Annotated in this window: 88 protein-coding genes and 4 pseudogenes; 46 read left to right on the forward strand and 46 right to left on the reverse strand. The window is 66.6% G+C overall.

Annotated features, from left to right (window positions below):
- The 3 genes from ABZ195_RS24980 to ABZ195_RS24990 all read right to left on the reverse strand — a co-directional run.
- On the reverse strand, positions 1 to 749 hold a 749-nt coding region (locus tag ABZ195_RS24980), incomplete at its 3' end, for a DUF222 domain-containing protein (RefSeq protein WP_355222548.1).
- A 151-nt stretch (positions 750 to 900) separates the two neighbouring features.
- A complete protein-coding gene (locus tag ABZ195_RS24985) occupies positions 901 to 1,158 on the reverse strand; it encodes a YdeI/OmpD-associated family protein (protein ID WP_355222550.1) in 258 nt (85 codons plus the stop codon).
- A 76-nt stretch (positions 1,159 to 1,234) separates the two neighbouring features.
- Positions 1,235 to 1,687, reverse strand: a complete 453-nt coding sequence (locus ABZ195_RS24990) for a pyridoxamine 5'-phosphate oxidase family protein (RefSeq protein WP_355222552.1) — start codon at positions 1,685 to 1,687, stop codon at positions 1,235 to 1,237.
- Positions 1,688 to 1,769: 82 nt separating this feature from the next.
- Here ABZ195_RS24990 and ABZ195_RS24995 point away from each other — a divergent pair, with 82 nt between their 5' ends.
- On the forward strand, positions 1,770 to 2,699 hold the full coding sequence (locus ABZ195_RS24995; protein WP_355222554.1) for an AraC family transcriptional regulator: 930 nt from the start codon (positions 1,770 to 1,772) through the stop codon (positions 2,697 to 2,699).
- Here the strand turns inward: ABZ195_RS24995 and ABZ195_RS25000 are convergent.
- The 3 genes from ABZ195_RS25000 to ABZ195_RS25010 are packed head-to-tail and all read right to left on the reverse strand — an operon-like array spanning position 2,689 to position 4,077.
- Positions 2,689 to 3,321: an FKBP-type peptidyl-prolyl cis-trans isomerase gene (locus ABZ195_RS25000; protein ID WP_355222556.1), complete on the reverse strand. Its 633-nt coding sequence runs from the start codon at positions 3,319 to 3,321 to the stop codon at positions 2,689 to 2,691. The genes ABZ195_RS24995 and ABZ195_RS25000 overlap by 11 nt on opposite strands.
- Before the next feature lie 37 nt (positions 3,322 to 3,358).
- Complete coding sequence (locus tag ABZ195_RS25005; protein ID WP_355222558.1) at positions 3,359 to 3,655, reverse strand: barstar family protein; 297 nt, start codon at positions 3,653 to 3,655, stop codon at positions 3,359 to 3,361.
- Positions 3,652 to 4,077 (reverse strand): ribonuclease domain-containing protein, encoded by a 426-nt coding sequence (locus tag ABZ195_RS25010; protein WP_355222560.1) that lies wholly within the window; start codon positions 4,075 to 4,077, stop codon positions 3,652 to 3,654. The genes ABZ195_RS25005 and ABZ195_RS25010 overlap by 4 nt, the downstream gene beginning before the upstream one ends.
- A 96-nt stretch (positions 4,078 to 4,173) precedes the next feature.
- On the opposite strand from ABZ195_RS25010, the gene ABZ195_RS25015 reads away from it, so the two are divergent.
- From ABZ195_RS25015 to ABZ195_RS25025, 3 genes are read left to right on the forward strand one after another with little or no spacing between them, the layout of a single operon-like run.
- Positions 4,174 to 4,722, forward strand: a complete 549-nt coding sequence (locus ABZ195_RS25015) for a GNAT family N-acetyltransferase (protein ID WP_355222562.1) — start codon at positions 4,174 to 4,176, stop codon at positions 4,720 to 4,722.
- A 56-nt stretch (positions 4,723 to 4,778) separates the two neighbouring features.
- A complete protein-coding gene (locus ABZ195_RS25020) occupies positions 4,779 to 5,438 on the forward strand; it encodes an isochorismatase family protein (protein WP_355222564.1) in 660 nt (219 codons plus the stop codon).
- 13 nt (positions 5,439 to 5,451) lie between these two features.
- Entirely contained in the window at positions 5,452 to 6,051 is a 600-nt protein-coding gene (locus ABZ195_RS25025) for a DUF6461 domain-containing protein (RefSeq protein ID WP_355222566.1), read from the forward strand.
- Between the two features lie 63 nt (positions 6,052 to 6,114).
- On the opposite strand, the gene ABZ195_RS25030 is transcribed toward ABZ195_RS25025, so the two are convergent.
- From ABZ195_RS25030 to ABZ195_RS25070, 9 genes are all read right to left on the reverse strand, one after another.
- Positions 6,115 to 6,684, reverse strand: coding sequence for a metal-dependent phosphohydrolase (locus ABZ195_RS25030; protein ID WP_355222567.1), 570 nt, complete (start codon positions 6,682 to 6,684; stop codon positions 6,115 to 6,117).
- Positions 6,685 to 6,754: 70 nt separating this feature from the next.
- Positions 6,755 to 8,140, reverse strand: a complete 1,386-nt coding sequence (locus tag ABZ195_RS25035) for an FAD-binding oxidoreductase (RefSeq protein ID WP_355222569.1) — start codon at positions 8,138 to 8,140, stop codon at positions 6,755 to 6,757.
- A complete protein-coding gene (locus ABZ195_RS25040; RefSeq protein WP_355222571.1) occupies positions 8,137 to 9,027 on the reverse strand; it encodes an ABC transporter permease in 891 nt (296 codons plus the stop codon). Before ABZ195_RS25040 ends, ABZ195_RS25035 begins: the two co-directional genes overlap by 4 nt.
- Positions 9,024 to 9,983 (reverse strand): ABC transporter permease, encoded by a 960-nt coding sequence (locus ABZ195_RS25045; RefSeq protein ID WP_355222573.1) that lies wholly within the window; start codon positions 9,981 to 9,983, stop codon positions 9,024 to 9,026. Before ABZ195_RS25045 ends, ABZ195_RS25040 begins: the two co-directional genes overlap by 4 nt.
- On the reverse strand, positions 9,980 to 11,122 hold the full coding sequence (locus ABZ195_RS25050) for an extracellular solute-binding protein (protein ID WP_355222575.1): 1,143 nt from the start codon (positions 11,120 to 11,122) through the stop codon (positions 9,980 to 9,982). Before ABZ195_RS25050 ends, ABZ195_RS25045 begins: the two co-directional genes overlap by 4 nt.
- A 49-nt stretch (positions 11,123 to 11,171) precedes the next feature.
- Positions 11,172 to 12,323 carry an ABC transporter ATP-binding protein gene (locus ABZ195_RS25055; RefSeq protein WP_355222576.1) on the reverse strand — a complete coding sequence of 384 codons (1,152 nt, stop codon included), beginning with the start codon at positions 12,321 to 12,323 and terminating at the stop codon, positions 11,172 to 11,174.
- Entirely contained in the window at positions 12,320 to 13,972 is a 1,653-nt protein-coding gene (locus tag ABZ195_RS25060; RefSeq protein ID WP_355222578.1) for an amidohydrolase, read from the reverse strand. The genes ABZ195_RS25055 and ABZ195_RS25060 overlap by 4 nt, the downstream gene beginning before the upstream one ends.
- Positions 13,969 to 14,646, reverse strand: a complete 678-nt coding sequence (locus ABZ195_RS25065) for an XRE family transcriptional regulator (protein ID WP_355222580.1) — start codon at positions 14,644 to 14,646, stop codon at positions 13,969 to 13,971. The genes ABZ195_RS25060 and ABZ195_RS25065 overlap by 4 nt, the downstream gene beginning before the upstream one ends.
- Positions 14,647 to 14,846: 200 nt before the next feature.
- Positions 14,847 to 15,296 carry a hypothetical protein gene (locus tag ABZ195_RS25070; protein WP_355222582.1) on the reverse strand — a complete coding sequence of 150 codons (450 nt, stop codon included), beginning with the start codon at positions 15,294 to 15,296 and terminating at the stop codon, positions 14,847 to 14,849.
- Positions 15,297 to 15,406: 110 nt separating this feature from the next.
- On the opposite strand from ABZ195_RS25070, the gene ABZ195_RS25075 reads away from it, so the two are divergent.
- On the forward strand, positions 15,407 to 16,528 hold the full coding sequence (locus ABZ195_RS25075) for an epoxide hydrolase family protein (RefSeq protein ID WP_355222584.1): 1,122 nt from the start codon (positions 15,407 to 15,409) through the stop codon (positions 16,526 to 16,528).
- Between the two features lie 22 nt (positions 16,529 to 16,550).
- Here the strand turns inward: ABZ195_RS25075 and ABZ195_RS25080 are convergent, their stop codons facing one another.
- Complete coding sequence (locus ABZ195_RS25080; protein ID WP_355222585.1) at positions 16,551 to 17,081, reverse strand: hypothetical protein; 531 nt, start codon at positions 17,079 to 17,081, stop codon at positions 16,551 to 16,553.
- Between the two features lie 100 nt (positions 17,082 to 17,181).
- Here ABZ195_RS25080 and ABZ195_RS25085 point away from each other — a divergent pair, with 100 nt between their 5' ends.
- Positions 17,182 to 18,165, forward strand: a complete 984-nt coding sequence (locus ABZ195_RS25085) for an NAD-dependent epimerase/dehydratase family protein (protein ID WP_355222586.1) — start codon at positions 17,182 to 17,184, stop codon at positions 18,163 to 18,165.
- A gap of 8 nt (positions 18,166 to 18,173) precedes the next feature.
- Here the strand turns inward: ABZ195_RS25085 and ABZ195_RS25090 are convergent, their stop codons facing one another.
- Positions 18,174 to 18,671 carry a nitroreductase/quinone reductase family protein gene (locus tag ABZ195_RS25090; RefSeq protein ID WP_355222588.1) on the reverse strand — a complete coding sequence of 166 codons (498 nt, stop codon included), beginning with the start codon at positions 18,669 to 18,671 and terminating at the stop codon, positions 18,174 to 18,176.
- Between the two features lie 55 nt (positions 18,672 to 18,726).
- Positions 18,727 to 20,073 carry a DUF2254 domain-containing protein gene (locus ABZ195_RS25095; protein ID WP_355222590.1) on the reverse strand — a complete coding sequence of 449 codons (1,347 nt, stop codon included), beginning with the start codon at positions 20,071 to 20,073 and terminating at the stop codon, positions 18,727 to 18,729.
- A 245-nt stretch (positions 20,074 to 20,318) separates the two neighbouring features.
- On the opposite strand from ABZ195_RS25095, the gene ABZ195_RS25100 reads away from it, so the two are divergent.
- Complete coding sequence (locus ABZ195_RS25100) at positions 20,319 to 21,686, forward strand: NAD-dependent epimerase/dehydratase family protein (RefSeq protein WP_355222592.1); 1,368 nt, start codon at positions 20,319 to 20,321, stop codon at positions 21,684 to 21,686.
- Positions 21,683 to 22,546 carry an SDR family NAD(P)-dependent oxidoreductase gene (locus ABZ195_RS25105; RefSeq protein WP_355222594.1) on the forward strand — a complete coding sequence of 288 codons (864 nt, stop codon included), beginning with the start codon at positions 21,683 to 21,685 and terminating at the stop codon, positions 22,544 to 22,546. The genes ABZ195_RS25100 and ABZ195_RS25105 overlap by 4 nt, the downstream gene beginning before the upstream one ends.
- A 30-nt stretch (positions 22,547 to 22,576) precedes the next feature.
- On the opposite strand, the gene ABZ195_RS25110 is transcribed toward ABZ195_RS25105, so the two are convergent.
- The 4 genes from ABZ195_RS25110 to ABZ195_RS25125 are packed head-to-tail and all read right to left on the reverse strand — an operon-like array spanning position 22,577 to position 27,544.
- The gene (locus ABZ195_RS25110) at positions 22,577 to 23,344 is read right to left on the reverse strand and encodes an SDR family oxidoreductase (protein ID WP_355222596.1); all 768 of its coding nucleotides are present in this window, start codon (positions 23,342 to 23,344) and stop codon (positions 22,577 to 22,579) included.
- A gap of 29 nt (positions 23,345 to 23,373) precedes the next feature.
- A complete protein-coding gene (locus tag ABZ195_RS25115) occupies positions 23,374 to 25,095 on the reverse strand; it encodes a glycerol-3-phosphate dehydrogenase/oxidase (RefSeq protein ID WP_355222598.1) in 1,722 nt (573 codons plus the stop codon).
- A 48-nt stretch (positions 25,096 to 25,143) separates the two neighbouring features.
- The gene (gene glpK, locus ABZ195_RS25120) at positions 25,144 to 26,661 is read right to left on the reverse strand and encodes a glycerol kinase GlpK (RefSeq protein WP_355222600.1); all 1,518 of its coding nucleotides are present in this window, start codon (positions 26,659 to 26,661) and stop codon (positions 25,144 to 25,146) included.
- A gap of 49 nt (positions 26,662 to 26,710) precedes the next feature.
- Positions 26,711 to 27,544 carry an MIP/aquaporin family protein gene (locus tag ABZ195_RS25125; protein ID WP_355222602.1) on the reverse strand — a complete coding sequence of 278 codons (834 nt, stop codon included), beginning with the start codon at positions 27,542 to 27,544 and terminating at the stop codon, positions 26,711 to 26,713.
- A 191-nt stretch (positions 27,545 to 27,735) separates the two neighbouring features.
- Here ABZ195_RS25125 and ABZ195_RS25130 point away from each other — a divergent pair, with 191 nt between their 5' ends.
- The gene (locus ABZ195_RS25130) at positions 27,736 to 28,497 is read left to right on the forward strand and encodes an IclR family transcriptional regulator (protein WP_355222604.1); all 762 of its coding nucleotides are present in this window, start codon (positions 27,736 to 27,738) and stop codon (positions 28,495 to 28,497) included.
- Complete coding sequence (gene glpK, locus ABZ195_RS25135) at positions 28,494 to 30,005, forward strand: glycerol kinase GlpK (protein WP_355222605.1); 1,512 nt, start codon at positions 28,494 to 28,496, stop codon at positions 30,003 to 30,005. The genes ABZ195_RS25130 and glpK (ABZ195_RS25135) overlap by 4 nt, the downstream gene beginning before the upstream one ends.
- A gap of 50 nt (positions 30,006 to 30,055) precedes the next feature.
- Here the strand turns inward: glpK (ABZ195_RS25135) and ABZ195_RS25140 are convergent, their stop codons facing one another.
- A complete protein-coding gene (locus ABZ195_RS25140; RefSeq protein WP_355222607.1) occupies positions 30,056 to 32,365 on the reverse strand; it encodes a bifunctional diguanylate cyclase/phosphodiesterase in 2,310 nt (769 codons plus the stop codon).
- 305 nt (positions 32,366 to 32,670) lie between these two features.
- Here ABZ195_RS25140 and ABZ195_RS25145 point away from each other — a divergent pair, with 305 nt between their 5' ends.
- The 5 genes from ABZ195_RS25145 to ABZ195_RS25165 all read left to right on the forward strand — a co-directional run bounded on the left by ABZ195_RS25145 (position 32,671) and on the right by ABZ195_RS25165 (position 37,690).
- On the forward strand, positions 32,671 to 33,375 hold the full coding sequence (locus tag ABZ195_RS25145; RefSeq protein ID WP_355222609.1) for an Abi-alpha family protein: 705 nt from the start codon (positions 32,671 to 32,673) through the stop codon (positions 33,373 to 33,375).
- Complete coding sequence (locus tag ABZ195_RS25150; protein WP_355222611.1) at positions 33,372 to 34,637, forward strand: DUF445 domain-containing protein; 1,266 nt, start codon at positions 33,372 to 33,374, stop codon at positions 34,635 to 34,637. Before ABZ195_RS25145 ends, ABZ195_RS25150 begins: the two co-directional genes overlap by 4 nt.
- Positions 34,638 to 34,972: 335 nt before the next feature.
- Positions 34,973 to 35,782 (forward strand): GAF and ANTAR domain-containing protein, encoded by an 810-nt coding sequence (locus ABZ195_RS25155; RefSeq protein ID WP_355222613.1) that lies wholly within the window; start codon positions 34,973 to 34,975, stop codon positions 35,780 to 35,782.
- A 159-nt stretch (positions 35,783 to 35,941) separates the two neighbouring features.
- Positions 35,942 to 36,736, forward strand: a complete 795-nt coding sequence (locus ABZ195_RS25160) for an SDR family oxidoreductase (RefSeq protein ID WP_355222615.1) — start codon at positions 35,942 to 35,944, stop codon at positions 36,734 to 36,736.
- 72 nt (positions 36,737 to 36,808) lie between these two features.
- Positions 36,809 to 37,690 (forward strand): helix-turn-helix transcriptional regulator, encoded by an 882-nt coding sequence (locus ABZ195_RS25165; RefSeq protein ID WP_355222617.1) that lies wholly within the window; start codon positions 36,809 to 36,811, stop codon positions 37,688 to 37,690.
- 10 nt (positions 37,691 to 37,700) lie between these two features.
- On the opposite strand, the gene ABZ195_RS25170 is transcribed toward ABZ195_RS25165, so the two are convergent.
- Positions 37,701 to 38,501 (reverse strand): GAF and ANTAR domain-containing protein, encoded by an 801-nt coding sequence (locus ABZ195_RS25170; protein ID WP_355222618.1) that lies wholly within the window; start codon positions 38,499 to 38,501, stop codon positions 37,701 to 37,703.
- Positions 38,502 to 38,732: 231 nt separating this feature from the next.
- Between ABZ195_RS25170 and ABZ195_RS25175 the strand changes: the two genes are divergently transcribed.
- The 4 genes from ABZ195_RS25175 to ABZ195_RS25190 all read left to right on the forward strand — a co-directional run bounded on the left by ABZ195_RS25175 (position 38,733) and on the right by ABZ195_RS25190 (position 40,772).
- Positions 38,733 to 39,056, forward strand: a complete 324-nt coding sequence (locus ABZ195_RS25175) for a metalloregulator ArsR/SmtB family transcription factor (RefSeq protein ID WP_355222620.1) — start codon at positions 38,733 to 38,735, stop codon at positions 39,054 to 39,056.
- Positions 39,056 to 39,766 carry a cation transporter gene (locus ABZ195_RS25180; protein ID WP_355222622.1) on the forward strand — a complete coding sequence of 237 codons (711 nt, stop codon included), beginning with the start codon at positions 39,056 to 39,058 and terminating at the stop codon, positions 39,764 to 39,766. Before ABZ195_RS25175 ends, ABZ195_RS25180 begins: the two co-directional genes overlap by 1 nt.
- Positions 39,767 to 39,796: 30 nt before the next feature.
- Complete coding sequence (locus ABZ195_RS25185) at positions 39,797 to 40,099, forward strand: MGMT family protein (protein ID WP_355222624.1); 303 nt, start codon at positions 39,797 to 39,799, stop codon at positions 40,097 to 40,099.
- A 70-nt stretch (positions 40,100 to 40,169) separates the two neighbouring features.
- Positions 40,170 to 40,772, forward strand: a complete 603-nt coding sequence (locus ABZ195_RS25190) for a hypothetical protein (RefSeq protein WP_355222625.1) — start codon at positions 40,170 to 40,172, stop codon at positions 40,770 to 40,772.
- 90 nt (positions 40,773 to 40,862) lie between these two features.
- On the opposite strand, the gene ABZ195_RS25195 is transcribed toward ABZ195_RS25190, so the two are convergent.
- Complete coding sequence (locus tag ABZ195_RS25195; RefSeq protein WP_355222626.1) at positions 40,863 to 44,303, reverse strand: AAA family ATPase; 3,441 nt, start codon at positions 44,301 to 44,303, stop codon at positions 40,863 to 40,865.
- 217 nt (positions 44,304 to 44,520) lie between these two features.
- Between ABZ195_RS25195 and ABZ195_RS25200 the strand changes: the two genes are divergently transcribed.
- From ABZ195_RS25200 to ABZ195_RS25230, 7 genes are all read left to right on the forward strand, one after another.
- A complete protein-coding gene (locus ABZ195_RS25200; protein WP_355222627.1) occupies positions 44,521 to 44,937 on the forward strand; it encodes a hypothetical protein in 417 nt (138 codons plus the stop codon).
- 392 nt (positions 44,938 to 45,329) lie between these two features.
- Positions 45,330 to 46,313, forward strand: coding sequence for an antibiotic biosynthesis monooxygenase (locus ABZ195_RS25205; protein WP_355222628.1), 984 nt, complete (start codon positions 45,330 to 45,332; stop codon positions 46,311 to 46,313).
- On the forward strand, positions 46,310 to 47,551 hold the full coding sequence (locus ABZ195_RS25210; protein ID WP_355222629.1) for a multidrug effflux MFS transporter: 1,242 nt from the start codon (positions 46,310 to 46,312) through the stop codon (positions 47,549 to 47,551). The genes ABZ195_RS25205 and ABZ195_RS25210 overlap by 4 nt, the downstream gene beginning before the upstream one ends.
- Positions 47,548 to 48,957, forward strand: coding sequence for an amidohydrolase family protein (locus ABZ195_RS25215; protein ID WP_355222630.1), 1,410 nt, complete (start codon positions 47,548 to 47,550; stop codon positions 48,955 to 48,957). Before ABZ195_RS25210 ends, ABZ195_RS25215 begins: the two co-directional genes overlap by 4 nt.
- 13 nt (positions 48,958 to 48,970) lie before the next feature.
- Complete coding sequence (locus ABZ195_RS25220) at positions 48,971 to 49,387, forward strand: hypothetical protein (RefSeq protein WP_355222631.1); 417 nt, start codon at positions 48,971 to 48,973, stop codon at positions 49,385 to 49,387.
- A 144-nt stretch (positions 49,388 to 49,531) separates the two neighbouring features.
- Positions 49,532 to 50,032 carry an SdpA family antimicrobial peptide system protein gene (locus ABZ195_RS25225; protein ID WP_355222663.1) on the forward strand — a complete coding sequence of 167 codons (501 nt, stop codon included), beginning with the start codon at positions 49,532 to 49,534 and terminating at the stop codon, positions 50,030 to 50,032.
- Positions 49,951 to 50,844: a hypothetical protein gene (locus ABZ195_RS25230; RefSeq protein WP_355222670.1), complete on the forward strand. Its 894-nt coding sequence runs from the start codon at positions 49,951 to 49,953 to the stop codon at positions 50,842 to 50,844. The genes ABZ195_RS25225 and ABZ195_RS25230 overlap by 82 nt, the downstream gene beginning before the upstream one ends.
- Here ABZ195_RS25230 and istB read toward each other — a convergent pair.
- Together istB and istA are read right to left on the reverse strand one after the other, a co-directional pair.
- Positions 50,807 to 51,586, reverse strand: a complete 780-nt coding sequence (istB, locus tag ABZ195_RS25235) for an IS21-like element helper ATPase IstB (RefSeq protein ID WP_355222632.1) — start codon at positions 51,584 to 51,586, stop codon at positions 50,807 to 50,809. The two genes, ABZ195_RS25230 and istB, sit on opposite strands and share 38 nt — an antisense overlap.
- A 63-nt stretch (positions 51,587 to 51,649) precedes the next feature.
- Positions 51,650 to 53,188 (reverse strand): IS21 family transposase, encoded by a 1,539-nt coding sequence (istA, locus tag ABZ195_RS25240; RefSeq protein WP_355222664.1) that lies wholly within the window; start codon positions 53,186 to 53,188, stop codon positions 51,650 to 51,652.
- Between the two features lie 173 nt (positions 53,189 to 53,361).
- Between istA and ABZ195_RS25245 the strand changes: the two genes are divergently transcribed.
- Positions 53,362 to 53,658, forward strand: a complete 297-nt coding sequence (locus tag ABZ195_RS25245; RefSeq protein WP_355222633.1) for a hypothetical protein — start codon at positions 53,362 to 53,364, stop codon at positions 53,656 to 53,658.
- A gap of 324 nt (positions 53,659 to 53,982) precedes the next feature.
- A complete protein-coding gene (locus ABZ195_RS25250; RefSeq protein ID WP_355222634.1) occupies positions 53,983 to 54,792 on the forward strand; it encodes a hypothetical protein in 810 nt (269 codons plus the stop codon).
- 531 nt (positions 54,793 to 55,323) lie between these two features.
- Here the strand turns inward: ABZ195_RS25250 and ABZ195_RS25255 are convergent.
- A complete protein-coding gene (locus ABZ195_RS25255) occupies positions 55,324 to 57,018 on the reverse strand; it encodes a GMC family oxidoreductase N-terminal domain-containing protein (RefSeq protein WP_355222635.1) in 1,695 nt (564 codons plus the stop codon).
- Positions 57,019 to 57,348: 330 nt separating this feature from the next.
- Between ABZ195_RS25255 and ABZ195_RS25260 the strand changes: the two genes are divergently transcribed.
- Both ABZ195_RS25260 and ABZ195_RS25265 read left to right on the forward strand, forming a co-directional pair.
- Positions 57,349 to 57,909, forward strand: a complete 561-nt coding sequence (locus tag ABZ195_RS25260) for a hypothetical protein (RefSeq protein ID WP_355222636.1) — start codon at positions 57,349 to 57,351, stop codon at positions 57,907 to 57,909.
- Positions 57,906 to 58,532: a hypothetical protein gene (locus ABZ195_RS25265; protein ID WP_355222637.1), complete on the forward strand. Its 627-nt coding sequence runs from the start codon at positions 57,906 to 57,908 to the stop codon at positions 58,530 to 58,532. Before ABZ195_RS25260 ends, ABZ195_RS25265 begins: the two co-directional genes overlap by 4 nt.
- Positions 58,533 to 58,624: 92 nt before the next feature.
- On the opposite strand, the gene ABZ195_RS25270 is transcribed toward ABZ195_RS25265, so the two are convergent.
- A complete protein-coding gene (locus ABZ195_RS25270; RefSeq protein WP_355222638.1) occupies positions 58,625 to 59,647 on the reverse strand; it encodes an NADPH:quinone reductase in 1,023 nt (340 codons plus the stop codon).
- A 166-nt stretch (positions 59,648 to 59,813) separates the two neighbouring features.
- On the opposite strand from ABZ195_RS25270, the gene ABZ195_RS25275 reads away from it, so the two are divergent.
- Positions 59,814 to 60,200 (forward strand): hypothetical protein, encoded by a 387-nt coding sequence (locus ABZ195_RS25275; protein WP_355222665.1) that lies wholly within the window; start codon positions 59,814 to 59,816, stop codon positions 60,198 to 60,200.
- A 143-nt stretch (positions 60,201 to 60,343) separates the two neighbouring features.
- On the forward strand, positions 60,344 to 61,318 hold the full coding sequence (locus ABZ195_RS25280) for a glycerophosphodiester phosphodiesterase family protein (RefSeq protein ID WP_355222666.1): 975 nt from the start codon (positions 60,344 to 60,346) through the stop codon (positions 61,316 to 61,318).
- Positions 61,319 to 61,401: 83 nt separating this feature from the next.
- Here the strand turns inward: ABZ195_RS25280 and ABZ195_RS25285 are convergent, their stop codons facing one another.
- On the reverse strand, positions 61,402 to 61,839 hold the full coding sequence (locus ABZ195_RS25285) for a MarR family transcriptional regulator (protein ID WP_355222639.1): 438 nt from the start codon (positions 61,837 to 61,839) through the stop codon (positions 61,402 to 61,404).
- A 327-nt stretch (positions 61,840 to 62,166) separates the two neighbouring features.
- Here ABZ195_RS25285 and ABZ195_RS25290 point away from each other — a divergent pair, with 327 nt between their 5' ends.
- The 3 genes from ABZ195_RS25290 to ABZ195_RS25300 are packed head-to-tail and all read left to right on the forward strand — an operon-like array spanning position 62,167 to position 65,929.
- Complete coding sequence (locus ABZ195_RS25290; RefSeq protein ID WP_355222640.1) at positions 62,167 to 62,610, forward strand: MmpS family transport accessory protein; 444 nt, start codon at positions 62,167 to 62,169, stop codon at positions 62,608 to 62,610.
- 35 nt (positions 62,611 to 62,645) lie between these two features.
- Positions 62,646 to 65,465, forward strand: coding sequence for an RND family transporter (locus tag ABZ195_RS25295; protein ID WP_355222667.1), 2,820 nt, complete (start codon positions 62,646 to 62,648; stop codon positions 65,463 to 65,465).
- Positions 65,462 to 65,929, forward strand: a complete 468-nt coding sequence (locus ABZ195_RS25300) for a hypothetical protein (RefSeq protein WP_355222641.1) — start codon at positions 65,462 to 65,464, stop codon at positions 65,927 to 65,929. The genes ABZ195_RS25295 and ABZ195_RS25300 overlap by 4 nt, the downstream gene beginning before the upstream one ends.
- A gap of 137 nt (positions 65,930 to 66,066) precedes the next feature.
- Here the strand turns inward: ABZ195_RS25300 and ABZ195_RS25305 are convergent, their stop codons facing one another.
- The 3 genes from ABZ195_RS25305 to ABZ195_RS25315 form a co-directional block, all read right to left on the reverse strand.
- Positions 66,067 to 66,492, reverse strand: a complete 426-nt coding sequence (locus ABZ195_RS25305) for a hypothetical protein (RefSeq protein WP_355222642.1) — start codon at positions 66,490 to 66,492, stop codon at positions 66,067 to 66,069.
- 565 nt (positions 66,493 to 67,057) lie between these two features.
- On the reverse strand, positions 67,058 to 67,774 hold the full coding sequence (locus tag ABZ195_RS25310; protein ID WP_355222668.1) for a type 1 glutamine amidotransferase domain-containing protein: 717 nt from the start codon (positions 67,772 to 67,774) through the stop codon (positions 67,058 to 67,060).
- Between the two features lie 133 nt (positions 67,775 to 67,907).
- Complete coding sequence (locus ABZ195_RS25315) at positions 67,908 to 68,672, reverse strand: NAD(P)H-dependent oxidoreductase (protein WP_355222643.1); 765 nt, start codon at positions 68,670 to 68,672, stop codon at positions 67,908 to 67,910.
- A 160-nt stretch (positions 68,673 to 68,832) separates the two neighbouring features.
- Here ABZ195_RS25315 and ABZ195_RS25320 point away from each other — a divergent pair, with 160 nt between their 5' ends.
- On the forward strand, positions 68,833 to 69,771 hold the full coding sequence (locus tag ABZ195_RS25320) for an AraC family transcriptional regulator (RefSeq protein WP_355222644.1): 939 nt from the start codon (positions 68,833 to 68,835) through the stop codon (positions 69,769 to 69,771).
- Between the two features lie 386 nt (positions 69,772 to 70,157).
- Here ABZ195_RS25320 and ABZ195_RS25325 read toward each other — a convergent pair whose 3' ends face one another.
- Positions 70,158 to 71,009, reverse strand: coding sequence for a helix-turn-helix transcriptional regulator (locus ABZ195_RS25325; RefSeq protein ID WP_355222645.1), 852 nt, complete (start codon positions 71,007 to 71,009; stop codon positions 70,158 to 70,160).
- Positions 71,010 to 71,127: 118 nt separating this feature from the next.
- Between ABZ195_RS25325 and ABZ195_RS25330 the strand changes: the two genes are divergently transcribed.
- The 5 genes and pseudogenes from ABZ195_RS25330 (at position 71,128) to ABZ195_RS25350 (ending at position 74,992) form a co-directional block, all read left to right on the forward strand.
- On the forward strand, positions 71,128 to 71,565 hold the full coding sequence (locus ABZ195_RS25330) for a limonene-1,2-epoxide hydrolase family protein (protein ID WP_355222646.1): 438 nt from the start codon (positions 71,128 to 71,130) through the stop codon (positions 71,563 to 71,565).
- A gap of 940 nt (positions 71,566 to 72,505) precedes the next feature.
- The gene (locus ABZ195_RS25335; protein ID WP_355222647.1) at positions 72,506 to 72,946 is read left to right on the forward strand and encodes a hypothetical protein; all 441 of its coding nucleotides are present in this window, start codon (positions 72,506 to 72,508) and stop codon (positions 72,944 to 72,946) included.
- Positions 72,940 to 73,338: a hypothetical protein gene (locus tag ABZ195_RS25340; protein WP_355222648.1), complete on the forward strand. Its 399-nt coding sequence runs from the start codon at positions 72,940 to 72,942 to the stop codon at positions 73,336 to 73,338. The genes ABZ195_RS25335 and ABZ195_RS25340 overlap by 7 nt, the downstream gene beginning before the upstream one ends.
- A 588-nt stretch (positions 73,339 to 73,926) precedes the next feature.
- Positions 73,927 to 74,265: pseudogene (locus ABZ195_RS25345) on the forward strand (ATPase); the annotation flags it as partial.
- A 106-nt stretch (positions 74,266 to 74,371) separates the two neighbouring features.
- The gene (locus ABZ195_RS25350; RefSeq protein ID WP_355222649.1) at positions 74,372 to 74,992 is read left to right on the forward strand and encodes a hypothetical protein; all 621 of its coding nucleotides are present in this window, start codon (positions 74,372 to 74,374) and stop codon (positions 74,990 to 74,992) included.
- A 2-nt stretch (positions 74,993 to 74,994) separates the two neighbouring features.
- Here ABZ195_RS25350 and ABZ195_RS25355 read toward each other — a convergent pair.
- The 11 genes and pseudogenes from ABZ195_RS25355 to ABZ195_RS25405 form a co-directional block, all read right to left on the reverse strand.
- A pseudogene (locus ABZ195_RS25355) lies at positions 74,995 to 77,249 on the reverse strand (molybdopterin-dependent oxidoreductase).
- Between the two features lie 127 nt (positions 77,250 to 77,376).
- Positions 77,377 to 78,171 carry an alpha/beta hydrolase gene (locus tag ABZ195_RS25360; protein ID WP_355222650.1) on the reverse strand — a complete coding sequence of 265 codons (795 nt, stop codon included), beginning with the start codon at positions 78,169 to 78,171 and terminating at the stop codon, positions 77,377 to 77,379.
- A 28-nt stretch (positions 78,172 to 78,199) separates the two neighbouring features.
- A complete protein-coding gene (locus tag ABZ195_RS25365) occupies positions 78,200 to 78,664 on the reverse strand; it encodes a hypothetical protein (RefSeq protein ID WP_355222669.1) in 465 nt (154 codons plus the stop codon).
- Positions 78,641 to 79,459: pseudogene (locus ABZ195_RS25370) on the reverse strand (thiolase family protein); the annotation flags it as partial. The pseudogene ABZ195_RS25370 and the gene ABZ195_RS25365, both read right to left, overlap by 24 nt.
- Before the next feature lie 199 nt (positions 79,460 to 79,658).
- Entirely contained in the window at positions 79,659 to 80,210 is a 552-nt protein-coding gene (locus ABZ195_RS25375; protein WP_355222651.1) for a YaeQ family protein, read from the reverse strand.
- Between the two features lie 104 nt (positions 80,211 to 80,314).
- Positions 80,315 to 80,926 carry a hypothetical protein gene (locus ABZ195_RS25380; RefSeq protein ID WP_355222652.1) on the reverse strand — a complete coding sequence of 204 codons (612 nt, stop codon included), beginning with the start codon at positions 80,924 to 80,926 and terminating at the stop codon, positions 80,315 to 80,317.
- A gap of 148 nt (positions 80,927 to 81,074) precedes the next feature.
- Positions 81,075 to 81,719 (reverse strand): hypothetical protein, encoded by a 645-nt coding sequence (locus ABZ195_RS25385; RefSeq protein WP_355222653.1) that lies wholly within the window; start codon positions 81,717 to 81,719, stop codon positions 81,075 to 81,077.
- A gap of 24 nt (positions 81,720 to 81,743) precedes the next feature.
- Complete coding sequence (locus ABZ195_RS25390; protein WP_355222654.1) at positions 81,744 to 83,240, reverse strand: NAD-dependent succinate-semialdehyde dehydrogenase; 1,497 nt, start codon at positions 83,238 to 83,240, stop codon at positions 81,744 to 81,746.
- Positions 83,237 to 86,137 carry an FAD-binding and (Fe-S)-binding domain-containing protein gene (locus ABZ195_RS25395; RefSeq protein ID WP_355222655.1) on the reverse strand — a complete coding sequence of 967 codons (2,901 nt, stop codon included), beginning with the start codon at positions 86,135 to 86,137 and terminating at the stop codon, positions 83,237 to 83,239. The genes ABZ195_RS25390 and ABZ195_RS25395 overlap by 4 nt, the downstream gene beginning before the upstream one ends.
- Before the next feature lie 46 nt (positions 86,138 to 86,183).
- Positions 86,184 to 87,539 (reverse strand): aspartate aminotransferase family protein, encoded by a 1,356-nt coding sequence (locus tag ABZ195_RS25400; protein WP_355222656.1) that lies wholly within the window; start codon positions 87,537 to 87,539, stop codon positions 86,184 to 86,186.
- On the reverse strand, positions 87,536 to 88,630 hold the full coding sequence (locus ABZ195_RS25405; RefSeq protein ID WP_355222657.1) for a phosphotransferase: 1,095 nt from the start codon (positions 88,628 to 88,630) through the stop codon (positions 87,536 to 87,538). The genes ABZ195_RS25400 and ABZ195_RS25405 overlap by 4 nt, the downstream gene beginning before the upstream one ends.
- Before the next feature lie 250 nt (positions 88,631 to 88,880).
- On the opposite strand from ABZ195_RS25405, the gene ABZ195_RS25410 reads away from it, so the two are divergent.
- The 5 genes and pseudogenes from ABZ195_RS25410 (at position 88,881) to ABZ195_RS25430 (ending at position 94,865) form a co-directional block, all read left to right on the forward strand.
- The gene (locus ABZ195_RS25410; RefSeq protein ID WP_355222658.1) at positions 88,881 to 89,558 is read left to right on the forward strand and encodes a GntR family transcriptional regulator; all 678 of its coding nucleotides are present in this window, start codon (positions 88,881 to 88,883) and stop codon (positions 89,556 to 89,558) included.
- 260 nt (positions 89,559 to 89,818) lie between these two features.
- Positions 89,819 to 91,234 (forward strand): annotated as a pseudogene (locus tag ABZ195_RS25415) (gamma-aminobutyraldehyde dehydrogenase).
- Between the two features lie 39 nt (positions 91,235 to 91,273).
- Positions 91,274 to 91,618 carry a hypothetical protein gene (locus ABZ195_RS25420; protein ID WP_355222659.1) on the forward strand — a complete coding sequence of 115 codons (345 nt, stop codon included), beginning with the start codon at positions 91,274 to 91,276 and terminating at the stop codon, positions 91,616 to 91,618.
- Complete coding sequence (locus ABZ195_RS25425) at positions 91,615 to 93,351, forward strand: NAD(P)/FAD-dependent oxidoreductase (protein ID WP_355222660.1); 1,737 nt, start codon at positions 91,615 to 91,617, stop codon at positions 93,349 to 93,351. Before ABZ195_RS25420 ends, ABZ195_RS25425 begins: the two co-directional genes overlap by 4 nt.
- A 29-nt stretch (positions 93,352 to 93,380) precedes the next feature.
- Entirely contained in the window at positions 93,381 to 94,865 is a 1,485-nt protein-coding gene (locus tag ABZ195_RS25430) for an APC family permease (RefSeq protein WP_355222661.1), read from the forward strand.
- Between the two features lie 66 nt (positions 94,866 to 94,931).
- Here the strand turns inward: ABZ195_RS25430 and ABZ195_RS25435 are convergent, their stop codons facing one another.
- The gene (locus ABZ195_RS25435) at positions 94,932 to 95,909 is read right to left on the reverse strand and encodes a GGDEF domain-containing protein (RefSeq protein WP_355222662.1); all 978 of its coding nucleotides are present in this window, start codon (positions 95,907 to 95,909) and stop codon (positions 94,932 to 94,934) included.
- Between the last annotated feature and the right edge of the window lie 363 nt (positions 95,910 to 96,272).

The following is a 96,272-nucleotide window of genomic DNA, read 5'->3' on the forward strand; positions in this document are numbered from 1 at the left end:
TTCTGGGCGGCGGGGCAGTCGTCGGTGCCGCAGAGGCAGGCCATGCGGTCGTTCCCACCAGCGCCGAAGGCGTCGGCGCGGAGTTGGTCGGCGGTTCGCGGGTCGGCGGGGCAGACGGTGTTGGCCAGGGCGCGTAGCCGGGCCTGCAACGTCTTGGCGTCGTGGGCGAAGAGGGTGGCGTACAGGGTGGCCAGGCCGCTGCCGTCTTCGTCGATGGTGATTTCGACGGATCTGCTGCGGGCCTTGGTCTCGGTGCGCCGCACCGCCTGCGGGTCGACGCGCGCGACTTGGGCGTCGATCGTCTTCTCGGTCTTGTCCACCGACATCGGCTCCCAGTCCTCGAACGCTTCTGCCAGTCGAGCGTCCAATGTCCGTAGGGCGTCGGGGTCGACGACCAGGGCGCCCCGCGTCACCACGGTCTTCACCAACGCATACGTGATCAGTCCGTCGGCGAAGACCGCCGCCACCCTGGGAAAGCGTTCGTGCAGCGCGACCGCGACCAATAGCTGGTGACTGGCCGCACCAGGCGTGATTCTCTGTGCGGCGCCGATGTGGGCGGCGACGGCGTCGACGTTGTCCAGGCACCATTGGTCGCGATCCGCCGACCCGCACAGCGCGTGCGCCTCGTCGAGCATGGCGGCCATCGTCGCGACGCGGCGGGCGCAGGCGGCGTTCTCCACCCGCGACCACGACGACAGCGCCCCGGCCCCGCGGGTACCGGTCGTGGCGTCCACCAACTGATCGAACATGACTCCAGTCTATGGCGCACATCCGACGAAAGTCGTTCTGCTACAAGCGTTCTGTGGATGAACGAGAGATCTGTGCATAACCCCGCTCGACCCCTCGAGTATGTCGGAGCCCCGTGCTACGGCGACGCCTGCGATCAACCGCCGCGGCCGCTCACCCGGTGGTGCGGTGCTTGCACCCCGGCCAACAACACGGCCGGCGCTTGCCCTCCTCGAGTTCTTCCCGCGTCCGACGAATGCGGCGCGCCCGGGTCGCGTCCTGCTTGGCGTCCTCGACCCAGCAGATGAACTCGTTGCGCGCCAACGGCGTGATGTCACGCCAGGCGTGAAGTGCCGTCTGATTGGCAACCAGTTCGGTGCGCAGATCCGTGGGTAAATCGTGGACCACGCCACCGGGCAATTTGGTGCTCATGTCGGAATCCTCGCGAGGTTGGACGGCCGCGTCGGTCGACAACCTACTCCGGACCCGACAGGCACGAGGGCGCGATTCACTCCATGGCGTAGCGGGTGACCTTGTCGGGTCGCAGGAGCAGCCGTACTTGATCCTGCGCCAGGATGTCGGCGAGGTCACGAGCCCTGCCCGGATCGTCGAGATCCCAATAGCGCGCGGCCAATCGTCCGGCCAGCTCGTGGGCGCCCGTGGCCACGACGTCGACGCGGCCCGAAACCGACACCCATCGCTCGCGTTCGCCGACGGGTGCGGAGACGACGAGCGAGGCGCGCGGGTCTTCGCGCAGGCGCCGAACCTTCACCGTGTCCGGCCCGGTGAACAGTTGGACGAGGCCCTGATCGGTCACCTCGAACCACACGGGTCGGGGCTGCGGCGGACGCGGGCCCGAGGCGGTCGCGAAGAATCCGTAGAGAGGACGGCGCAGAAATGCGAAGTCGGCCTCGGTGAGCGAGGTTTCGCCGGCGCTCGACGGGATGATGTTTGTGCTCATGTCGTCGATTCAAACCCGACGTCTCGGACGCAACCATGGGTAATCGGCCGAGATGCATGTCCGATCGTCTACCGTGGCGGCGATGAGCGTCTTCGACGATTTGATCCGCGGCGTGCGGGCCAACGGCTCGCTGTTCGGCAGTTCAACGCTGTCGCCACCGTGGGCGCTGCGCTTCGTCGACGGTGCGCCGCTCACCCTGTGCACCGTATTGGGCGGATCGGGATGGATCGTGGCCGAGGATCGTCCGCCAGAACCGTTGCGGCCCTACGACACCGTCGTGGTCCGCGGGCCGGCAGCCTTCACCTTCGTCGACGAGGTGGGGACGAGGGCGGAGCCGATCGTCTGCGGCGAGGACTGCGCTGGCCCCGATCAGGGCGGCATGAAGCATCGCCTCGGCTGGACCGACGCGGGTGACGGCTCGGCCGGCACCACTCTGATCGTCGGTGCCTACCCGGTGCGCGGTGAGATCAGTCAGCCCCTACTCGATGCGCTGCCGGTGATCCTGCGGGTGGACGCCGGGGGCACGGGCGACCCGGTGCTCGACCACCTTGCGGCCGAGGTGGCTCTCGACGTCCCCGGCCAGCAGGTGGTGCTCGACCGGTTGCTGGACTGGATGCTGGTGTGCACGCTGCGCGCATGGTTCGACCGTCCCGGCGGGGAACCACCGGGGTGGTGGGCCGCCCAGCGCGACACGGTGGTGGGCGACGCGTTGCGTCTACTGCACGCCGACCCGGCCGCGCCGTGGACGATCGCCAGCCTGGCGGAGGGTGCACGGGTGTCGCGCTCGACGTTGGCCAAACGGTTCGCCGAGCTGGTCGGGGAACCTCCGCTGACCTATCTCACGCGTTGGCGCATGACGCTGGCGGCGGATCTGCTGGCGCAACGGGACGACGCTACGGTCGCGGAGGTGGCACGCGCGGTCGGCTACGCCGACCCGTTCGGGTTCAGCGCCGCGTTCAAGCGTGTCCGCGGCGTCAACCCCAGCGCCTACCGCCGCGCGGTCACTCGGTGATGCCGAGGATCTTGATGGCGAAGACGAGAGAGTCGCCCTTTTGGATGCCGGCGCTGGGCTGACCCTCGGGGTAACCGTCGGCCGGATCCATCGCCACGGCGACGGTCGAGCCGACCTTCTGGCCCGCGATGGCCTTTTGGAAGCCCGGGACGACGCCGTCGAGCGGGAATTCCGCGGGCTCGCCGCGCTCATAGCTGCTGTCGAACACGCTTCCGTCGCGGCCGTTGACGCCCATGTAGCAGACCGAGACCGTCGCGGTGTCCGGGACGACGGGTCCGTCTCCGGCGGCGAGGGTGTGCACCTGGGTGGCGGTGACGCTGAACGGGCCGGCCACCTTGATCTCCGGGGCAGCCGAGTCCGTCGACCCCGTGACGGCGACGTTGCCGGTCGTCCCGGGCAGCGTCCACTCGGGGGTACCGCCGGCGGCGGGAGCCGCCGACGGGCACGAGGCTGCGACGGGGGTCTGGCTGGGTGCGGCGACGGCCGAGGAGCTGCTGCTCGCAGCGCTCGGGGTCGAGTCGGGTTGAGCGCCAGCGTCGGAACCGCAGGCGGCGAGCAACGCGACGAACGGTGCGGCACCTGCCACGAGAGCGACGGAACGGAATGCGCGAGGTGACTTCATCGACGCCACGCTACAGAACGCCGTGCGCGGCGCCCGTTCACCTCAGCCGGAGCGTCACCCCGGCGTCGTCGAACACCTCGCGCACCGCGTCGACGAACCCGATCCCACCGCGTCGGACGCCGCGCAGCCTCCGACGCGACGCGTCGCTGTGCCGCCACTCGAATTCGACGTGTTCGCCGGGCGTGGTGCCGAAGCCGCCTCGCAGACAGTCAGCGAGCGCGTCGAGGTTGGCGCCGAAGTATCCCGTCGGACCGTTGACCGCCTCGCCGATCTCCCGATAGAAGTCCTCAGGGGTGCCGATCCGTCGTCCGTCGAGATGAAACGTTCGCGTCACGATCGCCCCCCGGCGCCGGTCACCAGGCAGAAGGAGTCGTAGTGGTCGGCGGTATAGAAGTACTCGCGAGGGTCGGTGACCGGCGAGCCGCCGGTGACGATGCGCCGGGTCGACCGGTTGGTCGCACCGGGCGTGAGCACCGTGTACTCCCGGTAGTAGCCCCTCGCCTGCGCGGGCAGGTGACCCTCGCGATTGCCGAACACCACGCCGTCGTTGCGGGGGGAGGGGAAGGGGCCCGCGGAATGCACGGCGCGGACGGTCTCGGCGGCCTCACGCGGCAGGGTGCTCAGCGGGCAGACGGGCATGCCCGCCGGGGTCGACTCGGTGGTTGCCGTGGACGGCAGGAACACCCAGGCCACGGCCGCGGCGACGGCGATCAGCGCACAAGCGACGACGAGGACGAGCCTGCTGCGTGCACTCACCCGTACTCCCTTCGCCCTCGAACCGTCCGCTGGCTCCATCATCGCCCTCCGGCGCGTCGGCTGCGGCGGGCCCGGCCCCGCTGGCAGGCTGGTCTCGTGATCGACGTGCGGGTCGCCGAACCCGGTGTGCTCGACGGAGGCGAGCTCGCCGACGCCGAGGAATTGGTGCGGTCGGCCTTCGGCGCCGACTTCCGCACCCACGACTGGCTGCACGGCGTCGACGGCGTGCACGTCGTGGTCAGTGAGAACGGGGTCCTGCTGGCGCACGCGTCGGTGGTCGGCCGCACTTTGCGCCACGACGGACGCGGCTTCGCCACCGGATACGTCGAGGCCGTCGCGGTGAGCGAGGACCAGCGTGGCCGGGGGCTGGGGCGTCTGGTGATGGACCACGCCGAGTCGGTCATCCGCGAGCGCTACGGCCTGGGCGGACTCAACGCCGTGCACACAGCGGTGCCGTTCTACGCCGGCCGCGGCTGGACGTCCTGGGACGGGCCCACCGCGGCCGACACCCCAGGTGGTGGGCTGGTCGACACCTACGACGTCGACGATCGCATCCTGTTGTTCTCGGCACCGCCGGGCGAGGGGATCGCGTTGGCGAAAGGCGTTCCCTTGATTTGCGATTGGCGCGTCGGCGACCTCTGGTAGCGGGCATCATCGACGGGAACGCGCCGGGAGCCGACCACCGAGAGAGAGTCACCGCGATGAACTGGAATCACGCCGACACTGCCGTCGTCTTCATCGATCCGCAGAATGACGTGCTGAGCCCCACTGGCCTCAATTGGGCGTCGACGGGCGCCAGCGTCACCGAGAACGACACCGTCGCGCACATGCTGGCCATCTTCGAGGCCGCCAAGGCCGCGTCTTTCACCACGTTCATCTCGCCGCACTACTTCTATCCGACCGACCATGGCTGGTTGTTCAATGGCGCCTTGGAATCCGACGAGTTGCGCACGGGCACCTTCGATCGGACCGGGCCGCTGACCTTGGACGGGTTCGCCGGATCGGGGGCCGATTGGCTGGAGGTGTTCAAGCCGTACATCCTGGACCCGGACACCGTCGTGGTGAGCCCCCACAAGGTGTTCGGTTCACAGACCAACGACTTGGTCCTGCAGTTGCGCAAGCGCCGCATCGAGAAGGTCTTGCTGGGCGGGATGCTGGCGAACATGTGCGTCGAGTCGCACCTGCGCGACCTCCTGGAGCAGGGCTTCGAGGTGTACGTGGTGCGCGACGCCGTCGCCGGCCCGCGCCATCCCGAATGGGGGGACGGATATCAGGCTGCTCTGGTCAACTACCGCTTCCTCGCCCACGGGGTCGTCACGACCGACGAGGTCGTCGGAGCGATGCGGTCGAGCATCACGTAGCACGGTGGTGACGGTGGACGACTATTCGTGGTGGCCGACGTGGCGTCCGGGATGGGCCGAAGCTCACTGCGTGACCCTCGTCGGCGACCTCGGGGTCGACGACCTGATCGAGGCGCTGCAGGCCCGCCGGGTCACCATGGCTGCGGGGTTCGACGCCCTCTACGCCCACGTCGTCGCGAACTGGCCCGCCGGCTACGACCCGTCGGTCGCCACGGTCGGCGTTGCCGCCATCGACGAACGGTGGACGTTGGTCGCCGAGGTCAACGGCTTCCTCGGGGTGACCGAAGACCTCGTCGGTCCACTGTCGTGCGAACGGACGGTCGTCTCGCACTTCGCCAACGTCAACGCGGTACACACCTTTCACTGGTGGCGCGACGGGCGGCTTCTCGTCGACGTCGACCTGATGTTCCCGTCGGAGCGCAGTGGCAGCGACCCGGACGCGCTCGTCGACCATGCTCGAGCCGTGGGCATCCCGCTCGACGCCGAGGAGATCCTCACCACGGTCGACCTCTCCGCGGCCGGATTCGCGCTGGCCGAAAGCGTCACAGGTGTCGCGCTTACGCCGGAGTGGCTGACTGGCACCAGCTTTCACGTCGTAACCGTGACGACGTAGCGGGCCCGCAGCCGGTCACGGGAGTTGACACGGCGGCAGTCGTGCACGTAGAGGTTGGCCGCGTCAGTCGGTGCTCGTCCACGGTTCGCGGGCGAAGACCCGTTCCACCACCGGACGAAAGAAGTCGAGCGGACGATGCTCGAAGTCCGCGTCGAAGCAGTTCTGGTCGTACTTCTCGCAGAACTCGACGCAATCGTCGAACCACTGGTGTCCGCGGTACTTCTCGCGGGCGTCGCGCACGCCACCCATGTGTGGCGCGTAGTAATACTGCTGAAACTCGGGATGTACCTTGACGATCCACGCCACTCGTTCGGACACGTAGGGCGCGACGACGGCTGAGGCGAAGGCGCCGTGGGCATGGGGAGCGTAGGTGTCGCCCACGTCGTGCAGCAGCGCGGCGACGACGTACCCGTCGGAACGTCCGTCATCGACGGCCCGGGTGGCCGACTGCAGGGAATGGTCGAGTCGGCTGATCGGGTAGGCCTGCTGACCGTCGGCCAAAGCCTCCACCAGGCCAAGGACGCGGGGCACCAACCCCGCGTTGTTCGCCTCCTCCGCTCGGTCGATGAGGGCGTAGTCCTCTGCGGTGCCCTCGGCCATCGTGCGGTAGGTGGCACGCGCCTCGGTGCTCATGGCCCACTCCTCTCGATGAACGTCCACGTCCACCATAGTGACGGGGTCACCTCGACGCGTGGCGAGGCGCTCAGTGCCCTCGGCCGGAGACCAGGTCGGCCATCGTTGCGATCGGTGACGTGGTGGGTCGGCCGCCCAACTCGGCGCGGTCGGCCGCGTAGTAGGCCTTGTACATGGCCTGAACGGCGATGTACCGCAACGGTTCCGGTTCCCACTTGCGCACCCGGTGGTTCACCCAGGGCAACTCGGTGAGTGTCGACGGCTGGTCGAGGATGAGGTCGCGCAGCGTGCGTCCGGCGAGATTAGTGGAGGTGACGCCGGTACCCACGTAACCGCCCGCCCAGCCCAGGCCGCTGGCTCTGTCGAGTCCCACCGTCGCCGACCAGTCCCGCGGCACGCCCAGCACTCCCGACCACACGTGTTCGATCCCGGCCCGGGCCGTCGACGGAAAGAATCGCACCAGGATGTCGCGAAGCAGCCCAACGGTTCTGGGGTCGGTCACGCCGTCGACGTCGGTACCCGAACCGTAGCGGTACGGCGCCCCACGGCCGCCGATCGCGATGCGGTCGTCGGCGGTCCGCTGGGCGTACATGTAGGCGTGGGCTTGGTCGCCCAGCGTCTCGTAACCGTCCCAGCCGATATCGGCCCAGATCTCGGCCGACAGTGGCTCGGTGACGATCAGCGAGGAGTTCATCGGCAGCCACGTCCGGCGCAGGCCCTCGATCTGAGCGGTGAAACCCTCGGTGGCCCGGACGACGGTCGCCGCCGTGACGGTGCCCGAGTCGGTCACCGCCTGGTGGGGACGGATCTGGGTGACCCTGGTCTGCTCGTAGATCTCGACGCCCAGCGACTCCACGACCTTGGCCAACCCGGCGGCGAGTTTCGCGGGGTGCAGTCGCGCACAGTGCGGATGCCACATCGCGCCGGTGGTACCGCGCACGTTGATTCGCGCGGTGGCCTCGGCGGCGCTCAGGAGTTCGACGTCGGTCATCGGCCAGGAGCGGGCTTCCTCGACCGCGTGCAGCAGGCGGGCCTGTTGCGCGGCGTTGGTGGCGACGGTGAACTCGCCGCCCTTGATCACGTCACAGTCGATGTCCTCGTCGCGGGTGACGCGGATGACCTCGTCGACCGTCTCGTTCATGGCGGTCTGCTGGCGTGCGACGGCGTCGCGTCCGTGTGACTTCAGATAGGAACCGCGGCCACCGGTGATCTCGTTGGTGAGCCAGCCGCCGTTGCGTCCCGACGCTCCGAAACCCGCGAAGCGTTGTTCGAGCACGACGACGCGCAGTGCCGGCGCCGCCCTCTTCAAGTAGTAGGCGGTCCACAGCCCGGTGTATCCGGCGCCGACGATGCAGACGTCGGCCTGCGTGGAGCCGGGCAACGGTGGGCGTGGGGGGGTGGCCCCAATGCTGTTCCACCAGAAGGACACCTTGCCGTTGGTCAATGTGGTGCTCACTTGCCCACCATCGCACTCGTCAGGCCGGCGGCGCCACCGCCCTCACCCGTCGGGTCGCGCCGGAGGATCAGGGCGGCCACGGCGAGGACGATCAGGGTGAGCCCCAGCATGAGCGTCGACATGGCGGCGATGTCGGGCCGCAGCGACGCCTTCAGCGACGCGAAGATGTACACCGGCCAGGGCGTCGACCCGGCGACCGAGACGAACGACGAGACCACGGTGTTGTCGAGGCTGAGGGTGAAGGCCAGTAGCGCCCCGGAGATGACGGCCGGGCGGATCAGCGGCAGCGTGATGTCGGTGAAGCGCCGAAGCGGTGGCGCGTACAGGTCGGCGGCGGCCTCTTCGAGGAACTCGTTCATCCCCGTCATGCGGGCCCGCACGATGAAGGTGACGACGGCGCTGGCGAACAGGGAGTTGGCGATGATGAGGCGCACCTGGCCGACGTTGAAACTGGTGAAACCCCAGTCGACGCCGAGTGTGACGAACCAGGGGAGCAGCGAGATCGCGCTGACGATCTCGGGCGTGACCATCACCAGGCCCAGAAGCACCAGGAGTCCCGGTGCCCACCAGCCGGGGCGCCGGGTCAGCGCGATCCCCGCGAAGGTGCCCAGCAGGGTGGCGACCACCGCGGTGCCCGCGGCGGTGATCAGCGAGACGGTGATCGCGTTGACGATCGCCGGGTTGTTCATCGCCGCGACGTAGGCGTCGAAGCCGAACCCCTCGAACATCTGCAGGGTGCGGCCGGTGTTGAAGGAGAACACCACGATGACGACGATCGGGAAGAAGAGGAACAGCACCCCGAGCACACCCCACACGTTCAGGACGGCGTCCGCGGGCCGGATCCTTCGTCGGCGAACGACTCTCGTGGTGGTGTCGGCGGCGGTCACGCGTTCTCCTCGTGCGGAAGTCTCAACGATGTCGCGGCGGTGGCGATGGCACCGACCACCTTCAGGGCGGCGCCGACCACGGCACTGGTGCCGAAGATCGCCAGCATCAACAGGACGGCCATGGCCGACCCGAGCGCCCAGTTCTGGGCACTCTGGAATTGGGCGGCCACCATCTGGCCGACCATGCTGCCGCTGGCCCCGCCGAGCACGGTCGGGGTGATGTAGTCACCCATCAGCGGAACGAAGACCAGGAGCATTCCTGCGGTCACCCCCGGCACCGAGAGCGGAACGGTGACGTGCCAGAACGTGCTCCACACCGTGCCGCCGAGGTCACGACTGGCCTCGAGGAGTTTGGGGTCGAGGCGTTCCAGCGCCACGTACAACGGAAGGATCATCAGCGGCAGGTAGTTGTAGACCACGCCGAGTTGAACCGCGGACGAGGTGTAGAGCACGTGCAGCGGGCCGTCGGTCAGGTGCGCCCACTGCAGCGTCTTCGACACGAAACCCTCTGGGCTGAGCGATATTTGCCACCCAATGGTGCGCACCAGGAAGTTGGTCCAGTAGGGGATGAGGATCAGGGCCAGCACGATGCCGCGCCATTTGGGGGCCAGTTTGACCGCCATCCAATAGGCCATCGGGAAGGCGATCGCCAGGCACAGCACCGTTCCCGTGACGGCGATCTTCAGCGTCCGGACGAAGATCGCGAAGAAGGCTGGCGAGGCTGCCTGGCCGTAGCGGTCGAAGGAGAGGACGTCGTTGGCGTGGGTGACGTACACGCCCGGTTTGTAGCCGAAGCTGTACCAGACCACGAGACCGAACGGCAGGATGAAGAACAGTAGGATCCACACGCTGATCGGCAGCGCCCCAAGGCCTTTCGGAGCGCGTAGTCGCCGACCAGCGGGCGGCACGTTGCCCGCGACGGGCGTCGGCGCCGCCCGATCCTCGACGGTGGTCACTTGCCCGCCGCGGCCTTGAGCTCGTCGTAGATGCCGATGATGGTGCCGTCAGCCGACGTCATGCGGCTGTACACCAGCTTCGACATGATGGCCTCGGGGATGAACACCATGTCGGGTCGCTTGATGCCGGCCTTCATGGCCGCTTCCTCGATGCCCTCGACGCCGGTGTTGTAGCCGATGTAGGTGAGTTCCTTGAGGGACACCGTCGGGTCGAGGACGTAGTTGATGAAGTCATAGGCGGCGCTCTCGTGGGGTGCGCCCTTGACGATCGCCCAGTTGTCCTGCCACAGGTTCGCGCCCTCGGTGGGCCACACCCACTTGTAGCGGTCGGGCTCGGCGTTGGCGAGGATCCCCAGCCGGCCGTCACCGTTCCAGCAGTGGATCAGGGCGCGGGCGGATGACGAGATCGAGGCGTTGGTCGACGATTCGAAGGCCTGCACGTGCGGAGCGATCTTGTCGATGACGAAGGAGCGGTACGCCGCGATGTGGCCGGGATCGGTGGTGTTCTCGTCGATTCCGTTGGCCCAGAAGTAGGTGTAGGCCACTTCGCTCTGATCCTCGAGCAGCGACATGCTGCCCGAGGCCTCCTTCTGGGCGGCGTCGAGGAAGTCCGCCCAGGACTTCAGCTCTCGCTTGATCACCGTGGTGTCGTAGACGTAACCCGTCGATCCCCAGTCCTTGCACACGCTGTACTTGTTGCCGGGGTCGAATTCGGTGTTGACGACCTTGGCGTTGAGGTTCTTCATGTTGGGCAACTTGGAGTGGTCGAGCTCGGTGAGCAGCCCCGCGGTCACCATCTGCTGAATGTTCGAGTGGGTGGGGACGCAGATGTCGTATCCCGTCGTTCCCTTGGCCGCGCTGAGTTTGGCGATCATCTCCGGGTTCGAGCCGTAGGAGTCGACGGTGATCTTCGGGCCCTTGGCCGCGGTGAAGTCGGTCAGCACGGCGGGGTCGTCGTACTCGCCCCAGGTGTAGATGTTGAGGCCGTCCGACGATCCGCCACCACCGCCCGGGGAACTCGAACAGGCGGCGAGGAATGCGCCGAACCCCAGTGCCGCCGTGCCGCCGAGGAAGCCACGGCGGGAGATCGAACTCTTCAGCGCATCGGGGACCAGAGCGCGGATGGGTGGTTGGTTCATGGCGGGACCTCCAGGTCGGTTGGGCGAGAAAGTGATTGGGGTGGGACGACTACGAGGTGAAGATGCGGACGGCGTCCGCCGACCAGGAACACAGCACGGGCGATCCGAGCTCGGTGGGCGGATTGGCGGAGCGGGGGAGTCGAGCCAGGATCTGGTCGTCGCTGGGCGTGTGGATGACCAATTGCAGACTGTGACCGAGTTCCGAGACGCCGAGCAGCGTTCCGGTGACGGAGTTGACGGGAGCGTCCGCCGCGGCAGGTGTCCCAGCGGGTGCCGACGCCACCACCACCGACTCCGGTCTGATCGCGGCGCTGACCTCCCCGCCGCTGGCGGCGGGCGCACTGCCCTTGGTCGGCCTCGTGGAGTAGAGCGACAGACCGCCGGTGCGCACGCTCACCCCGTCGCGGTCGAAGGCCGAGATCGTGCCGGCGAACGAATTCTGCCGACCGATGAAGCCTGCCACGAAGGCTGATTCGGGCGAATCGTAGACGTCTGAGGCGGTTCCGATCTGCTCGATTCGGCCGTCCTTCATCACCGCGACCCGGTCGCTCATCGACAGCGCCTCCTCCTGGTCGTGGGTGACGAAGATGAACGTCGTGCCGAGTTCGTGCTGCAGCAGTTTGAGTTCGACCTGCATCTCCTCGCGGAGCTTGCGGTCCAGCGCGCTCATGGGCTCGTCCAGCAGCAGGACGGCGGGCCGGTTCACCAGCGCCCTGGCCAACGCGACGCGCTGCTGCTGGCCGCCCGAGAGCTGAGCGGGCTTCCTGTTGGCGAAGGCCGTCATGCGCACCATGTCCAGCGCGCGACTCACCCGGTCGGCCATGTCGGACTTCGGTACGCCCGAGCGGCGCAGGCCGTAGGCGACGTTGTCGGCGACCTTCATGTGCGGAAACAGTGCGTAGGCCTGGAAGACGGTGTTCACCGGGCGCTTGTGCGGGGGCAAATTCTCGACGTTCTGCCCCGAGATCTGGATCGACCCGTCGTCGGGGAACTCGAATCCGCCGATCATCCGCAGCGTGGTGGTCTTGCCGCAGCCGCTGGGGCCAAGCAGGCTCAGGAACTCCCCGGGCTGTACGTCGAGGCTGAGGTCGTCCACCGCGACGGCCGAGGCGTACGACTTGGTGAGAGAACGCAGTTCGACCGATCCGGCCACCGAACTCGGCGTGGTGGTCGTGCGGGCCGTCATGTCCACGGTGCTCATGCCGACACCAGCGTCGCGCTCGCGTCGTAGACGACTTCGCCGCCGATGATCGTGTAGGCCACGGTGGCCGAGCCGATCTCGGCGACGGGGGCGGCGAAGATGTCGCGGTCGAGAATGACGATGTCGCCGGCCTTTCCGACTTCGATGCTTCCCGACCGCTGTTCGTCGTGGTTGAGGTAGGCGGTGCCCAGGCTGTGTGCGATCAGCGCGTCCGCCAACGAGAGCGCCTGCTCGCCGAGGAACGGCATCACCGCAGAGCCCGTCGCACCGACGGGGGCTCGGTTGACGGCGGTGTGGATGATGTGTAGCGGATTGGCCGTGCTCACCGGCCAGTCGCTGCCCGACGCGAGGGGTGCCCCGGCCCGGTGCAGCGATCCGAAGGGATACTGCCAGGCCGCGCGACGCGGCCCGAGGAATGGGATCGTCAGGACGTCCATCTGAGGTTCGTGCCTGGCCCACAGCGGTTGCATGTTCGCCACCACCCCCAGTTCGGCGAAGCGGGGCACGTCGTCGGGGTGCACCACCTGAATGTGGGCCAGCGTGTGTCGAAGGTCCTTGTCGCCGTTGGCCTTGCGGGCGGCCTCGATCGCGTCGAGCGACTCGCGGACGGCTCGGTCGCCGAGGGCGTGGAAGTGAAGCTGGAAGCCGAGCGCGTCGAGCTGGGTGGCGATCTCGACCAGCGTGGTCGGGTCGACGAAGCTCTTGCCGGTGTTCTCCCCGGGGCAGCCGCACGAGTCGAGGTACGGCTCGAGCATTCCGGCCGTGAAGTTCTCGGCGACGCCGTCCTGCATGATCTTGACCGTGGTGGCGGCGAATCCGGCCGCCAGGGCCCGTTCGCGCTTCTCGACGAGCTCGGGTATCTGCTCCAGCCCGCGGTTGCGGTCCCACCAGAGCGCGCCGACCACGCGGGCCTTCAACACTCCGGACGCGGTGACGCGCAGGTAGGAATCCAGCGTGTCGGGGGTGTCGTTGGTGGCGCCGACGATGGCGTCTTGCCATGCGGTGACGCCCCATTGGAACAGCTGGCGCTGGGCGATCGTCAACGCCTCGTCGAGGTCGTCCTGGGTCGCCAGCGGGATGTGCTGGGCGACCAAGCCCATCGCACCCTCCTGCAGCGTGCCGATGGCATGGCCGTCGGCGTCGCGTTCGATGCGTCCGTCGAAGGGATCGGGCGTCGAGTCGTCGATGCCGCCGATCTCGAGGGCCTTGGTGTTTACCCAGGCGCCGTGACCGTCGCGGTTGGGGAAGAACGCCGGGCGGTCACCGACGATCGCGTCGAGCGCCGCGGCGGTGGGCAGTCCGCCGGGGAACGAGTCCATCGACCAGCCGCCCCCGCTGACCCACGGGAGGTCTGGGTTGTCCGCGACGTATTCGGCGATGCGAGTCAGGTAGCCCTCTGCGGTGTCGTATGGGGTCAGGTCGCAGGCGATCATGTCCAGCCCCGCGTGGTACGGGTGGATGTGGCAGTCCTGAAAGCCGGGGGAGACCAGTCCGCCCGCCGCGTCGATCTCGACGGCGTCGGACGCCCCGAGCGCGTCCTGGCCGATCGCGGTGATGACGCCGTCCCCGACGAGGAGCGGTTCGTCGACGATGCCCGCGGGGGTGAAGACGTGGCCACCGGTGATGAGTAGTCGGTGGGGTGTGGTCATGGTGTCATTCCTCGAGGTGTGTGGGCGGAGACCTGCTGAGCGGACGGCGCGGCGAGCGGGTTGGCGTCGATGGGTGGGGTGAAGTGCGACGTGATCCACATCGCTTGCGCGGGCGTCGCGCCCACGTTCACGGCGCGGTGAGGCACCGACGAGAGATACTCGACGCTGTCGCGGGGGCCCAAGACGTGCGTCTCGGTTCCGATCGAGATCTCCATGTGGCCGGTCAGCACGTAGAAGAGCTCTTGGGCGTCGTCGTGGGCGTAGGGCTCCGGTCCCGTGGACCCGCCGACCTCGAACGTGCCTTCGTAGACCTCGAGTTGGCGAAGCGGTGGACGCGACAGCAGCAACTTTCGCAATCCGCCCTCGCTGGAGAACACGGGTCGCTCGTGCGCGCGCAGAACGGGCCGGGAGACGGGGGCCTCGTCGGAGAGCAAGTCGGCGACCGAGACCCCCACCGCGGCGGCGATGCGCTTGAGCACGCTGACGGACACCCCGCACTTGCCGTTCTCCAGCTGGCTGATGAATCCCGCGCTCACCCCGGCCCGGGCCGCCAGTTCCCTGGTGGACAACCGGGCACGTTCGCGAGCGTCTCGCAACCGGTTGCCCAGCGTCGCGCGGACGGCACCGTCGGTCGTGGGTGTGGCTGTAGCGGGCTCGACGATCACATGCCTCATTTCGTTAAGAATCACTTAACGTTCTGCTTACTGACGAACCGTAAGACCCTCTCGGGGTTCTCGCAACAGAACGGGCGAATCAGGCCAACTTCGTAACGTCGACGAAATCGCGGATGGGCACGGCCCGGCCCATGTCACCATGGGAAACATTGATCGACAATGCAATTCGTACGGCGACGGCAAACGTCGTCACGTCGGACTCATCCGACGTTCGCGATGCCGCCCGTCGAGATGACGAATCCGCGGCCTCGTGCCGCCGTGCATGTCACGCCGGTGCGCGCGGACGAGCACCGGAACGGTCCCAGCGACACGGACTGGCCGTAGGCCAGCGTCGGCGTGCCCTCGGCGGCGTCACCCACGCACGACTGACCAGAGCAGGTCGTGACGGTCCCGTGGTCGTCCATCGACGCCGACCGTGCTGGTTCGAGGGTCTTGCAGTACACCGAATCCGGACCCGTCCGACCGCCGGTGTCGATCTCGCAGTCGATGCGGTGCGACGGTGAGTAGAACCCGCAGTAGGCGCCCACCTGGGTGCAGAGCGGGTCCGCGGTCGCGACCGGGGCGCTGACGGCGGTGCCGACCGCGGCCATCGCCGTCGCGGTGACGACCCATCTGGAGAAGCGGCGTCGGCGTCGGGCGTTCTCGGTCACGGTGATCACCATCTCAGACCGAGGGCCGTCTCGCGGGTACCTCGGCTGCACGGCGGGTCCGTTGATCGCTAGCTTGGACCCAAGCTCGTATCCGAGGAAGGGAGCCGCGCGTGGCAGCCGAACCGTTCGAGGTCAGCATCACCGAGGCCGAGATCGCCGATCTGCGCGAGCGGTTGCGACGAACGAGATGGCCCGAGCCGGAGCCGGTCGACGACTGGTCTCAGGGCGTGCCGTTGTCCTATGTCCAGGAGCTGTGCCGCAGCTGGGCCGAGGACTACGACTTCGGATTCGGCAAGCGGCTCAACGTCTTTCCGCAGTACCGCGATACCGTCGACGGGCTGGGCCTCCACTTCATCCATGCGCGTTCGCCGGAACCCGACGCATTCCCGCTGGTGATCACGCACGGGTGGCCGGGTTCGGTGCTGGAGTTCCTCGACGTCATCGGTCCCCTGACCGATCCGCGCTCCCACGGCGCAGATCCGGCAGACGCGTTCCACGTCGTGGCGCCGTCTCTGCCTGGGTACGGGTGGAGCGACAAGCCGTCGACCACCGGGTGGGGTGTCGAGCGCATCGCGCGGGCCTGGGACGCGCTGATGGTCTCGCTGGGATACCGGCGATACGGCGCGCAGGGGGGCGACTGGGGTTCGGCGGTCTCCGGGGCGCTCGGCGAGGTGGCGCCGGAACGGGTCGCCGGCGTGCACGTGAACATGGGGTCGGTGCCGATGGGCATCTTCGAGGACCCGACACCCTCGGAGAAGGCGAATCTGGAGGCCGCCAAGGAATTTCAGCGCACCGGCCGCGGATACTCCGGGCAGCAGTCGACCCGGCCGCAGACCCTCGGCTACGGGCTGACGGACTCGCCGGCAGGTCAGGCCGCCTGGATCGCCGAGAAGTTCTGGGCCTGGACCGACAACGACGGTCGTCCCGAGGACGCCGTGTCGCGGCAGGCCATCCTCGACGAGGTCTCGACGTACTGGTTCACCGCGTCCGCGACGTCGTCGGCGCGACTGTACTGGGAGAGCTTCTCGAGCTTCCGCGGCAAGGTCACCGCGCCCTCCGGCCTGTCGGTGTACCCGCGCGACATCACCCGCCCGTCGCGCCGGGAGGCCGAAACGAGGTTCACCGACCTTCGATGGTTCGAGGAACTGCCGCGCGGTGGTCACTTCGCCGCGATGGAGCAGCCCGAGTCCCTGGTCGAGCAGATTCGCGGGTTCTTCCGACTGGTGCGTTAGGCGGTGGACGCCCCCGCGTGCATCAGCACCGCGGAGCGGCCAGCGACGTCGGCGAGTCCGGCGTGCCCTCGGTGCTGTAGAGCGTCGCGGGCATGCCACGAAAGCGCATGTTGGGGGCGCCGCCGTCGGCGCTCGGCACGCCGTCCGGGTAGGCGATGACCAGATTGCCGAAGAACATGACCCCCGCCGGGCACGACGCATCGGGTGCCGGCGGTTGCGGCTCATCGGCGTGGATGACCGCAGGAAACGAATCACGATGTCCGGCAACGCAACTCGGTTCACAGACCTGGTAGCTGTAGGTACCGGTACCCTCGGCGCCGTCCGGGCCGAAGCGGGTCCACGTGATGTCGGTCAGCTCCTTGGACCCGTCGGCGCAGGTCTGGAATTGAGCCTGAGCCGGCCGTTCGACGGGCAGGGTGGCACCGCCGTAGCAGGCCGGCAACGCGTAGACGGCGGGCTGGGCGACGGCGACCGAGACGCCGAAAGACGTGGCTGCATAGAGCATTCCACCGGTCAGCAGCAGGGTCGTCATCCGTCGAGGCGCAGTCGTCATGGCCGGAGTGTAGCCAGGGTGCTGCCGACCTGGAGGAGATGTCGCGGATATGGTCGGTCGGCACGTTTTGCGGTCGGTCGGGCCGGGAACAGGTGACGCCATGGCACTCCGCGTAGCAGTCACCGGGCCGACCGGCGAGATCGGCATCTCGACGATCGAAGCACTCGAGGCCCATCCCGACGTCACCCAGATCGTCGGGATGGCCCGGCGGCCGTTCGATCCCTCCGAACGGGGTTGGACCAAGACGGAGTACCGCCAGGGCGACATCCTGGACCGAGACGCCGTCGACGCGCTGGTCACCGACATCGACGTGGTCGTGCACCTCGCCTTCATCATCATGGGCACGCGCGAGGAGAGCGCCAGGATCAACCTGGCCGGCACCCGCAACGTCTTCGAGGCCACCGTGGCCGGGGGGACGCGCCGCCTCGTCTACACCTCGTCGGTGGCGGCATACGGCTACCACTCCGACAACCCGGTGCCCATCACCGAGGACGTGCCTACCCGTGGCACCCCGGAGCACTACTACTCCGAGCAGAAGGCCGCGTGCGAGGAGGCACTCGCCGAGGCCACCGCTGGCTCGGCGCTGGAGGTGTACGTGTTGCGGCCCTGCATCGTCGCCGGGCCCAAGGCCCCCGCCCTGGCCGACGCCATGCCGTGGAACCGGCTGCCGGGGGTGGTGCGCCGTCTGACTCAGGCGGTGCCGGTGTTCAAGCCGCCGATGCCCGACCCCGGCACACCGGTGCAGCTGGTGCACCACGACGACGTCGCATCGGCGATCGCCCTGGCGGCGACCACCGCCACCGCGGCGCCCGGGGCCTACAACATCGCCGGGAACGGACTGCTCACCTTCTCCGACGTCGGCCGGGCACTGGGCGCGCGCCCGGTCAAGGTGCCGCACGTCGACGCGGTCGTCACCTCGGAGGTGTTGGCCCGTGTGCCGTTCGTGCCGTCGGCGCTGGAATGGCTGCACGCCGGTCGCGCCTCGACGGTGATGGACACCAGCAAGGCCAGGGAGCAACTCGGGTGGCAGCCCAAGTACAGCGCCGCCGAGACGCTGGCCGCACTCGCGGGCACCGTCGACTGACGTCTCGGCTATGTCTCGCTGAACGTCACGACCGGGATGCGCCGCCCTGCTGCCCGGCGTTCGTAGTCGGCGTAGTTGGGCACGAATTGCTTGGCGAGCGCGAAGAGTCGCTCACGCTCGGCACCCGCCGCCTCCTCGGCGAGGAAGGTGCCGGTGTAGCCACGCGCCGACAACGTGACGTGGGGATGCGCAACGACGTTGTGATACCAGGCCGGATGGCGCTCGCCGCCGTAGTTGGACGCGATCGTCACGACCCGGCCGCCGTCGGTGAAGTACGTCAACGGCGTGCTTCGCCGCTTACCCGTCTTCGCCCCGGTGTGGGTCAGCAACACCTCGGGAAGCACCAGGGACAGCGAGACGTGTCCGTTGGTCAGCTTGATCACCGCACGGTCGACGCGCCAGCCGTAGCTCTTGAGGAATCGTCGGGCCGGTTCGATTGCCATCACCTTTGCGCCTGCCTTGAACAACGGTGACGGCGCCGTCGGTTCGACCGCGGGGATCCCCATGCTTGGCGACGGTAGCGCACCACCTTCAGCGGAACCAGGTGCCGATGCGCTGAGTTCACGGTCGTCCGTCGTCGCGGACGTAACGACCTTCCAGGGTGTGTTCGACACGCGAAGCGGCTTGGGCAAGTTGGGCGAGTTCGACGTCGTCGAAGTCCGTCTCCATGATCGTGTTCCGGACGCGCTCGAGTTGGTCTCGAACGGCCGTCGGCTCCGAGGCGTGCCAGGCGACTTCCTCCAGGAGGCGGATCAGGCGTGTCATGACCTGAGGGTCGGCGGATCCGTAACGCCGCGGTTGGGTGATCGCGAGGTCCAACATCTCGGCGAACGCAGGTCGGCGCAGCACGACGCGAATGCGATCTTCCTCGTCGCGAAGCACCTTGGGTCCCAGATCCCGCTCGGCCAGTTGACACAGGATTGCGGAGATGTGGCCCAGCGCGTGAACCGCCGTCGTCGGGTCGTTAATGCCTGGCGAGAGGGCTTTGTTCGCGACATCGGTGAGCTGTCGCAGTCCATAGCCGATGTCTTGAGCTGCCGTTCGCTCATAGCCCACCCCGACCGCGTCGGAGATGGCAGTCTGCAGACGCTGGTCTAGTCCCTCCGAGGCGACGCCGGGGCGCGCCGGCCAGGCCACTCCGATGGGCACACCCTTCACGACGGAGCTGCCGGGGTGGCAGTCGATGACGAGACACGCGTCCAGTTCGATTGCCGCGGCACACAAGCCGGCTTCGTCGATGCTCGTCAGGAACCCCGATGAGGACGCCGCCACGGGGATGGCGTCTACCGGCGGCGCGGGCATCTCGGGTTCGTGGCGTGCGTCGCTTAGTGGTTGCGTGAATCCGAGCACGGTGGCGTTGGCGTCGTCATGGACGACGCGCAGCATGGTCTCCACGCGGATCTGACGAGCGAGGTGCGCCAAGAACAGCACCAGACCCAGGACGCTGAGGACCCCGAGTACGAACGCGACGGTGACCGAGATCCGCGGAACGAACGCGGTTCCCGGTTCGTCGGCGCTGCGCACGGCGCGTAGAACGGTGAGCGAGTAGGTGAACGTGCTCAGGAACAATGCCAACGTCGACTGGACGAACGCGTCGCTGGTGAAGGTGCGCAGCAGCCGAGGTGAGAATTGGCTGCTGGCCAATTGCAGCGTGACGACGGTGAGCGAGAACGTCAACGAGGTCACCGTGATGAGCGAGCTGGAGATGGCGTCGAGAAGAGTGCGCGCGGCGCCGGCGTCGCCCCCGAAGATGAGAGCGGTGAACCGGGGTGGCAGCGAGGCGTCGATACGGGCGTCCACGTGTGGCATCCACACTCCGGCAATCGCGGCAAGGAAGACGCCCACGACGGGTAGCGGCCACAACTGCGTCCGAACCGCGTCCCGCGCTGTGGCGAAGACCGGTTTCACCTGGGCGACGCAAGCACGTGGTCAACCTTCGACGACTTCGACCTCACCGGACGCGACTACCCAGAAGCAACCAAGGTCATGCCTACCGGGCACCGCCGTCGGCGACCAAAAGTGTCGGAGACGTCAGAGTTCTGACGGGTCGACGTGGTTTCACGTGGCCGCAGCGGTGCATCCGCATAGTAGGAACCGCCACCTCGTCGTCCGGAGAATGCAATGCCCGCAGCCACAACTCTCGGTCAATCCCGATGAGCGCTCCTCGACGGATCGTGGTGGTGGGTGCGTCGGGCAACGTCGGTGCCGGTGTCTTGCGGGCGCTGGCCCGGTGTGAACCCGACGCCGAGGTCGTCGGCGTCTGTCGTCGGCCTCCGGCAACTGGCGATCTCTACCGCAGCGTGCGCTGGCACTCCGTGGACTTGTCGTCGGCGAGCGCCGCCTCGGACTTGGCGCCGGCGATGCGGAATGCCGACGTGGTGATCCATCTCGCGCTGGCCATCCTGCCTGCCGACGACGAGGCATATCTGCACCGCGCCAACGTGTCTGGGACGAAGGCAATTCTGGATGCCATGGTGACCGCCGGGGTGCGGCAGATCGTGTATGCGTCCAGTCTTGGCATCTACGCCCCCGGGGCGGGTGTGCCGGTACCGGAGACGTGGCCGACGACCGGCCAGCCCACGTCGACCTACAGTCGGCACAAGGTCATGGTCGAGACGATGCTCGACGACTTCGAGCGCCGTGAACCCGACGTCGTCGTCGCGCGCTTCCGGCCGACCGTGGTGGTGCAGCGCGAGGCGGCATCGGAACTGCGCTCGATCTACGTGGGTCCACTCCTGCCGCGGGTGGCGTTCGAGCTTCTTCACCGTCGGCTCCTGCCGGTCCTGCCGTTGCCGGACGGCCTCGCGTTGCAGTTCGTCCACGCCGACGACGTCGGCGACGCCGCAGTCCGTCTGATGCAGCGTCGCGCCCGTGGCTCCTTCAACGTGGCGGCCGACGTCCTCGAAGCGCCCGGCATCGCAGCGTTGGTGGGCGCGCGTCCCGTTCGCGTGCCACCCGGGCCGACGCGCCGCGCCGTCAGCGCGCTGCACCGTCTGCGCGTGGTGGCGGTGACGCCGGGTTGGTACGACGTGGCCACGAACTCGCCGCTCATGGACACCTCCAAGGCCCGCGACGAATTGGATTGGCGCCCAAAGTGGTCTTCGACCGACGCGGCGCGGGAGTTGATCGACGGGCTTGCTCACGGTGCGGTGGGGTCCAGCGCGGCGATGGGGCGGACGGAAGGAAGAACGATGAGCCGGACGACGACGCTCGACCGCGTCCACGACACCTCCCTGCTGCTGTGGTTGCTCGCGGCGTTGACGCGCGTCGAGAAGCCCGGACGCCCGGGTCTGGCACACGGGGCGGTCATCGCAGCCAATCTGCTCTCGGGCACACCCGCCGCGCTCACCCGAGTGCGGCAACGCCGCCGGGACCCCGTCGCGCTGGTGGCGCCGCCCGCCGTGGGCGCGGCGGTCCTGGCCAGCCTGCGCGGTGGGCCAATTGCGTTGGCGGCCACGGCCGTCCTCGGCGTCCTCGGAATCGTCGAGCGTCGGCGTACCAGCCGGATGGCGGACCGATGAACGCCCCCGTGTCGACCGCCCGACCGCGAGTCGTCGTGATCACCGGTGCGTCGAGTGGCATCGGCCGGGAGACGGCCCTGCGCTACGCCGCGAGACGAGACCGACTGGTGTTGGCGTCCCGCACCGAGAGCATGCTGCAGACGGTGGCCGAGGAGTGCTTGACCGCCGGTGCCCGTGACGTGGTGGTGCAACCCACCGACATCGGCGAGTTCGGCGAGGTGCAGCAGTTGTTCGACGTCGCCGTGGCGGCGTTCGGGCGAGTCGACGTGGCGGTGCAATGCGCCGCGATCACGGCGTTCGGCAGGTTCGAGGATCTGCCGGAGGACGTCTTCGAGAGAATCATCCGCACCAATCTCATCGGAGCGGCAAACGTGGCCCGGTGCGCGCTGGCCCACTTCCGCATTCGCGGCGACGGGCACCTGGTCCTGGTGGGGTCTCTGCTCGGGCGGGTCGCCGTGCCCTATCAATCAGCCTACGTGGCAAGCAAGTTCGCGCTAAACGGGCTCGTTCGGTCGTTGCGTCAGGAGAATCGGGGTACGCCCGGGGTGCGCGTGCACGGAGTCTATCCGGGTCCGGTGGACACGCCCGTATACGCCACCTCGGTCAACTATCTCGAGCACACGCCGCGGGTTCCGCCCAGCGCCGACGCGCCGGCCACCGTCGCCAAGGCGATCGTGGGGGAGACCGACCGCGGCCGCTCCACCGAACGCAACGTCGGATGGGTCAATATTCCCGCGATCCTCGTCTATTACCTGTTGCCGGGGGTCTTCGACGCCTTGGTCGGTCCGCTGGTGCGGGCGACGCTCTTCACCACCGCGAAGGACGCGCCGCGTGCGCCGCGACGTCTGCGGCCCGGGTAGAGCGGTCGACGGCAGGCGCCGCACCCGATGTCACAGGGCGGTGTAACCCCCGTCGATGACGATCGACTGGCCCACCACGTAGGCCGACGCGTCGCCGAGGAGGTAGACCGCCAGGGGGCCGAGTTCGTGCGGCTCGCCCATTCGGCCCAGGGGAGTGTGGGCCATCCACTCGGCGAATTGCGCCGGCGAATCCCGCGGTACGTCCAGCGTCTGCTCCGAGGCGAAGTATCCCGGTGAGATCGAGTTCAGCCGGATTCCCTTCGGCAGCCACTCGACGGCCAAGCTCTTGGTCAACATGGCGACACCGGCCTTGGAGGCGTTGTACGCGGCTTGATCCTGGGGCCGGTTGACCCGCAGACCGGACATGGAGGCGATGGTGACGGCCGATCCGGTCTGGCCCGCGTCGACCAACCGGCGGGCGAACGCCCGGCACACCAGGAACGTCCCCGTCAGGTTCACGTCGACGATCTGGCGGAAGCGCTCGGCCGTGAGGTCCAGGGCGCTGGTGGTGTCCGCCACTCCGGCAGCGTTGACCAAGGCGTCGACGACGCCCATGTGGTCGGTGACCTCCTCGAGCGCAGCCTCGTCAGAGGCCTCGTCGGTCACGTCGGCGGTGACGCCGGTGACGGCTGCTCCGGTGGCCGTCGCCAGTCTCTCGGCGGCCCCGTGGACCTCCTCGCGCACGTCGAGGAGAGCGACGGAGGCGCCCGCGCGCGCCACCGCCTCGGCCATCGCCAGGCCAAGCCCGCGGCCACCTCCGGTGACCAGTGCTACGCGCCCTGCCAAACTCGAGTCCATGCGACCATCCTGGTCGATCGCCCGCCTTCTCAGCTGACCGGCACGATGTCGGCCGCGCCCAGCCGCGCCGCGTCGGCCGTCTCGTCGTCGGGCATCTCCTGGCTTTCGCGCTCGGCCGCCACGCGAGCCACGTAGTGCTTGATCTCGCGCTCGCGCTGTTCGTCGGACCATCCGAGGGCCGCAGCCATCAAATCGGCTACCTCCGTGCATGATTCAGTGCCGCGGTCGAAGGTCTCGATCGATATGCGGGTGCGACGGCACAGGACGTCGTCGAGATGCAGTGCCCCTTCGTGGGTGACGCCGTACACCACCTCTGCGCGCAGATAGTCGTCGGCGGCGGTCAGGGGAGACCCCAGCGACGGATCGTCGCGGATCAGTGCCAGCAGCTCACCGACCATCGAGCCGTATCGGTTCAACAACGCGGCGACGCGGGCCTCGTTGAGACCGGAGTCCGCGGCCAGTTGGCTACGCGCGTTCCACGACGCGCGATATCCCTCGGCGCCCAGCAACGGGACGTCCTCGGTGATGGAGCGCGGGATCTTGCGGTCGAAGGTCTCACCCAGACCATGCACGGCCTCGTCGACCGCGTCCTTGGCCATCACCCGGTAGGTGGTGTACTTCCCGCCGGCGATGACGACCAAGCCCGGAACGCTATGTGCCACCGCGTGTTCGCGCGACAGCGCCGAGGTGTCGGCGTCCTCGCCGGCCAACAGCGGACGCAGGCCGGCGAACACCCCCTCGACGTCGGCCTCGGTGAGGGGTACCCGCAGCACGGAGTTGACCTGCTCGAGCAGGTAGCGGATGTCCTTCTGGCTCGCCGCGGGGTGGGCCTTGTCCAGAGACCAGTCGGTGTCGGTGGTGCCGATGATCCAGTGCCGGCCCCACGGGATGACGAACAACACCGACGAGGCGGTGCGCAAGATGATCCCCGTCGACGACCGGATGCGGTCACGCGGCACCACGAGGTGAATGCCCTTGCTGGAGCGCACGTGGAACTGGCCGCGCTCGTTGGCCAGCGTCTGGGTGTCGTCGGTCCACACGCCGGTGGCGTTGACGACCTGTCGGGCCCGAATCGTGTACTCGCGGTTGGTCTCCAGGTCCACCACGCGGGCGCCCGTGACCCGCTCGCCCTCGCGGATCAGGTCGACGACCCGGGTACGCGTCGCGACCCGGGCGCCGTAGGCTGCCGCGGTGCGGGCGATGGTCATGGTGTGCCGGGCGTCGTCGACCTGAGCGTCGTAGTACTGCAGTGCCCCGACGAGGGCGTCCTTCTTCAGCGACGGCGCAGCCCGCAGCGCACCGCGACGCGTGAGGTGCCGGTGCAGTGGAACGCCGGCGCCGTGGCCGGACATCTTCGCCATCGCGTCGTAGAGGGTGAGCCCCGCCCCGAGATAGATTCGCTCCCAGCCGCGATGCTTGAGCGGGTAGAGGAACTTGACCGGCCGCACCAGGTGCGGTGCGAGCTTCTCCAGCATCAGACCACGCTCGGAGAGCGCCTCGGCGACCAGGCCGAAGTCGAGCATCTCCAGATAGCGCAACCCGCCGTGGATCAGCTTGCTGGATCGGCTCGACGTGCCCGAGGCGAGGTCGCGGGCCTCGACCAATCCGGTCCGCAGGCCGCGGGTGGCGGCGTCGAGTGCGGCCCCGGCACCGACGACGCCGCCGCCGATGATCAGGATGTCGAGTGGGGAATCCGCCATGTCGCCGAGAGCGGCCTCGCGGTGGGACGGGGAGAGCGGGAATGATTGCATGTCACTTGTCCTTTCGAGGACGTGGGGGGTTGGTGTGCCGGTGGCGGCTCAACTGACGTCCACCCAGTCGAGCGTGCGCTGCACGGCCTTGCTCCACTGGGCATGACCGGCTTGACGCTCCTCGTCGGTCCACCCCGGGCTCCATCGCTTGTCCTCGAGCCAGTTCTTGCGCAGTTCGTCGGTGTCCTTCCAGAATCCGACCGCCAGGCCCGCCGCGTAGGCCGCGCCCAGCGCGGTGGTCTCGGCGACCACGGGTTTGACGACGTCGACGCCGAGCACGTCGGCCTGGATCTGCATGCACAGGTCGTTGGCGGTGATGCCACCGTCGACCTTGAGCACCTCCAGGTGCACGCCCGAGTCGGCTTCCATTGCGTCGACCACGTCGCGGCTCTGATAGCAGATGGCCTCCAGCGTCGCCCGGGCGACGTGGGCGTTGGTGTTGAACCGGGACAGGCCGACGATCGCTCCGCGCGCGTCCGACCGCCAATGGGGCGCGAACAGCCCGGAGAACGCCGGGACGAAGTACACCCCGCCGTTATCGGGGACCTGGCGCGCGAGCACCTCGGATTGCGCTGCACCGCTGATGATTCCAAGCTGATCGCGCAGCCACTGCACCGCCGAGCCCGTCACGGCGATGGAGCCCTCCAGCGCATACACCGCGTCGGCGTCCCCAAACTTGTAGGCAACGGTGGTCAGCAGGCCCGATTCCGATCGGACGAGTTCGGTCCCGGTGTTGATCAGCATGAAGTTGCCGGTGCCGTAGGTGTTCTTGGCCTCGCCGGGCGCGAAGCACACCTGGCCGACGGTGGCGGCCTGTTGGTCACCGAGGGCGCCGGTCAGTGGCACCTCGCCGCCGAGCGGTCCGTCGGCCAGGGTGAGGCCGTAGGGCTCCGGCGACGAGGACGGCACGATCTGAGGAAGCATCTGGCGAGGTACGTCGAACAGCGCCAGGAGTTCGTCGTCCCAGTCCAGCGTCTCCAGGTTCATCAACATGGTGCGGCTGGCGTTGGTCACGTCGGTGACGTGCACACCGCCGCGGCTGCCGCCGGTCAGGTGCCACAGCAGCCAGCTGTCGGTGTTGCCGAAGAGTGCCTCTCCGCGTTCGGCGGCCTCCCGGACGCCGTCGACGTTGTCGAGGATCCACTTGATCTTTCCGCCGGAGAAGTAGGTCGCCGGCGGGAGACCCGCCTTGTGCCGGATGGTGTCACCATGGCCCTGGGCCTCCAGCGCGCTGGCGATGCGGTCGGTACGGGTGTCCTGCCAGACGATGGCGTTGTAGAAGGGTCGGCCGGTGCGCTTGTTCCACACCACGGTCGTCTCGCGCTGGTTGGTGATGCCCATGGCGGCGAGGTCCCCGCTGACCAGCCCGGCCTTGCCGAGCGCGGTCTGGATGACCGAGGAGGTACGCTCCCAGATCTCCACCGGGTTGTGCTCGACCCAGCCCGCCCTGGGGAGGATCTGGTCGTGTTCGAGTTGGTGCTGGGCGATGACGTTGCCTCCGTGGTCGAAGACCATGAAGCGCGTGCTGGTGGTTCCCTGGTCGACGGATCCGACGAAATCGGGCATGGCAGAACCTCTCTGAAGTGGATGGTTGCGGTCTAGGGCGCAGTACTACTCAACGTTCGGGGAGCGCGACGGCCTCGGACACACCGATCTCGTCGGGCTGTCCGTCGGCCGGTGGCAGGAACCGTTCGATGCCGTAGACGAACAGCGCGCCACCAATCAGGCCGCCGACGATCGGGGCGACGATGGGAAGCCAGAAGTACAACTCGGGTCCGTTGGCCGAGAACATCGCGTCCTGGTAGCCGCTGATCCACGACGCCAGCCGAGGGCCGAAGTCGCGTGCCGGGTTGATGGCGTATCCGGCGTTGGTACCCCACGCCATGCCGATGGCGACCACGAGCAGACCGATGACGAGTGGACCCATGTTGGACATCGGCGGATTGTTGACCGCGCTGGTCACGGCGAAGATGACGATGACCAAGAGCGCGGTGCCGACGACCTGGTCGGCGAACGCGGTCGCAATCGAGACGCCCTCGCCGGGTGAGGTGGAGAAGATGCCCTGGGTCGCCTTGGTGTGGCCGGGGTCCACCGCGGCGATCTGGTCGGCGTAGACGAACCGCACGATGAACGCTCCCACCAGGGCGCCGACCATCTGTGCAGCGATGAACGGCAACACCTTTCGCCGGTCGAAGCCACGGAAGACGGTCAGGGCGACGGTCACCGCGGGATTCAGGTGAGCTCCACTGATGCGTCCGGCGACGAAGACGGCCATCGTCACGCCCAGTCCCCAGCCGAAGGCAATCGAGTTGTGGTCGCCAGAGCTGACCGACTTGGGGAACCCTCCGGTGACGACCTGCGCGACCACCCCGCAGCCGAACAGGACCAGGATGGCGGTGCCGAGCATCTCGCCCGATAGCTCGCCGAGCAACGGATGCTTCGTCTTCATCTTGTGACTCCTCTGTACGCGTCGTTACGTCCCGGGAATGGGCACTGGTTGGTGACCTGTTGCAACCTACGAGCGGAATGTGACGCACATCAACGCCGCGTGTTCGACAATGTCGAACGGGATGCCGAACGGGATGTCGAACGGGATGCCGTGGCCCTGGTCTCAGTGCCCGCCCAACGAAGGGAGCACCCATGCCGGGACCAATCCAGGCGATCGCCCGTGCGACGGCGATCATCGACCTGGTCGAGCGCAGCGACCGGTCGATGCAGTTGCGCGACATCGCCCAGGACGTCGGCCTGTCCAAGACCACGACGCACGGGATACTGCGCACGCTGGTCGACCTGGAGTACCTCGACCACGACCCTGACACCGGTGACTACTCGGCCGGCGCACGGTCGTCCTCCAACCAGGTCACCGAACTCGACGGCAACGACCTGCGGTCGGCGGCGATGCCCTGGGCGGATGCGCTGGCGCTGGGAACCGGGTTCGAGGTGCTGATGACGACGCTCGACGGGCAGGAGGCCGAGATCGTCCACCACGTCTTCCGACCCGACGATCAGCGTCAGACGTTGCGCGTCGGCGAACGCCTGCCGTTGCACGCCACCGGGTGTGGAAAACTCGTTCTCGCGTATTCTCCAGTGCGGCAACGTCTTCTACGCAACCTGACGCTCGACCGACTGACCCGCAGGACGTCGACCAACCGGGCCCGGCTGGCTGCTGCCCTCACGCAGATTCGCGCCAGTGGAGTGGCCACGGCCGACGGCGAATACGACCCCGACTCCGCCGACATCGCCGTGCCCGTGCACGGGCGCCGCTCGCGGGTCGCGGCGATGGCCGTGCACGGGGCACCCGAGGAACTCTTCACCGGCAACGGCACCCCCAGGCCCGACATCGTGGACCAGTTGCACCATGCCGCCGCCGCGGTGATGCATGGGTTGGAGACGGTGCGTTGAGCAGCCAGCGCGTCATCGCCACGATCGACCTGGGCACGACGTCTGCACGATGCATGCTCTTCGACCAGCGTGGCCGCATGCTGGCCATCGCTCATCGCGAGCAACGCCAGTCGTTTCCGCATCCCGGCTGGGCCGAGCAGGACGCCTTGGAACTGTGGCGGAACGTCGGCCGGGTGGTACCCGAGGCACTCGCGGTGGCGGGGCTCGACACCTCGCACGTGGTGGCTCTCGGCATCGCCAATCAGCGCGAGACCACGGTGGTCTGGGACCGCCGTACCGGCCGGCCCGTGGCGCCGGCCATCACCTGGCAGGACACCAGGACGGGTCCCGTCGTCGACCAACTCGTCGACCATGCCGAGGACTTTCGCCGGATCGCCGAACTCGATCCAGGAACGTACTTCGCCGCACCGCGACTGCGCTGGCTACTCGACAACGTTCGCGGGCTCGAGTCACGGGCACGCAAGGGCGACGTCCTGTTCGGCACGCTGGAGTCGTGGTTGATCTGGAATCTCACCGGCGGACCCAAAGGTGGTGTCCACGTCACCGACGTCACCAATGCCAGCCGGACTCTGCTGATGGACATGCATACGCTGCAATGGAGTTCGAAACTGCTGGGCGTGTTCGACGTCCCGGAGGCAATGATGCCGCGGATCGTGTCGAACTCCGAGGTGTACGCCACGTGTGCGACCGTACTGCCGGGGGTGCCCATCGCCGGGGCGCTCGGTGACCAGCAGGCAGCACTGTTCGGGCAGATGTGCTTCGAGCCGAGTGACGCGAAGTGCACCTACGGCACGGGGGCCTTCCTGCTGATGAACGTCGGGACGTCGATCGTGCGGTCCACCCACGGTCTCTTGGCCACGGTGGCCTACGCCGCGCCGGGCTCGGAGACCATGTACGCGCTGGAGGGTCCGATCGCCGTCGCAGGTTCCCTGGTGCAGTGGTTCCGCGACTCTCTCGGCGTGATCGACACCGCCCCGCAGATCGAGACCCTGGCCCGCACCGTCGACGACAACGGCGGGTGCTACATCGTGCCGGCGTTCTCCGGAATCTTCTCTCCCCATTGGGATCCCGACGCCCGGGGGATCGTGGTCGGGCTGACGTCCTACATCACCCGCGGGCACCTGGCCCGAGCGGTGGTGGAGGCTGTCGCCTGGCAGACCTGGGAGGTGGTCAACGCCATGACCGTCGACTCGGGGGTGCCCTTGGCCCGGTTGGCGGTCGACGGCGGGATGACGTCGAATCACTTGCTGATGCAATTCCTCGCCGACGTCCTCGACGTTCCGGTGATGCGGCCGTTCAACTCCGAGACGGTGTCTCTCGGCGCGGCCTACGCGGCCGGGCTGGCCGTGGGCTACTGGCCGGATCGCGCCGCCCTGCGCGCGAACCGCCACGTCGCCGCGGCCTGGTACCCGGGCATGGATCCGCGCGTGCGCAGACGCGAGTCGGCTGGCTGGCGGTCGGCGGTCTCGCGGGCGCTGACCGTCCCCGATGCGCCCGTCGTCGTGTGACGGCGCAGAAGGGAGCTGCCGCAGTCGATTCCGGTTCTACTGCGAGGCGGTTAGTCGACCCGTCGACCTGCCGCGTGACGTTCGCGAGACAAGCCGTCGACGACGGCGCTCAGCGCGTCGGGCCTGCCGAAGAAGAAACCTTGTCCGTAACGACAGCCGAGTCGTCGCACCGTGTCGGCCGATTCCTCGGTCTCGATGCCCTCGGCGATCACGTCGAGGCCCAGGCCGTCGCAGATGCCGATCAGGGAGCGATACAGGGTGGCGTCGGTGGCGACCCAGGCGGTCAGGCTCCGGTCCAGCTTGATGACGTTCACCGGAAGCTCGTGGAGATACCGCAGGGAGTTGTAACCGGTGCCGAAGTCGTCGAGAGCCACCCGAATGCCCATGTCCTGCAGGCGTCGTATCGCGGCGGCCGCGTCACCGACGTTCTTCACCGCCTCGGTCTCGGTGATCTCGAAGACCAACCGTCCCGGTGGGGTGCGATGGGTCGCCAGCGCTTCGCTCACCGCGGCTTCGAATTCCTCGTCACCGAGCCGTGCCGCCCCGACGTTGACGTGAACGGTGAGTCTCGCTGGTAAATCGGCGATTTCAGCACACACCGCGTTGACCACCATGACGTCGAGCACCCGGCCAAGCCCGGCGTGCTCGGCCGAGGGAACGAACAAGCCGGGTTCGACGTCGCTGCCGTCGGACGCCTTCCAGCGGGCCAGTGCCTCGAGCGCGACCACGGTGTCGTCGTCAAGTCTGACGACAGGCTGGTACACCATGCAGAAGCCGATGGGTCTGTCGCCGAGCGCCGAGCGCAGCGCGCTGGTGAAGTCGGGTGCGTCCCCCATGGCCGGGCGGTAGACGACCACGGCGTCCTTGCCGGTGCGCTTGCCGGCGTACATCGAGACGTCGGCCCGGCCGAGAAGGACGTCACCGTCGAGGAAGGGCTCGTCCAGGTCGGGCAGCACCACGCCCATGCTCACGCGCAACGAGACGGGGACCTCGTCGACGAGAACCGGCGTTCGCAGGGCCGCACGGATCCGGCCGACCAGGTCCGTCGCCGTCACCGCCGTGCCCTCGACGAGGATGGCGAACTCGTCGCCACCGATGCGCGCGACGGTGTTGCTTGCCTCGGCGACCTCCTGCAGACGCCTTCCGACCTCGTGGAGCACGCGATCCCCGGCCGGGTGCCCGAAGCGGTCGTTGACCTCCTTGAAGTCGTCGACGTCGACCAGGATCAAGGCCAGTGCCCGTCGTCGCGCGATGGCGTCGTCGAGTCGCCGGGCGAAGCTCAGACGGTTGGCCAAGCCGGTGAGGGAGTCGTGATAGGCGAGGTGCAGCAGAAGCCGCTGGTCTGCGTACACCCGGTCGAGCAGACGGCGATTCTGCAAGACGGTCAAAAGCTGGCGCGCCACCACCAGCGACACCACCAGCAGGCCGGTCGTCGTGGCGACCACGCCGAGCGGGGGACCCGTCAGGAGCCGATTGGCCACGATCAGTCCGACGGCGAACAAGGCTGCGTAGGGCAGGCCAAGCGCCCAGCCGTCGGAGTGGCCGACGGGCCGCACGGCCTTGGTGCTGCCGGAGGCGCGCTCCAGCGCCGCGAATGCGATGAGAAGGGGTCCGAAGACGTATCCGGCGTTCTCCAACGGCTTCATCGTGGTTGCGTTCACGGCGACCAGATAGGCGTACACGCTGTCGGATAGTGCGAGCGCGACGATTCCGGCGGTGAGGAACAAGAACCCGACGCGATCGGACTCCAGGACCCGGCCGAAGACGACCGCGAGCACCGCCACCGAGACCATGATCAGATCGGTCACGGGATAGGCGACCGCGACGATCAGGGTGACCCGGTTCGGGGCGCCTGCGGAGACGACCGGGCCCAGGGCGCCGAGCCAACTCAAGAAGAACAGTGACGTCGTGACGATCAGGCCGTCGAGCATCAAACCCGCAGTGGGGTTGCGTGCCCGGGTGTCAGCCGTGTCGTCGCCGGACCGCGCCGCCCCCGCGATCGTGAAGAGGGCGGCCAGCCCGAAGGGCACGTAGAGCAAGAACCCGGCGTCCGCCAGGGACGGACTCGGCAATCCCTCCCCGTCCACGATCTGGTACCAGGCCCACAGCGAGAGGCCCATCGTCCACGCCGCCATGCCGGTGGCGACGAGCAGTCGCCATCGACGGCGGGCACCGGTCTCCCGCAGCCCGCAGATCAGCGCGCACAGCGTGGCCGCCGTGCCGGCGCTCAACTGCATCGCGTTGTCGACCAGGACGGTCGTCGCGTCGCTCCATCGCGCAGTGGCGTTCACCAATACCAGCGCGCCGGCCGTCCCGAGTACGACGACCTGCCAGCGACGGGTCCGCGGCGTGGTCGTCACTTCCGCGGTCCCCCGTTTGCTGAACAAGTCGTCCCCGGGTGCACGTGACCACCCTCCCACGATCGTGGTCCTTCCATCAATCGATGCATCTCGCTGCGTCGAGACCGACGAGGCCATCCCGTCGTCGACCGCGAGAACCGTCGCGGTCAGACCCTGTCACGAGATTGCGGCTCTCGGCAGCCATCGCCGTCACCCCGTCCTCACGCCACCGCAGGCGATCGGCGGAGCGGCAGGGGTCTCCTGTCCCGTGCGGAATTCGCGGCAAACGTCGAGGGGGCTCGACCCGCTGCGACTACTTTGTCACCATGCCCAAGCCCTTCGCCCCGCGCGAGCTGTTCAGCCAGGCAGTCGGCGCAGCCCGAGTCAGCCTCGACGTCTACAGCTGGACCGGTAAGCGGATCGTCGACACGCTGAGGCAGGGGCTCGATTCCTTGGACGGTCGGACCTCGGAGATGCCGGACGATTCCGACGCGGAGTCCGCGGGGGAGCAGCCGACGCCGCCCACGCAGACGCAAGCCACCGCCAACCCTCTGGGGGGCAAGTTGCACGACCTGCTGGACCGCTCGCTGGATCAGAGCACTCGGGAGAGCCGCGCCGAACTCTTCCATCGCCTGCTCGACCAACTCGTCGCGGACGAAGCCCGAATACTGGGTGCGCTGTCGGACGGTTCGTCCTCCCCGATGGTGAACGTCTACAGCTGGGGTCAGTCGCGCCGGGCAGTCTTGGAGAACGCGTCGCTGGTGGGGCGTAGCGCCAATGTCGCGCTGCCGGAGATGGTCCCGCATTACGTCAGTCATCTTCTGGCGCTGGGTTTGGTCGAAGCCAAGCCCGAGGATCCACGCCTGGAGACCGAGTACGAGTTGTTGATGGCCGAGACGGCGGTCTTGGCGGCGGTGAAGAACGGGGGCCGCGGCCCGATCCCGGCGAAGGTGGAGAAGATGGCGGTGGCCATTTCACCGCTCGGGTCCGAGTTCTGGGCTGCGGCCACCGGGGAATCGCCCGACGCATGACGACCACCACGCTGGCCTTGGCCAGCTGGAGCGAGATCGCTCGCGACGTCCAGGACTACTGGTGGATCTACCTCTCGATGCCGCTGATCGCCGCCTTCGTGGGGTGGAGCACCAAGATCGTCGTCGTGGAGATGCTTTATCGCCCCAAGGACTTCAAGGGCATCGGTGTCATCGGTTGGCAGGGAATCGTGCCTCGACGCGCCGGCAAGGTGGGCTCCACGACCATCGAGTTGCTCACGGCCAACCTGCTCAAACCCGAAGAGCTGCTGGACCGCTTCGACATCGACGAGGCATTGGATCGCCTGCACGGCCCGCTCACCTCGGCCGTCGAGGAGATCTCCCGCGATCTCGCCGAACAGGTCCGGCCCGGGTTGTGGGACGGATTGCCTGCGGTGGGGCGCAGAGCCGTGCAGGACCGCGTCGCCGCGCAGCTGCCCGAGCTCATCACCCACCTGATCGAGGAGATCAAGGCCGACCTGCCGCGCTATCTCGACGTCCAGTTCCTGGCGGTCACGACCTTGGTGCGCAACAAGGAGAAGCTCGTCAAGTTGATGCGGGGTGTCGGCGACGACGCGATGACCTTCGTGCGCCGCAGCGGCATCTACTTCGGCTTCGCCATCGGGATCGTGCAGATGGTGGCGTGGGCGCTGTTTCAGAATCCGTGGATCATGCCGGCGTTCGGGTTCGCCGTCGGATTCCTCAGCGACTACATCGCGCTCAACATGCTCTTTCGGCCGATCCATCCGCAGAAGATCCTGGGCCTGTTCACGTTCCAGGGACTGCTGCATGCTCAGCGCGAGACGATCACGCACAAGTACGCCAAGATCCTGGCCGAGGACTTGTTCGCACCCGAGATGCTGTTGGACGCCCTCATCACCGGACCGGGGGCAGACAAGCTGTTCGCCCTGGTGGGCCGGGAGATCGAAACCGCCATCGACAAGCAGGCCGGAGGCGTGGCGGCCCCCATCGTCGCGCTGACCATCGGCACCAAGCGGTATCGAGCGATGAAGGATCGTGTGGTGGCGTTGGTGTTCGAGAGATTGCCGTCGACGTTGTCCGAGGCTCAGGACTATGCCGCGGAGGTGATCGACCTCGAGAACACGATCATCGACAAGATGAGCCAGCTGAGCAACGAGGAGTACGAGTCCATTCTGCGGCCCATCTTCAAGGACGACGAGCCGCTGATGATCGCCGTCGGTGCGATTCTCGGCGGGGTGGTGGGGGAATTGCAGGTCCAGATCATCGAATTGGTGACCCACTGATGACCGAGGCGGACCGGCGAGTTTGACGGAGACGTCAGCGATTGCGGGCGTGAGGTCGGCGCGCGCCACGCGACCCCGTGGCACGCCGGCGACCCCGGGGTGAGGGTTCAAGCACGACGGTGCGGGGCATCAGACACTCGAGAGTCATCGCCCCTCGGGTGCGCGTGACCCTCGCGGCAGGGCCCCGGTGCGGGTGTTGAGAAAACAGCGTCCACGCTTCGAAGGCGCACCGGGGCCCTGACCTTCCGCACTGTAACTTCACCCACCGACAAGCACCGGTGACGACCGTTTGAGCGGTGCTTTGCCAGACCCGGCGAGCTGGTTGAATGGTCGGCGTGCCGAGACTCGTGCCCGATCCGGGACCGCCTCCGAACGATCCGTCGGATCGAGTGGACGAACCGTCGGTCGCGGCGGCAGAAGCAGGACTGCGATGGGCGCAGTTCGACGGATTGGACGCCACGACGTGGAGTAGTTTGCATCAGCTGAGTCGGGCCCTGCGCGTTCCCGAGGCCAGCCTGCACGACACCTTGGCGGCAATTCTGCATGGCGTTCTCGACCTTCTCGACGGGGCCGCTCACGGTGCGGGAATCAACCTGCTGCTCAAGGGTCGCTTCAGCCCTCAGGCCGTTCTCGGTGAGGCGCCGCACCTCCTCGATCAACTGCAAGAACGCACCGGCGCCGGTCCGTGCATCGAAGCCTCCGCGCGGCAATGTCGCGTGGAGATCGCCGACACCGCGGTCGAGCGCCGGTGGCCGGACTTCACCACCCGGGCGGTGGCGTTGGGGGTGGGGTCGATGCTGTGCGTGCCGCTGTGGGTCGACGACCACCGACTGGGCTCCCTGAGTCTCTACGGCGCGCAACCGCACGCGTTCGGCGCCACGGCCATCAACCTCGCCGACCTGTACGCTACTCACGCTGCGCTGGCCCTCGGCGACGCGCAACGCACCGAGAGCCTGCGTCGGGCATTGTTCAACCGAGACACGATCGGCCAAGCGAAGGGCGTCTTGATGCACGCTCGCAGACTGTCCGCCGAGGATGCCTTCGCCCTGCTGGTCACGGCCTCTCAACGGCTCAATCGAAAACTCGTCGACGTGGCCCAGGAGGTCGCCGAGACCGGTGCCCTGCCAACCGGGCTCGTTCTGTAGCCCACCACCGGGCACGTCTCACCCGGCCGGTCGACCGGGGGCCCTCGCAGTACCCGTCCCGACGGGGTCTCCTCGTCGCGTCGACGACGGCCTAGCTTCTTTGGTGGGAGACGTCGAATCTCTGCTCGGTATCCGGGCCGGCAATGGAAGGGGTCATTCGTGCAAGGAAGTCGATTCACCACGCACACAGAGCTGTTCGATCTCAGCGGTAAGCGTGCTCTGGTCACCGGTGGCACCAAGGGCATCGGGATGATGATCGCCCGCGGGCTCCTTCAAGCGGGCGCACGCGTGGTCGTCAGCTCGCGCAGTGAAGACGCCTGCGCGCGAGCGCGTGAGCATCTCTCCGGTTTTGGCGACGTGTCGGCGGTCGTCGCCGATCTGTCTCGGCACGACGAGTGTGATCGCCTCGCGCAGGCGGTCGTGGCCGACTCCGGACGTCTCGACGTCCTGGTCAACAACGCGGGCGCACTGTGGGACGAGCCACTGGAGACCTTTCCCGACGACGCCTGGGACACGGTCGTCGACCTCAACCTGAAGGCTCCGTTTTGGCTGGTGCAGGCCTTGTTGCCGGCTTTACGCAGCGCGGGGACCGCCGACGATCCAGCCAGGGTGGTCAACATCGGCAGCATCGCCGCCATCCACATCCCCAACCGTCCCAACTACTCCTACTCCAGCAGCAAGGCGGCGTTGCATCAACTCACCAGAGTGCTCGCCAAAGAGCTTGGCCCGCAGCACATCACAGTCAACGCGGTGGCGCCCGGACCGTTCCCGTCGTCGATGATGGCGGCGACTCTCGACGAGTTCGGGGAGGCGATCGCGGCCTCGGCCCCGCTGCGGCGCATCGGTCGAGACGACGACATGGCGGGTGTCGCCGTCTTCCTCGCGAGCAGGGCCGGCGCGTACCTCACGGGTACCGTCATCCCCGTCGACGGAGGCATCGCCACGACCGCGTGACTCCTCGAACGCACGCTTTCGGGGTATTGGTGGTACCTCCCTTGGCGAGCGGCCCGCGCCTACGGTGGATAGATGACCGCCACGCTCGATCTGCGTACCGAGATCCGCGACTTCCTGAGGTCGCGTCGCGCTCGCGTCGCGCCCGACACGGCCGGGCTTCCCGCCCACGGTGGACGACGCCGAGTCGAGGGTTTGCGTCGCGAGGAGGTGGCGCTTCTCGCCGGCGTCTCGGTCGACTACTACGTGCGCATGGAACGCGGTGGACTGGCTGGCACCTCGGACGGCGTGCTCCACGCGTTGGCCACGGCCCTGCAGCTCTCCGAGGTGGAGCGCGAGCACTTGTTCCATCTGGCTCGTCGGTCCGGGGTGCCGGGTGGTCGACGGCGCCGCAGGCCCGTCACGACGGTGCGTCCGGCGCTGCAGGAGGTGCTCGACGCCATCACTGCCGCGCCCGCTCTGATCCGCAATGGGCGCCACGACGTGCTCGCCATGAATCGACTTGGTCGCGCGCTGTATTCACCGGTACTGGCCGACCCGCGGCGACCCGCCAACACGGCGCGGTTCGTCTACCTGCACGCGACGGAGGCCGAGGCGTTCTTCGTCGACTACGACCAGGTGGCTGCCAATGCGGCCGCGGTGCTGCGCATGGAGGTGGGCCGCAATCCCCACGACGAGGATCTCATCGCGTTGGTGGGCGAATTGTCCACCGCCAGTGAGCGGTTTCGTCGGCAATGGGCGTCGCAGGACGTCCGCCTGCACGGTTACGGCAGCAAGCGCGTCAACCACCCGGCGGTGGGTCGGCTCGACGTGAACTTCGAGTCCATGGATCTTCCCACCGATCCCGGCCTCCACGTCAACGTCTACACCGCCCCTGCGGCCGGTCCGGCCGCCAACGCTTTGGACCGCTTGGCGTCGTGGGCCGACGAGCAGACGTCGGCGACCGTTGACATCTAGGTCCGCAGGTCTACGGGTCCCTCAGGATCGTGTCGACGCGTTGGGCGGCGTCCGACGTCTGATCCGTGCGTCGCACCGCATCCAGGATTCCGGCAGCCACGGTGTAGAGCTTGACGTTGCGCTCCTGAGACTGCTTGACCAGCATGGCGAATGCTTCGTCGGCATCGAGGTCGTAGAGCAGCCGCAGCACTCCCTTCGCCTGGTCGATGGTCGACCGCGAACTCAGCGCACGCTCCAGCTGAGACACGGTGTCGCGCGATTGCTGCCAGCGGTGCGCGTTGGTGATCGCCATACTGGCCGCGACCGTGAACAGGCGCACCAGTTCTTCGTCGAAGGAGTCGAAGGCCGAGCGGGTGCGGCTGTAGACGTTCAGGGAGCCGACCATCTCGCCGTCGGCTCCGGCGTCGCCGACGAGAAGCGGGGCCGAGAGCGTAGCGCGGACACCGTGAGACTGGGCCGCGGCGGCGAACTCCGGCCACCGGTCGGTCTCGACGTCGACGACCACTCGAATCGGTGTGCGTCGACGTGCGGCCTCCAGACACGGGCCGCTTCCCGACTCGTACTGTCGACGGTCCACGTCGACCATCCCTTCGTCGGTGAAGGCCGACGTACGCGCAGTTCCGTCGTCCGCGAGCACGGTGACGGTCACCGCATCCGCGTCCAGGATGGCCTTGAGCGCAGTCCCGGCCACCCGCGTCAGTACCTCGTCGAGGGGCTCTTCGGCATCTTGTATCCGACGCAATGCCTCCATGGCGCGTGACGTCGTGGACAGCCGAATCACGGGGTCGACGGTATGCAAGTCATCAGTCATCGTGGATGCACCTCTATGCCGAGCCAGGATGAAGGCACTGACGGGCGTTCACACGGCTTGAGAACAGTGCCGAAGCATGTTGCTCAGCGTCGGCGGGCGTAGGAGAAAACATACCGCAGCGGTTGCGGACCAAACCTTGGTGATGGGCTAGGTGGCTCGTGGCGTGAACGGCTGCCCGCGGCACGACGGTCGGCGTGCCCATCAGTACAGCTTTAAATGTATCGTCGTCGCATGCAGACCCTCGTGCACACCGACGCGCTGGCCCGGTTCGGTCACGCGCTCTCCGATGCCACGCGCACCCAGATCTTGCTGATTCTGCGCAGGGCGCCTGCGCACCCCTCCGATCTCGCCGACGCGATCGGCGTTTCCCGTCAGACCGTGTCCAATCACCTGGCCTGCTTGCGGGGTTGCGGGCTGGTGGTCGCGGTGCCGCAGGGTCGGCGGAGTCGTTACGAACTGGCCGATCCGCGCATCGCGCATGCTCTCGACGATCTGCTGGGACTGGTGCTCGCAGTGGATCCATCCTGCTGTGCTGAACACGGATGCACCTGCTGATGACCTCCGAGCTGGGACTGCCCACGCCGCGTGTGGTGTTGACTGAGCTACGGCGCCAAGTACTTTCGCGTCGTATCCGCTGGTTCGTGGCGGCGACCATCGGCTACAACGTCATCGAGGCCGCAGTGGCCCTCAGCGAGGGGGCCCGAACGTCTTCGACTGCGCTGATCGGTTTCGGACTGGACTCCGTGATCGAGGTGTCCTCTGCCGCAGCGGTGGCCTGGCAGTTCGCGGGCGCAGATCCCGAAGCCCGCGAGAAGGTCGCCCTACGGGTCATCGCGTTCTCCTTCTTCGGGCTGGCGCTCTATGTGACCGTCGAGGCGATCCGGTCGCTCCTGGGCGCGGGGGAGGCTCGCCATTCGACGATCGGCATCGTTCTCGCCGGGGTCAGCCTGGCGGTGATGCCGGTGCTGTCCTGGGCGCAGCGCCGCGCCGGGCGCGAGCTTGGGTCCTCGTCCGCAGTTGCCGATTCCAAGCAGACTCTGCTGTGTACCTACCTGTCGGCGGTACTGCTGGTCGGCCTAGTGGTGAACGGCCTTCTCGGCTGGTCCTGGGCCGATCCGATCGCGGCGATCGTCATCGCCGTCATCGCGGCGAGGGAGGGCGCGAACGCGTGGCGGGGTGACACGTGTTGCCCAAGCGTGGCGACTGCCAACGCCGTTGCAGCCCACTCCGATTGCGCGTGCTGCGGCGACTCGAAACCCGTCTAGGTACCGGCGGCGACCGGTAGGAATGATTCGGTGGGCGATGCATACGACGGGTTCGTGGAAGCGGTACTCGGGGTCGTCGATCGCATCCCGCCGGGGTGCGTGATGACCTACGGCGACATAGCCGGGTATCTGCTGCAGGGCGGTCCACGTGGCGTCGGAGGAGTCATGGCCCGCCACGGCCTGGCGGTGACCTGGTGGCGGGTAGTCCGAGCGAATGGCACGTTGCCGTCGCACCTCATGATCGAGGCGCAGACTCAGTGGCTCCACGAGGGAACGCCGCTGCGACGAGGGATCGTCGACGTCGACGCGGCCCGGTGGTGGCCGGGATGCTGACGGGCCGTGCACACGCTCCGATGCTCGCCACCCATTTGACCCACCCACGGTCACCCGCCAGAGTGAGGCAATGAGGACCAGCGCATACCGTCACACGGCATTCGTCGGCTTGACCGTCGTCACGTTGATCACCGCAGGGTGTAGCAGCGGCACCGGGAGCGATGCGTCGGAGTCGCCGCAGGTCGGGCTGATCGCCACCTCCGAGACACAAGCCCCGCCCGCGGAAGTCACGCTCACGGGGGAGAGGGACGTCGAGGTGACGCTGACCGGTCCTATTGCAGCCAAGTACGCGTCGGCAACCGAGTATCAGCGGCAGGCTCTCGGAAAGCCCCTGACCGGTGATCGCAACGCGGGAACCCGGGAGAGCGGCCTGGTGTTTCAGCAGTTCCAGGGTGGCGTGATCACTGCGAGGAACGGTGACGCTGGCACGCCTGGCTACATCACCTGGGGCAAGATCCGGGCGGCATGGAACGTGCCGCGCGATCCCGGGGGAGTGCCCGCGGTCACCGGCGACAACGGTTCGGTGGGCCCACTCGGGGCGCCGACCAGCGACGAGGACGCCGTCGGAGATCTCCTCGTGACGACCTTCGAGCACGGCAAGATCGCCTATGCCCCGAGGACGGATCAGGTCGAGGTGACGGTCGAGGGCAAGGTCGTACCGTCCGGGCTCTGATCCGCACGGCGCCGCGTCATGTCAGCATTGCCCGTGCGGCATGCTCGGCGATCAGCATGACCGGCGCCTTGGTGTTGGGAGACGTGATGGTCAGTCCGACGTCGCAACGACGGCGTCGAGGCGTCGACGCACGGCGGTGGCGCCGACGTCGCCGGCAAGCCGTCGGGCGCGGATGATGGTCGCATCCGACGGCCGACCGTCCCGCTTGGCCTCCAAAAGGGCTGCAAGGTAGGCGGTTTCGGCGTACCAACCCATGAATCCGCGATGCTCGTGCTCGGCGAAGGCATCGCCGAGGTGGGTGGCCGCTTCGTCGAAGCGGCCCAAGGCGATCGCGAGCTCGGCGAGGTGATGATCGACGACTCCGAAGACGGACGCCCACGAGACCGTGTTGTCGCCCGCGTACTCGGCGAGCAAGTCGTAGACGATGGCACAGACCTCGACGCTGCCCACCTGGGCGGCCACCCGGCCGATAGCGGCCATCGTGCCCAACCACAGGTTGTTGAAGGGTATCTCGCCGATACGTCGCTGGTCATACCAGTCGACCAGTTCGACCGCGGCGTCGACGTCACCGACGTCGAAGTGTGCGGTCGCCAGAATTGGGCGGTAGATGGCGACATCGAAGCGCTCGGTGATGCCGTCCGCCGCGGCCACGACCTCGCCCATGTCACCACGCAACGCCCGCAGCGCGAACAGCTGACCCATCAATCGCCCGTAGGAGTAGGTGACTGCAGGCGATGCGGGAATGTCACGCAGCGCATCGAATTTCGCGTCGCACCGCTCGAGACGGCCGGCGGCCAGATCGATCGCGAAGTCGATGTTGCTCACCAGCCAGGCCAACTCGGGATCGCGCGACACGCGTGCCGGGGTCAGAGTCGACCGGGTCAGGGTGGCGGCGGCGAGATATCCGTACTCGATCTGGTGGCGCGCGACCCACACTGAAATGAGGGAATCGATTCGACGCAACGGCGGCCCGTCGAGCAGTCCCATCAGCTCGACATATGCTGCCCTGCGTAATTCGGCATACGACGGCATCCGGAGCACCATCAGCACCGCGAACAGAGCGGTGACGAGCGCATCTCGATCGCCCGAGAGGCGCGCCGCCCCGATGGATCGGGTGAGCAGGTCGCGCAGAGCGTCCGAGTCCGCGACCCAGACGAGCTCGATGGCCAACTGTGCCAACAGTAGTGCGGCTGCCGATCCGTCGCCGTGCCCATCGGACTCGAGCGCGTGAAGCGCGTCGTGCAGGGTCTCGACCCGTTCCTGGTCATGGTGGAGGTGGGCGTACAGGGTGCCCGGTTGGTCGTTGGCGAGTGTGGCGGTCACCTGCAATTCGGTGTCGCCCAGACGTTTGGCCATCGACACCGCCTCGAACAGAGTGGGACGAAAGGCTGGGTCGCGTGCCTTGCGTTGCGCACGACCAAGGGCGACGAGCATGCGACAACGCACCGCCGAGTCCCCGCGCGGAACCAACTGTTCGATCGCACTGGTGTAGAACACAGCGGCGTCCTCGTAGGCGCCGATCGACATGGCGCTGTCGCCAGCCCTTCGGGAAAATTCGGCTGCGCGTGGGCGTTCGGAGTCCAAACCCCGACTGAAGTGATAGGCGAGCCGCGAGTGTTCCTCCGCGGCCGTGGCGCCACCAAGGTGTTCTGTCACGAGCCCCACCCTGGTGTGCAGCTGCGATCGACGCCGGCCGCTGATACCCGCATAGACGGCTTCCTGCACCAAAGGGTGGCGCAACTGAATCCCGGCGCCCGACGGCGTCTCCGTCACCAGCCGATTGCGCACCAGCACGTCGAGCGCGTCGGCGAACGCGATGTCATCGAGATCGTCTGCGACGGTGCGCAATACGATACGTGGTGCCACCATGCCCACTACCGAGCAGAGCTGAAGCAACGTGAGAGCCGCAGGTGGCAGCAGGCGTTCGCGCTGGGCGACCGACTCGGCGACCGACGCCGGCAGGACGCCGTCGGCACCGGACTCGTTGGAGTTGATCAGTGAGACCACGAACAACGGCAGGCCGTCGGTGCGCTCGTGCAACGTGGTCGGATCGAGCGTGGTGTCCGCGGCGTCGACCATCGCGCCGACCTCTGCCAGACTCAGACCCCTCAGATGAAGACGTTGCACGCCGCTGGTGCGGGTCGGAGCGGCCAGGGCAGCGCGAAGGTCGGCGTCGTCGGTGTACTCGTCGCGGATCGTGGCGACGACGCAGAGTCGGCTCTGCTCGGAGGCATGGACGAGATGCCGCATGGCCGCTCGCGTGGCCGCTGACGACCAGTGCACGTCGTCGATGATCAAGACAGTGGGGCCCGATCGGACCGGTGAGGTCAACCAGTCCAGCACCGCGGTCATGATGACAGCTCGTTCGTCGCCCTCGGGACGATCCGGCACGACCTCTCCCATGCGTCGCGCCACGGCGGGAACGAGACGGAGGATGTCGGTACCGTTCTGGTTCAGCCATTCGCGGGTGGTGGGGATGCCCAGGGTGGTCATCTCCCGCCCGACGGCTTCCACGAACGGCTCGAAGGGGACGACGGCCTCGTCACTGCACCGGCCGAACAGGACGTGGGCCCCGCCGTCGCGAGCTCGGGTGGCGATCTCGTGGGCCAGCGTGGTCTTGCCGCTGCCCGCCTCGCCGACGACGACGACGAACTGTCCCTGGCCTCGTTCGGCGCGGCCGATGGCGTCGCTGACGGCCAGTAATTCCCCTGTCCGTCCGACGAAGTCGTCATCGGCTCGGTCGTCGATCGCCGGCCCCGGGGCTGCGGACACCGGCTCGTCGGCTCGAAGAGTCTGCAGATAGAGGGCTTCTGTTTCAGCCGACGGTGTGACGCCGAGTTCGTAGGCGAGGATGCTGCGGCACCGAGCGGCGACTTGCAGCGCCAGTCCGCGCTCACCAAGGGACAGGTATCCGCCCATCACCGTGCGATAGGCGCTTTCGCGCAGCGGGTCCAGCGCGATGAGACTCTCTCCGGAGACGATCGCGCGGGCGGGCTCGCCCAAGAGCAGTGAGCCGCTAGCGTCTATCTCGAAGGCGCGTTGCCGGAGGTGCTCCAACTCGGTGCGCACCTTGTCGGCCCACGCGCCGACGGCGCCGACGAGCGCGGGTTCGGCGGTGAGAGCCAGCGCCCGCCGCGCATCGGCCACCGCCGCGCCCAGATCGCCTCCGGACGTCGAGCAGTAGCGCCGCACCAGTTCGACGTCGGTGATGAATCCGTCCGGCAGCGACAACCGAACGTTGCCACCGCGCGATCGAACGCAGTCCGCGGGCAACGCCGCCAACTCCATGCTGTCGCGTACACGGGAGAGCACGCCTCGTAGTGCTGCGTTCCAGGATCGAGGGCGGTTCCGTGGCCAGAGCAAGCCCGCGAGTTCGTCCTGCGGGATCTCGCGAGCGCGATTCATCGCCAGGTAGGCGAGAACCTCGACGCATCGTGCGCCGCCCACCACCCTCGGGTGGACGACGTGCCTGTGGCGCACGACCCGCACCTCGCCGATGAGACGGATTGCCACCGTCTCTTCCAGGTTCATCGCCACCAGAATAAACAGAACCTGGGTCGAGCGCGTCGGCGCCAGCCGGTTCGCCGGGACGTCTCGTCTCGCCGTCCCCCGATCGGGGGACGGCAGAACCCCCTCGGTTGGGTCCAAACGTCGGACATACGTGACGGGTCTGCTGCGGCACTGTGGGTCCATCACCGGAACACACCGGAATGACGATCCAAAGATCAATCGAGACAGGGGATTCGACATGACCACCTTTACCTCCGGCATGACGCGGCGCCTCGCCCTCGGGGCGGTCCTTGCCGTCGCTCCTGCGCTCGTCGCGGTCGGCGCCGCTGCCTCCAGCCAAGCCCAGGTGACCCCGAGCCCCGCCATGGGGTGTGAAACCGTCCACTGGGGCTTCCTTGGTTTCGATCGCCGCCAGATCTGTGACGGCGCCAAACGGCCCGACGGCACCTGGCAGCGCACCCGGACGGTCTTCACTCCGAGCTACGTCAAGCCGTTGACGTGCACTTCCAGTAGCTCGGGTACCTCACTGCTGTGCACGGGCGGCTACCCGGTTCCCGAGGCCACCCAGACTCAGGAGTCCTACGTCGTGGCGCCCGACACCGTGTTGCCCGACGAGCCTGGGTGGCTGCCGCCAGGAACCGACGACATCCTCTAGCCGCACACACGTCGTCGCCGCGCTCGGCTGAGAGCTTGCTGTGTCGGGCCCTCGCCGTGTCGCGGCCACCGCAGAGCCATCGGCGTTCGCATTACGAGTCACGCCAAACGGGGCTAACCTTCTGAACGCCAACTCGGACATGAATCAAAGGACTTGGTCGCGCTGCAAGAAACATCCAAACGGGGCCCTTTGCAAAATCTTTGCACTCCGCGTCTACCGTTTCCGCGTCCCGGCATCACGTGGATGGCAGGTCGTGCCAGTGAACCTTCTGAGCACACTAAATGATCGCGCTGGAGGGTGTGCGTGCAGTAGTTTGCGTCCCCGGCCCCAACCATTCCACCTACGAGCAATGCCGTGTCATGGCTCGTCAGCTCGATCGCATGAAGGACGACATGACCAACGACATCGACGAACCTGCCGCGCCGCAGCGAAGCCACGGCGCTGCAACGCTTCTCATCGGCCAGCACGTACGCGCCGGCCGCGAGGACGACTACCTCACCTGGCAGAAGAAGCTCGGCGCCGCGGCCGCGCGCTATCCGGGTTTCCGTGGCGTAGAACTCCGGCGACCGAACGGCGAACAATCAGACTGGGTCGTGGTGTACCAGTTCGACTCGGTGGCGAACATGCAGAAGTGGATGAACAGTGCCACCCGTCAGCAGTTCCTCAATCGGGGTGCCGACCTGTTCGACGGCCCCGGCACCCAGCAGGTGATCGCGCAGGACGGCAAGCTCGACGACTCTCTGGTCACAGTGGTCGTCAGTCACCGTATCGACGCCGAACAGGTGACCGACTTCCTCGCCTGGCAGCACGAGATCTGCGACGCGGAAGCCAAGTTCGACGGATTCTGCGGCTCGGAGATCTTCCGTCCCGTCGAGGGCGTTCAGGACGAGTGGACGATCTCCTACAAGTTCGACAACGCCGAGCACCTCGACGCCTGGCTGACCTCCGACGAACGACAGCGGCTGTTGTCCGACGAGCGATTCGCCGACTTCACGATGCGCCGCATCGACCACTCCTTCGGCAACTGGTTCGACTACGGCGACACCGACGCACCGCCCCCGTCGGACTTCAAGACCTCGATCGCGGTGTGGATGGGCCTGTACCCGACCGTGGTTTTCCTGACTCTGATCACCGCTCCGCTCGGCATGCCCCTGTGGCTTGGCATGCTGGTGGGCAACCTGCTGTCGAGTTTCGTGATGAGCTACGTGACCATGCCGTTCTACGGAAATCCGATCTTGCGGTTCTGGATGTCACCGGCGAAGAACGCTCGGCAGCCGCTCACCAACGTCAAGGGCTTCGCGCTCGTGCTGGCGATCAACGCCCTGTGGGCCGTCGTCTTCTATCTCATCACGGTCAAGTTCTGGACGTTGCCGTGAGCACCGCGCCACAACCGCCTCGCCACCTCCTCGCGATCCTTCTGTGCGTCATCCCGCTGAGCCAGATCCCGCTCGACGTGTACACCCCGGCGCTGCCCCAAATGGTCGTCGACCTGGCCTCGACGCCGGCCGCGCTACAAGGCACCGTCACCGTCTACATGCTGGGGCTGGCGATCGGGTTCATTCCGGTGGGAGTGATGGCCGACGCGTGGGGTCGTAGGCGGGTGCTCCTGACGTGTCTCGCCGTGGTGGTCGTCACCAGCGTGCTGTGCGCCGTTGCTCCGAACGTCGGCTTCCTGCTGGTCGCCCGCTTCCTGCAGGGTCTGGCCGCATGCGCCTGCATGGTGCTGTCGTATGCCATTGCCGCGGACTGCTTTCGCGGCGCCAAGTTGATCTCCGTGTCTGGCATCCTGGGCGCGGCATGGGGCCTGGCGCCGGTCATCGCGCCCGCCGTCGGCGGCGTGCTGGTGCAGTACACGACGTGGCGAATGGTGTTCGCATTGGTGGCCGTACTCGCGGCGCTGGTCGCCGTCCTCATCGCGACCGCACTGCCCGAGACCCTCGATGCGACGAATCGCACGCCCATCGCGGTCCGGGCCACGTCGCGAGCCGTGGTGCAGACCGTGCGCAATCCGGTCTTCGGCTGTTTCGTGCTCGTATTCGGGCTGCTGGCCGCCGCGCAACTGGCGTTCGGCGTCGCCGGGCCATTCCTATATCAGGAGGGTCTTGGCTTTGCGCCCGCCGCCTACGGTGCCGTCGCACTGGCGGTCGGAGCGGCGAATCTGTTGGGCGAGTTGGCGTGTGGATACTTCGCGGTCCGCATCAGTTCGCGACGGCTTGCATTTAGCTCGCTTGCCCTGTTCGGGTTGGGTACCGCGGTTCTGCTGGTGTCGGGGCTGACGATTGGAATCAACGCGTGGGCGTTGACCATCGGTGCTGCGCTGGCGCTGGCGGGATGCGGTGTGCTATGTCCGCAGATGTACGGCCTTGCGCTGGGGCTGTTCACCAGAAATCTTGGTCTGGTCGGCGGAATCGCCAGCGCCGGATGCTATTTGATCGTCAGCGCGGCGTTGGCCGCGGTGGGCGCACTGCCCGAGAACGACCAAAGTACGTTGGGCTGGCTATACCTCTGGTGTGGCGCGGCCGCCCTCGTGCTTCTGATCTGGGCGACGGCCGAGCGCCGCGCCTCCCCTTCGCATCACGAGCCAGTACTACCAATTAGGGAGCAAAGTTCATGACACAGGTTCATCTCGGCCACGTCTTCCACATCGCCGGCACTCCGCTGGTGACCGAGGCCGCCGAAGCACTCGTATCCATCGCCGACGGAGCGCTCGTCGTCGACGACGACGGCATCGTCGTCTACTGCGGCGAACGCGGCTCGCTGCCAGGCGAATACGCGTCCGCGCCGGTGAACGACCACCGCGGTGGGTTCCTACTCCCGGGCTTCGTCGACACCCACATCCACTTTCCGCAGACCTACGCCGGTGACTCCTACGGCGGCGGACAACTGCTGGAATGGCTCAATCTCTGCATCTTTCCCTCGGAGAGCAAGTTCGCCGACCCCGAGTTCGCAGCCCAGGCCGCTATCGAATTCTGCAATCGCCGGATCGCCGTAGGCACCACTGCGGCGATGGTGTTCGGTTCGGCGTTCCCGCATGCGCAGGACTCGCTGTTCGAACGCACCATGGAAGCGGGTCTGCGGGTCGTCAGCGGTCGTGGGATTCAGACCGTCGGCGGGGAGACGGCCCAACCGTTGCTCACGTCCGAAGAGGACGCAATCCGCCTCACCCGCGCGGAGATCGACAAATGGCACGCCGCCGACACCGGCGACGTCGACACCGCGCTGCTGCACGTTGCGATCGTCCCGCGCTTCTCACTCTCGGTCACCACCGAGACGCTCAAGAATCTCGGGGAGCTGTACGACGAGGTCAAGGAGCGCGGCGTCTACGTCCACAGCCACCTCAACGAGAACGACCGACCCGGCACCGGCGAGGTCGACACCACCAAGGAGACCTACCAGGTCGACTCGTACCTCGACACCTATGACGGCAAGTTCCTCCCCGGCTCGCAGGTAGGGGGCAAGAGTCTGTTGGGTAAGCGCACGATCCTCGCTCATTGCGTGCACTGCCAGGACGTGGAACTCGAGCGTATGGCCGAGACCGGCACCTCCATCTCGCATTGCCCGGTCTCACAGCTGTTCCTGGGGTCGGGCACCATGCCGTGGAAGCGCACCGTGGCCTCCGGGGTGAACATCTCCTCGGGCACCGACTTCGGTGGCGGTGACGAATGGCTGATCCCGCGCGTGCTTGGCGATGCGTTCAAGCAGCACATCAGCGAGCAGGGCGAGGCGGGGGTTTCCCTCCACCCAGCCGAGATGCTGTTCGTGGGTACGCTCGCCGGTGCGCGCGCGCTGGACATGGAGAACCGCTTCGGAAACTTCGACACCGGCAAGGAGGCCGACTTCGTCGTCGTCGAGCCCGCGGATGCGTTGAAGGGCTTGTTGGACAGTGCCTATCGCGCCGCCGATGCCGATCTGGCCCGGGATCAGACCCTGTTCGCCCTGCTGATGGGTCTGCGCGAGAGCTCGGTCGCCGAGGTCTACGTGCGTGGGCGCAAGCTGACCCCGCTCGCAGACGTGCAGTAGACCAGGGCGGCCGATGGACGACGACGATCAGTGGGCGTCGATCCTGTCGAGTTCCTCGATGTTGGCGTGTCTCGCTGCGGGTTCGGTTGCGCTGTCTCGAATTCAACTGACCAAGAAGCAGATGGACGGCGCACTGCAGTACGTCCTCGTTGCCCGGCAAGACGCGGAGGACATCCGCGCCGGGGACGCGGATGCGACGGATCGAGTGGAGTCCGCGCTCGTCGAGGCCTCGCGGCTGCTTCGAGACGTCGCCCGCGAGCTGCACCCGGAGGTCGCCGTGCTGATGATCGCGGACGACGGGCACATCGGCGTGTCGTCGATTCGCACGAAGGTGCTCGCCCTAGGCGGGGAACTCGACATCGGGTGCGACCAGCCGGGAACACGGATCGACGACGACGGCAAGGTGGGGTATGCGCTCAGCCTCAGGTGAGTTCACTGCACCAGCAGATTGCGCCGTGGCACCGTGCTAGGTGACGCGCCGGAGCCCGCGCCGAGGCATGGCTGGCTCGAACTGGTCACCGCGAATGTCCACGTGCCGCGAACGATGCTGGTGATCCTGTGCATCGGCGTGTCGATGGTCGTACTTGCGACGGCGGCGCCTCAGCTGCCTTCGAACATTTTGCACGTGCCGCGTGACGCTCCGATCGAACGCGTCCTGACGGCGGCCTTTCCGCAAGGGTGGGCCTTCTTCACCCGGACGCCCCATGCAGACCAGTACCGCGTCTACGCCGTAAGTCCCGGCCGACCGCCTCGATCGTTGGATCGGACTCCATATTCCGAGCCGGTCAACGCGTTTGGATTGGACCGCACGCCGCGGCAGCAAGGCGCCGAACTTCAGTACCTCTCAACTCAGATGCACGACGAGGATTGGCAACCATGCCGGTCCGACGACGAGTGTCTACGGCTTCCGACCAAGCCCGTCTTCGTCGTCAACGCCTCGAGGCGCCAAACCTATTGCGGCCCCGTCACGGTCATCGCCTATAGCGTCACCCCGTGGAAGGACCGCCATCTCGTTTCCTCACCGTGGATGGACAAGCGAGCCGTTCACCTCGACATCCGATGCACGACCTCGTAGACGTGAAGCGGGGACGGGCATTGAGCTTCGGCTCTCCCTGGACGAACTGTTACGGCGTTGCGCGGTCGTGCATCGCGCTGGGGCCGTTGCTCACTCTGTTGTTCACACCGCTGTCCGATCTGTTGTTTGGCTTGAAGGGCTCGAACCTGGACCGCTGTGTGGGACCCGTCCGCTTCGGCCTCTTCTGTGTGGGCGGGCAGAACGGCGACGACGTGAAACAGTGGGTCGCGATTCTGATCTTGGGTGCCGTGGTGAGCGGGTGGCGGCCGCGAGTCACCTGTCTTCCTCACGCTTACGTGGCAGTCAGCTTCTTTCTCGACCAATCCAACGGCGACGGCGGTGACCAGATCAGTAGCATCGTCTCGCTGTTGCTACTGCCGGTGTGCCTCAACGATCCACGACGCTGGCAGTGGACGGTCTCCGATTCCGGTCCGAACGTGCAACGCGCAACGGACTCGTTGCGCGCCGCGGCTTCGACCACGGTAGCCGTCGTCGGCATGTGGGTGATCAAGCTGCAAATATCCTGGATCTACTTGCAGAGCGGCGTGTCCAAGCTTGGCCAGGGCTTTTGGGTCGACGGTACTGCGATGTACTACTTCGTCCGTCACGGCACCTTCGGTGCGTCACGCTGGGCGCGTGAGACCCTCTACTGGATCACCAGTCAACCTGTCTTGGAAGCTGCCGTGACGTGGACGCCAATTGCTGTCGACCGTCACGTAATTCCCCCGGGGTGTCTGTCACGTAATTCCGCCACCGGTGGGCCTCGGTGTAGGTCTACCGGGATGGCTTGGCGTTGTCTACCGGCGCGCTAGCGCCGGGTCTTTTTCGGGGTCGGTAGCTGGGTCCGTCCATCAGGATCTGGTGGCTGGTATTGATCAACCGGTCGAGCAGGGATTCGGCGACGACGGGGTTGGGGAACAGGTTGTACCAGTCCTTCGGTGATCGGTTGGAGGTCAGTATCAATGGCTTGCCGTTGACGGCGCGGTCACTGATGAGTTCGTAGAGGTCGTCGGCGTGCATCGCGGTGTGCTCGCGCATCGCGAAGTCATCGAGGATCAGCACCAGCGGTTTGGTGTATTCGCGGATGCGTTGACCCCACGTCCGATCGGCGTGGCCGCCAGCCAGATCCGAGAGCACCCGGGAGGTCTTCGCGAAGCGGACGTCACCCCCGCGGCGGGCCACGGCATGCCCAAGCGCTTGTGCCATATGGGTTTTCCCGACCCCGACGGGTCCATAGAGGATCACCGACTCGGCGGCGTCGAGCCACCGCAGCGCGGCCAGGTCGCGCAGCATCGCCGCGGGCAGCTTCGTGTCGGCGGTGAAGTCGAAGGATTCGAAGGTCGATTGCTCTTCGAAGCGGGCTCGGCGGATCCGTCGTGTCAGTGCTGCTGATTCGCGGCGGGCGATCTCGTCTTCGCAGAGCACTTGTAGGAAGTCGAGGTGTCCGAGGGTGCCGTCGCGGGTCTGGGCCAGGCGGGCGTCGAGGGTGTCGAGCATGCCGGTGAGCTTGAGGGTGCGCAGCGCGTTGCGTAGGGCGGGGTCGAGGATGTTCATGCTGGTGATGTCCTTGGATCGAAGCGAATGATGTTGGGTGACAGTCGGATACGATTGTGGTGCCTAGGCGGTCTCGACGGTGGTGTCGAACGCTTGCGGTCCGCGCAGATGCGCGGGGGCCTGCGGTGCGCTCGGTGGGATGGTTCCGTCGAGTTCGGTGCCGGCGGCGAGGATGCCCTTGACGGTCCGGTAGCTCGGATCGCCGACAGTGACCGCCCGCGCGCAGGCGGCTTCCAGGCGGACGTCGCCGACGGTCTTGCGCAACGCCAACACTCCTTGGGCGCTGCGCAGCCGGTGGATGGCGTTGACTTCCATGAACTCGGCGATGACCTGCGTGCAGGCCGGTCCGACCTCGGCGGCCACTCGGCGACACCAGGTCGGGTTGCGCATCGTGAAGGCGATCTTCTCCGGCGGGTAGTGCTCGAAATTGGTGGCCCGCCCGCGGTGATGGGTGACGTGAGTGGCCACGACGTCACCGCTGTGCACGATCTGCACGATGTCGCCGCAGGTGCGGGCGTGGACCTGCTGGCCCATCAGTCGCCACGGCACCGAGTAGAGCGCTTTGCCGACCTTGACGTGGCAGTCGGTGGCGACCTTGCCGGTCGACCACACCGCGAGCTGGAACTCACTGTGCGGCAACGGTATCAACGCGCTCTGCTCGACGGTGGAGAACACGAACCCGGGTTGTTCACCGTCCAGGGCCCGCGACTGCCGCACCCCGGCCACCTCACGGCACCACAGCACTGCCGCGGCCTGCATCTGCTCCAGTGAGGTGAATTCGCGACCCCGCCAGAACGAGTCCCGAACGTACTGCATCGGGCGCTCGACGCGTGGTTTGTCCTTCGGCTTATGCGCCCGCGCCGGATCGATCAGGCAGCCGTAGTGGGCACCCAGCTCGGCGTAGGCCTTGTTGATCTTCGGGTCATACAGATCAGGCCGGGTGACACCGGTCTTCAAGTTGTCCGGGACCAGCCTGGACGGGACACCACCAAAGAACTCGAACGCCGCCACATGCGAAGCGCACCAGGAGGATTGGTGCATTCGCAGGACCGGTTGGACGAACAGATGCCGCGAGTGAGCCAGCACCATCACGAACGCCCACACCGCGACGCGTCGACCACTGACCGGATCGAACCACATCCCAAGCTTGCCGTAGTCGACCTGGGCCTCGCTGCCCGCCGGCACCAACCCACGTGCCACAGTCACTCTCTCGCGTGTCGCCTCCTCGGACAGATTCCCCGAGATCCACCTGCGCACTGAGGATTCCGACGCCGCGACGCCATGATCGTCACGCAGCCGCTGCGCCACCGTCGCCGCACTCACCTCGGCCTTGAGCCAGGAACGGATCAGATCGCGATGCACCTCGATCCCCGGCCAGGTCGTAGCCCGCAGAGCAGGGTCGGCGATCTCGGGAAACCACCGGGCGACGTGGCCCGCCCACGCCATCTCGGTGACCGGCTCCCCGCCCGGAGTCAACGACTCGGCGATCGCCGGCGCCAGATACTTCGCGATCGTCTTGCGGTCGATACCCAAACTCTCCGCAAGCTGGCGCTGGGACCGACCCGCGTGCCAATGGGTCAACAACTCGATCAGGTCGAACACGTCGAAACTTCTCCTCGCCATCGGCGCCCTTCCTCACGAGTCGATCCGTGAGTCGAGCGAACCTGTGTACGAGGCCCACGACCGGTTGCCACACCGCCCCGGGTGGGGGAATTACGTGACAGACGGGGTGGGGGAATTACGTGACGGACAACCCCTCAAACTGGGGGAATTACGTGACCGCTGACATTGCGATCGAGGTAGCCGTCGGAGCGAGTCCGCTCCTGCCGCGCCGGTTTCGATCAATCCTCTTGCCGCTGGCGCTGCTACTGCATCTGATGGTCGCCGTGGTCCTGGGTCTGTGGAGCTTCTCCATCGTCATGTGGGGTTGTCTCATCTTCCTGCTGGTGCCCATGGGGACCCAGTTCCGCCGAACCGTCCGGTCCCGGAGCGGCACACCACCAAGGGCTGGGACCCAGGAGCGCGACCACGACGACGGCGAGGTCGAACACCCGCGTTGGCCGGACGGTTGACCAAGGCTTCGACGCAGACCGCCTCGATTCACTGATCGGAAGCGGCGAAGCTTGCGGGACACTCGAAAACCGTTCTCCGGCAATGTGCCTTGGCATCCTGCAGCTCGCAGGGCGGCCGACGCGTCGATCGCATTGCTGCGCAGACGTTTTTGGGGTGCACCGCTCCGTGCGTAGCCGGGCTGCAGTCACACCCCGGAGTGACGAGGTCCTCGACGGCTGCCATGGCGACGCCAACCCCGCTCCGTTCAAGAATTTGCGGGCAGTCGATGTCCTTAGTTGCTGAAATTGACGTCGGGTTCGGTGTTCGCCGTTAGCATTGGGCCCGTGGCGCACAACGACGGTCCCGACGGACCCCCAGACGATCCGGGCTACTCCGACGACGAGCCGACCCAGGCGGCGAAGTACCCGGAGAGCGAACCGACCGCGTGGAGCGAGTCCACCTCCACCCTGGGCGACTACGGGGAGACGGACCAATCGGGGGAGCAGGCCGGTCACGAGCAAGTGCAGCCCGGCGAGGCGCCCGTGCCCTGGTACCGCAAACCGGCGGGCCTCCTCGGTCTCGGCGCCGTCGGCGTCCTCTTGATCGCGACAGTGGCCTACGCGATCGTCTCGCTCACTGGCGAGGAGGGGTCGACGTCGGACACCTCGACCACCTCGACCACCTCGACCACCTCTGCCTCCTCCGCCACGTCCGGCCCGACCACGTCGACCGCGCCGCCGTCTTCCGCACGGCCCACCACGACGACCGCACGATCTGGATCGCCTGTCCCTGGGCCAACGAGTAATACCCAGACGGTCACCCGGACCGCCGCGCCAGTTCCGACGACTGACTACCCCACCATGACGACGGAGACGACCTACACGATTCCCCTTCCCAGCACGAGCACCCAGACGGTGACCGTGCCGCCAGGGCCGATGCCCGGCCAGGAGGGTGGTGGGATCTATACGCCGATGCCCGGTGAGGCCGGCGGCGGGATCTACACGCCGATGCCCGGTGAGGCCGGTGGTGGGATCTACACCCCGATGCCCGTAGAGAACGGTGGCGGGATCTATACGCCACCTGCGCCATCGCCCGGCGACTTCGGCGGTGGCGGCGACTTCGGCGGTGGCAGCGGGTCGGACGGGTCGGGTTAGCGCGACTGGGCCTGCTTCACGCGAAGGGACAGCCCTCTGCGAATGGCTGGGCTCGCGACGATTTGCAGAATCTTTGCACTTGGTGGTTACCGTTGCCTCAAACCCGTGGCGTCGTCAGTCCAATCGGCTCTAAGTTTGCTGATGGATGCATTCCGTGATTGCTATCGGAACAGTCACTCTTCAGACGCTGCGGTGCTCGCCACCCATTCGACCCACCCACGGTGACTCGCGAGAGTGGGGCAATGAGGACCAGCGCATGGCGGCACACGGCAGTCGTCGGCTTGACCGTCGTCACGTTGGTCACCGCGGGTGTAGCAGTGGCACCGGGAGCGATTCGTGGGAAGCGCCGCAGGTGGGGCTGATCGCCACCTCCGAGACACGCGCCGCCGAAGTCACGTTCACAGGGGAGGTTCGGTGGGCCCGCTCGGGGCGTTGATCAGCGACGAGGGTATGACCCGAGGACGGATCAGGTCGAGGTGACGGTCGACGGCAAGGTCGTACCGTTCGGGCTCTGATCCGCACGGCGGCAAGTCATTTCAGCATCGCCCGTGCGGCACGCTCGGCGATCAGCATGACCGGCGCGTTGGTGTTCCCGGACGTGATGGTGGGCATCGCCGAGGCGTCGACCACTCGAAGACCTGCGACGCGGTAGACCCGGCAGTCAGTGTCCAGCACAGTTGCTGGCGACCGCGGAATGCCTTGCGCATCAACGGCTCCCATCGCGCAGGTGCCCACCGGGTGGAAGATGGTGGTGCCGAGCTCACCGGCCGCCCGCTGCAGGTCTTCGTCACTGACCAGATGACGACCGGGGAGTGTCTCCTGCGGGTGGTAGCGAGCCAGGGCCGGTGCCGCCATGATCTGTCGGGTCATTCTCAAGCCCCGCACGGCGGCGTGACGATCGGCGTCGGTGGACAGATAGTTGCAGGAGATGGCCGGAGGGGTCAGCGGGTCGGCGCTGGTGATGCGCACGTGGCCCCGCGAGCTGGGCCGCAGGTTGCAGACCGAGGGAGTAATCGCCCCGAACGGATGAAGTGATTCGCCGAACTTGGGCAGTGACAAGGGTTGCACGTGCCATTCCAAGTCGGGGCTGGCCAGCGCGGTATCGCTCTTGGCGAAGGCGCCCAGCGTCGACGGCGGCATGGTCATGGGCCCCGAGCGCAGAAGCAGGTACTGCAGCCCCATGCCCGCCCGGGTCAACCAGTTGCGGTACAGCGTGTTGACGGTGCGGGCGCCCCGTACCCGGTAGACCGTCCGCAGTTGCAAGTGGTCTTGAAGGTTCTCGCCCACCCCCGGCAAGTCGACCACCACCGGAACGTGATGCCCGGCCAGGAGGTCGGCGGGGCCAAGGCCGGACATCTGCATGAGGTGCGGTGACCCAATCGCACCCGCGCTGAGGATCACTTCCCTGCGGGCCCGGACGTCGACGATCTGGCCGTCCTTTCGGAGTCGCACCCCGGTGGCGCGGTGCCGAGCCGACGTCCACGCACCCCGGCGCTGTTCGTCGCGCACAGCGTCGTCCAGCATCAGCTTCACGGCCTGGGTGTGGGTGTAGACGGTGAGATTGGGTCGCCGGGCAACGGGGTGCAGGAAGGCGTCGGCCATCGACCAGCGTCGGCCGCGCCGTTGGTTGACGTGAAAGTAGGCGCTTCCGGCGTTGTCGCCCCGGTTGAATTCCTCGAGGGGGACTATGCCCGTCTGGGCGGCTGCGGATTGCCAGGCGTCCAGGATCTTCCACCGCACCCTCGGGCGTTCGACGCGGATCTCGCCGCCGACGCCGTGCCACTCGTCTGCGCCGCCGAAGTAGTCCTCCAACTCGCGGTAGATCGCGAGCGTCTCGCCGACGCCGTCCACGCCACCCCAGAGCCAGCGATCGTCACCGGTGGCCTGCGCCCACAGGTCGTAATCGCTGACTTGCCCGCGCATGTGGATCATCGCGTTGATCGACGAGCTGCCGCCGATCACGCGCCCTCGTGCGTAGAGGATGCTTCGGCCGGCCAGCCCTGGGTCGGGCTCGGTCGTGAAGCACCAGTCGGTGCGGGGGTTGGCGATGGTGTAGAGGTAGCCGACCGGCACCTTGATCCAAAACCAGTCGTCCTTGCCGCCGGCCTCGACCAGGAGCACGCGGTGGTCCGGGTTGGCACTGAGGCGATTGGCCAGCAGACAGCCCGCGCTGCCCGCTCCCACGATGACGTAGTCGAACTCGGCAACGGGGCTGATTTCCGACATCGACGGAGACTACGGCCTCCTGGTGAGTAGTCGTCGGCTAGGTGCTCGGATCCCTCCCTAGGGGTGTGGTGCGCCACCCCCGCACGGTGGTCGACTGAGCGGGCCAGGAACCTGGTCGATCGGAAGAGGGGCACCACGGGTCCTTTTCCGATGCTGCGGAACGTTGGAGGGGCAATGCCACGATCGGCGCGCTTCGCTTCGTGGCAGTCGCCCGCGGGTCATATTGCGCGACAACGACTTCGGCTCAGACTGGATTCGATCCAGAATTATTGACATTTGCGTCGAAAAGCTGTGGGGTACGCCCTGCTCAGGCAAAGGAGGTAAGTCGAAATGCCCAACTGGATATGGATAGTGGTCGCGATCGTCGTCGTACTCGTCGCCGTGGCGGTGGTGATCGGCACCCGGGGTCGACGCGACTCCGAGCGGCTCAAACAGCGCTTCGGTCCCGAGTACGACCGAACGGTGTCCGAGGCTGGCGACGAGAAGGCCGCCGAGAAGGAACTCATCGCCCGGGAGCGCAAGCGCGACAAGCTCGACATCCGGCCCCTGAGCCCCGCGGCGCTGGACGGTTTCGCCCACCGGTGGCGGGCTGTGCAGACCGCGTTCGTCGATCACCCGTCGAGCGCGGTGGGAGAGGCCGATCTGCTCGTCACGGAGGTGATGCGTGAGCGTGGCTACCCGGTGGACGACTTCGATCGCCAAGCCGCCGACATCTCGGTCGACCATCCCACGGTGGTCGCGGATTACCGCGCAGCACACGACATTCACCTCGCGCAACAGAAGGGAGACGTCGGCACCGAGCAGCAGCGCCAGGCCTTCGTGCACTACCGCGCACTGTTCACGAAGTTGCTCGAATCGGAGAAGGACAATTCACAGGAGGCACGTGCATGACCACCCACGAGCAGCACACCGACTACGACCCCACGCGGTCAGATCTCGACCCGTCGACCGCACATCGTCCCGCCGACCGGCAGGACCTTCGTACCGATCAGGGCGCCGCACCTGAGTACGACCACGGCTCCGGCTACGCCGATCAGTCGGCGGAAGGCCTTGGCGCTCGACCGGCGTCGGAGCCGCCGGTGACGGAGACGGTTGCGCCGACGAACGACGAGCGTCTCGTCCAGCCGTCGGATGACCGTCTTGGTCATTCGACGGAGGAGCGGAGGAGCGGGCCGACCGGCGACCAACTGCCGCAACAGGGATCGGTGACCGATTCGCCGGTCGCCCACGGTGTCTCGTCGAATTCGGACGACCTCTTCGCCGATGATGAGATGGTCGGGCTTCGCGCCCGATGGGACAGTGTCCAGGCCAGCTTCGTCGACGACCCGAAGGACTGCGTGCAGAAGGCCGACGGCCTGGTCTCCGACGTCGTCGAACAGCTGACCTCGAGCTTCTCCCATGCTCGGTCACGCCTGGAGGAGCAGTGGGCCCGCGGCGAGGACGCTTCGACCGAGGATCTGCGGATCGCCTTGAAGCGCTACCGGGAGTTCTTCGACCGCCTCTTGGCCGTCTGACTCTTGGCCGTCACGACACCGGCCCCCGCCCGACGGCGGGGGCCGGTGTTCGTCGAAAGATCATGCTGAACGGCATCTTTCGTCGTCGTGGACTACTTGCCAACCCGGATGAGAACCTTGCCCGTCACACCGGCTTGCACGGCGTCGTGCGCGGCCGCGGTGTCCTTCAGATCGAAGAAGTGCAGCGGCAGGCCGGCGTCCGCGCCGACGTCCAAGGCGCCGGCGGAGGCTGCAGCCGTGATGTCCTCGCGGGCGTGGCGCAGGGCCTCGTCGCCGACGGTGTAGAGGATCAGGAACTGGTATCGCGCATTGACCATCATGTTGGGGCGTACGTCCAACGTGATGGTGTCGCCGCCGTTGTTCGCATAGATCGCGATCGAGGCCCGGTTCTTCGCCACGGCAGCGTCCAGCGCGGCGTTCTGCGCGGGCGCGACCTCGACGATGTGGTCGACGCCGTCGGGTGCGATGTCGCGGATGGCCGTCGTGGCGTCCTCGGCCTTGTAGTTGACGACGTGGTGTGCGCCGGCGGCGGTCGCCAGCGCTGCTTTCTCCGGTCCGCTGACCGTGGTGATCACGCGGGCTCCCGCCCAGCGGGCCAGTTGGATCGCGGCGTGGCCGACGGCACCGGCGCCGCCGGCGACGAGGACCGTGGCGCCGTCGAGGGAGCCGGGGGACAGCCGCGCCGGCCAGTCCTCGGCCACGGTCAGCGCCCGGTGGGCGGTCATCGCAGGCACACCGAGGCTGGCGCCGACCTCGAAGCCGGCGGCGTCGGGCAGCGGCACGACGTTGGTGGCCGGCAGCACCACGTACTCCTGCGCGGTGCCGCCTGGACGCTGGTGCTGGGCCATGAAGAGCCACGCCCGGTCACCAACGGCCAGCCCGGTGACGTCGGGGTCGATCGCGTCCACCACACCCGCGCCGTCCTGGTTGGGCACTAGTTCGGGGAACTCCATTTTCTGGCCGGACGTGCCGCTGCGGCGCTTCCAGTCGGTCGGGTTGACCCCGGAGAGAGCCACGCGCACGCGAACCTCACCGACGCCCGGTTCTGGGATCTCGCGATCGGTCAGGTGCAGGACGGAACTGTCGCCAGTGCGGGAATAGGTGATCGCCTTCATCCACGGGCCAACGCGGCGCGGCCCGGCCAGTATTCCTGCGTCAGGACCGGGAACGGCGGATCAACCCGGTCCGGGGCCGTGCTAACACCCTTGCGTCCGTTGACGATGGACGAACGTGATCACCCTCCGTTCGGCCTGTGTCCTCGCCGTTGTCCTGGCTGGCGCGCTGTCGTCGACCGGCACGGCTCGTGCCGACGCGGTCGGGGTGTTGCCCCGGGTGCCGGTGGTGGCCTCCCCGACGTGCGGCGGTGACGTCGGTGCCGAGGCCGAGGTCGCGTTGGTGCAGGCCGGCGATCGCATCGAGAACGGCGTGCGTGCGGTGATTCACTACGACGCCGGGGTCTACGACGGCTCGTGCGCGTTGACCGTCACCGCGACGTGGAAGAACCTGGACACCGGCGGGTCGGGAAGCGGCCCCATCACCGCGGTGTCGGAGATCGACGAACATTACGGCTTCGTCGGCTATGCCAACACCACCTTCGAGACGGGCAGTGGCACGGTTGTCGTCACCTTCAGCTCACATCCGGGTGCGCAACTGACGATCACGACCTGACGGCCGGTGCGGCGGGGACTCGCGTCCGGCGTGTTCACCGAACCGTCACTCGCGTGTCGACCGTTGGTGTTAGGTCTACACGAGTGTCCCGCAACCACTTGCCTCCACGTCGTCATCTGTCGTCCCTCGTCATCGCCGCGGCTCTGATCATCGCGGTGCCCGGCCCACCGGCAACGGCCGATCCCGCGCCCTTCGACCTGCAAGCGCATCGAGGGGGCCGCGGCGAGACGACCGAGGAATCCTTGCGCGCGTTCGGCAAGGCCCTCGAGCTCGGCGTCGACACCCTCGAGATGGACATCGTCTTGTCGCGCGACCGCCAGCCGATGGTGTGGCACGACCCGGTGATCCAGGCCGACAAGTGCTCGGACACCGCCGCGGCCTCGCCGGGAGATCCCCAGTTCCCCTACGTGGGGAAGTTGGTGAAGGACCTGACCGCCGCGCAGCTGGCCACCCTGGACTGCGGCAAGCTCCTGAGCGGGTTCCCCGACGCCGAGGTGGTGACCGGCAACCGGATCGCCACACTGCCGCAGGTCTTCGCCCTCGCGGACGCCTACCGTGCGCCGGTGCGCTACAACATCGAGACCAAGGTGGAGGCTGCTGAGCCTGAGAAGTCTGCGCTCCCACAGGAATTCGTGGACGTAATCCTGGCCGCGGTGCGGAGTGCGGGCAAGGCGGACAAGGTCGAGATCCAGAGCTTCGACTGGCGCACGCTGCCGATGGTGCGGGCGGCCGACCCGTCGATCCCGCTGGTGGCGCTCTGGGACGAGACCACCTTCGTTCCGGGGTCGCCGTGGCTGAACGGGATCGATCCCGCGACCGTGCCCGATCCGATCGCGGCGGCCGAGATGGTGGGTGCGACGATCCTGTCGCCCGGGTACTCGGTGCCACCGGGGCAGAAGGCCGCTGATCCTGGGTTCCGCCTGGTGGCCGACCGCGACTTCGTCACCCGGGCGCACGCCCGCGGTCTGAAGGTGATCCCTTGGACCGTCGACGATCCCGGCGCGATGCGCGCCCAGATCGAGGCAGGTGCTGACGGCATCATCACCGACTACCCGAGCCGGCTCCGCCAGGTGATGACCACCGAGGGCTTGCCCCTGCCGCCGTCCTACCGGCGGTGAGGACCCGGGCTAGTTGGATCGCACGTCAATCGGCCGGCACGAATGCCCTTCAGCGTCTCGGCACTCGCGGCGACGTCGCCGAGTCAACCCAATGGCCCGGCATCAGATTGGTCGATTGATCCTGCGCTCTGGTGCATCTGACCGAGAACGCGTATCACCACTTCGGCGGCTAGCCACAGCGCCACTTCGTCGTCGTGCGACACCCCGGGCAGCAGCCGCGCGATGCGTTCACGACGCACGCTGGCTCTGCTGTCCCAGTTGCGCCGCCCCGCCTCGCCGAGCGCCACCAACGATGCGCGACCGTCCTTCGGATCGGCCTGCTTCTCCAACAGTCCTTGACGTTCGAGACGTTGCACGAGCTGCGTCATTCCCGACTGGCTGGCACCCTCGGCCTCGGCGAGCGCCGTCAACCGCATGGGCCCCTCGCGATACAGCCGGTTCACCACGAGGGCCGCGCTCGCACTGAGCTCGCCGCGGTCGATCAGGTAGCGCCACATCAGGTCCGTGCCGAGCTCGATCATCTCGGCGATGCTCTCGACACTGTCACCGACCGAATGCTTCATCGTCAATTTATATCATTTCAGTGATCCGTGCGGGAATATTCGCGAACGTCGAGGCGTTGCGCGCCGACCCGGTCTACCTGCCGTCGAAGACTGGCGTCGAACGGTTTTCGAAGGAGGTGACCATCCGGGCAACCTTGAGATCTGCTGTGAATTCTTCAGGACTTTGCCCAGCGGTTGATAAGTCCATCGCATGTCGGATATAAAACTCAGGCGAGCGGTTCGCACCGACGACCACGTCGAGTGTCCCGGTACCGGGCCCTGGCACGGGATCCGAGGAGTCATTCAGTGCGTCGACCACCGAGCGTCAGGACCGTCCTGGCGAGGGCTTGGCTGCCGCTGGTGATCGTCGTGGCGCTCGCCGTCGGGGGACTGGGCATGTACAAGGCGCATCAGTCCTCGGCGCCTGGACCGGTGCTTGCCGTCAATCCTCCTCAGGCGCCGGAGGAATTCACGCCCAAGCGGATGACCTACGAGTTGACCGGCGACGTCGGCAGCGGCGGCATGTTGTCCTACATCGACATCGACGGCTACCCCCACAAGGTGGACCTCACCGAGCTCCCGTGGTCGCACGTGGAGACCACCAACCTCAGCGTGGTGTCGGGCAGCATCTCCGCCCAGGTGCACGGCGGTCAGGTCGGCTGCCGAATCTTGGTCGACGACGTCGTCCGCGATGAGCAGACCGCTACCCGGCAGGACGCCGACGTCACGTGCCGGGTCAAGTCCGCGTGAGCGCGCACCAGGCCACGCGGCCGTTCTTCGCCAGAATGGTGCGCTTGTTCGCCATCCCGATCATCATCTTCTGGGCGTTGTTCGCGATCACGACGAACACCTTCGTGCCCAAGGTCGAGGACGTCGCCACCGAACTCGCCGGCCCGGAGGTGCCCACCTACGCGCCGTCGCAGGCCGCGCTGCTGCACATCGGCGACGAGTTCAAGGAATCCAATTCCACCAGCCTGACGATGGTCGTGCTGGAAGCCGACCATCCCCTCGGCGAATCCGAGCATCAGTACTACGACGATCTGGTCGTCCGGTTGAACGACGACAAGGCGCACGTGCAGTACGCGATGGACCTCTGGGGCAGCCCGGTGACCGCGGCAGGCGCGCAATCCGTGGACGGCAAGTCGGCGTACCTGTTGCTGCGATTGGCGGGAAACGTCGGCCAGATTCAAGCCAACGAGTCGGTTGAATCCGTACGGGACATCATCGCCAAAGATCCTCCGCCGCAAGGCCTCAAGGTGTTCGTCAGCGGGTCGGCGCCGATGGCCTCGGACACCCTGTCCATCGCCAACAACAGCCTCAACAACATCACCATCGTCACGATCATCCTGATCCTGGTGATGCTGCTTCTGGTGTACCGCTCGTTGACCAACGTCGCCGTGCCCATGTACAGCGTGCTGTTCGAAATCCTCATCGCCAAGGGCATCGTCTCGACCCTTGGGCATTACGGGTTCATCCCCATGTCGTCGTTCGCGGTCAACATCGTGGTCTCCCTGACCCTGGGCGCAGGCACCGACTACGGCATCTTCCTGATGGGCCGCTATCACGAAGCGCGACAGATGGGGGAGAGCCGGGAAGACGCCTACTACACCGCATACCGCGCGGTGTCGCCGATCATCATCGGCTCCGGGCTGACGATCGCCGGGTCGTGCTTCTGCCTGACGTTCGCGCGGCTGGACTACTTCCACACCATGGGCCCGGCGGTCGCGATCAGCATGCTGTTCACCATCGCAGCGGCGTTGACGCTGGCGCCGGCCCTGTTGACCCTCGGCTCCCTATTCGGGCTGTTCGACCCGAAGATGGCAACCCGCGGCCGGCTGTACCGGCGAATCGGCGCCAGCGTGGTGCGCTGGCCGGTGCCGATTCTGGTGGCGAGCATGGCGGTGGTCCTGATCGGGGCGATCTTCGTGCCGACCTACAGCGTGAGCTACGACGACCGGGCCTATCAGCCCCCGACCGGGGCGGCCAACGAAGGGTTCGCCGCCGCGGATCGTCACTTCTCGCCCAGCAAGCTGTTCACCGAGATGCTGATGGTCGAATCCGACCACGACATGCGCAATTCCGCGGACTTCATCTCCCTGGATCGGGTCGCCAAGGAGTTGGTGCGACTGCCTGGGGTGGCCATGGTGCAGAGCGTCACCCGGCCATTGGGCCGACCACTCGACCACGCCAACGTGCCGTACCTGTTCACCGTCCAGGGTGGCGCGGCCGGTCAACAGCTGCCGTTCAACGAACACGCCAACGACAACACCGATCAGCAGGCCGACATCCAGGCGCAGACCGTCGCGACGCTCGGCAAGACCATCTCCCTGACCCAACAGCTGGCGGACGATCTGCACGCCACGACGCTCACCGCCGAGAACTTGGCGGCCGTCACTGACGAGGTCAACGAGGACATCTCGAACGTCGACGACACCTTCCGACCCCTCAAGGCGTACTTCTACTTCGAGCCACACTGTTACGACATCCCGGTGTGCTTCGCGATGCGCTCGCTGTTCGACTCCCTCGACGGCATCGACGCACTCGACGAACAGATCCACAACACGGTGACCGATCTGCAGGCCGTCGACGCGCTGATGCCCCAGATGGTGGCCCAGCTCAAGATCACGCGCGACGAGTCCCAGGCGCTGCAGACGGTCATCGTGAACAATTACGGTCCAGCGCATCTGCAGGCCACGCAGACCGATCAGACCTACTTCGATCAGGTCAACGTGGGCAACGACTTTGACAGATCCCGCAGTGACGACTACTTCTACATGCCGCGAGAAGGCTTCGACAACGAGGACGTCAAGACAGACCTGCGGTTGAACATGTCCCCGGACGGCAAGGCCGCCCGCTTCGTCGTCACCCACGAAGGCAACGCCATGGCACCCGAGGGCATCGATCACGTCAATCAATTCCCCGATGCCATCAAGGCCGCGTTGAAGGAAACTTCGCTGGCCGGCTCCAAGATCTACATCGGTGGTGCGGCATCGCAAAACAAGGACATCAAGGAGTACGCCAAGTCAGATCTGACGATCGTGGCCATCGCCGCGTTCGTGTTGATCTTCCTGATCATGCTGGTCCTGACCCGCTCTCTGATGGCCGCCATCGTCATCCCCGGCACGGTGGCCTTCTCCTTCGCGGGTGCGTTCGGCCTGTCGATTCTGGTGTGGCAGCACTTGATTGGGCTGCACCTGCACTGGCTGGTCCTGCCCATCACCTTCGTCATCCTGGTGGCGGTGGGGTCGGACTACAACCTGCTCCTGATCGCGCGGGTGAGGGAGGAGATCGGCGCCGGGGTTCAGACCACCGCGTTGCACACGGGGTTGATCCGCGCGCTGGGTAGCACCGGCGGCGTGGTCACCTCGGCTGGCTTGGTGTTCGCATTCACGATGCTGGCAATGCTGTCCAGCGACCTGAAGACCATCGCCCAGGTCGGCTCCACGGTCTGCATCGGCTTGCTGCTGGACACCCTGATCGTGCGTACGTTCTTCGTGCCGGCGCTCATCAGGCTGCTCGGACCCTGGTTCTGGTGGCCCACCCTCGTGCGAGTGCGTCCCCGCCGCCTCAGCGAGCCCACCGACTTCAACGGAGTGACGCGATGAACCTGAGCACGCACACCACCGGCCTCGGCCTGTGGGGACTCCTGATGTTCGTCGCCCTCGGCATCGAACTCGTACTGGCGAGCCTTGCGTTCGTCTACGTCCGACGGCTACTGGCGCTGCGGGTCCTGCCGGGCGCCGACGACCTCCACAGTTATCAGAATGCCCTGCGCAAGCTGCGCAAGGACGAGCCGATGACCGAGGACGAGGTGAACATCGCCAGGCGAATCATCGACATCCGCCGGTCCCCGTTGGCGTACAGCATCCCCGCCTCGTTCATGACCTTGGGGATCTTCTACGTCCTCGGCAGCTTGGAATACCTGCACGGCCACCAGGCCTCCGAGCGGACCTTCCTGGGATTCATCCCCATGTTCACCGCCACCAATCTCATCATCCAAATGCGCAAGACCGCGCGCCTGAAGAAGCGGCTGCCCAAACAGACTGCAGTACAGCCGGTGTCCGCCTAGCCCTCGTCACACTGCGGTGACCCGCTCGGGGGAGCGGGCCGGTCGGTGACGACCTTACGCAGGAGGATCAGGTAACGAATCATCCTGTCAATCAGCATGTTCGTCGACTGCGGGGTAGTTGAAGGATCTGTGGAAAATCAGAGGACGTTGTAGGTGTAGGGCGTCAGCCACCCGGGCTCGTCGGGCAACACCGTGGCGGGCGTCACCGGGTAGGTCTCCTGCGTCTGGATGGTCTCCGGCCGGTAGCCGCCGTAGCAGAAGGTGCCGTTCTCGGGGTGGTAAGGGTTGCTGCTGCACGACACTGGCGTGTCGCGTTCCGGGGTGAAGACGGTGCGGGTGCGCTGCCAGGTTCCGTCGGACTGCTTGGGGCCGTCGCAGACCTTGCGGCGGTCATTGCCGAGGAAGCCCCAGTGGATGACTTCGCATCCCATCGTGGGGCCCGCGGTGGGGCCGGGGTCGGCGTGGCCGACAGCGGGGGCGCCCAAGGCGACCAACGCTGCGGCAGCGCTCAGGACGACTCCGCCTGCGAGGCGGTGAAACCGGTGAGAAGTGTTGATGATCATCGTATTTCCCCTGTCGTTGGTCGCTCGTTCACATTGTGTGCGGCTCTTGCCGGCGATGTGTACAGCGTGTCGCAGTCCATGGGCCACGTCTGTCCCGCGATCGGACACGGCGCAAGGGGAAACAACCGTCCCCCGATCAGGGGACGAGGACCTGGCTGGCGCCGTCATCGAAGGTCGTCATCGGCCGGCTCGAGGTGCTGCTAGGAGAACGAGCGACTCAGCTCGACGGGTTCGTCGACGCGGTCAACGCGATTGGACCCCGAGGATGCTGCGCAGTGCGGCGTCGGCGATCAGATCGGCTTGGTCTGGTGTCTGTGGGGCCTGACCCGATACGAGCTTGCGCAGTCTACCAGCTGTGCGACGTTCTTGGTGTTCTCCCACGTCAGAAACGGCACGTCCGGCGACAAGGACATCGTGCATGCCCGGTTGTTGTTCATGCCGAACAACCCCAACTTCAACGGGTTGTCCCCAAAGAGCGCATTGACCGTGGAGCGATCGGAGGATTCGGCCGCGGCAACCATAGAGGTGGCCTTTCCTATGGGTCGGCTTGCCCGCGGAGTGAGTGCTATGCGTCCTGGTGATGCGCCTCGGCCAACATCCGCACGAAGGTCTCGGCGTAGAGCGCAACGTCGAGTGGGTATCTGCCGGTGAGGAACTGCCCGTCCTCGACGATGAACGGCGATTCGACGGTCTCCCCGCGGAGCATGGCGCCCTTCGTTCCGACAGCGGCACGCACCTCGGTTTCGGTGTACTTCCAGTAGGTCCGGTATCGGCGACCAACGCGCAAGACCGTGGTCCGGAACGCCCACATTTCCAGCGGCTTCGTCAGCGTGGTCACCCGGTGACCGTCGAGCACGCTCTTTCCCATGGCAGGGTCGATGGCCCTGGCGGGCACCAGCACTCCATGGCATACCGCACCTACCAATTTGTCGGCCCGCACGAAGTCGACCACCTTCTTCTGCAGCACCGTGCTGTCGAGGTACTGCCGCATGCCCTTGGCGTGCCCACCCGAAAGGTGTATCGCATCGAAATGGTCGGCCTCGATCGCGCGATACGTGATTGGCGACAAAAACTCTGGCGTCTGAATCATCTCGTAGTAGGCCGCCACGGCTTCTTCTTGCGCCGACAGTGGATGGAACCAGCCACTTGACAGCAGCCGCTGATCGCAGGCAGCCACGCGCCCATGCTCGGTGGCAAACGTCACCTCACAGCCGCTCTTTACGAATGTCTTCCACGACACGGCGGCCTCGGTGGTGTCGAAGTCGTTGTCCGGCAATGGCATCACCACGCGACGCCTTCCATCATTCATGAATGCCCCTATATTTTCGGAGTTTCACACCGCGGCGTCTGGCCGCTGACAATGCTCGTGTAGACCAGCGCGGTAACTGGCGGCTCTTCAATTCGGGCAGCGATGTCTACGCCAGATGGGCCGCCAGACCGGAGACCCCAGGAGCGACATCCGCAGCCAGCGTGTGCTTATCGGGGTAGTCGCCACCGTTTTGGCGGCGGAAGGGGGTGGGTGTGTCGGTGAACAACCCCATGAGCCGCTGCTCGAGCGCCTCCCGGGCGCGCTGAACCCCGTCATTGTCAAGAAACATCGCGCCATGCACAGCAAAGATCGGCAACACATCCATCCCTGGGTAGAACAGTGCCCCACGGGTGAAGGGGAAGAGGAGTTCTTCCAACGGGCCATTGATTCCACGGGGCCCGTAGTCGGCGGCGGGCCCGCCGGCGGTCACTGAAACCAATGCTCGCTTTCCGGCGAGGATGCCCTCGCCGAAGCGATAGGCGTTGGTTCCGTCCTTGTAGCCATATGCGAAGCGGTACGCATACACCCTGTCGACCCAGCCCTTGAGGATCGCCGGAACGCCGTACCACCAGATGGGGAATTGGAAGACGATGGCGTCCGCCCACAGCAGCTTGTCCTGTTCGGCTGCGACGTCACGCGTCAGAGAACCGGAGAGGTAGGCTTCTCCGGACGCAGAGACGAGGTCCAACGGCGCTGAGCCGTCTCGCGAAGGGAAGTCGTCGGCGTCGGCGACGGCTTTCCAATTCATCGCGTAGAGGTCCGATACCTGGACGTCGTGCCCTTCGCGCTGCAGCACACTGAGAGCATGGTCCCGCAGCGCTGCGTTCAGCGACGTCGGGGTTGGGTGGGCGTAGACGATGAGAACTCGCACTGATACTCCTTTTGAAGCGCTCGGCATTCTCCTGCCGATCTGCGGCCCCGTCGACGCTATAGCGCAGAGCGGATCTCTGCGATGCCTGAAGTGCTCATTAATTTGTCTGATCAGATCGAGATATCCGTTGCAATGAAGCTTTCGGTAATACCCTCGAGCGATGGACACGTTGACCGACGTCCTCAAGCGGGCGTCCGTTCGCGGTTCGGTGGCTGCCAGCGTGGTCGCCGGGGGGCGCTGGGGGATGCTCATGGATGCAGATGCCATGCCCGGCGCAGCATTCCACGCGGTCACGGCAGGTACCGCGTGTTTGTTGATGAACGGTCGTGGCCCACTATCTCTCGTGTCCGGCGACCTGGTGCTGCTGCCAAGCGGCCCAACCCATGTGCTGGCCAGCGACCCCAGCGCTCCGGTGCGACCTTTCGACCACGACGGCGCGGCGGCAGCCGTCAGGGCCGGCGAGAACCTAACGGTGGGCACTCAGCCAGCGGCGACCCGCATCTTATGCGCGGCTTTCGGACACGATCCGGCGACGGCGTTCAATGCATTCGGCCTGCTGCCGGATGTCGTACACGTTCCAGCGCTGACAGCGCCGCCGCCTCTGCGAAGTGCGCTGCAGCTGCTAGGTGACGAGTTGGCTCACCCGGGGCCAGGTGCCAGCGCGGTCCTCGACCACATCGTGCACATCATGCTCATCCAGCTGTTGCGGGTCTGGCTCGAATCAAGTCGCACGGCCGAACACCCGCCGTCTTGGCTACGTGGACTAACTGATCCTGTCACCGCCGCAGCGCTCACGGCGATTCATCGTGATCCGGCGTATCCGTGGACGCTCGAAACTCTCGCCAGAAGCGCCGCAGTTTCCCGTGCGACGCTTGTGCGCCGCTTCAGCACAGAGGTGGGGTGCCCGCCGGCCGAGTACCTGACCAAATGGCGAATGGAACTGGCCGCGAACAAACTCCGGCTCACCGCGCTCCCGGTCGCACATATAGCCCGTGACGTCGGATACACCTCGGAGTATGCGTTCAATCGGACCTTCGCTCGGTGGCAGGGAGTTCCACCGGGCAGATACCGCGCTCGCAGCAAGTGGACGGCGACGTGAAGGTTAGACTCAATTCGCAAGCAGTACATATTAATTGAACATGATCGCTGTCAAGGAAATGCCAAATACATTGCTGTACAGCGGTTTTGATTACTACACCTACTTCCGACAAGTGGTCCGTCGTCGTGAGCCGCCGCTTGCGCCCCGAGCCCCGCGGACCCGGCCCGACTGCGCATGGCCATGAAAAGGTACCTCCGGGTGGCCAAGTCGAGGTATCCAGTTTTGGCCGAGTAAAGGTATCGATCCCGAGTTCGTCGTGTCGATCAGGAACTGCGGGCCCCGATGGTGACGGTGAAAGCGCCAACCCAAAGCCATCTCCACCCGGCAGTTCCATCGAAGTGTGCGACGGGGTGCCTGGCCGTAAAGTTTTTCAGCGAGAGAAACTTTTACTGGACGGTGCTGTTGTTCCAAGAGCTGAGGAACTGCAGCGCCTGGTGGGTGGGGCTGTGCGGGGGTGCGGTCATCGTCATCAGGCGTTGGCCAGGGTCGGCGTCGCTTGCGAAGGTGTCCCAGTCCAGTGTGAGCTCGCCGGCGACCGGATGGCGCAGTATCGTGGTTCCGCGACTGAAATTGACCACCTCGTGCACTCCCCACCAGGTGCGGAACCTGTCGTCGCGGGTGCGTAAATCGTCGACCAGTGCGAGCAGACGAGGGTCATCCGGGTTTTGGGCGGCAGATCTGCGCAGTGTTGCGACGCAGTTCCGGGCGTCGGCCTCCCAGTCGGCGTAGAGCGCGCGGACGTCGGGGTGGGTGAAGACCAGGTGCACGTAATTGCGCTGGCCGGGCGGGATGGCGCTGAAGTCGACGTAGACCGCGGCGGCCAACGCGTTCCAGGCCAGGATGTCGAATCGAGGATCGAAGAGGAAGGCGGGAACCCCCGTCATCGCATCGAGGAGGCGTTGAACTTGTGGCCGAATGGGATGCGATGTGGGCGCACGTCGGTCGAGGACGGGCTTGCCGGCGAGTTCATAGAGGTAACTACGCTGCTCGCTGTCGAGTCGCAGGACATCGCAAAGAGCGTTCAAGACCGCAGGCGAGGGGGCAACGCGGCCCTGCTCGAGTCGGGCGTAATAGTCGTGGCTGATGGCCGCCAGCTGAGCGACCTCCTCACGGCGCAGACCGGGGACGCGCCGACGGCCACCCAGCGCGGGCAACCCCACCTCACCGGGGTCCAACTCGGCGCGCCGCGCCCGCAGGAAGCTCCCCAGGGAACCGGCGGAATCCGAACGACTGACCATCTCCCCATTATTCCCGTCCCAGCAGGCCAGGGGAGGGAAGAACCTGTCCTAGGTTGCATGCAGTCGGGGTTATGACTGGCCGTTCCCCGCCGCGGATCCGTTCGGCACGCTAGACGGCATGACACGAGCACACAGCACCAACGACACCACCCCTTCCGCCACGGACCCCAGCGCTGTGTTCCGCGAGTTCTTCGGACGCTGGAGCATCTCGAAAGCCGTCGCAATGGCAGCCTTCGACGAATTTTTCACCCCAGAGACCCTCTGGGAGAACGTCGGCCTCGTCACCACGGTGGGCATCGAGGAGGCTAAAGCTCTCGTTGACGCCGAGCCGCCCGGCTTCGACACGATGATCGTCGACTTCAAATTCATTGTTTCTCAGGGTCCCAACGTGTTCACCGAACGCGTCGATGACTTCTACGATGCCGCAGGCGATTTACTGATGTCTGCGCGTGTCGCCGGCGTCGCCGAAATCCGTGACGGGCGCATCATCGCTATGCGGGAGTACTTCATTCCCCCCGCGAATCCCGGGACGTCTGGCGCGGCGACCAACGCCTGACAGGGCTCAAGGTGAACGTCCGTATCGGCGTACCCAGATCCCGCAGCCTTTGATCACGCCCTCGCGGCGGGGACGGCGGCATCTATCCCCCGGCGGGGGAGAGGTGAGCGGCTCCATTGGCACCGCCCTGGCGATGGTTTCCTCAAGTCGTGATACCCAGGGGAGCTTCTGAATAGCGTTGCAGCATAATGTATTTGCCAGTGCGGCCGGCAAGATACCGGTAACCCGGCATATTCGATCCCGGCGTACTTCTTCCGCGACGCAGCAGTGAATCGGGCTGAATACGACGGGGGAGGGGGCTCTGACTGCTGGCCACACCGCACGCGGCACACCGAAGACGTCGAGCGCCTGGAACTGGCCGAATATGACTGCCGAGGCAGCCCGGTAGAAGCTGGACGGCTACGTTACCCCGCGGTGAAACCATCGCCCATCGCGGGACGTCCGACAACAGTGCACAAGGCGAAAGTCGAGGACTGCTACCAATTCAACGAAGGTGGTCAAGAAGACGGGCGGGCGAGTCGTCAAAGACGCCAGAGGAAAGCGGCTGTGATCATGACCGCACCTGTGAACGCGGCCCAACTCCAACCTGGCCGGACCCCGCGAACTGTTCCACATGGATCAACCGCCCTTTACCATCGCCACCATGACCGACGAAGACACGGGCCATCGGTGAGCCGGTACTCGTAACGAGTGGGGCCAGATCGCGTCTGGACGCAAAGTGGTCGCGCCGTGGCGTCAACCCACAACCGCCGGCCACGTAGACGGAGATGATCGAGATGATCGTCAGCAAATCCACTGTGGCCCCCTCGCGTGTGCTGCCCCCGCAGCGTGGGCGTCGGTTACGTTCGGAGAAGACGATGGTGGCCAGCTCACCTTCTGCGCTCGCCGACGCACAGCCCGAGCCGTCGGCCCCGGCGGCAACGACGAGAGGAGCATTCGCATGTCGAATGACCGATTTCCGCAGCCGGAGCATTGGCCCCCGGGATGGCAGCGCTACCTGCAGAGCAGAGTCCTCTTGGCGATCTATGCGTTGGCCGCCCTGTTGCTCGGTGCCGCCGACTTGACCAGCGGGCTGTACGCGGGAGCCCTGATGGAAGCAGGCCTGCTGACGTCCCTCGCCCTGGCGATCTTCGTGCTGACGTCGGTGACAAGTGGACGGACCACCGTCCACGTCGAGCACGGATCGACCGGCACGACGTTCACGCCCGACCGGAACGTCAGCCGGCTGGGCTTGGTGTCGCTCGCCCTCTTCGTCGTCACCAGCGTGATCGTGATCATCGGCACGTGGGGGGGCGACCGGGGATATTCTTCGACGTCGACATTGCCGGACAGGCGGTGGCCGTGGCCATCCCCGCAGCACTCGCTGCTACCTGGATGCTGATCCACGCATGGTCGCGCGGCGGCATCGGACAGGTACGAATGACACCCGGCGGAATCGACCACTTCGACGTCCGGCGCACTGTGACCGTCGCCTGGGACGACATCGCGGCGATCAGCGATCAGGTGGATCGACGGATCTTGACGGCATGGGAGAAACTCCAGGCCAAGACGCGCAGTGTCTACACCGCGCCGACCCGCAAGACCATCGTCCTCCACCTTCGCGACGGACGACGGCGGCGCGTGGACGACGCCGAACTGTACGTGCCCGACGGCGCCGGACTGTATTGGCTCGTGCGGCATTATTTGCGCAACCCGGACGACCGCACCGAACTTGCCGACGGCCGCGCCGTCGACCGTCTCGCCGACGGACGGTTCGACACCAGCGAGCCCTGAGACAGGCGGTCTCGCCGACCTAAAGGGGAGTTATGAGTCGGCGAGACCCGAGCGGGTCGCACGCCCCGAGCCATAGCGGAGAAGGCGAACCCGAGAATACGAGACGCGCTCACCGCCGACCTCCACGAGTCCGCAGAGCGGCGACGGTGGGCGGAAAGTGTTGCAACGCTGCCGAAAACGACGGGAGGAGTGGTGGCCGGCAAGCGGCCGGGCTTTGATTCCTCTGATGCAATATGCAGTAGTAGTTGAGTTGACATAATGTCGCTTATCGGCAAACAATCATCGCGGGTTGCCTGTGATGAATGCGCTCGCACCGCGTGCTGACTGAACAGTGTCCGCTGCGCAGCCGGTGGGTTGGTCCAGGCGCTCAGGTCCACGCACCTGATGTGCCAACGTCGAGGTCGTCGTATTCCAGTGTCTGTCGGTTGCGAATGGGTACCACCTGACGGGGATGTCGAGCTTGACTGTTGTCTCGCCCGCAGCGCGATGGCGACGATGTTGATTGAGACCGCTGTCGCGCTCTTCCGCCTGTCCGTGCAGGCCGCCAATTGATTCGTCACAGTGACGAATTGTCATGCAGCACAGCTTCATCCGTCCAAGCTCGAACTCGTCGATGCCGCGCACTCCGCGGGCTACGTGGTGGTGCTACACGTCCTGCTCATCCCGGAGGAGCTCGCCGTGCCCCGCGTCGCGAGCCGCGTGCAGGCCGGTGGACATGGCGTGCCGGAGAACAAGATTCGGGAGCGGTACCACCGCCTGTGGGCAGTCGTCGTCGCCGCCGCTCGATGCGAGGAGGTGACGATGTATGACAACAGTGGCTCCAAGGGGCCGCGGATCGTGGCCAAACTGACCGGTGGCTTCATCGTCGGCGCCCCGCAGTGGCTGGCGTGGTCGCCCGCGGAACTGACGCAACGCTGGCCACGATGACCGCCAACGGCCGCCAGGGCGCGCGCCCGAGCGGTGTCGGGTCGAGAAAAGGTGACGTCATCGACCCGAAAGTCCCGAACACCGCGAGTCCGTGGGAAGCTGAGCCGTGAACCGTTGGATCGCGCCGGGCAGCATCACGACGGCTCTGATGATCGGCCTCGTCGCAGTGGCACCGGCCCGGGCCGATGTGCCGACGAGTTGCGGCTATCCGGCAACCGGCTACTACGTGCGTGCCGACGTCGCGATCGTCATCGGCGTGCTGTTCGCGTGTGACTTTCCGCGCGAGATCAACGGCGCACATCTGCACCAGGAGGCGCTGACGTTGGACGCCGACTTCAACACCGGAGCCAACTTCACCGGTGATGGCGTCAGCAACAACGTCGGGGGCGGCCTCACCTTCGGCGGCGGAGCGTGGTCGTCGAGTTGGCGGTGCCCCGACCAGCGGTACCTCGCCGAGCAGCCCAACCCGGTCGGTGCCTGGAACAAGCCCATCGTCGCGGGCCGCTGCAAGGCGATCGGCGTCGCGCCCTCCGCGCCGTCCGACACGCCGTGGCCCGCCGGTGACACCATGCAGGAGTTCGTTTGGCCGCCACCGCTCGTCCCCAACTCCCCCGGACCCGTCGTCTCTCCGCCGGTCGGCGACGACGTTCAGCGCGGGGATGTGAACGAGCAACCGAACAGGCTGGGGATTCCCGACGGGAATCCGTCGGCCACCCGCGTCGGGTGATCTCAATCGCATTGAGCGCGAAAGCTTTCGGCGATATCCCTGTCGAGGCTCGGGCGTACACGGCACGGCACACCGTTGACCACGTGGGTGTTGCTGGGAACGTCGAGGCTCTCAACGGAATTGAGCAGATTCGAGTTGACCCCGGGATGCGCGTTGGCCACCGCGAGCTCCGTTCTTGGCTGGCCGTGCCCCCAACCATGCGGCAGGGACGCAACACCGGGCATCATGTCAGCACTCAACTGCACCGCCACCTCGAGCGTCCCACCGTCGGTCTCGACCGTCGCCGGTCTACCGTCGACCAGACCCAGGGCGCGTGCATCGTCGGGGTGCAGCAACAGAGTGCACCGTTCCTTGCCTCGCATGAGAGCCGGAACGTTGTGCATCCACGAGTTGTTCGATCGAAGGTGCCGCCTACTGGTGAGCACCATGGCGGGCGTTGCCCGATCCAATCGTTCTACGAGCCTGGGTACGTCGTCGACGATCTGCGGATGGATCAACTCGATGCAACCAGAGGGAGTCGTCACGGCCTCGTCGATCCGGTTCTCCTCCAGGTCGGCCAACCGCACGCCGTTGGGGTGCCGTCTGACCTCGGCGAGGGTCAGCCCGCCAGGACGCTCGCCCAGGCCGTCGCCCCACGGCCCGAGCCGAATTCCCATGTCGACGAGTCGTTCCGGGCCTCGCCCGATGAGTGCACCAAATGCCGTCGCGGCGTCCCGACCGGTGAGCGGTGTTCCTCGAGTGGCACACGCGGTGGCGACCAGACCCTGAACGTAGAGGTCATCCATGGCTGCGACGTCGACCTCGGGTACCGGCGTTCCCAGGGTGGCGCCGGCCAAGCGCAACAGCAGTTCCCACTCCCCCGGCCGATCCGACTGGACGTCGAACACCGGCTCGGACCACTTGACGCAGGACGCGGTCGCGTACATCCAGTACAGATCGTCGGCGTGCGCCCGCTCCAGCGGCGACAGGCCCGGCAGGATGACGTCGGCATGGCGGGAGGTCTCGTTGAGCCAATTGTCAACGCAGATCATCGCATCCAGCTGCGGGAGCGCCTCGTCCAGGCGTCGTGACCCTGGTGCCGAGATCACCGGATTGCCGGCGACGGAGATGAGCGCCCGGATGCGACCGTCCCCGGGTGTGTCGATCTCCTCGGCCAGGCATCCCACCGGAAATTGGCCGAGCACTTCCGGCGCTCCACGTACCCGGCTGTGAAAGCGGCCGAATTGCCATCGCTTGCCCGTCTGGTCAGGGGGCTTCATGAACATGGGAGACCAGACCGCGGGCTTGGGGAACAGCGCACCTCCCAATCGGTCGACTGCCCCCAGGGCGATGTTCACTAAGAAGACCAACCATGTCGCCAAGGTGCCGAACTCCTGCGTGCACAACCCGATACGGCTGTACAACACGGGACTGTCGGCCGCAGCCAGACGCGCGGCCAGATCACGGATGGCCGATGCGTCGACACCGGTTGCCGCGCAGACCCGCTCCGGAGTGAAGGGCTCGGCCAGCGCGATCGCCTCCTGCAGCCCCGTGACCTTGCCGTCGAGGTGCGGCGACGGGGAGACGGAGCCGTCTTCGACCAAGGTTCTCAGCACCGCGAAGAGCAACAACGCGTCGGTCCCCGGACGAATGGGCACCCACCTCGACGCGCGTGCCGCCGTTTCGGTCCGCCGAGGATCGACGACGACCACCTGACCACCGCGACGCCGAATGGCGGTCAGACTTCCCGCCACGTCTGGAGAGGAGAGCATCGAGCCCTGGGAGACTGCGGGATTCGCACCCAGGATCAGAAGGTAGTCGGTGCGATCCAGGTCGGGGAATCGGCGCATTCCACATGCCGCCGAAGCACAACGTGCTCACCACGTTGAGTGGCCATTGGTCGACCGTGCCGGGTGAGTAGTAGGACTGCATCCCGGCGACGTCAGCCATGCCGATGAGGGCGCCAATGTAGGACGCGAGGCCGAGATTGTGAGCCACCGGGTTGCCTACGTAGACCGTCATCGCCCGGGCTCCGTAGTTGGTGAGCACTGGCCGCAGGACGCGTTCGACTTCGACATACGCCTCCGGCCAGTCGACCGCGCGAAACGTCCCGTCCGCCCGCCGCACCATGGGCTGGCGCAAACGATCCGGATCGTCGTGCAAGTGACCCAGCGTCGTGCCCTTCGGGCAGATGTGCCCCCGTGACCACACGTCATCGACGTTTCCGCGGACGTCGACGGCGGCGCCGTCCGCCACCCGCAACCGGGAGTCCGCACATCGCCTCGCACAACGGGCAGGTCAACGTGTGCGTAGCGATGTCACGACCAGAAATGGACACGTGTCCACCGTAGTCGTGAAGTGCTGCTGTGAAACGCATTTCGACGAGACGCGGCTTCTGCGCATAATCAGCGCAGGAAGTCGACCGCGTCGGGCATCGCGGCCGAATCCTGAAGGAAGAAGGCGTGTCCGCCGTCGTAGATTCGCGCCACCGCGCCGCGGATCTGTGCCGCAATGGCCGCGCCGTTCGCGGGCGGAGCGATTCCGTCGAAGCGTCCGGAGGCGACCAGCGTCGGGCTGGTGATCCGCCCCAGCCGGTCGAATACGTCGTGCTCCGCGCGAGCGTGCAGCTGAAGTTGGGCGCCACGGATGGCGACCTCGGTCGTCTCCTCATCCCTGCGGCGCCGGGCCATCCGATCGGCCAGGGCTCGATCGGCAGGGTGGGTCTCGAGCCAATCCGGGGTGAACCGGGTATCCAAGACCTGGGTGGACACCCTCGCCCGATCCTCGGCGGAGAGGTCGGCCAGGGACTGCAGCGGATACGACGCTCCACCCGCACCGCCCGAGGACGTACACATCAACACCAGTCGCGAGATCCGTTCGGGCACGGTGACGGCGACTTCTTGGGCAACCATGCCGCCGAAGCTGATTCCGAGCAGACGGAACGTCGACCACCCCATGTGATCGGCCAAGCCGATCGCGTCGGCGGCAAGATCGACCATGCCGTATCGGGCATCCGGCATGGCCGTCCGGCCCATACCCCGATAATCGGCGACCAGGACTTGAAACTGCTTCGCCAGCGGACGCAACAGCGCTCGGACCTCGGCCACGGTCGACCCGGACCCGTTCAGGAACAGGACGGATGGACCGTCTCCGAGGACCTCGTAGAAGACCTCCAGGTCGTGGATCAACGCGGTGGGCACGTTGCCTCCGGCGGCCTCGAGGACTCGGTCATGCCGCGCGGGGATTCTCGAGTACGAGTGCGACGCCTTGGCCGGAGCCGATGCAGACTCCGATCACCCCGTAGCGGACATTTCGCTCCCGCAACTCGGTGGCAAGCGTCAGCACGTATCGGGTGCCCGAGGCGCCGAACGGATGACCAATGGCGACGGCTCCCCCGTTCGGGGTCAACTTCTCGTCGGGAACGACGAACCCGCCCAACTGATTCGGCAATTCGCGCAGCACGCCGAGTGCCTGGGCGCTGAATGCCTCGTGGACCTCCCACACGTCGATCTGCTCTGGCGTCAGGCCCGCCCGCGTGATGGCCAGCGGGATCGCCCATGCCGGCGCCAGTCCCATGAACAGCGGGTCGGTTCCGTAGACGGCGGACGACACCACCCGGGCCAAGGGCTCGACTCCGAGCTCAGCGGCCCGCTCCCCCGACGCCAGTACGATGGCGCTGGCGCCGTCGGTCAACGGCGTGGAGTTGGCCGCGGTCATCTGAGTGGTGCCTGGCTGGGCCGGCAACGTCGCCAACGTCTCCGCCGTGGTGTCGTCGCGGATGAATTCGTCGTGCTGGAAGAGTCTCTCGGCGGTCTTCTTCGTCGCCGGGATCGTCACGGGCATGATCTCCTTGGCCAGCCGACCGGAGTCGCGCGCCGCCTTGGCATTTCGCTACGATCGCAACGCGAACGCGTCGATCTCCTCCCGGCTGAGCCCGTACCGGTCGGCGACGTTCTGCGCGGTCTCGATCATCGCGATGTAGGCGTTGCGCGCCAGCAGCGCCGGGTTGGGTGGGCCACCCGCGCCGGCCCACATGGTGTCGAGCATGAGCACCGGTCCCCGCGGGCTGAACGCCGCGTCGCCCTTCATCAGCGCCCAACCCGACCGCGACATGGACTCGACACCGCAGGCGATCCCCACGCCGAGGTCGCCCGCCTTGATGGCGTGGCTGACGCTGACGGTCGCACTCACCGACGAACCGCAGAAACGGTTGATCGTCGCACCGGCGACACTGTCGGGGAAACCCGCCGCCAGCGCGGCCCACCGGCCGACGTCGCCCATGGCCTCGTGGGCCGGGTTGACGCAGCCCGCGATGATGTCCTCGATCTGATCCAGTGGCACCCCGACGCGTTCGCACGCCCCCTTCATGGTCATGCCCAGCAGATCGTCGGTCCGAATGTGCGACAGCGAGCTGCCATAGCGGGCGAAGGGGGTGCGGACCCCTCCGAGGATGAAGGCATCGGTCATCGGGTGTCTCTCCTGTGTCATCTTCTGCTCGTGCACGGCGACCGGGGCGACTTCGATGCGGACGTCGTCACCGCTACGTGCACCTGCTGAATATGTCGGACTATACCTAGGTAGTGCGCAGCCTCGCCACCCTCACCAGCCATCCCGCTTGAGCCTATGGTGCTCATTCGGTGATCGACGGCTGGCACTTCCTGGCCGTCTGCGTACACGGTTGAAGCGTTCAGACAAGCCGCTCGGGGGTGAAGGTGACGTCGACTCCGCCGACGGTCATCGTCACCTGACCTTCGATCACCATCACTTGCGTTGAGACCCGTCGGTCGACGGTCTGGGACAATTGCTGCACCGGTTGGTGCGGTATCTGCAGCACCGACAGGTTCGGCAGCCCGGCCACCTTGGGGCCGACGGTTCGCCACCAGGTGGCCGCGCCGGCGGCGAACGGGAACAACACCACCTGTTCGGCCTGGCTGGCTGCCTTGCCCAAGGCGAGATCGTCGGGCTGGCCGACGTTGATCCACTCCAGGATCCGGCCCGTGTAGTCGGCCAGTCGCAAGTCCGGGACGCCAGGGGTGGACAGGCCCGCTCCGAACGTCAACTCACCGTCGACGTCGCTCAGCCGGTGCGCGCGAAGCCCAAACGCCAACAACCGCACGACCATTCGCTCATCGGTCTCACTGGGATGCCGCGCCACGGTCAGCATGTGATCGGCGTAGTAGCCGTGATCGACGTCGGAGACGCCAAGCTCTACCTTGAACACCGTTGCAGAAAGGGCCACGGCATAGTGTCCATCCTGGTGGTACTGCCCGAGCAATCAGGCCCGCGTGAGTGGGCCTGATGCGGCCCGACGAAGCTAGTCCAGACGTTGGAGCCGGGTGTGGTTCAACGGTCGTAGTTGGCCCAGCCGTCGTCGTTGAAGGCCATGAGATGTAGCTCGCGCTGCCACGACGCCGCCCGACGGCGATCGAGCCAGCGGCGGATGCCGAAGGCCACCAGGGCAGACAGGCCCACGATGCCAACCCATGAAGCCCACGCGCGGCTCGACGCGGTCGCCTGTGCGTCGACGGGCCGGTCCGGTGCGGGCACGACCGCACCCGTGTCGTCGAGCCACACGGTGACCGGTGCGCCAGCCTTGACGAACCCGGGGGTCGTCACGACTTCCGAGCGACGAAGCGTGCCTTGGCGCCACTCGACGCGAACGGGCACGGGATTCGGCGAACTAAGACGACGAGGCGACGGCGAGGCACTGTCTGCGATTGCCGTTGCCGCGACGGAGTGCCGGGACTGCTGTTGCCGGCTGATCTGTTGCATGCGGGTGTCGTAGGCGTCGACGCCTTGCCGCTGGGCAAACGGAATGGCGAGAGCGGCGACGATCAAGACCATCAGCAGCGCGACCGCCTCGAGGCGGTCGCTCGGGCGCACGAGCCGGTTGCGACCCATCACCTGCATCAGCCATCGAGCCTGGCGGACGGGCAGGGACTGGGTCACCGCCATGGCCGCACCCCCGGCTGTTGCTGACGGATTGTTACGACCATGTTTCCATGGTGGCACCTCCGCGCGTGGGCGTGCCAACTGCGTCCGTCGATAGCGACGCATCTCATAGCCGTTCACACCCGCCGGCGTCCGCGCAGCACGAATGCCGTCAGCGGCGCTCGCTGGAAGATCGCGCGGGCTCGGCTGTCAAGACGCGTCCGTCGGCGAGCCACGCCGACTGTCCCGATACGACCAATGCGGCACGTGCCCAGGATCGGTCGTGGGCGAGGAACGGTTTCTCCTGCGCCGTCCAGTCGTCGACGAACTCGACGGGGTCCTCACCCCGAGCGACGACACGGCGATAGGCCAGGTCGGGGTCGGATTGGACCCAGACCGTGGCGTCGAACCAAGGATGCAGTCGCTCGCGGCAGGCGCCGACGCCTTCGACGACCAACACCGACGTGTCCGGCGGTACCTCGATGCACCCTTCTCGGCCCCGGAGCTCCCACGCCGGCGGTCGGTAGGAAACCGGCGGCCCGTGGCGCCGCGCAGGGGAAAGGATGCCGTCGACGAGAAGTTCCTGCCAGTCGAAGAACGAGTGGTGCCAGGCGATGTCGTCGGTGTGCACGACCGCGATGCCCGGCGCCGTCGCGGCCAGATTGGCGGCGAACGTGGACTTGCCGGACCCGCTGCGGCCGTCGACGCCGACCAGCGCAATCGGTGACTGCCGGGCGGTGGCGCACAGGATGCGCAGGACCTCGGAGTACGTCGTCTCCGTCCACTGGGTGACCCTCGGTTCATCTCCGACGTTCACGGGCGCGCCGCCGTCGGTGCTGGCTCATCGGCCTCGGCGTCGAGGGACCGCAAGGTACTTGTACTCCAAGAACTCGTCGATGCCCACCCTGCCGCCTTCGCGCCCCAGTCCGGACTGTTTGACCCCGCCGAAGGGGGCTGCCGGATTGGACACCACACCGGTGTTGACCCCCACCATGCCGACCTCGAGTCGCTCACTCAAGTCGAAGGCGCGGTCGACGTCCTGGGTGAAGACGTATCCGACCAACCCCCAGTCGGTGTCGTTGGCGCGGGCGACGACGTCGTCCTCGTCGTCGAAGGGAATGATCGGGGCGACCGGTCCGAAGACCTCGGTCGTCATCAGGTCTGACTCGTCGGACACGTCGGTCAAGACGGTGGGCGGGTAGAAGTAGCCCGGCCCCTCCGGCAGACGACCGCCGGTCAAAGCCGTTGCGCCACGGCGCAGTGCGTCGTCGACGAGTCGCTGCACCTTGGCGCGCCCGGCCGAGTCGATCAGTGGACCCACCTCGGTGTCGTCGTCGAGTCCGTTGCCCACCGTCAACGCCGCCATCCGTGCGGCCAGCCGTTCGGAGAACGTCGTCACGAGGTCGCGGTGCACGTACATGCGGTTGGCTGCCGTGCACGCCTCGCCCATGTTGCGCATCTTGGCCGTCATGGCACCGTCGACGGCGACGTCGACGTCCGCGTCGGCGCAGACGATGAACGGAGCGTTTCCGCCGAGTTCCATCGAGGAACGCATGACCGTCTCGGCGGCCTGCCGCAGCAGCACCCTCCCCACCCCGGTGGAGCCGGTGAAGCTGACCTTGCGGGCCTTGCCGCTGCTCATCCATCGCTGCACCACGTTGGCGGCGTCAGTGGTGTTCACGACGTTGAGGACGCCGTCGGGGAGGCCGGCCTCCTGCATGATGGCCGCCAAAGCCAGTGAAGTCAGGGGTGTTTGGGGCGCTGGCTTGAGAACCATGGTGCAGCCGGCGGCGACCGCGGGAGCGATCTTTCGCGTGCCCATGGCCAAGGGGAAGTTCCACGGGGTGATGAGGACGCACGGGCCGACGGGTTCGCGGGTCACGATGATCCGGTTGGTGCCGTCCCCGGTGGTGGCGTGATCACCGGAGACGCGGACCGCCTCCTCGGCGAACCAGCGCAGGAACTCGGCCGCGTAGGCCACCTCTCCCCTGGCCTCGGCAAGGGGTTTGCCCATTTCCAACGTCATGATCTCGGCTAGCCAGTCCTGCCGACTCATCACCAAATCGTAGGCACGGCCCAAGATCTCGCTGCGGTACCGCGGGGCGGTACGACCCCACGAGGCTTGAGCGTTGACCGCGGCCCCCAGCGCGGCGTCCCCGTCCGCCGGACCGGCGTCGGCGACGGACGCCAGCACCTCGCCGGTGGCCGGGTTCTCCACGTCGAAGACCCGCCCGTCGACGGCCTCCCCCCACTGCCCACCGATGAGCAGTCCGGTGCGCACCGCGGCGATGGCGGGGCGACGAGCCGTCGAGTCGACACCGGGGGTGGTCGCTGTCATCGGGTTGACTCCTGTCGGTTATGGGGGTCGAGCATCTGTGCCAGGTGCAGCGAGGCGTTCGGCGACTCGTCGGTGAGATGTCGGGCCTGCATGTGGCAGCTGAACCCGTCGGTCAGCACCACCGCGTTCGGGTCGGCCCGCAACGCCGGCGCCAAGGCCTGTTCGGCGACGGCCATGCTGACCTCGTAGTGCTGCCGCTCGAACCCGAAGTTGCCGGCGACACCACAACATCCGGTGGTCTCGCGGACGGCGTCGATTCCGACGGCCCTCAGTGCCGAGACTTGGGTCGCGGCGCCGAACACGGCGTACTCGTGACAGTGGGTTTGCACCGTGACCGAGGGCGGCAGTGTCGCACTCGGGGTCCAGCCGCCGTCTCGTTGTGCGCTGACGTGCTCGGCGAAGCTGCGGATTCGTTGGGATACGCGACGCGCGGCGGGCGTGTCGACGAGTTCGGGCATGTCCTTCCGCAGGGCTGCGGCACAGCTCGGCTCGGTGACGACGATTGGGCGGTCGGTGCCGTCGTCGAGCGAAGCGGCCGTGCGGGTCAACCTCTTTCGCGCCTGGCGCAGTTGTCCGGTCGAGATCCAGGTCAAACCGCAACAGAGGTCGGTGCGCACCTCGGCACGATGCCCGGCCTCCTCGAGGACGCGAAGCGCCGCCCCGGCGACCTCGGGCCGAAAGCCCTTGGTGAACGAGTCCACCACGAGCACCATGTCCTCGCTTCCGAGGCGGCGGGACGCGAGTTCACGGCGCAACGCGCGGCGTGACGCGAACCTCGGCAGCGGTCGTTTCGAGGTCAGGCCGCCCAGGCGCAGTCCCACCGCGCGCAACGGGCTGGACAGCACGATGTTGACCAGCGGTGCCACCCGCGAGGTCACGCTCAACCACCGCGGGAGCCACCCCAACGAGTAGTGCGCCACCGGACGGAGCCGTCGCCGGTAGTGGTGGTCCAAGAACTCGGCCTTGTAGGTCGCCATGTCCACGCCTGTCGGACAATCCGTCGAACACGCCTTGCACGACAGGCACAGATCCAGGGCATCGCGAACATCCGTGGACGCCCATCCCCGCTCGGCGGTGCGGGCGCCGCGAATCATCTCTTGCAATACTCGTGCGCGGCCGCGGGTGGAGTCCTTCTCGTCACCGGTCGCCCGAAAGCTGGGGCACATCACGCCGGTGCCATGAGAGCGGCACCGTCCCACACCGATGCAGCGCTGCACGGCGTCGGCGAACCCCCCGTCTCCGTTCGCGTCGTGCAGAGCGAACGTCGTCTGCCACGGAGTCGCGGGAACGTCGGCCAGTGCCAATGCCTCGGTGACCGGTGGCGGGTCGACGATCATGCCGGGGCCCAGCACGTTGGTGGGGTCGAACAGCTGCTTGAAGGCCGCGAAGGCCCCCATCATGGTCGGCGAGTACATCTCGGGCAGGAGTCCGGACCGGGCTCTTCCGTCCCCGTGTTCGCCCGACAGGGTTCCGCCGTGTCCGACCACGAGGCGCGCGGCAGCCGTCAGGAAGTCGGACATGACCTCTCGGCCCTGAGTGGTCCGTTGGTCGAACGTGATTCGGATGTGCATGCAGCCGGCTCCGAAGTGGCCGTACATCACGCCGGTCAGTTCATGCTCCGCGAGGAGCAGCCGAAAATCGGCCAGGTAGTCGGCGAGGTTCTCCGGGGCGACCGCGGAGTCCTCCCAGCCCGGCCACGAGGTGACGCTGGATCCGTCGGCCAGTTCCAGCCGCGACGAGAGACCGGCTCCGTCCTCGCGAACGCGCCACAGCTTCCTGCGCTCCGAGGGGTCGCGGACCACCCGGCAGGCGAGGGCCCGACCGTTGCCTCGAAGATCGCCCTGCAGCGCAACCGCCTGCGCGTCGACGACCTCCGCATCTCGTCCGTCCAGTTCGACGTAGAGCCATGCCCGACCCCCGGGCAGCTCGGACACCGAGTCCGGACCGCGCCGAGCCTTCATGGTCGTCACGATCTGCTCGTCGATTCCCTCGATGGCAGCGGGGGCGAACCTCAAGATGGTCATCACGTCGCGCGCGGCGTCCACGATGTCGTCGTAGGCCACGATCAGCAAGAGCGCGGAGGGGGGAACGTCGACCAGCCGCATGGTCGCTCTCACGATGATCGCACACGTACCCTCGCTGCCGACGAGTGTGCGGGCGACGTTGAAGCCGTTCTCCGGCAACAGGTTCGCCAGTTGGTATCCTGACACCTGCCGGGGAATGCGACCCAACTCCGTGCGGAGCTGCGCCATATAACCGGTGGCCAGGGCCCGCAGATCGGCGGAGAGCCGACTCGCACGTTCGTTGGCCGCCGTGTCCGATGGATCGGTCGCGCGCACCCCGGTCTGGGTGGCGGTGAGCCGGGTTCCGTCGGCAAGAACCACGTCGAGGGACACGACGTGGTCGCCGGTGCGCCCGTACCGAACGGAGTGATTGCCGCAGGCGTCGTTGCCGATCGACCCTCCGACCGTCGCGCGATTCTTGCTGGACGGATCCGGCGCGAAGGTCAGCTGGCCGCCGGTACCGCGCTGAACAGCCTCGGCGAGGTCGGCCAGAACGACCCCCGGTTCGACCACGGCGGTTCGGTTCGCGGCGTCGACGGAGATCATCGAATTCATGTGTCGAGAAAGGTCCACCACGATGCCGTCGCCGATGGCGTTGCCCGCCATCGACGTTCCACCGCCCCGCGCGACGATCGGCACACCCGCTCGATGACAGGCCTTGGCGATGAGGCTGACTTCTTCGGGGTCGCGGGGAAAGGCCACCGCCAGTGGTACGACCCGATAGTTGGACGCGTCATAGCTGTACTCGGCGAGTCGTCGAGTGCTGGAGTCGATCTCGATTCCGCTTGCGACGAGGAGTTCCACGATCTCGGCATCGAACCCTACCGCCGGCATCTGAGTCCCCTGCCGGAAACCACGGGCCCGTTCCCGTGATGACGGCTCAATGGAGTTCCTCGGTCAGGACGACGGCAAGATTCGTCAGCAGTCGGTCGGCGTCACTGATCGAGAACGGCAGCGGTGGACGGACCTTGAGGACGCTTCCTCTGGGGCCGGACGCGGAGATCAACACGCGCCGACGGCGCATGTGGTTGACCACCCGTAGCGTCGCGTCGCCGTCGGGGGTGCTGGTCTCGCGGTCGGTCACGATGTCCACGCCGATGAACAGCCCCGCACCGCGGACCTCGGCGATCTGTTCGTAACCAGCTGCGAGAGTCGATATCTCGGACTTGATGTAGGTGCCCACCGATTCGGCGTTGCCGATGAGGTCTTCGTCGCCGATGACGTCCAGCACCGCCTGGGCGGCGGCGATGGATACCGAGTTGCCGCCAAAGGTGTTGAAGTAACGAATGTTTCGACCGAAATCCTCGAGCAGTTCCGGACGGAAGGCGGCTGCGGCCACGGGTATTCCGTTTCCCATGGGTTTGCCGGTGGTCATGATGTCGGGCACCAATCCGTGGCGCTGGAAACCCCACCAGTGCCGACCGGTGCGGCCGAACCCTGGTTGGACCTCGTCGGCGATGAACAGACCACCGGCGGAATGAATCTCGTCAATGACCGGTTGCAGGAACCCCGCCGGGTCGGCATAGATCCCGTCGGAGGAGAAGATCATGTCGGCGATGAAGGCAGCCACCCCGAAACCGTGGCGCTGCAGGTCGGCGACCGCTTCGCGGGTCTCGCGGCGCATGGCGTCGATCACGTCGCCGTCTCCACCGTGCCGAAGTCGGTCTGGAGCGCTGATCGTGCGCACGTGCGGGCCGAGCGGAACACCGACGCCCAAGGACGGCGAGAACGCCGAAACGTCCGATGTGAGGCCGTGGTAGGCGCCGGACGTGACGATGATCCCCTCGCTGCCGGTGTAGTACCGGGCGACCCGCATGGCCAAGTCGTTGGCTTCCGAGCCGGTGCAGGTGAACATGACGTGCCCGATCTCGGCGGGCATCGTGTTCAACAACTGCTCGCTGTAGTCGAGAATCGACTGCTGGATGTACCGGGTGTTGGTGTTCAGCGTCGAGAGCTGTCGGTGGACGGCATCCACGACGTAGGGATGACAGTGGCCGACGCTCGCGACGTTGTTGTACACGTCGAGGTAGTCGTTGCCGCCGGCGTCGTAGAGGAGCGTTCCCGAGCCGCGGACGATCTCTACGGGGGTCTCGTAGAAGAGTCGGTACCCGGGGCCGAGGAGCCGCGCGCGATCGCCAACCTGTTTGCGTGTGGTGGGGGGCAGTCGATCGATGTGTGACGGGTCGAACCCGTTGACCATCGGCTCGGACGCCTTGGATGCGGAGATCGTGCTCACGGCCGGTGCCCTTCGTCGAGAGGTACGGAGTCTGCGGTAGCTGCCAGCATGGCGTCGACGGTGGACGACGCGACCGAGAGTGCGCAGCGCAGTCTGATCCAGTCCGGTGCCGAATGCGACAGCCCATACTCGCGGGTGTGGGCGTGCGTCGCCGCTCGCCATCCATAGATCAACGCCCGCAACAGGAGACGGGCGGGACCGGTGACGGCCAGCAGTGACACATCCTCGGCTGGCAGCGGTCGCACCTGCTGATATCCGCGGACGATGTCGAGCGCACTGGCCCACGGACGCCGTTCGTCGGCGCCGATCTGATTGGCCACTGCGACGCTGAGCTCGAACACCCTGGGGCTCCGCACGACATCGCCGAAGTCGATGATTCCCGTCACGAATTCCTTGGACGTCGAGTCGACGACGACGTTGAAGGGGCTGAAATCGCCGTGGATCATCTGGCTGTCCAGGTCTGCGATCCGGGGCACGACGAGTGCGTCGAACTGGTCGAAGACCCACGTCGCCATCTCCACGTCGTCGCGGTCGGTCACCCATTCCAGCAGTGGTCTAAGGTGGGAGAAGTTCTTCAGATCCCAGATGAGCAGCCGCGTGTCGTCGGCATGGGTGAAGTCCCGCAATGACACGTCCAGCCGGGCCAATGTCGAACCCACGCTGACGAGTTGGGCGGGCGTCGGTGCCACCGTCGCCAAGAGACTCCCGTCGAGGAAGCTCAGCACACGAAGGATGCGGTCGTTTCCCTCAGGGTCGACGACGGTCGACTCGACTTGGCCGTGCAGCCCGCGGATCAAGCGTTGGGCAGGAAGTGGGTCGGCAGAGTTCGCCAGGTGCAGCATCACCGCTGACTGCAGGTTCACGATCCGTGCGCTCTCCGACGCGGGAGCGATCTTCACCAGGAACCGACCTCGGGTGCCGTCGAGGCGGAACGTGTCGTCCTTCTCGGTAGCGATGCGGGTGAGCCAACCCGTCAGGCCGTAGAGACGACGCAGTTCGACGGCCACCCGTTCTGCCGGAAAGGCGACGCCACCGGACTCCAGGGCGCTCGCCCGCGCGATGCGCGCGAGGACGCCGGATGTGTTGCTCACGACGCGGACGTCCCCGTCGGCGGGAAGCCCGAACGGTGCGGTCGTGTCAACTGACCGGTGTCGTCGACGTTCGGCATTTGGGGTCTGCTTCCTTTGCGATCGGATCCGTCTGCCGGAGAGGCTGTCTCGCAGCACGCCACCGGCCATTCGATGAACGAGCCCAACTGTAGAACAGTAGAGCAGCAGCGTCCAGCAGCCCTTCCGCGCCGAGTCCTTCATGCCGGGTGTTGAACAGTTGTACGCTAACGCCATGTCGGTAGCCGATCGCATCCACATCGTCGGGCGTAGCAGCGCGCAGCAAATCGCCGACGGATTGATGGACATGATCCTCGAGGGCGAACTCAAACCGGGCGAGCGCATCAGGGAGCTCGTCATCGCCGAGCAGCTGGGAATCTCCCGAAACACCGTTCGGGAAGCGGTGAGACTGCTTCAGGGGACGGGTTTGGTCAGGTACGTCTTCAACCGCGGTCTGGCGGTGTGGGATCCCTCCGACGAGGAGGTCCTCGACATCTATCGTGCCCGGCTTCACCTGGAGACCGCTGCCGCGGCGTCGGTGGGCTACGACACCGACTTGGCGCCATTGCACGCGGCGTTCGACGCCTTGAAAGTGGCGATGCGGACGGAGGATCCACGCACGATCGTGGAGAAGGACCTCGACATTCACCGAGCCATCGTCGGTTTGATGAACAGTCCGCGGCTGAACAAGTTCTACGACGAGTTGCTTGGTGACCTTCGGTACTTCCTGCTCATCCTGTCGCTCGACCACCACGAATACGAGAGTGGCTCGACGCTGGAGGAGGAGCACCAGCGGATAGTGTCGGCCTTCGCCTCGCGCGATCCCGAACTGGCGCGCACGACGATCGCCGAGATCATCACCGAGAATCGCGACGAGGTGCGCAAGATCCTGGCTGTCCGCACCGCCGGTTAGGCATTCGACGGTCCGACCCGGTCGACCCCGCGAGCAGACGTTTCGTACGCCGAGCGCCGGCGCGCGCATCGACTCGGCGCACGGGCCCTCGATGCAGCCCGCGGGGTCGTCTTCCCGACGGTTTCCCGCCGTCGTCTTGCGCACACGAATCCCCTGTGCTTAAGTCCAACATGTCAACTGTTCAACACTTGGACATGATCGCCTTTCCCAGGGTCGTCTGATCCGGTTCGGAGAAGAATCACATGGCAGACCGTCATCTCATGTTCGTCGCAGGCGAGCACGTTGCCGCCGGGACCGGCGCGACCGAAGCGGTCTTCAATCCGGCCACGAACGAACAGATCGCCACCGTCGCACTGGGCGACGCCACCGACGTGGATCGCGCCGTCACCGCGGCGGAGAGGGCATTCGACGAGTGGGCGGCGACGCCCCCCGGCAAGCGAGCCGAACTGCTCCTGAAGCTCGCCGATCGACTCGAGGCCCACGCCGAGGAGTTCGCGCAGCTGGAGTCCCAGAACGTCGGCAAGCCCATCGCGGTCGCACGCGACGAGGTTCCCTTCGGCGTGGACAACATGCGATTTTTCGCCGGAGCGGCCCGCGTGCTGGAGGGGCGCGCCGCCGGCGAATACTCCCCCACCCACACCAGCATCATCCGACGAGATCCTCTCGGCGTGGTCGGCAGCGTTGCGCCGTGGAACTTCCCGCTCGTCATGGCGATCTGGAAGATCTGCCCGGCCTTGATGACCGGCAACACCCTCGTACTCAAGCCCAGCGAGCTGACCCCCCTGAGCACGCTCCGGCTGGCCGAACTCGCGGCTGACCTCTTTCCGCCCGGAGTGTTCAACGTCGTCACCGGGCACGGCGACACCGTCGGTGCGGCCCTGACGTCCCATCCCCGGGTCCGGATGAGTTCGCTGACCGGTGACACCACCACCGGCAAGATCGTCGCCCGCGCCGGTGCCGACAACCTCAAGCGTCTGCACCTCGAACTCGGTGGCAAGGCTCCAGTGTTGGTGTTCGACGATTGTGACGCGGAGCTCGCGATCACCAAGATCTGCGAAGGCGGCTACGGCAACTCTGGACAGGACTGCATGGCCGCCTCCCGCGTCTACATCGCCGACGGAATCTACGACGACTTCGTCACCGAACTCACCCGCGCCGTCTCCAAGGTGGCGATGGGCGATCCCCAACTCGAGTCCACCGAGATGGGCCCGGTCATCTCCGCCCGCCAGCGAGACCGCATCGCCGGCTTCGTCGACCGAGCGGTCTCGACCGGACCTGCCGAGCTCGCCGTCGGCGGCTCGGCCAGTGGGCCGGGCTTCTGGTACAAGCCGTCGTTGGTCGTCGACGCCGTCCAAGACTCCGAGATCGTGCAACGGGAAGTCTTCGGCCCGGTGGTCACCGCCACCCGGTTCAGCGACGAAGATCAAGCCTTCGCGTGGGCCAACGACGTCGAATAAGGTTTGGCTGCATCCGTTTTCACCAAGGACGTAGGGCGCGCGATGCGTGCGGCGCGCAAGCTCCAGTTCGGCACGGTGTGGATAAACGATCACCTGCCGATCGTGGCGGAGATGCCGCACGGCGGCTTCAAGCAGTCCGGTCACGGCAACGACATGTCGATCTATGCCGTCGAGGAATACACCGAGATCAAGCACATCATGATCAATCTCGAGTCCTAGTCCCTACGCCCACCCGTCCAGCCACAGGGAGCCTTCGCGATGACGTCGACCAACCGCGCGGTGATAGCGGTCAACCTGTTCTCCATGCTGCCCGGCGTCGACCCGGCCGACTTCGAGCGCTTCTCCGCCGAGGTCGACCGGCCGACGTGCCTAGCCCACCACGACGTCGTCCGGCGCTTCGACGCGTTTCGGGTCGACCACGCACCCGACGGAGCCCCGGCGGACATCCTCGAAGTCATGGAGGTGACCGACTGGGCGGCGTGGGAGTGGTTGCGCGACAACCACCCGACGATGAAGCCCGTCACCGACGGATTCGACGATCTCGTCGATCCGGCCACTGTCCGTACCTACTTCACCCACCTCATCCCGGGAGCCTTCGAATGACCAACCCCAGCAGTACCTACGACGCGATCGTCATCGGAGCCGGGCACAACGGCCTCATCACTGCCGGATACCTTGCGCGCGCCGGAAAGAGCGTGCTCGTCGTCGAGGCCCGCGACGTGGTCGGCGGCGCCTGCACCAGCGAGGAACTGATCCCCGGCGCGACGTGGTCGTCTTGTGCGTTCATCGCCAGCCTGTTGCGCCCCGAGATCATCGCCGACCTCGAACTCGAACGGTATGGATTGGAGATGTACCAGACCGAGGCCAACGAGGTCAGCATCTTCCCCGACGGCAGCCATCTGTTCGTCTGGAAGGACATGGACAAGACACTCCGGGAGATCGAGAAGTTCTCCAAGAGCGACGCCGGTGCATTTCTGGAATTCGGCCTGCGCGTAAAGAAGTTCGCCTCCATCCTGACGCCGTTCTTGTTGTCCCCCGCCCCGAGTCGGTCGCAAGTGCTGGCCGCGTTCGAGGCCGCCGGAGCCGAAGACCTGTTCAACGAGATGGTGCTGCTGTCCACGAAGGACCTGCTAGACCGGTACTTCGAAAACGAGCACATCAAGGGTCTCTTCACGTTCTTCGGGATGATCTCGGTCTGGGGTGGGCCCTCGACGCCCGGCACCGGCTACGTCTACGGGCACCACTCGGTCGGTGAGTTCAAGGGCACACTCGGACAGTGGGGGTTCGTCAAGGGCGGCATGGGCGGCATCACCAAGGCGATGGCCCGCAGCGCAGAGGCCCATGGGGCTGAGATCCGACTGAACTCTCCGGTCAAGCAGGTCGTCGTCGGCCGCGGCAGGGCGTCCGGTGTCACATTGGCCAACGGCGAAACCATCTCGGCACGCACGGTCATCTCCAACGCGGACCCGCAGCGCTCGATGCTGCAGTTGTTGCCCGCCGGCACCGTCGACGCCAAACTCACGGCGAAACTGCGAGACTACGACGCCCGCGGCTCGATGGCGCGCATCCACCTGCTGATCGACGAATTGCCCGACTACGTCGGCTTTCCGGCCGGCACGTTTGGTCCGCAGCACCAGGCCCAGGCGATCATGGGCGCCTCCATCGAGAACTTCGAGCGCGCATGGGAGGCGGAGCGACGCGGCGAATTTCCCGACGACTTCGTCATCGAGGCCGTCATTCAGTCGACGCATGACGACACCTTGGCGCCCGAGGGCAAGCACACGATGACTCTTGGCGTGCAACAACTTCCGTTCGAGTTGGCAGGCACCAACTGGGACGCCGTCCGCGACGAGTGGGCCGATCGCGTCCTCGAGGTGTTGTTCCGTTACGCGCCCAACCTACGAGGCCACATCCTCGAGCGGGTCATCATCACTCCGAAGGATCTCGAGCGAGACTACGGCTTGACCGGCGGCAACATCTTCCACGGTGCGATGTTCTTCGACCAGCTCTTCAACAACCGCCCCACTCCAGAATTGGCGGACTACCGCACCACCGTCGACGGCTACTACCTCTGCGGCTCCGGCACACACCCCGGCGGCGGTGTGATGGGGGCCAACGGCCACAACGCCGCTCAGGTCGTCATCGCCGACCTCAACGGCACGGCCGCACCCACTGCTCAGCGCGTCGGCCCCGCACCCAAGGTCGGCGTCGTGGACCGGGCAATGGAGACGGTGATGAGTACCAAGACCGGCAAGAAGGTCGGCTACACCGTGGCGACCAGTCCCGCACTGCGCAGGGTCGTCAAGTTCGCGGCCCGAAGCAAGACCACCCGTTGACCCCCGATCCCGACCGCAAAGGACCCGCCATGCTCCATCAGGAAGAACCGCAGCCGCTGGCCACTGCCAAGGACACCCCGGATGGCTCATCGGGATTGGCGCGCAATCAGATCGGCGTGCTCGGCATCGTGTTCTTCGTCGTCGCCGCCGCGGCGCCCTTGACCGTGGTGGTCGCGATCTTCCCCGTGATCATCGGTGCCGGCAACGGAATAGGCATCGCCGGCGCATTCGTCGTGGTCGCCTTGGTGCTCACCGTCTTCTCCGTCGGGTACGTCGCCATGAGCAAGCACATCACCAACGCCGGCGCCTTCTATGCCTTCATCACCCGGGGCCTCGGCCGACCACTCGGACTCGGATCCGCCTCACTGGCGATCTTCGCCTACAACGCCATTCAGCTGGGCGTCATCGGCGGATTTGGCTACTACGCAGCAGAATTCGCCTCCAAGCACACCGGCGTCGACGTCCCGTGGTGGGTGTTCTCCTTCCTCGCCATGGGGGCATCGCTGTTCCTCGGAGTCCGGCAAATCCACGCCGGCGCCCGGGTATTGGCCGTGCTGCTCACCTTGGAGACGGCGATCATCCTCGTCCTCAACTTCGGAATCCTGTTCAATTCGCCGACTCCGGTCAGCGACTACTCGTTCGAACCGTTCGCACCGTCTGCGGTCTTCGCCGGCGCCATCGGGGTGGCACTCATGTTCGCCCATGCTTCCTTCATCGGATTCGAAGGCACGGCCATCTACGGTGAGGAGGCCAAGGACCCCAAACGCACGGTGCCACGCGCCACCTACGCGTCGGTGATCTTCATGGGCGTCTTCTACGCCGTCACTGCCTTCCTCATCGTGAACGCCGTCGGCGTCGGCGACATTGCCGCACTCACACAATCCGAAGGGGGCAACCTCGTGTTCGCGGTGAGCGACAGAGTGCTCGGTCCCATCGGAACCGAAGCGTTCCAATTGTTCGTCATCAGCAGCCTCTTCGCCGCGATCCTGACCTTCCACAACAACGTGGCCCGCTACCTGTACTCGCTGGGCCGCCAGGGCCTCATCTGGTCTCGCCTCGGCACCACCCACCCGACCCGCCAGTCACCCGCCACTGCGTGCTACGTCCAGATCGCGATGGTGGCCGCGGTGGTCGCGATCTTCGCGGTTCTCGGCCTCGACCCCTACACCACACTCTTCACCTGGTGGACCGGTGTGGGTGCCGCCGGGATCATCTTGCTGCAGACCATCGCCAGCATCGCGATCTTCGTCTTCTTCCGCCGCTCCAAGGTCGACAAACGACCGTGGAACACCTTCATCGCGCCGCTGCTCGGTGTCGCCGGACTGCTGCCGTTCCTCTGGTACGCCGTCACGGGCATGGACGTGCTCCTCGGCGGCGGCGGCTGGCTGCAGTTCACCTTCACGGTCATGCTGTTCGCCTCACTCGCCATCGGCGTCGTCGGAGCGTACGTCATCAAGGCCCGTTCTCCACGACGCTACGAAGAGCTCAACTCGACACTGGGCGATCGTCTCTGAGATCTCGGACGACCATGACCCCGGCGGGTGCCGTTCACACCCGCCGGGGTTCGGGTGCGCCGAGGGCTAGCGAGCGAGCTCGACGCGATCGCCGCCCTGGCGCTTTGCGTCGTACATCGCATGGTCGGCTGCTTCGATGAGGCGGTCGACGAGGTCACGGGGTTCCCCGGCGAGGATCTCGCGATCGTCGGCGGTCGCCACACCGATGCTCGCGGTGATGTCACCGGCTCCGGAGCGGATGGCTTCGCAGACGGGCGCGGCAATCATCTGGGCGTCCCGTTCCGTGGAGACGACGGCGACGAGGAATTCCTCACCGCCGCAACGGCACAGCACCGCGCCAGGAGGCATTCGCGCGCGGAGCAGTTCCGCCACTCTCAACAGTGCACGGTCACCGGCGGCGTGACCGAGGGTGTCGTTGACTCGCTTGAAGTCGTCGAGGTCGATCATCACCACGACGAGGCGACACCCTGCGGCACCGTGCATCTCGGTGATCAGGCGGCGTCTGATGGCGTCGCGAAAACCGCGCCGGTTGAGCAACCCGGTCAGTGGATCCTCATCGGAGCGAATCGCGAAATGGGTCATCGCGTTGGTCAAGCACCGCACACCGAGCGGGATCACGGAGTTCGGAAACCACATCATCCAGAACGCCGCCAACGCCGCAGCCACACCGACCTCGGGCGCGAGCCGGATCGCGGCCACCACCGCCGCGGCGATCGCCAGAACGGCATTGACGGCGACGAACCGCAGGTTGTGGAAGAACGCGATGTATCCACCGGTGACGGTCAGACATGCACACGCCAGCGCGGCGACACCGGGACTGGATTGGGTCAGACTCCACAGCGTCGCGCACACGGATCCGAGCAGCACCGCCACGAGCGACACCCGGCGCGTCGGCCAACGTGTCCACCAGAACCACGTCATCGCGACGCACACCGTTGCACCGGCGGCGCCGACGGGGAACGAACCCGCGTTCCACTGCGCTGACGGAATCATCGCGGCGACGGGGATCAGCGAGGCTGACGCCACCACGAACACCATGATCATCCGTGTCGGGTGGAGCAATCCTCGGTGGCGTAGAAAGGCGGTCACCCGATCGAACTGATCGGGCTCCGACCACAATTCAGCCAACACGACAGATCGCCTCCCGCCCTGACCATCCGCGCAGCGAACCGCCTCACTTCGTGTGAGGTGTGCTCGTAGCCATCGGGTCGGCGTTGGCTGCAGCGCCTCGTCCTCGATGCTACGGGGAGCGTGCGACCTGCGCCCCGTGGGCTCGCGGGGATGAGCGGGTGGTGACACACCACATCATCGACTAGTGTTCTGAGTCGTTAATTCGTTGGCAGTAGTTGCCGATGCTGGCGAGGATTTGATCGGCGGTCTTGGTCCACACGTAGGGACGTGGGTTCT

Source organism: Mycobacterium sp. NPDC006124 (assembly GCF_040614235.1).
GTDB lineage: Bacteria > Actinomycetota > Actinomycetes > Mycobacteriales > Mycobacteriaceae > Mycobacterium.

Coding starts and splice junctions, on each gene's coding strand:
- ABZ195_RS24985 (WP_355222550.1), bottom strand. CDS start 1,158: ATGAGCACCAAATTGCCCGGTGGCGTGGTCCACGATTTACCCACGGAT.
- ABZ195_RS24990 (WP_355222552.1), bottom strand. CDS start 1,687: ATGAGCACAAACATCATCCCGTCGAGCGCCGGCGAAACCTCGCTCACC.
- ABZ195_RS24995 (WP_355222554.1), top strand. CDS start 1,770: ATGAGCGTCTTCGACGATTTGATCCGCGGCGTGCGGGCCAACGGCTCG.
- ABZ195_RS25000 (WP_355222556.1), bottom strand. CDS start 3,321: ATGAAGTCACCTCGCGCATTCCGTTCCGTCGCTCTCGTGGCAGGTGCC.
- ABZ195_RS25020 (WP_355222564.1), top strand. CDS start 4,779: ATGAACTGGAATCACGCCGACACTGCCGTCGTCTTCATCGATCCGCAG.
- ABZ195_RS25030 (WP_355222567.1), bottom strand. CDS start 6,684: ATGAGCACCGAGGCGCGTGCCACCTACCGCACGATGGCCGAGGGCACC.
- ABZ195_RS25050 (WP_355222575.1), bottom strand. CDS start 11,122: ATGAACCAACCACCCATCCGCGCTCTGGTCCCCGATGCGCTGAAGAGT.
- ABZ195_RS25055 (WP_355222576.1), bottom strand. CDS start 12,323: ATGAGCACCGTGGACATGACGGCCCGCACGACCACCACGCCGAGTTCG.
- ABZ195_RS25060 (WP_355222578.1), bottom strand. CDS start 13,972: ATGACCACACCCCACCGACTACTCATCACCGGTGGCCACGTCTTCACC.
- ABZ195_RS25065 (WP_355222580.1), bottom strand. CDS start 14,646: ATGAGGCATGTGATCGTCGAGCCCGCTACAGCCACACCCACGACCGAC.
- ABZ195_RS25080 (WP_355222585.1), bottom strand. CDS start 17,081: ATGACGACTGCGCCTCGACGGATGACGACCCTGCTGCTGACCGGTGGA.
- ABZ195_RS25085 (WP_355222586.1), top strand. CDS start 17,182: ATGGCACTCCGCGTAGCAGTCACCGGGCCGACCGGCGAGATCGGCATC.
- ABZ195_RS25090 (WP_355222588.1), bottom strand. CDS start 18,671: ATGGGGATCCCCGCGGTCGAACCGACGGCGCCGTCACCGTTGTTCAAG.
- ABZ195_RS25100 (WP_355222592.1), top strand. CDS start 20,319: ATGAGCGCTCCTCGACGGATCGTGGTGGTGGGTGCGTCGGGCAACGTC.
- ABZ195_RS25105 (WP_355222594.1), top strand. CDS start 21,683: ATGAACGCCCCCGTGTCGACCGCCCGACCGCGAGTCGTCGTGATCACC.
- ABZ195_RS25110 (WP_355222596.1), bottom strand. CDS start 23,344: ATGGACTCGAGTTTGGCAGGGCGCGTAGCACTGGTCACCGGAGGTGGC.
- ABZ195_RS25115 (WP_355222598.1), bottom strand. CDS start 25,095: ATGCAATCATTCCCGCTCTCCCCGTCCCACCGCGAGGCCGCTCTCGGC.
- glpK (WP_355222600.1), bottom strand. CDS start 26,661: ATGCCCGATTTCGTCGGATCCGTCGACCAGGGAACCACCAGCACGCGC.
- ABZ195_RS25125 (WP_355222602.1), bottom strand. CDS start 27,544: ATGAAGACGAAGCATCCGTTGCTCGGCGAGCTATCGGGCGAGATGCTC.
- ABZ195_RS25130 (WP_355222604.1), top strand. CDS start 27,736: ATGCCGGGACCAATCCAGGCGATCGCCCGTGCGACGGCGATCATCGAC.
- ABZ195_RS25145 (WP_355222609.1), top strand. CDS start 32,671: ATGCCCAAGCCCTTCGCCCCGCGCGAGCTGTTCAGCCAGGCAGTCGGC.
- ABZ195_RS25150 (WP_355222611.1), top strand. CDS start 33,372: ATGACGACCACCACGCTGGCCTTGGCCAGCTGGAGCGAGATCGCTCGC.
- ABZ195_RS25165 (WP_355222617.1), top strand. CDS start 36,809: ATGACCGCCACGCTCGATCTGCGTACCGAGATCCGCGACTTCCTGAGG.
- ABZ195_RS25170 (WP_355222618.1), bottom strand. CDS start 38,501: ATGACTGATGACTTGCATACCGTCGACCCCGTGATTCGGCTGTCCACG.
- ABZ195_RS25175 (WP_355222620.1), top strand. CDS start 38,733: ATGCAGACCCTCGTGCACACCGACGCGCTGGCCCGGTTCGGTCACGCG.
- ABZ195_RS25180 (WP_355222622.1), top strand. CDS start 39,056: ATGACCTCCGAGCTGGGACTGCCCACGCCGCGTGTGGTGTTGACTGAG.
- ABZ195_RS25190 (WP_355222625.1), top strand. CDS start 40,170: ATGAGGACCAGCGCATACCGTCACACGGCATTCGTCGGCTTGACCGTC.
- ABZ195_RS25195 (WP_355222626.1), bottom strand. CDS start 44,303: ATGAACCTGGAAGAGACGGTGGCAATCCGTCTCATCGGCGAGGTGCGG.
- ABZ195_RS25200 (WP_355222627.1), top strand. CDS start 44,521: ATGACCACCTTTACCTCCGGCATGACGCGGCGCCTCGCCCTCGGGGCG.
- ABZ195_RS25205 (WP_355222628.1), top strand. CDS start 45,330: ATGACCAACGACATCGACGAACCTGCCGCGCCGCAGCGAAGCCACGGC.
- ABZ195_RS25215 (WP_355222630.1), top strand. CDS start 47,548: ATGACACAGGTTCATCTCGGCCACGTCTTCCACATCGCCGGCACTCCG.
- ABZ195_RS25220 (WP_355222631.1), top strand. CDS start 48,971: ATGGACGACGACGATCAGTGGGCGTCGATCCTGTCGAGTTCCTCGATG.
- ABZ195_RS25225 (WP_355222663.1), top strand. CDS start 49,532: ATGGTCGTACTTGCGACGGCGGCGCCTCAGCTGCCTTCGAACATTTTG.
- istB (WP_355222632.1), bottom strand. CDS start 51,586: ATGAACATCCTCGACCCCGCCCTACGCAACGCGCTGCGCACCCTCAAG.
- ABZ195_RS25255 (WP_355222635.1), bottom strand. CDS start 57,018: ATGTCGGAAATCAGCCCCGTTGCCGAGTTCGACTACGTCATCGTGGGA.
- ABZ195_RS25260 (WP_355222636.1), top strand. CDS start 57,349: ATGCCCAACTGGATATGGATAGTGGTCGCGATCGTCGTCGTACTCGTC.
- ABZ195_RS25265 (WP_355222637.1), top strand. CDS start 57,906: ATGACCACCCACGAGCAGCACACCGACTACGACCCCACGCGGTCAGAT.
- ABZ195_RS25270 (WP_355222638.1), bottom strand. CDS start 59,647: ATGAAGGCGATCACCTATTCCCGCACTGGCGACAGTTCCGTCCTGCAC.
- ABZ195_RS25285 (WP_355222639.1), bottom strand. CDS start 61,839: ATGATCGAGCTCGGCACGGACCTGATGTGGCGCTACCTGATCGACCGC.
- ABZ195_RS25295 (WP_355222667.1), top strand. CDS start 62,646: ATGGTGCGCTTGTTCGCCATCCCGATCATCATCTTCTGGGCGTTGTTC.
- ABZ195_RS25300 (WP_355222641.1), top strand. CDS start 65,462: ATGAACCTGAGCACGCACACCACCGGCCTCGGCCTGTGGGGACTCCTG.
- ABZ195_RS25305 (WP_355222642.1), bottom strand. CDS start 66,492: ATGATCATCAACACTTCTCACCGGTTTCACCGCCTCGCAGGCGGAGTC.
- ABZ195_RS25310 (WP_355222668.1), bottom strand. CDS start 67,774: ATGCCATTGCCGGACAACGACTTCGACACCACCGAGGCCGCCGTGTCG.
- ABZ195_RS25320 (WP_355222644.1), top strand. CDS start 68,833: ATGGACACGTTGACCGACGTCCTCAAGCGGGCGTCCGTTCGCGGTTCG.
- ABZ195_RS25325 (WP_355222645.1), bottom strand. CDS start 71,009: ATGGTCAGTCGTTCGGATTCCGCCGGTTCCCTGGGGAGCTTCCTGCGG.
- ABZ195_RS25330 (WP_355222646.1), top strand. CDS start 71,128: ATGACACGAGCACACAGCACCAACGACACCACCCCTTCCGCCACGGAC.
- ABZ195_RS25335 (WP_355222647.1), top strand. CDS start 72,506: ATGTCGAATGACCGATTTCCGCAGCCGGAGCATTGGCCCCCGGGATGG.
- ABZ195_RS25340 (WP_355222648.1), top strand. CDS start 72,940: ATGCTGATCCACGCATGGTCGCGCGGCGGCATCGGACAGGTACGAATG.
- ABZ195_RS25380 (WP_355222652.1), bottom strand. CDS start 80,926: ATGGCGGTGACCCAGTCCCTGCCCGTCCGCCAGGCTCGATGGCTGATG.
- ABZ195_RS25390 (WP_355222654.1), bottom strand. CDS start 83,240: ATGACAGCGACCACCCCCGGTGTCGACTCGACGGCTCGTCGCCCCGCC.
- ABZ195_RS25395 (WP_355222655.1), bottom strand. CDS start 86,137: ATGCCGGCGGTAGGGTTCGATGCCGAGATCGTGGAACTCCTCGTCGCA.
- ABZ195_RS25410 (WP_355222658.1), top strand. CDS start 88,881: ATGTCGGTAGCCGATCGCATCCACATCGTCGGGCGTAGCAGCGCGCAG.
- ABZ195_RS25420 (WP_355222659.1), top strand. CDS start 91,274: ATGACGTCGACCAACCGCGCGGTGATAGCGGTCAACCTGTTCTCCATG.
- ABZ195_RS25425 (WP_355222660.1), top strand. CDS start 91,615: ATGACCAACCCCAGCAGTACCTACGACGCGATCGTCATCGGAGCCGGG.
- ABZ195_RS25430 (WP_355222661.1), top strand. CDS start 93,381: ATGCTCCATCAGGAAGAACCGCAGCCGCTGGCCACTGCCAAGGACACC.
- ABZ195_RS25435 (WP_355222662.1), bottom strand. CDS start 95,909: ATGATCATGGTGTTCGTGGTGGCGTCAGCCTCGCTGATCCCCGTCGCC.